Annotated in this window: 94 protein-coding genes, 1 tRNA gene and 1 riboswitch (2 of these 96 running past the window's edge); of the genes, 52 read left to right on the plus strand and 43 right to left on the minus strand. The window is 52.6% G+C overall.

All coding sequences use genetic code 11. The annotated features are described in order from the left end of the window. Window positions 1–2327 carry the 5' portion of a PBP1A family penicillin-binding protein gene (locus tag LDL70_RS00485; RefSeq protein WP_370637725.1) on the minus strand. The gene continues 103 nt to the left of window position 1, outside the view, so only the first 2327 of its 2430 coding nucleotides appear in the window; it begins with the start codon at window positions 2325–2327; its stop codon lies off the left edge, out of view. A gap of 402 nt (window positions 2328–2729) precedes the next feature. Between LDL70_RS00485 and LDL70_RS00490 the strand changes: the two genes are divergently transcribed. After that, window positions 2730–3758, plus strand: a complete 1029-nt coding sequence (locus LDL70_RS00490) for an acyltransferase family protein (protein WP_370637795.1) — start codon at window positions 2730–2732, stop codon at window positions 3756–3758. Window positions 3759–3802: 44 nt separating this feature from the next. Here the strand turns inward: LDL70_RS00490 and LDL70_RS00495 are convergent, their stop codons facing one another. Together LDL70_RS00495 and LDL70_RS00500 are read right to left on the minus strand one after the other, a co-directional pair. Further along, window positions 3803–4423 (minus strand): ribonuclease D, encoded by a 621-nt coding sequence (locus LDL70_RS00495; protein ID WP_225685891.1) that lies wholly within the window; start codon window positions 4421–4423, stop codon window positions 3803–3805. 82 nt (window positions 4424–4505) lie between these two features. Then, on the minus strand, window positions 4506–5897 hold the full coding sequence (locus LDL70_RS00500) for a dipeptidase (RefSeq protein WP_225685893.1): 1392 nt from the start codon (window positions 5895–5897) through the stop codon (window positions 4506–4508). A gap of 497 nt (window positions 5898–6394) precedes the next feature. Between LDL70_RS00500 and polA the strand changes: the two genes are divergently transcribed. From polA to LDL70_RS00535, 7 genes are all read left to right on the plus strand, one after another. Further along, window positions 6395–9337 carry a DNA polymerase I gene (gene polA / locus LDL70_RS00505; protein ID WP_225685895.1) on the plus strand — a complete coding sequence of 981 codons (2943 nt, stop codon included), beginning with the start codon at window positions 6395–6397 and terminating at the stop codon, window positions 9335–9337. A 349-nt stretch (window positions 9338–9686) separates the two neighbouring features. Then, window positions 9687–11525 (plus strand): DEAD/DEAH box helicase, encoded by a 1839-nt coding sequence (locus LDL70_RS00510; RefSeq protein WP_225685897.1) that lies wholly within the window; start codon window positions 9687–9689, stop codon window positions 11523–11525. A 147-nt stretch (window positions 11526–11672) separates the two neighbouring features. After that, window positions 11673–12683, plus strand: coding sequence for an Ldh family oxidoreductase (locus tag LDL70_RS00515; RefSeq protein ID WP_225685899.1), 1011 nt, complete (start codon window positions 11673–11675; stop codon window positions 12681–12683). A 208-nt stretch (window positions 12684–12891) separates the two neighbouring features. Continuing rightward, window positions 12892–13090: riboswitch (cobalamin riboswitch) on the plus strand. Between the two features lie 168 nt (window positions 13091–13258). Continuing rightward, on the plus strand, window positions 13259–15199 hold the full coding sequence (locus tag LDL70_RS00520; RefSeq protein WP_225685907.1) for a TonB-dependent receptor: 1941 nt from the start codon (window positions 13259–13261) through the stop codon (window positions 15197–15199). A gap of 101 nt (window positions 15200–15300) precedes the next feature. Beyond that, window positions 15301–16152: an ABC transporter substrate-binding protein gene (locus LDL70_RS00525; protein WP_225685909.1), complete on the plus strand. Its 852-nt coding sequence runs from the start codon at window positions 15301–15303 to the stop codon at window positions 16150–16152. Between the two features lie 25 nt (window positions 16153–16177). After that, entirely contained in the window at window positions 16178–17182 is a 1005-nt protein-coding gene (locus LDL70_RS00530; RefSeq protein WP_225688267.1) for an iron ABC transporter permease, read from the plus strand. Next, on the plus strand, window positions 17179–17952 hold the full coding sequence (locus LDL70_RS00535; protein WP_225685911.1) for an ABC transporter ATP-binding protein: 774 nt from the start codon (window positions 17179–17181) through the stop codon (window positions 17950–17952). The genes LDL70_RS00530 and LDL70_RS00535 overlap by 4 nt, the downstream gene beginning before the upstream one ends. A gap of 49 nt (window positions 17953–18001) precedes the next feature. On the opposite strand, the gene gyrB is transcribed toward LDL70_RS00535, so the two are convergent. From gyrB to LDL70_RS00550, 3 genes are all read right to left on the minus strand, one after another. After that, window positions 18002–20473 carry a DNA topoisomerase (ATP-hydrolyzing) subunit B gene (gene gyrB / locus LDL70_RS00540; protein ID WP_370637728.1) on the minus strand — a complete coding sequence of 824 codons (2472 nt, stop codon included), beginning with the start codon at window positions 20471–20473 and terminating at the stop codon, window positions 18002–18004. A 283-nt stretch (window positions 20474–20756) separates the two neighbouring features. Continuing rightward, complete coding sequence (gene cueO, locus LDL70_RS00545; protein ID WP_225685920.1) at window positions 20757–22460, minus strand: multicopper oxidase CueO; 1704 nt, start codon at window positions 22458–22460, stop codon at window positions 20757–20759. A gap of 69 nt (window positions 22461–22529) precedes the next feature. Then, window positions 22530–22919, minus strand: coding sequence for a hypothetical protein (locus LDL70_RS00550; RefSeq protein WP_213596152.1), 390 nt, complete (start codon window positions 22917–22919; stop codon window positions 22530–22532). A gap of 336 nt (window positions 22920–23255) precedes the next feature. Here LDL70_RS00550 and LDL70_RS00555 point away from each other — a divergent pair, with 336 nt between their 5' ends. Next, a complete protein-coding gene (locus LDL70_RS00555; protein ID WP_225688271.1) occupies window positions 23256–24683 on the plus strand; it encodes a cytochrome P450 in 1428 nt (475 codons plus the stop codon). Window positions 24684–24745: 62 nt separating this feature from the next. On the opposite strand, the gene fghA is transcribed toward LDL70_RS00555, so the two are convergent. Genes fghA through LDL70_RS00580 form a run of 5 tightly spaced genes read right to left on the minus strand, consistent with a single transcriptional unit; the run spans window position 24746 to window position 28129 of the window. Beyond that, on the minus strand, window positions 24746–25576 hold the full coding sequence (fghA, locus tag LDL70_RS00560; protein ID WP_225685929.1) for an S-formylglutathione hydrolase: 831 nt from the start codon (window positions 25574–25576) through the stop codon (window positions 24746–24748). A 3-nt stretch (window positions 25577–25579) separates the two neighbouring features. After that, window positions 25580–26242 (minus strand): DUF1345 domain-containing protein, encoded by a 663-nt coding sequence (locus LDL70_RS00565; protein ID WP_225685931.1) that lies wholly within the window; start codon window positions 26240–26242, stop codon window positions 25580–25582. Continuing rightward, on the minus strand, window positions 26239–26706 hold the full coding sequence (locus tag LDL70_RS00570; RefSeq protein ID WP_225685933.1) for a GNAT family N-acetyltransferase: 468 nt from the start codon (window positions 26704–26706) through the stop codon (window positions 26239–26241). Before LDL70_RS00570 ends, LDL70_RS00565 begins: the two co-directional genes overlap by 4 nt. After that, the gene (locus tag LDL70_RS00575; protein ID WP_225685935.1) at window positions 26706–27818 is read right to left on the minus strand and encodes an S-(hydroxymethyl)glutathione dehydrogenase/class III alcohol dehydrogenase; all 1113 of its coding nucleotides are present in this window, start codon (window positions 27816–27818) and stop codon (window positions 26706–26708) included. The genes LDL70_RS00570 and LDL70_RS00575 overlap by 1 nt, the downstream gene beginning before the upstream one ends. A gap of 29 nt (window positions 27819–27847) precedes the next feature. After that, the gene (locus LDL70_RS00580; RefSeq protein ID WP_225685937.1) at window positions 27848–28129 is read right to left on the minus strand and encodes a metal/formaldehyde-sensitive transcriptional repressor; all 282 of its coding nucleotides are present in this window, start codon (window positions 28127–28129) and stop codon (window positions 27848–27850) included. A gap of 150 nt (window positions 28130–28279) precedes the next feature. Between LDL70_RS00580 and hrpB the strand changes: the two genes are divergently transcribed. The 3 genes from hrpB to LDL70_RS00595 all read left to right on the plus strand — a co-directional run bounded on the left by hrpB (window position 28280) and on the right by LDL70_RS00595 (window position 33065). Beyond that, a complete protein-coding gene (gene hrpB / locus LDL70_RS00585) occupies window positions 28280–30757 on the plus strand; it encodes an ATP-dependent helicase HrpB (RefSeq protein WP_225685939.1) in 2478 nt (825 codons plus the stop codon). 224 nt (window positions 30758–30981) lie between these two features. After that, entirely contained in the window at window positions 30982–32286 is a 1305-nt protein-coding gene (locus LDL70_RS00590; protein WP_225685948.1) for an ActS/PrrB/RegB family redox-sensitive histidine kinase, read from the plus strand. A 215-nt stretch (window positions 32287–32501) separates the two neighbouring features. Then, on the plus strand, window positions 32502–33065 hold the full coding sequence (locus LDL70_RS00595; protein ID WP_022710680.1) for an ActR/PrrA/RegA family redox response regulator transcription factor: 564 nt from the start codon (window positions 32502–32504) through the stop codon (window positions 33063–33065). Between the two features lie 32 nt (window positions 33066–33097). On the opposite strand, the gene LDL70_RS00600 is transcribed toward LDL70_RS00595, so the two are convergent. Further along, window positions 33098–33592, minus strand: a complete 495-nt coding sequence (locus tag LDL70_RS00600) for an MmcB family DNA repair protein (RefSeq protein WP_022710681.1) — start codon at window positions 33590–33592, stop codon at window positions 33098–33100. Between the two features lie 142 nt (window positions 33593–33734). Here LDL70_RS00600 and LDL70_RS00605 point away from each other — a divergent pair, with 142 nt between their 5' ends. Beyond that, window positions 33735–34355: a L,D-transpeptidase gene (locus LDL70_RS00605; protein WP_225685950.1), complete on the plus strand. Its 621-nt coding sequence runs from the start codon at window positions 33735–33737 to the stop codon at window positions 34353–34355. A gap of 71 nt (window positions 34356–34426) precedes the next feature. Here LDL70_RS00605 and LDL70_RS00610 read toward each other — a convergent pair whose 3' ends face one another. Continuing rightward, window positions 34427–34993: a NifU family protein gene (locus LDL70_RS00610; RefSeq protein WP_075654080.1), complete on the minus strand. Its 567-nt coding sequence runs from the start codon at window positions 34991–34993 to the stop codon at window positions 34427–34429. A gap of 89 nt (window positions 34994–35082) precedes the next feature. Continuing rightward, window positions 35083–35574, minus strand: a complete 492-nt coding sequence (locus LDL70_RS00615) for a universal stress protein (protein WP_022710684.1) — start codon at window positions 35572–35574, stop codon at window positions 35083–35085. A 301-nt stretch (window positions 35575–35875) separates the two neighbouring features. On the opposite strand from LDL70_RS00615, the gene LDL70_RS00620 reads away from it, so the two are divergent. Then, window positions 35876–36622: a class I SAM-dependent methyltransferase gene (locus tag LDL70_RS00620; protein WP_225685952.1), complete on the plus strand. Its 747-nt coding sequence runs from the start codon at window positions 35876–35878 to the stop codon at window positions 36620–36622. Window positions 36623–36662: 40 nt separating this feature from the next. Here LDL70_RS00620 and trpS read toward each other — a convergent pair whose 3' ends face one another. The 4 genes from trpS to LDL70_RS00640 form a co-directional block, all read right to left on the minus strand. After that, the gene (trpS, locus tag LDL70_RS00625; protein WP_022710686.1) at window positions 36663–37730 is read right to left on the minus strand and encodes a tryptophan--tRNA ligase; all 1068 of its coding nucleotides are present in this window, start codon (window positions 37728–37730) and stop codon (window positions 36663–36665) included. A 229-nt stretch (window positions 37731–37959) separates the two neighbouring features. Next, complete coding sequence (gene murJ / locus LDL70_RS00630) at window positions 37960–39561, minus strand: murein biosynthesis integral membrane protein MurJ (RefSeq protein WP_225685961.1); 1602 nt, start codon at window positions 39559–39561, stop codon at window positions 37960–37962. 68 nt (window positions 39562–39629) lie between these two features. Next, window positions 39630–42449, minus strand: coding sequence for a [protein-PII] uridylyltransferase (locus tag LDL70_RS00635; RefSeq protein ID WP_225685971.1), 2820 nt, complete (start codon window positions 42447–42449; stop codon window positions 39630–39632). A 281-nt stretch (window positions 42450–42730) separates the two neighbouring features. After that, a complete protein-coding gene (locus tag LDL70_RS00640) occupies window positions 42731–45046 on the minus strand; it encodes an NADP-dependent malic enzyme (RefSeq protein ID WP_225685973.1) in 2316 nt (771 codons plus the stop codon). Between the two features lie 402 nt (window positions 45047–45448). On the opposite strand from LDL70_RS00640, the gene mutS reads away from it, so the two are divergent. Both mutS and LDL70_RS00650 read left to right on the plus strand, forming a co-directional pair. Then, window positions 45449–48235 carry a DNA mismatch repair protein MutS gene (gene mutS / locus LDL70_RS00645; protein ID WP_370637729.1) on the plus strand — a complete coding sequence of 929 codons (2787 nt, stop codon included), beginning with the start codon at window positions 45449–45451 and terminating at the stop codon, window positions 48233–48235. Between the two features lie 20 nt (window positions 48236–48255). Next, entirely contained in the window at window positions 48256–48621 is a 366-nt protein-coding gene (locus LDL70_RS00650; RefSeq protein WP_022710693.1) for a VOC family protein, read from the plus strand. 40 nt (window positions 48622–48661) lie between these two features. Here the strand turns inward: LDL70_RS00650 and LDL70_RS00655 are convergent, their stop codons facing one another. The 8 genes from LDL70_RS00655 to sppA all read right to left on the minus strand — a co-directional run bounded on the left by LDL70_RS00655 (window position 48662) and on the right by sppA (window position 56008). Next, a complete protein-coding gene (locus LDL70_RS00655) occupies window positions 48662–49531 on the minus strand; it encodes a GNAT family N-acetyltransferase (protein ID WP_370637730.1) in 870 nt (289 codons plus the stop codon). Between the two features lie 370 nt (window positions 49532–49901). Beyond that, window positions 49902–50384 (minus strand): signal peptidase II, encoded by a 483-nt coding sequence (lspA, locus tag LDL70_RS00660; protein WP_022710695.1) that lies wholly within the window; start codon window positions 50382–50384, stop codon window positions 49902–49904. A 28-nt stretch (window positions 50385–50412) separates the two neighbouring features. Further along, window positions 50413–51276 carry an RNA methyltransferase gene (locus tag LDL70_RS00665; RefSeq protein ID WP_225685975.1) on the minus strand — a complete coding sequence of 288 codons (864 nt, stop codon included), beginning with the start codon at window positions 51274–51276 and terminating at the stop codon, window positions 50413–50415. Continuing rightward, on the minus strand, window positions 51273–52448 hold the full coding sequence (locus LDL70_RS00670; RefSeq protein WP_370637731.1) for a class I SAM-dependent methyltransferase: 1176 nt from the start codon (window positions 52446–52448) through the stop codon (window positions 51273–51275). The genes LDL70_RS00665 and LDL70_RS00670 overlap by 4 nt, the downstream gene beginning before the upstream one ends. 184 nt (window positions 52449–52632) lie before the next feature. Beyond that, window positions 52633–53607 carry an ornithine cyclodeaminase family protein gene (locus tag LDL70_RS00675; protein ID WP_225685977.1) on the minus strand — a complete coding sequence of 325 codons (975 nt, stop codon included), beginning with the start codon at window positions 53605–53607 and terminating at the stop codon, window positions 52633–52635. Between the two features lie 386 nt (window positions 53608–53993). Further along, entirely contained in the window at window positions 53994–54320 is a 327-nt protein-coding gene (locus LDL70_RS00680; protein WP_022710697.1) for a lipopolysaccharide assembly protein LapA domain-containing protein, read from the minus strand. Between the two features lie 149 nt (window positions 54321–54469). Then, entirely contained in the window at window positions 54470–54757 is a 288-nt protein-coding gene (locus LDL70_RS00685) for an integration host factor subunit beta (protein WP_033315997.1), read from the minus strand. A gap of 273 nt (window positions 54758–55030) precedes the next feature. Beyond that, entirely contained in the window at window positions 55031–56008 is a 978-nt protein-coding gene (sppA, locus tag LDL70_RS00690; protein ID WP_225685984.1) for a signal peptide peptidase SppA, read from the minus strand. A 344-nt stretch (window positions 56009–56352) separates the two neighbouring features. On the opposite strand from sppA, the gene lptC reads away from it, so the two are divergent. The 5 genes from lptC (at window position 56353) to ptsN (ending at window position 60682) form a co-directional block, all read left to right on the plus strand. After that, the gene (gene lptC, locus LDL70_RS00695) at window positions 56353–57003 is read left to right on the plus strand and encodes an LPS export ABC transporter periplasmic protein LptC (RefSeq protein WP_225688279.1); all 651 of its coding nucleotides are present in this window, start codon (window positions 56353–56355) and stop codon (window positions 57001–57003) included. A gap of 331 nt (window positions 57004–57334) precedes the next feature. Continuing rightward, the gene (locus tag LDL70_RS00700; RefSeq protein ID WP_051139015.1) at window positions 57335–57904 is read left to right on the plus strand and encodes an LptA/OstA family protein; all 570 of its coding nucleotides are present in this window, start codon (window positions 57335–57337) and stop codon (window positions 57902–57904) included. A 172-nt stretch (window positions 57905–58076) separates the two neighbouring features. Beyond that, window positions 58077–58859 carry an LPS export ABC transporter ATP-binding protein gene (lptB, locus tag LDL70_RS00705; protein ID WP_051139016.1) on the plus strand — a complete coding sequence of 261 codons (783 nt, stop codon included), beginning with the start codon at window positions 58077–58079 and terminating at the stop codon, window positions 58857–58859. Between the two features lie 282 nt (window positions 58860–59141). Next, complete coding sequence (gene hpf, locus LDL70_RS00710; RefSeq protein WP_022710703.1) at window positions 59142–59732, plus strand: ribosome hibernation-promoting factor, HPF/YfiA family; 591 nt, start codon at window positions 59142–59144, stop codon at window positions 59730–59732. 485 nt (window positions 59733–60217) lie between these two features. Further along, window positions 60218–60682 (plus strand): PTS IIA-like nitrogen regulatory protein PtsN, encoded by a 465-nt coding sequence (gene ptsN / locus LDL70_RS00715; RefSeq protein WP_028233579.1) that lies wholly within the window; start codon window positions 60218–60220, stop codon window positions 60680–60682. Between the two features lie 164 nt (window positions 60683–60846). Here ptsN and LDL70_RS00720 read toward each other — a convergent pair whose 3' ends face one another. Next, window positions 60847–61098: a DUF1150 family protein gene (locus LDL70_RS00720; protein ID WP_075654091.1), complete on the minus strand. Its 252-nt coding sequence runs from the start codon at window positions 61096–61098 to the stop codon at window positions 60847–60849. A 144-nt stretch (window positions 61099–61242) separates the two neighbouring features. After that, window positions 61243–61683, minus strand: a complete 441-nt coding sequence (locus LDL70_RS00725; protein WP_022710706.1) for an Hsp20 family protein — start codon at window positions 61681–61683, stop codon at window positions 61243–61245. A 222-nt stretch (window positions 61684–61905) separates the two neighbouring features. Here LDL70_RS00725 and LDL70_RS00730 point away from each other — a divergent pair, with 222 nt between their 5' ends. Beyond that, window positions 61906–62841, plus strand: a complete 936-nt coding sequence (locus LDL70_RS00730) for a nucleoside hydrolase (protein WP_028233580.1) — start codon at window positions 61906–61908, stop codon at window positions 62839–62841. Between the two features lie 46 nt (window positions 62842–62887). On the opposite strand, the gene LDL70_RS00735 is transcribed toward LDL70_RS00730, so the two are convergent. Further along, a complete protein-coding gene (locus LDL70_RS00735) occupies window positions 62888–63769 on the minus strand; it encodes a ribokinase (RefSeq protein ID WP_225685986.1) in 882 nt (293 codons plus the stop codon). A gap of 27 nt (window positions 63770–63796) precedes the next feature. After that, the gene (locus tag LDL70_RS00740; protein WP_225685988.1) at window positions 63797–64315 is read right to left on the minus strand and encodes a DUF2244 domain-containing protein; all 519 of its coding nucleotides are present in this window, start codon (window positions 64313–64315) and stop codon (window positions 63797–63799) included. Between the two features lie 151 nt (window positions 64316–64466). Here LDL70_RS00740 and nth point away from each other — a divergent pair, with 151 nt between their 5' ends. Next, entirely contained in the window at window positions 64467–65192 is a 726-nt protein-coding gene (gene nth, locus LDL70_RS00745) for an endonuclease III (RefSeq protein WP_225688280.1), read from the plus strand. Here nth and LDL70_RS00750 read toward each other — a convergent pair. Together LDL70_RS00750 and LDL70_RS00755 are read right to left on the minus strand one after the other, a co-directional pair. Beyond that, complete coding sequence (locus LDL70_RS00750) at window positions 65189–65827, minus strand: aspartate/glutamate racemase family protein (RefSeq protein WP_225685990.1); 639 nt, start codon at window positions 65825–65827, stop codon at window positions 65189–65191. The genes nth and LDL70_RS00750 overlap by 4 nt on opposite strands. A gap of 11 nt (window positions 65828–65838) precedes the next feature. Further along, window positions 65839–66558, minus strand: coding sequence for a sulfate transporter family protein (locus LDL70_RS00755; RefSeq protein ID WP_225685992.1), 720 nt, complete (start codon window positions 66556–66558; stop codon window positions 65839–65841). Between the two features lie 248 nt (window positions 66559–66806). Between LDL70_RS00755 and LDL70_RS00760 the strand changes: the two genes are divergently transcribed. Next, window positions 66807–67829 carry an adenosine kinase gene (locus tag LDL70_RS00760; RefSeq protein WP_022710714.1) on the plus strand — a complete coding sequence of 341 codons (1023 nt, stop codon included), beginning with the start codon at window positions 66807–66809 and terminating at the stop codon, window positions 67827–67829. 42 nt (window positions 67830–67871) lie between these two features. Here the strand turns inward: LDL70_RS00760 and LDL70_RS00765 are convergent, their stop codons facing one another. The 3 genes from LDL70_RS00765 to hrcA form a co-directional block, all read right to left on the minus strand. Further along, complete coding sequence (locus LDL70_RS00765; RefSeq protein ID WP_022710715.1) at window positions 67872–68531, minus strand: trimeric intracellular cation channel family protein; 660 nt, start codon at window positions 68529–68531, stop codon at window positions 67872–67874. Between the two features lie 169 nt (window positions 68532–68700). After that, a complete protein-coding gene (grpE, locus tag LDL70_RS00770) occupies window positions 68701–69348 on the minus strand; it encodes a nucleotide exchange factor GrpE (protein WP_022710716.1) in 648 nt (215 codons plus the stop codon). Window positions 69349–69454: 106 nt separating this feature from the next. After that, window positions 69455–70540, minus strand: a complete 1086-nt coding sequence (gene hrcA, locus LDL70_RS00775) for a heat-inducible transcriptional repressor HrcA (RefSeq protein ID WP_075654098.1) — start codon at window positions 70538–70540, stop codon at window positions 69455–69457. Window positions 70541–70753: 213 nt separating this feature from the next. Between hrcA and rph the strand changes: the two genes are divergently transcribed. The 14 genes from rph (at window position 70754) to LDL70_RS00845 (ending at window position 81403) form a co-directional block, all read left to right on the plus strand. Further along, window positions 70754–71470 carry a ribonuclease PH gene (gene rph / locus LDL70_RS00780; RefSeq protein ID WP_022710718.1) on the plus strand — a complete coding sequence of 239 codons (717 nt, stop codon included), beginning with the start codon at window positions 70754–70756 and terminating at the stop codon, window positions 71468–71470. A gap of 161 nt (window positions 71471–71631) precedes the next feature. Continuing rightward, window positions 71632–72042 (plus strand): VOC family protein, encoded by a 411-nt coding sequence (locus LDL70_RS00785; RefSeq protein WP_225688282.1) that lies wholly within the window; start codon window positions 71632–71634, stop codon window positions 72040–72042. Window positions 72043–72046: 4 nt separating this feature from the next. Further along, complete coding sequence (gene rdgB / locus LDL70_RS00790) at window positions 72047–72700, plus strand: RdgB/HAM1 family non-canonical purine NTP pyrophosphatase (RefSeq protein ID WP_121992264.1); 654 nt, start codon at window positions 72047–72049, stop codon at window positions 72698–72700. Then, a complete protein-coding gene (hemW, locus tag LDL70_RS00795; RefSeq protein ID WP_221719205.1) occupies window positions 72700–73908 on the plus strand; it encodes a radical SAM family heme chaperone HemW in 1209 nt (402 codons plus the stop codon). Before rdgB ends, hemW begins: the two co-directional genes overlap by 1 nt. A 22-nt stretch (window positions 73909–73930) precedes the next feature. Further along, complete coding sequence (gene rsmI, locus LDL70_RS00800; RefSeq protein ID WP_022710722.1) at window positions 73931–74836, plus strand: 16S rRNA (cytidine(1402)-2'-O)-methyltransferase; 906 nt, start codon at window positions 73931–73933, stop codon at window positions 74834–74836. Beyond that, window positions 74836–75210 (plus strand): YraN family protein, encoded by a 375-nt coding sequence (locus LDL70_RS00805; protein WP_225685994.1) that lies wholly within the window; start codon window positions 74836–74838, stop codon window positions 75208–75210. The genes rsmI and LDL70_RS00805 overlap by 1 nt, the downstream gene beginning before the upstream one ends. A gap of 125 nt (window positions 75211–75335) precedes the next feature. Continuing rightward, window positions 75336–76823 carry a siroheme synthase CysG gene (gene cysG, locus LDL70_RS00810; RefSeq protein ID WP_225685995.1) on the plus strand — a complete coding sequence of 496 codons (1488 nt, stop codon included), beginning with the start codon at window positions 75336–75338 and terminating at the stop codon, window positions 76821–76823. Continuing rightward, the gene (locus tag LDL70_RS00815; protein WP_022710725.1) at window positions 76823–77122 is read left to right on the plus strand and encodes a DUF2849 domain-containing protein; all 300 of its coding nucleotides are present in this window, start codon (window positions 76823–76825) and stop codon (window positions 77120–77122) included. The genes cysG and LDL70_RS00815 overlap by 1 nt, the downstream gene beginning before the upstream one ends. Before the next feature lie 28 nt (window positions 77123–77150). Continuing rightward, window positions 77151–78821: a nitrite/sulfite reductase gene (locus LDL70_RS00820; protein WP_225685997.1), complete on the plus strand. Its 1671-nt coding sequence runs from the start codon at window positions 77151–77153 to the stop codon at window positions 78819–78821. Next, a complete protein-coding gene (locus tag LDL70_RS00825; protein ID WP_225685999.1) occupies window positions 78811–79560 on the plus strand; it encodes a phosphoadenylyl-sulfate reductase in 750 nt (249 codons plus the stop codon). The genes LDL70_RS00820 and LDL70_RS00825 overlap by 11 nt, the downstream gene beginning before the upstream one ends. Continuing rightward, a complete protein-coding gene (locus LDL70_RS00830; protein ID WP_225686007.1) occupies window positions 79557–80096 on the plus strand; it encodes a DUF934 domain-containing protein in 540 nt (179 codons plus the stop codon). Before LDL70_RS00825 ends, LDL70_RS00830 begins: the two co-directional genes overlap by 4 nt. Before the next feature lie 151 nt (window positions 80097–80247). Continuing rightward, the gene (locus LDL70_RS00835; RefSeq protein ID WP_022710729.1) at window positions 80248–80595 is read left to right on the plus strand and encodes a 2Fe-2S iron-sulfur cluster-binding protein; all 348 of its coding nucleotides are present in this window, start codon (window positions 80248–80250) and stop codon (window positions 80593–80595) included. Between the two features lie 94 nt (window positions 80596–80689). Continuing rightward, entirely contained in the window at window positions 80690–80983 is a 294-nt protein-coding gene (locus tag LDL70_RS00840) for a Dabb family protein (RefSeq protein ID WP_022710730.1), read from the plus strand. Between the two features lie 174 nt (window positions 80984–81157). Then, entirely contained in the window at window positions 81158–81403 is a 246-nt protein-coding gene (locus LDL70_RS00845) for a hypothetical protein (RefSeq protein WP_022710731.1), read from the plus strand. A 76-nt stretch (window positions 81404–81479) separates the two neighbouring features. Here the strand turns inward: LDL70_RS00845 and LDL70_RS00850 are convergent, their stop codons facing one another. Continuing rightward, a complete protein-coding gene (locus LDL70_RS00850) occupies window positions 81480–81962 on the minus strand; it encodes a BA14K family protein (protein WP_075654105.1) in 483 nt (160 codons plus the stop codon). Between the two features lie 334 nt (window positions 81963–82296). Between LDL70_RS00850 and metH the strand changes: the two genes are divergently transcribed. Continuing rightward, complete coding sequence (gene metH, locus LDL70_RS00855) at window positions 82297–86049, plus strand: methionine synthase (RefSeq protein ID WP_225686016.1); 3753 nt, start codon at window positions 82297–82299, stop codon at window positions 86047–86049. A 57-nt stretch (window positions 86050–86106) separates the two neighbouring features. Here metH and LDL70_RS00860 read toward each other — a convergent pair whose 3' ends face one another. Continuing rightward, window positions 86107–87234 (minus strand): NAD(P)/FAD-dependent oxidoreductase, encoded by a 1128-nt coding sequence (locus tag LDL70_RS00860; RefSeq protein ID WP_225686018.1) that lies wholly within the window; start codon window positions 87232–87234, stop codon window positions 86107–86109. Between the two features lie 284 nt (window positions 87235–87518). Here LDL70_RS00860 and cysD point away from each other — a divergent pair, with 284 nt between their 5' ends. The 3 genes from cysD (at window position 87519) to cysQ (ending at window position 91342) form a co-directional block, all read left to right on the plus strand. Next, entirely contained in the window at window positions 87519–88499 is a 981-nt protein-coding gene (cysD, locus tag LDL70_RS00865; RefSeq protein ID WP_225686026.1) for a sulfate adenylyltransferase subunit CysD, read from the plus strand. Next, the gene (gene cysN, locus LDL70_RS00870) at window positions 88499–90451 is read left to right on the plus strand and encodes a sulfate adenylyltransferase subunit CysN (protein ID WP_225686028.1); all 1953 of its coding nucleotides are present in this window, start codon (window positions 88499–88501) and stop codon (window positions 90449–90451) included. Before cysD ends, cysN begins: the two co-directional genes overlap by 1 nt. Before the next feature lie 72 nt (window positions 90452–90523). After that, entirely contained in the window at window positions 90524–91342 is an 819-nt protein-coding gene (gene cysQ, locus LDL70_RS00875; protein WP_225686030.1) for a 3'(2'),5'-bisphosphate nucleotidase CysQ, read from the plus strand. A gap of 50 nt (window positions 91343–91392) precedes the next feature. Here the strand turns inward: cysQ and LDL70_RS00880 are convergent, their stop codons facing one another. After that, the gene (locus LDL70_RS00880; RefSeq protein ID WP_022710739.1) at window positions 91393–91971 is read right to left on the minus strand and encodes a membrane protein; all 579 of its coding nucleotides are present in this window, start codon (window positions 91969–91971) and stop codon (window positions 91393–91395) included. A gap of 299 nt (window positions 91972–92270) precedes the next feature. Further along, window positions 92271–92347: transfer RNA gene (locus LDL70_RS00885), tRNA-Pro, on the minus strand. A 409-nt stretch (window positions 92348–92756) separates the two neighbouring features. On the opposite strand from LDL70_RS00885, the gene LDL70_RS00890 reads away from it, so the two are divergent. The 8 genes from LDL70_RS00890 (at window position 92757) to LDL70_RS00925 (ending at window position 104046) form a co-directional block, all read left to right on the plus strand. Further along, window positions 92757–94298, plus strand: a complete 1542-nt coding sequence (locus LDL70_RS00890) for a phosphomannomutase/phosphoglucomutase (protein ID WP_225686032.1) — start codon at window positions 92757–92759, stop codon at window positions 94296–94298. Window positions 94299–94331: 33 nt separating this feature from the next. Continuing rightward, a complete protein-coding gene (locus LDL70_RS00895; protein WP_225686033.1) occupies window positions 94332–96665 on the plus strand; it encodes an AGE family epimerase/isomerase in 2334 nt (777 codons plus the stop codon). Window positions 96666–96895: 230 nt separating this feature from the next. Next, window positions 96896–97663 (plus strand): DeoR/GlpR family DNA-binding transcription regulator, encoded by a 768-nt coding sequence (locus LDL70_RS00900; protein WP_028233589.1) that lies wholly within the window; start codon window positions 96896–96898, stop codon window positions 97661–97663. 238 nt (window positions 97664–97901) lie between these two features. After that, entirely contained in the window at window positions 97902–99428 is a 1527-nt protein-coding gene (gene glpD, locus LDL70_RS00905) for a glycerol-3-phosphate dehydrogenase (protein ID WP_225686035.1), read from the plus strand. 183 nt (window positions 99429–99611) lie between these two features. Further along, the gene (locus LDL70_RS00910) at window positions 99612–100613 is read left to right on the plus strand and encodes a GAF domain-containing protein (protein ID WP_221719222.1); all 1002 of its coding nucleotides are present in this window, start codon (window positions 99612–99614) and stop codon (window positions 100611–100613) included. 232 nt (window positions 100614–100845) lie between these two features. Then, window positions 100846–102363, plus strand: coding sequence for an aldehyde dehydrogenase (adh, locus tag LDL70_RS00915; RefSeq protein ID WP_075654112.1), 1518 nt, complete (start codon window positions 100846–100848; stop codon window positions 102361–102363). A 262-nt stretch (window positions 102364–102625) separates the two neighbouring features. After that, window positions 102626–103660: a zinc-dependent alcohol dehydrogenase gene (locus tag LDL70_RS00920; protein WP_028233590.1), complete on the plus strand. Its 1035-nt coding sequence runs from the start codon at window positions 102626–102628 to the stop codon at window positions 103658–103660. Between the two features lie 20 nt (window positions 103661–103680). Continuing rightward, complete coding sequence (locus tag LDL70_RS00925) at window positions 103681–104046, plus strand: DUF779 domain-containing protein (RefSeq protein WP_225686037.1); 366 nt, start codon at window positions 103681–103683, stop codon at window positions 104044–104046. Window positions 104047–104110: 64 nt separating this feature from the next. Here the strand turns inward: LDL70_RS00925 and LDL70_RS00930 are convergent, their stop codons facing one another. The 4 genes from LDL70_RS00930 to LDL70_RS00945 all read right to left on the minus strand — a co-directional run bounded on the left by LDL70_RS00930 (window position 104111) and on the right by LDL70_RS00945 (window position 111757). After that, on the minus strand, window positions 104111–106471 hold the full coding sequence (locus tag LDL70_RS00930; RefSeq protein WP_225686039.1) for a glucose/quinate/shikimate family membrane-bound PQQ-dependent dehydrogenase: 2361 nt from the start codon (window positions 106469–106471) through the stop codon (window positions 104111–104113). A gap of 244 nt (window positions 106472–106715) precedes the next feature. After that, window positions 106716–109226, minus strand: a complete 2511-nt coding sequence (locus tag LDL70_RS00935) for a heavy metal translocating P-type ATPase (protein WP_225686041.1) — start codon at window positions 109224–109226, stop codon at window positions 106716–106718. Between the two features lie 17 nt (window positions 109227–109243). Then, the gene (locus LDL70_RS00940) at window positions 109244–109471 is read right to left on the minus strand and encodes a heavy-metal-associated domain-containing protein (RefSeq protein ID WP_075654115.1); all 228 of its coding nucleotides are present in this window, start codon (window positions 109469–109471) and stop codon (window positions 109244–109246) included. A 186-nt stretch (window positions 109472–109657) separates the two neighbouring features. Further along, window positions 109658–111757, minus strand: coding sequence for a bifunctional diguanylate cyclase/phosphodiesterase (locus tag LDL70_RS00945; RefSeq protein WP_225686049.1), 2100 nt, complete (start codon window positions 111755–111757; stop codon window positions 109658–109660). A 490-nt stretch (window positions 111758–112247) separates the two neighbouring features. Here LDL70_RS00945 and LDL70_RS00950 point away from each other — a divergent pair, with 490 nt between their 5' ends. Both LDL70_RS00950 and LDL70_RS00955 read left to right on the plus strand, forming a co-directional pair. After that, window positions 112248–114341 carry an LTA synthase family protein gene (locus tag LDL70_RS00950; RefSeq protein WP_225686051.1) on the plus strand — a complete coding sequence of 698 codons (2094 nt, stop codon included), beginning with the start codon at window positions 112248–112250 and terminating at the stop codon, window positions 114339–114341. A 160-nt stretch (window positions 114342–114501) separates the two neighbouring features. Then, window positions 114502–115343 carry the start of a sensor histidine kinase gene (locus tag LDL70_RS00955; RefSeq protein WP_225686053.1) on the plus strand. 1186 nt of this gene lie beyond the right edge of the window, so only the first 842 of its 2028 coding nucleotides appear in the window; it begins with the start codon at window positions 114502–114504; its stop codon lies beyond the right edge, outside the window.

Below are 115343 nucleotides of genomic sequence, written 5' to 3' on the forward strand. Positions count from 1 at the left end.
CCGGCCACCGGCGGCGGTGCATTATTGCCCTGCGGTGCCTGTACCGGATAGCCGGAATTGTCAGGCAGAGGTGTCGGATAGCCTGAATTATCCTGAACCGGCGGCGCTGTATTTCCAACCGGTGCAGGGTTTTCCTGTACGGAGATCGGCGGTTGCGCAGGCTGATTTTGCTGAGACGGCAATTGCGCACCGTCAGGCTGGCGCGGTGCACCGGGGGCTGGTGGCCAGTAAGTCTCATCATTTTCCGGCAAGGCAGGATAACCGCTATTGCCTGATGCAGGCGGCTGCTGGCCTATACTGGCCGTTGCATCCGGCAGCTCGTCGCTACCACCCGGCAGCACATTCTGAATTTCATAAGTGCTCGGCAAATCAGCAACCGGCACACCTTTATGGGCGGCAGTCATGAAGGTTTTCCATGCCATTGCAGGCAGGCCGCCACCGGTGACTTTCTTGGTCGGTTTGCCGTCATCATTACCGAACCACACGCCGGTGGTCAGATTGGCCGTATAGCCGATAAACCACGCATCACGCGAGCTCTGGCTGGTGCCGGTTTTACCCGCAGCCGGCCAGTTGCCGAATTTGGCGCGTTTTGCCGTGCCGTCTTCAACTGTGCGGCGCAGCATGGCATTCATCATACCCAGCACCTGCTCGGTAATAATCCGTTGCTGTTGTTCAGCCGGATATTCATAGAGTACCTTGTCATCATTACCGGTGATTTTGGTAATCATATGTACCGGTGCGCGATAACCGCCATTGGCAAAAGGCACAAAAGCATCCGTCAGCTCCATCAGCGTCACTTCCGATGTGCCGAGTGCCAGTGAGGCATTGGTGGTGAGGGCAGACTGAATACCGAAACGATGGGCAGTATCGACCACGGCCTGCGGGCCGACTTCCATCACCAGCTGCGCAGCAACCGAATTGAGCGAATGGGACAGAGCTGTTGCCAGCGTTACTTCGCCGAAATATTTGCCGTTATAATTGCTTGGTGTCCATTTGCCGATGCGCACCGGCGCGTCATTGCGGATGGAATCCGGTGTGCGTCCTTGTTCCAGTGCTGTCAGATAGACAAACGGTTTGAAAGTAGAGCCAGGTTGACGGCGGGCTTCCGACGCGCGGTCAAACTGGCTGTTGGCATAGTCATAGCCGCCGATCATCGCACGCACCGCACCGGTGCCGTCAATGGAGACGAGGGCGCCCTGACTGACATCCATTTTCTTGCCGTTCTGCGAAATCAGATCACGAATGGCCTCTTCACCAACCTTCTGCAAATCCAGATCAACAGTGGTATGAATGGTTACGTCGCTTTTGGTTTCACCGATCAGCTTCGGCAGTTCCGACAATACGGCATCTGCAACATAATTTTCAGACCCTGACCAGTAAGCAGCTGCACGTGTCGGCGGTTCGCTTTCGGCAATGGCCTGTTCTTTGAGGCCGATCATCCCCTGATCCCGCATCGCTGCCAGCACCAGCTTGGCGCGGTCATTGGCAGCTTTCGGGTCGCGGGCAGGCGAGAGGCGTGACGGTGCTTTCAGCAGACCTGCCAGTGTGGCGGCTTCGGTGAGGTTCACATCCTTGGCAGATTTATCAAAATAGCGCCGTGAGGCGGCATCCACGCCATAGGCACCGGAGCCGAGATAAACACGGTTGAGATACATCTCCAGAATCTGGTCTTTGGTGTAAGTATGCTCCAGCCACAAAGCGAGCATCACTTCCTGCACCTTACGTTCCAGCGTTCTGTCCGGTGAAAGAAACAGGTTCTTGGCCAGCTGCTGGGTGATGGTAGAGCCGCCCTGTACTGCACGACCTTTGGTAATATTGGTAAAGACGGCACGGCCGAGACCAATCGGATCAACACCGTAATGGGAATAGAAACGCCGGTCTTCGATGGCGATGACTGCCTGCGGAATGAAAGGCGACATTTCCCGCAAGCCGATAGCCTCACCACCGGTCGTGCCGCGATTGGCAATCAGCTTGCCGTTCACATCAAGGATTTTGACATTCGGCGGACGGTCAGGAATAGCCCAGTCGCTGGTCGGCGGCATTTTGGCAGCGATATAAATCACCACACCGGCAAGGGCGATACCGCCCCACAGCATCAGGACAAATGACCAGTAGAACAGACGACGCAACCAGCGGAAAGAGCCGGAAGCTTGCTCTTGTTTTTTTGATTTTCGGGAAGCGCGTTCAGGGCGTGATGCACGTTTTTTGGATGCGCTGCCATTCACACGGTCACTCTCATCAATGCGCATTTCATCTTTATTGGCAGGCGTCTCTGGCTTTCCGAAGGACGGTTCTATGCGTCGGTCTTTTGAATCTCTGGAAGCCATATGCGTTGGTAAACCTGCTTAAAAAATTGAATAGCTGTGCTTTGCACCGTAATTGAGGCAGTTTAAAGAGCAGTAAAGTTTTGCTAACAGTATAATGCTGTCATCAGGGCTTTGAAATTATGCTTTGTATTCAAGAATGTACTTAAGAGCACATACCGAAAAACGTGCAGCGGTTTTCGGTGAAAGATGCGCGTAATAGCAAATGGACAAAGCATTCTGATATTCTGATTAAAACTGGAAATGCTCCAGCTCATTTAATGCAGGCTGCACACGAAAATACTATTCAGCTTTTGTGATATTTCATTATAGAAAACAGGTTAAACTGGTTCAGATAGGTATAGCGTGATACAACGGATTGACTGGGTCGATATCGCCAAAGGGATATGCATCATTTTTGTTGTGATGATGCATTCAACGCTGGGTGTGGAAGAGGCCGCCGGTCAGACCGGCTGGATGCATTATGTTGTCGCCTTTGCCAAACCGTTCCGTATGCCGGATTTCTTTCTGATCTCCGGCCTGTTTTTGAGTGCGGTGATCGACCGGCCGTGGCTACGCTATCTCGACCGTAAAGTCGTGCATTTCCTGTATTTCTACGTGCTGTGGCTGACCATTCAGTTTGTTTTTAAAGCACCGGGCATCATGGCCGAGGGCGGTGTTTCCGGTGTCGTCGGTGCTTATTTGATGGCCTTTATCGAGCCTTTTGGCACGTTGTGGTTTATTTATATTCTGCCGTTTTTCTTTCTGGCGACACGTTTCATGCGTGACGTGCCGCATTGGCTGGTATTGACTATGCTGGCCATTCTGGAAATCCTGCCGATCCATACCGGCTGGATCATGATTGACGAATTCTGCTCACGCTTTGTCTATTTCTATGCCGGTTATGCACTGGCACCGCAGATTTTCCGTATGGCTGAATGGGTAGCGCGCAACAAAATGATTGCCGTAACCGGCCTGCTGCTCTGGGCTTTTGTCGAATATCAGATGGTGTTCACACCTGTACCGGAATTCGGCCAGTCGCTGTTGAGCGGACAGGCATGGCAGGCAGGCGGTCTGGGCGGCTATAGCGAATTGCCGCTGGTCTCGCTGTTCCTCGGCTTCCTCGGCGCGCTGGCGATTATCAGCGTATCATCGCTGCTCGCCTGTTTAAGTTCAGCAAATATTGTGCATCGGGTGCTTAGCTATCTGGGCGCGCATTCCATCGTTGTTTATCTGGCATTCTTCCTGCCGATGGCGGTTACCCGCACAGTTATGCTTAAAACAGACATTATCACCGATGTCGGCACGATTTCGCTGCTGACCATGATGATGGGCGTGATCCTGCCGGTTATTCTCTATGTGCTGATTGAGAAAACCGGCTACGGCCGTTTCCTGTTTGCACGGCCGCAATGGGCTATCATTGATCGCAGCGGGACTGTTCCGGTGCGAGCGTAAGGCATATAATAAAAAAGCCCGCGAATATCGCGGGCTTTAATTCTTTAAGCGTGGGCGAAAATGTCCTGCTCGTCCCAGCCCATCAGATCAAGCTCTGCACGGGTTGGCAGGAATTTAAAGCAGGCTTCAGCCTGTTTCTCACGACCATCGCGTTGCAGACGATATTCCAGAACTTTTTTCAGACGATGCAGATAGAGAACATCGGACGCTGCATATTCAAGCTGCGCCTGAGACAGGGTTTCTGCTGCCCAGTCAGAAGACTGTTGCTGCTTGGAAATGGAAACTTCCAGAAGCTCCGAGCAGATTTCTTTCAGGCCGTGGCGATCCGTATAGGTGCGGGTCAGTTTAGAGGCGATCTTGGTGCAGAAAACCGGCTGCGGCATGGTGCCGAATGTATGCGCCAGCACTGCCAGATCGAAACGGCCGAAATGGAAGATTTTAGTGATCGAACGGTCTTTGAGCAGTTTGACCAGATTAGGGGCTTTTTTCAGCCCCTTTTCGATCTGGATAATATCCGCGGTGCCGTCACCCGGTGAAATCTGTACGACACACAGACGGTCACGCAGAGGATTGAGCCCCAGCGTTTCCGTATCAATAGCGACGGAATCCACCTGATAATTATCAAGATCAGGCAGGTCGTTTTTATGAACGCGGATAGTTGTCATTGAAAGTTCCGTTATCTTATTTCTTTGAAAGTGCGGCGAGAATGCGCGCCCCTCGGTGGCACTTGCCGCCAAAATTCTGGCCTCACTTGGCGGCAAGTGCCGCCAAAATTCTAGCCCATGAGCGCTGCCCTTTATGGAAGGAGGACAGCTCGTATTTTTCATTCGGAGAATGGATGCGGTCATCCTCAAGGCCGAAACCGACCAGCAGGGAGTCCATGCCGAGGAATTTGTCGAAGTCACCGACAATCGGAATAGAACCGCCCATAGCAATCAGCACCGCAGGGTTCGGCCATTCGTCAGACAAAGCCTGTTTGGCCTGTGTCACCAGCGGTGAATCATAGGAAAGCTGGATAGCCGGTGAACCGCCATGCGGGTGGAATTCCACGCGGCAATCGGCAGGCAGACGGGCCTCAACAAATTTGCGGAAATTGGCGCGGACTTTATCCGGATCCTGCTTATGTACGAGGCGGAAGGAGACTTTGGCCGATGCTTCTGCGGCGATAACAGTCTTGAAGCCTTCACCGGTATAGCCGCCGATCATGCCGTTGACTTCGGCAGTCGGGCGCGCCCATGTCTGTTCCAGAACACTGCGACCCTGCTCGCCAGATGGTACGGAAAGACCGATAGGGCCGAGGAAGTTTTCAGGGGTACGGCCAAGACCTTCCCAGGACTTCAAAATCTGGCTCGGTGTTTCTTCTACACCTTCATAGAAATCCTCTACGGTCACGCGACCGGTTTCATCATGTAGGTCAGCGAGAATTTTTGACAGCACATGCAGCGGGTTGGCGGCAGCGCCACCGAAGAAACCGGAATGCAGATCGCGGTCAGCGGCTTTAATGGTGATCTGTTCACCAACCAGCCCGCGCAGGCCAACGCAGATTGCCGGTGTGTCACGGTTCCACATCGAGGTGTCACACACCAGAGCCACATCGGCTTTGAGTTCTTCCTTGTGGCTGTCGAGGAATGGCTTGAGCGATGGTGAGCCGGATTCTTCTTCACCTTCAAACAGGATGGTCACTTTGACCGGCAACTGGCCATGTACGGCTTTATAAGCGCGGCAAGCTTCGACAAAAGTCATCAGCTGACCTTTGTCATCGGATGTGCCGCGACCGGTCAGGATTTTACGACCGGCTTCAACTTCTTTAACCGCAGGATCAAACGGATCATTTTCCCAGAGATTCAGCGGGTCAACCGGCTGCACATCGTAATGGCCGTAAAACAGCACATGCGGGGCATCTGCCGTTGCACCTTCATGATGGGCAACAACCATCGGGTGACCCGGTGTGTCGCGCACACTTGCATCAAAACCAATGCTTTTCAGATCTTCTACCAGCCATTCCGCAGCTTTGCGGCAATCGGCTTTAAAAGCCGGATCTGTGGAAATGGATTTAATGCGCAGAAGATCAAACAGATGATCGACACTGTGGTCGAGGTTCTGATCGAGGTGCTGAAGAACAGGTTCAAGTGCTGACATGTTACCCTCATGAAAAAGCATGCTTCGACTCGCAAAGCATGAATGTGTTTTTAAAGTCCGGACGGTTTTAGCGTAAATGGCCGGAGACTGTACAGGGATGATGTCGGGCATTTGCTGTAAAAGTGGGAACGGCTTTTGCGTAAGCACAATGCGCAACAATAAATGGCAGTTGTTGTCTTTAACCGGAAAAGCAAAAGCCGTTACGGTGAGGGGAACCGTAACGGCTTGTAATAAATGGTGGCAGCCAGAGGGGGGGGAGGCTACCACCCCGGTTTTCCGGCGGGGGACATGCCGAAAAACGGAAACCGACAATGTTGTCGATAGGGCTAATGTGGCCAGAAAAAGTGGCAATACAAGGGCTGAAACGCGGCGTGTCAGTCACAAAAAAGTTATTGCTTATAGGGTGCCGGACAGGGTGGAAGATAAGCGAGGATTATTTCGTGACGAGCGATATGGCGTGATTTCTTTTTTCGCGCTTATGCTTTACATCTTTTACCATGAAAAAAGGTGATCATCTCTTCCTCGTCGACGGCTCCGGCTATATTTTCCGCGCATATCACGCCTTGCCGCCACTCACCCGCAAATCAGACGGTTTGCCGGTTGGTGCAGTGTCCGGTTTCTGCAACATGCTGTGGAAGCTCCTGAAAGATGCGCGCAATACGGATGTCGGCGTGGTGCCGACCCATTTTGCGGTTATCTTCGATTATTCGTCACAGACTTTCCGTAAGGAAATCTATCCGGAATATAAAGCTAACCGTACTGCCCCGCCGGAAGATCTGATCCCGCAATTCGGCCTGATCCGTCAGGCCACTCATGCTTTCAACCTGCCTTGCATCGAAAAGGAAGGCTATGAGGCCGATGATATTATCGCCACCTATGCCCGACTTGCCGAAGAGGCCGGTGCGACAGTCACGATCATCTCATCCGATAAAGACCTGATGCAGCTCGTGACCGAACAAGTCTCGATGTATGACGGCATGAAGGACAAGCAGATTTCAATCCCTGAGGTGATTGAAAAATGGGGCGTGCCGCCGGAGAAGATGATCGACCTGCAATCACTGACCGGCGATTCAACCGATAATGTGCCGGGCATTCCGGGCATCGGGCCCAAAACTGCCGCGCAATTGCTGGAAGAATTCGGCGATCTGGATACGCTGCTTGCCCGTGCTTCCGAGATTAAACAGAATAAACGCCGCGAGAATATTATCGCTTTTGCGGATCAGACCCGTATTTCGCGTCAGTTGGTGACATTGAAGAATGATGTGCCGCTGGAGATTGATCTCGATGGTCTGATGCTGGAACCTCAGGACGGGCCGAAGCTGATCGGCTTTCTGAAGGCGATGGAACTGACCACGCTGACCCGCCGTGTGGCAGAGGCCACAGATACGGTTGCGGCCGAGATTGAGCCGATTACTGTGGAGACAGAATGGGGTGCGGAAGCACGCGGCCCTGATCTTGATCGTGGCACAGATGTTGTTGAAACTTCCGCACCGGAAAAAGTAGCCGCGACTATAAGTGCAGAAAACAACGGCCAGCTGATGCGGCCGCAGGCTCTGGTGGAAGCCCGCAAAGCGCAAGGCACTTCTGACAAGATCGATCATTCTGCTTATGTTGGCATTACCGATATTGCGGTGCTGAAAGACTGGGTCGATCAGGCCGTTGAGCAGGGTTTTGTGGCTTTTGACACCGAGACAACCTCGCTTGATCCGATGCAGGCCGAGCTGGTCGGTTTCTCGCTGGCCTTGGCGGCAGGCAAAGCCTGTTACGTGCCGCTGACGCATAAATCCGGTCAGGGTGATCTGCTCGGCGGCGGGCTGATTGAAGGGCAAATTCCGCTGAATGCAGCCCTTGCAGAATTAAAGCGGCTGCTGGAAGACCCGTCAGTGCTGATCATTGCCCAGAATATGAAATATGACTGGCTGGTCATGCATCGTCTCGGCATTAATATTGCGCGTTTTGACGACACGATGCTGCTGTCCTATGCGCTGGATGCCGGTACCGGCACCCATGGCATGGATGTGCTGGCAGAACGCTGGCTTGGGCACACAACAATCCCTTATAAGGAAGTAGCGGGTACCGGAAAATCGGCCGTGACTTTTGACATGGTGCCGATTGATCGCGCCATCGCCTATGGTGCGGAGGATGCCGATGTCACATTGCGCCTGTGGCAGGTGCTGAAACCGCGTCTGGCGGCCGATGGCATGGCGTCGGTTTATGAGCGGCTGGAACGCCCGCTGGTTGAAGTGCTGTCACGGATGGAAGAGCGCGGTGTCAGCGTTGACCGCCAAATTCTCTCACGCCTTTCCGGCGAGCTGGCGCAATCGGCTGCGGCTATTGAAGACGAGATTTATACGCTTGCCGGTGAAAAAATGAATATCGGCTCACCGAAGCAGCTCGGCGATATTCTGTTTGGCAAACTCGGCCTGCCGGGTGGTTCAAAAACCAAGACCGGCCAGTGGTCGACATCTGCGCAGGTGCTGGAAGATCTGGCGGCGGAAGGCCATGAGCTGCCGCGCAAGATTGTGGACTGGCGCCAGCTTACCAAGCTCAAATCCACCTATACGGATGCATTGCCCGGTTATATTCACTCTGAAACAAAGCGGGTGCATACATCTTATTCTATGGCGGTAACGACGACAGGGCGTCTGTCTTCGTCAGAACCGAACCTGCAGAATATTCCGGTGCGCACCGCTGAAGGTCGCAAAATCCGCACCGCCTTTGTGGCGCCGCAGGGTAAAAAGCTGATCTCTGCCGACTATAGTCAGATTGAACTGCGTGTACTCGCGCATGTGGCGGATATTGCGCAGCTGAAAAAAGCCTTTGATGACGGTATCGACATTCACGCGATGACAGCCTCTGAAATGTTCGGCGTACCGGTAGAGGGCATGCCGTCAGAAGTACGCCGCCGTGCTAAAGCGATTAATTTCGGTATTATTTACGGCATTTCGGCCTTTGGTCTTGCCAATCAGCTGTCGATCCCGCGTGAAGAGGCAAGTTCCTATATCCGTACCTATTTTGAGCGTTTCCCCGGTATCAAGGATTATATGGAAACAACCAAGGCTGCTGCGCGTGAACAAGGCTATGTCGAAACTATTTTCGGCCGCCGTATTCATTATCCGGAGATCAAAGCCAGCAATCCGCAGGTGCGTGCGTTTAATGAACGGGCGGCGATTAATGCGCCTATTCAGGGTTCGGCGGCAGATATTATCCGCCGTGCGATGATCCGCATGGAACCGGCACTGGCAGATGCGAAGCTCGATGCGCAAATGCTGTTGCAGGTGCATGACGAACTGATCTTCGAGGTTGATGACGCACAGGTTGACGCGACCATTGAAGTGGTGCGTGAGGTGATGGTCAATGCGGCAATGCCGGCTGTTTCGATGGCTGTGCCGTTACAGGTTGATGCTAGAGCCGCGCAAAACTGGGATGAAGCGCATTGATCTTATGCAGTTAATGCAGTAAGAGGCACCAGAACATGTTGCAGAACTTCGGTTTTGCAACATAAGCGCCTTAAAAAGCGAAAGACTGGTCTTCTGTGCGGAATAGATTGTAACAATCGCCCGTTGCAGGTTGACCTCAATGTCATTCGCCTTTACGTAGCGCAGCATCATCACTTATTGTTGTTTGCTTATTTACGTTACCGGTCACGGATGTGTGAAAGCATGGTATACGGCTTTTTGCCGTTTCATCATGAATGAAGCCAGGGATGGGACATTTGCTTCTGAAACTTCAGGGCAAATAATGTCGGGGCCAGTTGATGCGTGGGTGAGCCATTGCTGAAAGTCATTCATGACCTTGCCTTCTACTATTGCACCTGCCCTTGCCGGTGCGCTCACAGCTCGTGGCTATGAGGAACTGACCTCCGTTCAGGAAGCTATGCTGACGCCTGACAATGACGGTCGCGATCTGCTGGTTTCTGCTCAGACCGGCTCCGGTAAAACTGTTGCCTTTGGTATTGCCATGGCGCCTGATCTGCTCGAACAGGGCGATCGTCTGGAAGCCCCGCGTGCGCCATTGGCTCTGATTATTGCCCCGACACGCGAACTGGCTTTGCAGGTTGCCCGCGAGCTGGAATGGCTCTACGCACCAACGGGTGCCCGCATCACCACTTGCGTTGGTGGTATGGATATCCGTACCGAACGCCGCAATCTGGAACGCGGTGCACATATTATCGTTGGTACACCGGGTCGTCTGCGCGATCATATCACCCGTCGTGCGCTGAATATGTCTGATCTGCGTGCCGTTGTGCTTGATGAAGCCGATGAGATGCTTGATCTCGGTTTCCGCGAAGATCTGGAATTCATCCTCGGTGAAGCACCGGAAGACCGCCGCACACTGATGTTCTCGGCAACCGTTTCCAAATCCATTGCTTTGCTTGCCAAGCGTTTCCAGAAAGATGCATTGCGCATTACTGCAACCGCCAGCCATGAAAAACACGCTGATATTACCTATCAGGCAATGATTGTGCCGCCGCATGAGCGCGAAAACGCGATCATCAACACGCTGCTCTATTATGATAATGTCAACACTATTATCTTTGCTTCCACCCGTGAAGGCGTGAAACATCTGGCAAGCCGTCTGAGCAATCGCGGTTTCTCGGTTGTGGCGCTGTCCGGTGAATTGTCTCAGGCTGAGCGTACCAATGCACTGCAATCCATGCGCGATGGCCGTGCCCGCGTTTGCGTAGCGACTGACGTTGCTGCACGCGGTATTGATCTGCCAAATCTCGATCTGGTTATTCACGCCGATCTGCCGAATAATGGTGAAACATTGCTGCACCGCTCCGGTCGTACCGGTCGTGCCGGTCGTAAGGGCACCTGTATTCTGGTGGTTCCTTTCTCCCGTCGCCGTTCGGCTGAGCGTCTGCTGCAGATGACACGTCTGGATGCCAAGAGCATTGCAGCGCCGACCATTAATGCGGTTCAGGAAAAAGTTCGTGAGGTTATCCTCAGCAACGAACGCCTCAGCGATGAGATTCCTGAAGACATGCAGGAACTGATGCGCGAATTGCAGGCGCGTTATACGCCTGAACAGATCGCAGCCGCTTATCTCCGTCGTGAAATTGAAAGCCGTCCGGCACCGGAAGATGTTTCTGAAGGTCCGGTACGCGCCTTGGGTGCACCGGCACGCGAGCGCGGTGAACGTGGCGAACGCTCCGAGCGTGCTCCGCGTGAAGACCGTTCCTCCTTCAATGGCGGTGCATGGTTTACACTGTCGGCTGGTCGCAAACATCGTGCCGATCCGAAATGGATTCTGCCGCTGATCTGTAAAGCCGGTCAGGTTTCCAAGGGTGATGTCGGTGCGATCCGTATTCTCGAAAATGAAACCCGTTTCGAGATTAACAGCGAAAAAGCCAAAGAATATTTTGCGACTGTTGAAGAACAGGGTACCGGCGAAAAAGGTCTGGTGATCCGCACTTCAACCGCACCTGAGCAGGAAAGCCGTGGCCCGCGTTCTGATCGCGGTGGTGAGCGTCGCTTTGACAAGCGCGGTGGTGATGACAAGCCGGGCTGGGGCGCGCCGAAAGGCAAATCCCGCTTTAAAGGTGGCGAAGGCAAGCCTTACGGCGATAAGCCAAAAGGGCCGCGCAAGCCACGTGAAGGCGGCGATCGTAAATTCTCCCGCTGAAATCTAAGCTTTGAAGAACCCGCTCTCTGAGCGGGTTTTTTATTTTCATAAGGTAATAACTTGCTGTTTTGTAATGGCTGGGCTAGGTATCTGATATATTAGGTTGCTTTTAAAGCAGGCTTTATACGCAGGGAGGATACCGCAGCCATGACCGCCACCATTACCATCACGCTGGATGAAGCTTACAATCTTGCGGAAAAGACCTTTATTAAACTTGGTCTTTCTGAAGAACATGCGCAGGCCAATGCGCGTTTGTTGCAAAGCTGCCAGCGTGATGAATGCGATTCACACGGGCTTTATCGGGTACTGAGCTGTGCTCAGACCATTAAAACCGGTGCTGTTGTGCTGGATGCGGAGCCGGTAGTGGAAGACCGTGCCGGCGGTATTGTCGCTGTGGATGCCAAAGGCGGTTATTCTTTGCTGGCGCTGGAAAAAGGCCTGCCGATGCTGGTGGAGAAAACCCGTAAACTCGGCATTGCCGCGATGGCGATCAATCATTGTGTGCATTTCTCGGCTCTGTGGCCGGAAGTGGAAATGCTGGCAGAACATGGTCTTGTCTCGCTGACAATGGTGCCGAGCCATTCATGGGTCGCACCTGCCGGTGGTAAAACCGGTGTGTTCGGTACCAATCCGATCGCTTTCGGCTGGCCGCGCGCCGGTAAATATCCGTTTGTTTTCGACTTTGCTACCAGTGCTGCGGCACGCGGTGAGATTGAACTGCATCGCCGTGCAGGCAAGCCCATCCCATTGGGCTGGGCAGTTGATAAAGATGGTGAGCCGACAACCGATGCCGAGACTGCACTGCAAGGCGCGATGCTGACATTCGGCGGTTATAAAGGTTCGGCTTTGTCTGCCATGGTCGAATTGCTGGCAGGGCCGCTGATCGGTGATATGCTGAGCCTTGAATCTCAGGAGTGGGATAATGGCCGTGGTGCAACGCCGAAACACGGGGAAATCGTGATTGCCTTGAATCCGGAGAGTTTCCTCGGCGCAGCAATGGCGGAACATATGGCGCGGGCGGAGAAAATGTTCTCGGCGATTACAGATCAGGGGGCACGTCTGCCGTCACAGCGCCGCTATGAAGCCCGTGAACGCAGTCTGGCCAATGGCACGGTGACAATTCCGCAGAAACTTTACGATGATATCCGTGCGCTGTAACGGCTAAAGCGTCTAGAGCGCCGTGTGCCAGACTTGGCACACAAAGGTCGCTCTAACACTTTAAAATTAGAGCATAATTTTACCTTAAACTGATCCAAGTTTAAGGAATTATGCTCTATCATTTTGAAACTGCGGCACAAGTATCACGCCCCTTTGAAAAACGCAGTTCATAATTGCTTAAGAATTGACCGTGAAGCGGTGCATTGTTATCGCTTTACATGGAAAAGGTTTTGTCTGGGCAGCATTGTTTCAGACAAATGAAAAGGGAACACGGTGCCAATCCGTGACTGCCCCCGCAACTGTAACGGTGAGCGGCCTCCGGTAAGCCACTGTCTGAGAGGACGGGAAGGCGGAGCGTTCGTGATGACCCGCAAGTCAGGAGACCTGCCTTTTCCGGTCACCAGCCCGTGCACGAGGGGTGCGCAGGCGCGGACGTCCGTGACGGTGACATTGTTAAAATGTTGCCGTATGCGGATAAGTGACTGTTTATTCAGCCTGTCTCAAATGCGGTTTGTATCATTCAGGGCAATGTAATGCGGATAAAGCGTGCATTGTCTGACCTATGGCGGGACAGCATGACACGCAATTTGTTGCAGCATAAAAAATCCATTTTGGTACTCGGAACGGCTTTGACAGTTTTCAGCCTTGGCAATGCGCTGGCGCAAGAGAAAAAGCAGGAACCGGTACAGCTTAAAGAAATCCTTGTGACAGCCGGACGCACGCCGATTGAAGAAGGTAAGACCGGCCGTGCAGTAACTGTGATTACCGGCAAGCAGCTTGAGCAAAATCAGGTGCGTTATGTGGCCGATGCGCTGCGCATGGTGCCGGGTTTTGCCGTGTCGCGCTCAGGCTCCAAAGGCGGCATGACCAATATTCGTGTGCGCGGTGCTGAAGCTAACCATCTTCTGGTGATGGTTGACGGCGTTGAAATGAATGCCGCTTCCGGTGATGCCTATGATTTCGGCGCTTTGCAGGCGGAAGATATTGACCGGATTGAAATCCTGCGCGGTCCTCAGAGCGCATTCTGGGGCTCGAATGCATTGGCCGGTGTGGTGAATATTATCACCAAAGGCGGCAAGCGCGATGGTTTCAAAATCAGCGGTACAACGGAAGCCGGCAGCCAGAACTCATGGCTCGGTGGTGTACTTTTGCAGGGCGGCGCTGAAAATTTCGATATGGCGCTGGCCGCCTCATACCGCCGCACCAAGGGTTTCAACATTTCCAATATCGGCGATGAAAAAGACGGCGATGAAAATCTGACGCTGAATGGTAAGGTCAATATTGATCTGTCGGAGACAGCCAAACTCGACGCGACTTTGCGTTATGTGAAGAACCGCACTGATTTGGACAATTCATTTTTTCCGATGGACCCAGTAGAGTCTTTGGATACTTATTCTAAAACGAATGAGCTTCTTGGTAGTATTGGTTTGACGTGGACAGCACTAGATGAGGCGTTGACACAGAAGTTACGTTTCAGTGGTAGCGATAAACAATTTGAATATACTTCCCATCAACCTATAAGCGAAAATAAGGGTAGTCGCTATAAGGCTTCTTATCAGGCGACCTATGCTTTTGATACGCCGAGTTTTGCTGATGCTCATCACAAAATCACGGGTGGCGTGGAATGGCAGCAGGAGCGTTTCCGTCAGGTGGCGACGGAGAATGATCTGTCCAATCCGTGGATGGATCCGACCCAGTTTGAGCATCACAAGCGCTCGATGTATTCTTTTATTGGCGAATATAATGGTGAGTTTGCGGATCAATTCTTCGTTAATCTTGGTTTGCGCCATGACGTGAATAAAGATTTTGACGATGCCACAACTTTCTCTCTGAGCGGTGCATGGGCTATTCCTGATACTAATGCTCGTTTGCACAGCTCGGTCGGTACCGGTGTGACCAATCCGACTTTCTATGAGCAGTTTGGTTTTTCTGCAGGTTTTGTTGGTAATCCCGACTTGAAGCCAGAGAAGAGTCTTGGCTGGGACATTGGACTGGAATATGCTTTCTTTGATGGTCTTTTGGTAACGGATGTTACTTATTTCAAGCAAAATTTGCGTGAGGAGATCTCAACAATTTATACTGGTTGGTCGCCAACTGGGGTGGAAAATCTTGATGGTAAGAGCAAACGTCACGGCGTGGAACTGGCAGCAACATTGAACTTATTTTATGGTTTTACAGCTGGTGGTGCTTATACCTATACTTCGTCACGCAATCCTGATGGGACAGAAGCTGTGCGTCGTCCGCGACATTCCGGTTCTGTGAATGTGGCTTATACATTCTATGAGGATCGTGCCCGCTTGTTCGGTGAAGCGGTATTCAATGGTGAAATGAAAGATACCGGTTTACGGACATTGGACAAATATACCGTCGTTAATATCGGCGGCAGCTATAAGTTCACAGATAAGCTTGAAGGTTATGCCCGTATCGAAAACCTGTTTGATAAAAAATATCAGGAAGTCTACGGCTATAATACACCGGGTCGCGGCGCATTTGCCGGCTTGAAAGCCTCTTTCTGAGAATGGTGCGTTTAACCGCCCTCATCAGTTTTACTAAAAGGCAGGCCGTTCTCGCGGCCTGCCTTTTGTGCTTCTGCATCTTACCTGTGCAAGCGCAGGTAATGTCAAAGCGGGTGGTTTCACTCAACCTTTGTACGGATATTCTGGCACTATCTCTGGCTGAACCGTCTCAGATTGTCTCGGTCAGCCATATTGCGGCAGATCCGGTTTCTTCGCCGGTCGCAAAACAGGCCGGAAATTATCATCTCAACCGTTCCGGTCTTGAGGAAATATTGGCGCTGAAGCCCGATCTGGTTTTGGCCTCGGTCTACACAGCGCCGGACAAGCTTGCAGTTCTGGAGCGGGAAGGTGTCAGGATTGAGCGTTTCGGCTATGCGCAGAGCTTTGCTGATATCCGTCAGCAGATCACGCAAATGGGGCAGGTGCTAGGGCAGCAAGATAATGCACAGGCACAAATTGCTGAAATTGATCAGATGCTTGAGTCTTTGCAGAAGAATACTCAACCGGTATCCGCGCTGCTTTATGAGCCTAATGGTTACACCTCCGGCGTGGGAACATTGTCTGATGAGATTATGAAGCTGCTGGATATTACCAATCTTGGTACCAGTGACAGCAGACTGGCAGCAGGGCACGTATCGCTGGAAGATCTCATTCGCCTGAAGCCGGATATGATCATTGAGCCTGAATTTTATGAGAAACCGGCACTGGCCTATCAGAATTACCGGCATCCGGTTATGAAGGCTTTGGTAAGTGATCAGGGGCGTAAAACACAGCATGTGGCTGTACCTGCGCGCAGCTGGTCGTGCGGTTCAGTCTATACGCTGGAAGCGGTGAAAATATTGCAGCGTGCCCGACAGGCAAACGGAGAGCGATACAGCATGTCTCCCAAAAGTGGATACCGGTTTTGGGACAAAGACATGCGTAAAACAAAAAAGATAGAGCATTTTGAATGAGAAAACTTAAGTGGGAAATGCTCTAATGGATCAGAACCGGCGCTATTATGGTCTGTTGCTTGCCCTTGGCGTGGTGCTGATCGCCCTGTTTGTCATCTCGCTGCTGACCGGTTCGTCTTCCATCAGTCTTATGCAAGGGCTGTCCGGCCTGTTTGGCTTTGGCGATACTGATACAGTGCTGATTATGCAGCAATTGCGGCTTCCCCGTGCCTTGTTAGGCGCGATGATCGGACTGACGCTCGGACTATCCGGTGCTGCTTTGCAAGGTTATTTACGCAATCCATTGGCGGAGCCCGGATTACTTGGCGTTAGTTCGTCTGCTTCATTCGGCGCAGTACTGGCGCTTTATAGCGGACTGTCTTTGCTGTTTCCTTTAAGTCTGCCGCTGATGGCACTGGGTTTTGCATTTATCGCAGTGATATTGGTGCAGTTTCTGGCAGGAGGTAGCGGTTCGACCATTACGGTTATTCTGTCCGGTGTTGCGGTTTCTGCCTTTGCCGGTGCGCTGACATCACTGGCACTGAGCCTTGCACCCAATCCTTTTGCCCTGATGGAAATTGTTTTCTGGATGCTTGGCTCTTTAAATGACCGTTCCATGAGCCATGTCTGGTTGGTGCTGCCATTTATGAGCCTTGGCTGGCTTATGCTGATCCTGTCCGGCCGTTCACTGGATGCGCTGACTTTGGGGCAGGAAACCGCTGCCAGTATGGGTGTTGATTTACGTAAAGTGCAGTTTCTCGTGGTGGCAGGCACGGCGATGAGTGTCGGCGCGGCAACGGCTGTGGCAGGAGCAATTGGCTTTATCGGGCTGGTAGTGCCGCATGTCTTGCGCCCGTTAGTTGGCTCCCGTCCGTCGCGTCTGCTACCGGCTTCGGCACTGGGCGGAGCGGTGATGTTGCTGGCGGCTGATATTTTTGTGCGCCTCATTCTGCCGGAGAAGGATCTGAAACTCGGCGTTCTGACGGCTTTGATCGGTGCACCATTTTTCCTGCATCTTGTGTGGAGATTGCGCAAAGGAGCAGAAATTTGAGCCTTTTACGCGTTGAAAATCTCTCGGTTTCCCGCCAGCAACGTATCATAATCGACGGAGTTTCTTTCACCATAGGTGAAGGCGAGTTTGTCGGTCTCATCGGCCCGAATGGTGCAGGAAAGTCAACGTTGCTGCGTGCTTTGCTGGCACAACTGTTCTATCAGGGTTCTGTCACTTTGAACGGACAGGAAAGCGCGCAGCTTAAAAGCGTAAAGCGTGCGCAGTTTCTGTCCTATATTGCGCAGGATCGGGAGATCAGCTGGAATATGCGTGTTGAAGCTGTAGTGCAGCTCGGCCGTCTTGCCCGTCTGCCGCAATTCTCCGGTTTGAGCAAAGAGGATCAGCAACAGATTACCTCTGCCATAGAAGCGCTGGAGATTACTCATCTGCGCGATAAATCGGCGCGGGAATTATCCGGCGGTGAACAGGCGCGGGTTCTGATTGCCCGCGCCATTGCGCAGGATACGCCTTTGATGCTGGCCGATGAGCCGGTGGCAGGGCTTGATCCGGCACATCAGCTGGGTTTGATGCAGATTTTCCGTGAGCTTTCCACACGTGGCCGCAGCATTATCTGCACATTGCATGATCTGGGACTGGCTGCGCGCTGGTGTACCCGCCTGCTTTTGTTGAAAGATGGTTGTCTGGTGGCTGATGGCACACCGGCGGATATTCTGAAGGAAGACGTGATCCGCGATCTCTATGGGGTAGAGGTGTTTCGTGCGCAAACACCGGACGGTCTGATTATCCAGCCGACACATATTGTAAGATAAATAAAAAACGCCGGAATTTCCGGCGTTTTTTATGATTATGCAAAATGGATTAAACGTCCAGATTGGCAACGCTAAGCGCATTGTCCTGAATGAACTCGCGGCGTGGTTCCACTTCGTCACCCATCAGGCGCGAGAACAGAGCATCGGCGCTGGTTGCATCGGTCACTTTTACCTGCAGCAGCGAGCGTGCATTCGGATCCAGTGTGGTTTCCCAAAGCTGCTCGGCATTCATTTCGCCAAGACCTTTATAGCGCTGCAGCGACAGGCCTTTGCGGCCGGTTGCAAAAACTGCTTCCAGAAGCTGAAGCGCACCGGAAATGGTTTCGCTCTTATCTTTGCGGCGCAGAACCGGCGGCGTGGAATAAACCTCATGCAGACGTTCGCTGAAACGATCCAGCTGACGGGCATCAGCAGAACCAAGCAGCGCCATGTCAATCATCGCGGTATCTTTTACGCCGCGCAGCATGCGTTCAAAGCGGAAACCCTCTTCCGGTGAATAGGTGCCGCTCCAGCCGCGTTCCATATCTTCGGCGATCATGTCGAGGCGTTTGGCAACAGCATCGGCCAGAGCCTGTGCTTTCGCAGGATCGTTGGACGCTTCCACATTCATCGCACCGGCAATCACAGCCTGCTCGATCACTGCACGGTCGTAGCGTGTATGCAGGCCGTTCAGCACTGTACGCAGATTGCGGGCATCATTGATGATCGACAGCAGATCGGCACTGGCACGGACTTCACCATTACCGAGTTCCAGAGTTGCTTCTTCGAGGCCGGTTTCAATGAGGAAGTCCTCAAAGGCGGCTTCGTTCTTGATATATTGCGAAGACTTGCCGCGTGTCACTTTATAGAGCGGCGGCTGCGCAATATAGATATGGCCGCGCTCAATCAGCTCCGGCATTTGACGGAAGAAGAATGTGAGCAGCAAGGTGCGGATGTGAGCGCCGTCGACGTCAGCATCCGTCATGATAATGATTTTGTGGTAACGCAGCTTTTCCGGATTGAAACCGCTGGTCTCGTCCTTACCAATCGAGGTGCCGAGCGCAGTGATCAGCGTACCGATCTGGTCGGAGGAGAGCATACGGTCAAAACGGGCGCGTTCCACATTGAGGATCTTACCTCGCAGCGGCAGAATAGCCTGATTTTGACGCGAACGACCGCCCTTGGCAGAACCACCAGCCGAGTCACCCTCAACGATGAAGATTTCGGACTTGGCCGGATCACGTTCCTGACAATCTGCCAGCTTGCCCGGCAGGGAGGTGATGTCGAGCGCACCTTTACGGCGTGTCAGATCGCGGGCTTTACGCGCTGCTTCACGCGCGGCAGCCGCTTCCACAACCTTGGACATCAGCACTTTGGCTTCACTTGGATGTTCTTCCAGCCATGTGGCCAGCGCTTCATTAACGAGGCTTTCCACGACAGGGCGAACTTCCGAAGACACCAGCTTGTCTTTGGTCTGGGATGAGAATTTCGGATCCGGTACTTTGACGGAAAGCACAGCTGTCAGACCTTCACGGCAGTCATCACCGGTCAGATTGACTTTCTCTTTCTTGGCAATGCCGGAGCTTTCCGCATAGCCGGTCATCTGACGGGTCAGCGCACCGCGGAAACCGGCAAGATGTGTGCCGCCGTCGCGCTGCGGGATATTATTGGTGAAGCACAGCACGCGCTCATGATAGGTGTCGTTCCACCACATGGCGACTTCAACGGTCATGCCGTCTTTTTCGCTGATAATATAGATTGGATTTTCAAGCAGTGCTTTTTTGGACTGGTCGAGATATTTGACAAATTCCTGCAGACCACCGTCATAATGCAGAACCTGCTCAATCACATCCGCATGGCGCTTATCAGCCAGTTTGATGCGCACGCCGGAATTCAGGAATGCCAGCTCACGCAGACGGCGTTCCAGCGTTTCATAGCTGAATTCAACCATGGTGAAAGTGTCCGGCGACGGCAGGAAGCTGACTTCCGTACCGGTTTCATCGCCCGCATTGCCGGTTTCCACCAGCGGTGCATCAGCCACACCATGGGTAAAGCTCATTTCATGAATTTTACCGGCGCGACGGATTTTAAGCTTCAGCCAGATGGAAAGCGCGTTCACCACGGAAACGCCCACGCCGTGCAGACCACCGGAAACCTTATAGGAGTTCTGGTCGAATTTACCGCCTGCGTGCAGCTGGGTCATGATAACCTCAGCGGCAGACACGCCTTCTTCCTTATGGATGTCGGTCGGAATACCACGGCCGTTATCGGTTACAGTGCAGGAACCGTCGGCATTCAGTGTCACGGTAACCAGTGTCGCATGACCGGCAAGCGCCTCGTCAATCGCGTTATCCACCACCTCGTAAACCATGTGATGCAGGCCGGAGCCGTCATCCGTATCACCGATATACATGCCCGGGCGCTTGCGCACCGCATCAAGCCCTTTCAGAACGCGGATGGAATCCGCGCCATATTCAGGATTAGTCGCATTGATATCTGCGGAAAGGTTCTCGCCTTGAGGATTTTCAGTGGTCTCGCTCATGAAAGACTTTCGTTAGCGTTGCCGTAAGGCTTATGCCGTCCGGTAAAAAATTTGGCTGATTATAGATTCCGGCTTACCGGAACGGGCCGGAAAGTGCTGAAACGAATCAGGCTGAAATGGTCTCTTTAATATAGTCGCTGAGAGCCGATTTACCAAATTTTAGCGCTGAAAAACGGCATAATTACCAGTTTTTATGTAATAAACCGCGCCCGAGGCGAAAGGCCTTGCAAGAGCCTGTCTGCATCGGGCGCAGATATGTTCAATTCTGCTTCAAAAGCGCGGATCAGACAGTTACAAACTGTCCCATCATGCCGACATCTTCATGCTCCAGCACATGGCAATGGAACATGAACGGATGTGAGCGTTTGCCCTCTGCTTTGAAGTGAACCAGCAATTCGGCTTCCCCGTCGACCAGCACAGTGTCTTTCCATCCGGCCTGATAATCCGGTGCTGCCTGACCGTTTTTGGACAGGACACGGAAATTGGCACCGTGAATATGGAACGGGTGTCCCATTTCAACAGATTTCAGCTTCCAGATTTCCATGGAACCGAGCTTGGCTTCCACATCCACACGGCTCATGTCGAAAGGCTTATCCGCAATCGACATGGTGATGCCGGAGGTGGCAGCAGTCAGCGACGGTCCCATCTGGTCAGCTGAACGTGCCGAATGTTCGCCATGATCCATCTCTCCGGACATCATTTCCTGCATCTTTGACGGTTGCGGCATTTGCATCTGCCCCATCTGGCTGTGATCCATTTTGCTATGGTCCATCTGCCCCATTTGACCCATCGGGGAGCTTTCGCCGCCCATCATTTTCTTGCGCATCATCGCCATGTTACCGGCCATGTTTTCATCAAAGACGAAAGAGCGGGTTTTGGCGGATTTGGCCGGATCGGCAGCAGCCGGTTCTTCCAATGCGGAAACAAGCTTCATCACATCGGCTTTCAGACCATCGCTCACCTCAAAACGCATCAGATACTCAAGGCTTTGTGCATCACCCAGTTTCGGTGTTCTGCCGGAGCCGTCATCAGGCAGGCTGGTAAAGTCCGCAGCCATACCATTGGAGAAATCGACCAGCACTTCATAGCGCTCACCCGGTGCAATGGTCAGAATATCCACTGCTGCCGGTTTGGCGAGGAAGCCGCCATCGGAAGCAATCGCGTGCATCATCCGGCCATCGCTGAAATGGAAGTGATAATTGCGCGAATTGGAGGCATTGAGCAGGCGCAGGCGCACAATGCTTTGCGGCACTGTGGCAACAGGGGCAATAGCACCGTTGACGGTGAGATATTGACCGCGGAAACCATGCATCAGATCCATGAAATCCGGCGCATAAACATTGTCACCGTCAATCACGCGGCGATCCTGAAATACCAGAAACAGGTCGTCAGTGCCGAATGTATCCGGCAGGCCGCGTTCACGGTCACCGCCATCGCTGACATGCAACATACCGGCCGCACCCATATGTGCCTGACGGGCGGTTTCCATATGTGTATGCGGATGGAACCAGTTGAACGATGCCGGTTGATTGATGTCAAATTCCGGCTGCCATGTAGCGCCCGCATTAATCACATTATGCGGGCCTCCATCCATATCAGACGGGATCATCAGCCCGTGCCAATGCAGAGTGGTGACTTCATCCATCGCATTTTCAATAGCGAAACGCACATGGGATTTGTTTTGCAGGCGTAGAACAGGGCCGAAATAATTACCATTAATACCGGCGGAAGCGGCGCTGCTGCCAGCCTGAAAATTGTGGCGGCCTTTAGCGATCTTCAGTTTTACCAAACCGCTATTATCCGGCTGCAAAAGAGCGGGATGGGGCAGTTTCACACCTGCTGGAGCAGCAGATGCGGCAGGTGCCATATTGTGCATATCATGGGCGCCCTGTGCGCTTGCACGGTTGAGATGCAGAGCTGGCAGGGTAACAGCGGACAGACCACCAAGGCCGAACAGCATGGCCTGACGACGGTTAAGTGTTTTCATCGGAATACTCCGTTTATGTCAGAAAATATTATCACCTGCGCCGAAGGTCAGCGCGGTGCATTGTGATTTTCAGGCACAAACAGAAATGGGAGGGCGATCGGAAAGGGCAGGCGGCAGTCCGTGTAAGACCTGCATATAGGGCGCGCTTAGTGCGCGCGGAAAGGCATCAATTTGTGCCATAACCGGTGCTACAGGAACAGGCATAACACAGCCGCTGACCGCACAGGCCATGCCCTTGGTGCTGTGATGCTGGCCGGTTTCCGGTGCTTTATTGTGCTGCCCGTGATCCGTTGTTTCATGTGCCGGCGCAACATGTGTAATTTCGGCTGCAAGCGGCATAACAGGTGTGTAAGCCTGTGCAGACATCTGAAAGGCACAAAACTGCAGCATCATGAACGCAAGCAGAAACAGCATAAGCCGGTATGGCAGGCTGATAATGCTGTTGATTGCGGATGACACGGAAGCGGGCTTTCATATTTCTCTGAAGTTAACAGCACATATAGGCAGGCGGGACAGCCTTGACCAGTGCGCGTTCCAAGTTTCCTGTCAGATAATTACGGCAAAATTTGCGGGATCGCTGTTTTGCCTTATTGTCTTTCCTATATCTGTTTGAGGTAGTCGCTGTTTCCGGTGCTGCCAGAGCCTTTACAGCGCATTCAACTTGCTGTGTACGCTCTGGATTCTTGAGTGACGCATGCTTGCGGACGTTGAATGAAGACATTTAACTGCGGCATGCGTTTGGGGGCACAAGGCTGATACCAGAACAGCATGATGAAACATTTTCAGGATGGCATCATGACTGAATTGCTACGATCTTCACTTTCAAATGCCGGTGCAATTCCGGCAAAGCATCCTTTTGTGCCACCGGCACCGGTTCCGCGAAAAGATCCGGTCGGGCGGCTGGAGCTGATGCGGATTGTCTATCGTAACCCGTTAGAGCTTTGGGGCGAGCCTTCCTATAATGAGCCGTGGGTTGAGGTAAACTGGCTCGGTATGCATACGATTATCGCCAATGATCCGGCGCTGATCCGTCATGTTTTAGTGGAAAATCCGCAAAATTATCCGATGGGCACCATCCGTCAGCGCGTATTGCGCCCGATCCTGCGTGACGGGTTGCTGACCGCCGAAGGCTCGACATGGCGGCGCTCACGCAAAGCTATGGCACCGGTGTTCACGCCGCGTCATATTCATGGCTTCGCTGATGCCATGCTGAAAAGCGCGCAGACCTTCACCAACCGCTATCGCATATCCGGCACGGTGACAGATGTGTCGCGGGATATGACATTGCTGACCTATGATATTCTGGCTGAGACACTATTTTCCGGCGAGATTGCCGGTGACCCGAAGGAATTTGCACGCCAGACAGACCGGCTGTTTGAAACGATGGGACGGGTCGATCCGTTTGATCTGCTCGGCGCGCCGGACTGGTTGCCCCGCCTGACACAATTGCGTGGCCGCCGTTCATTAGGCTTTTTCCGTTCCATTGTGGCGGAGACCATTCAGCTGCGCAAAGAGCGGATGGATCGTGGTGAAGCCGTGCCGAATGATTTCCTGACACTGTTATTGCAGACGGAAGCTTCTGCTGAAAAACCGGATGGCCTGTCGCGGGATGAGATCGAGGATAATCTGATTACCTTTATCGGTGCAGGGCATGAAACGACTGCCCGTGCCCTTGGCTGGACACTCTATCTGCTGGCGCAAGCCCCATCAGAGCGTGCTGTTGTTGAGGCGGAAATTGATGCATTCATGAATGGTGAAGGCAAGGATTTACCGCCGCATCAATGGCTGGAAAAACTACCGCTGACCCGCGCCGCTTTTGAGGAGGCGATGCGGCTTTATCCGCCTGCACCGTCGATCAACCGTGAGGCGCTTGCGGATGATCAGTTCGGTGATCTGAAAATTCCGGCAGGTACGGCGGTGATCGTGATGCCGTGGACAATCCACCGGCACCGGAAATACTGGGATAATCCGGAGGCATTTATTCCGGCGCGGTTCCATCCGCAAAACCGCGATAAGATCGACCGTTTTCAGTATCTGCCATTCGGTGCGGGGCCGCGCGTCTGTATCGGCGGCAGTTTTGCTATGCAGGAGGCGGTGATCGCCTTGGCGGTTCTGTTGTCCAAACATCGTTTTGATATGGTGGGAAATGCAAAACCATGGCCGGTACAGAAACTGACCACTCAGCCTAAAAACGGTTTGCTGATGAAGGTGACGCCGCGCTGAGTTTCAGCGCGGCATATATTCCGGCTTTGCCGTGCCATTTGCAGACCGTTAAAACCGGAATATCACAGGCGGGCAGCGTGCCAACGCAAATGCTCATCCATAAAGGTCGAGATGAAATAATAGGAATGGTCATAGCCTTCCCGCATATTCAATGTGAGCGGGATGGCCGCCTTGGCACAGGCTTCCTGTAGCAGCCACGGGCGCAGACCATCATCCAGAAAACTGTCCGCTGTGCCCTGATCGACCAGCAGGCTTTCAATCCGGTGACCGTCTTCAATCAGCGCGGTTGTGTCATAAGTGCGCCATGCACTCTGATCACTGCCGAGATATTTCTCAAAGGCAGGTTTTGACCATCCGGCGGTGGAAGGCTGGGCGATTGGCGCAAAGGCCGAAACAGATTTAAAACGTTCTGGATTTTTCAGGGCAATGGTGATTGCGCCATGGCCGCCCATGGAGTGGCCGGTGATGGCCTGACGGGACATATCCAGCGGAAATTCCTGAGCCACCAGTTCGGTCAGTTCTTCCGTGATATAGCTGTAGATCCGGTAGTTTTTGGCAAAAGGCGCTTCTGTGGCATCAAGATAGAAACCAGCACCTTTACCGAACTGCCAGTTATCCGGCTCGTCCGGCACATCATCACCGCGCGGGCTGGTATCAGGGCAGAGAATAGCAATGCCAAGCTCGGCAGCAAGGCGGCGATATTCGCCTTTATCCATCACATTTTGATGGGTGCAGGTCAGGCCGGAGAGATACCACAAAACCGGCACGGGGCCGTGTTCTGCCTGCGGTGGCAGGAACAAAGCAAAAGTCATATCACACTGGCAGGCTGCACTTTTATGGCGATAGACGCCCTGAGTGCCGCCGAAGGCTTTTGCCTTTGAAATGATTTCCATGAACTAACTCCCCAGAGCCACAGCAACATTGACGGCTGCGGCCACAAGTACGGTATTGAAGAAAAAGGAAACGATACTGTGCAGCAGAGTGACCTTGCGCATGGCCGGTGTCGTGACGCTGGTATCGGAGGTTTGTGCGGTCATGCCTATTACATAAGCAAAATAGACAAAGTCATAACCGGAGGGCTCCGGCGTGTTCGGAAATTCAAAACCGCCTTTATGTTTGCGTCCTGAGCTTCCGTCTTTGAGCGCGGTCTGATCAGGTTCCCAGTACAGATGCGCATAATGCATGGCTGTCATCATATGAATGGTAAACCAGCCAAGCGGCACCGCTGCCAGTGTCGCAGCAAATGTGAACAGATCATGCTGTTGCTGCTGCTGGTTTATCAGAATGAACAGCGAGGTGATGGAGGAAATCACAGTCGCAAAAGTGACCAGAAAAATAATCCAGACCGGCTCGTCAGTGCTTGCAGCATGTTTCTTCAAGTAAGCTGAACTTAAATGCGGCAAGGCTCTTAAAGCCATGAGCAGATAGAGGATGAAGAAACAATTGACCGCAATTACCGGTGCCGGTGAGAGAGAAAAAATCCGGCAGATCAGAAAGACTGCCGCGCCGCATGCCGCTGCAATATAGAAGGACATATGACGGCGCAGCAGAAAATTCATACAGAGGCTCCGTTTGCCGGTTCCAGACGCATGTCGATATGCGGAATGCCGTCTTCCAGATATTCTTCGGAAATGGCGACAAAACCAAAAGAACCGTAGAATTTCTGCAAATGGCTTTGCCCGCCCAGCTCAATTGGCTGGTCAGGAAAGCGTGCTTGCGCAAAATCAACAGCTTCCTGCATCAGGCGCTGGCCGAGTTTATAGCCCCGATAGTTTGACGCTACCACAACACGGCCGATTTTTACTGCTTCATTCTCTTCCGGTGGCAGAACCCGCAGCGTTGCCGCGAGTTCCTCACCATCAAGAATGCTCAGGTGAAATGCACCAATATCCTTGCCGTCAATTTCTGCAAAAGCGCAATTTTGTTCGACAATAAAGACATCCATGCGTAGTTTCAGCATTGCATAGAGTGCGCGTGGTGTCAGATCGTCGATCTCGTTCCAGCGGGAAACAAACTGTTTCATCAGAATGTAATCACCGAACGGATGGATTTGCCTTCATGCATCAGATCAAACGCGGTGTTGATCTCATCAAGTGGCATTTTATGGGTGATCAGATCATCAATATTGATCTTGCCGTCCATGTACCAGTCAACGATTTTTGGCACATCGGTACGACCACGCGCGCCGCCGAATGCTGTGCCTTTCCAGACGCGGCCGGTGACCAGCTGGAACGGACGGGTGGCGATTTCTTTACCTGCTTCAGCCACGCCGATGATGATGCTTTCACCCCAGCCGCGATGGCAGCATTCCAGCGCCTGACGCATCACATCGGTATTACCGGTTGCGTCGAAGGAATAATCGGCACCGCCGTCAGTCAGGTCCTGAATGGCCTGCACCACCTTGTCATTGCCGATTTCACGCGGATTGATGAAGTCGGTCATGCCGAATTTCTTCGCCATTTCCACTTTGGCCGGATTAATATCAACGCCGATGATCTTATCGGCACCAACCATGCGGGCACCCTGAATAACATTGAGGCCGATACCGCCGAGGCCGAACACCACAACATTGGAACCCGGACGCACTTTGGCGGTATAAATCACCGCGCCGATACCGGTGGTAACACCACAGCCGATATAGCAGATCTTGTCGAAAGGCGCATCTTCACGCACTTTGGCCAGCGCGATTTCCGGCAGAACGGTGAAGTTCGAGAAGGTCGAGCAGCCCATATAATGGAAGATTTCGCCGCCGTCGCAGGAGAAGCGCGAAGTACGATCCGGCATCAGACCCTGACCCTGCGTGGCGCGGATCGAGGTGCAGAGATTGGAACGCTGCGACAGGCAGGTTTTGCACGAACGGCATTCCGGTGTGTAAAGCGGGATCACATGGTCGCCCGGACGCAGCGTGGTAACACCGGCACCGACTTCGCGCACAATGCCTGCACCTTCATGGCCGAGAATGGCCGGAAATTTGCCTTCTGAATCAAGGCCGGACAGCGTATAGGCGTCGGTGTGGCACACGCCCGTTGCCATCACTTCCACCAGAACTTCACCGGCTTTCGGACCACCGATTTCGATTGTTTCAATAGTGAGGGGCTTATTGGCCTCCCAGGCAACGGCTGCGCGCGATTTCATGGCTTTGTTCCTCTTAAATCAGTGGTCTTTTATTTCAGATAAGAGCGGATAATCCGCATAAGCTGGTCGATTTCTGTATCCATTTCAGCCGGAGACAGGGTTTTCTGCGGCTGTTGGAAGGTCTCTTTTAAATGGCTTTCCATAACTTCCGCCATCAGGCCGGTAGCGGCACCACGCATGGCGGCAAGCTGCTGTAAAAGCGCACCGCATTCTGTGCCTTCCTCAACCGCGCGCTCCAATGCCTCCGCCTGACCTTTGATGCGGCGCAGGCGTGTCATGACGCGTTTCTTGGCTTCCGGTGAGTGGGGCATAGTTTTCTACCGATGAATATGGTGATGAAAATATATACTATGGGGGAGTATGTCAATTGATGTGCCATATCTGCTCCTCAAGAATAGTAAAGCATAACGCGGCTGTTTATAATTCGCAGCAATCAGAATCATTTATCAGGTGCGTTGTCTTTGCCTCAGCAGTCCGTTTCATCCCTTCCGCTTTTGCCTGTCCGTGAGGCGCTGCCGCAACTGGATCATGCCTTGCAGGCTGGCGGTTCTGCCGTTCTGGTTGCGCCGCCCGGTGCGGGTAAGACAACTTTGGTGCCGCTGCATCTTTTACAGGCAGACTGGCGCAATGGTGGGCGGATTATTGTGCTGGAACCGCGCAGGCTGGCGGCGCGTGCTGCGGCCACGCAAATGGCACGCCTGTTGGGCGAAGAGGTTGGCAAAACGGTCGGTTACCGGATGCGCCTCGACAGCCGTTTTAATGCGCAGACGCAAATTCTGGTGGTCACGGAAGGCGTGTTCGCCCGTATGATCCTCGATGATCCGGAATTATCCGGTATCAGTGCGGTGCTGTTTGATGAATTCCATGAGCGCAGTCTGGATGCTGATTTCGGACTGGCGCTGGCGCTGGACGTGCAGGGAGCCTTGCGCCCTGATCTCAAAATTCTGGTGATGTCGGCAACGCTTGACGGTGCGCGGGTGGCGGAACTGCTGGATAATGCGCCGGTTGTTGAGAGTGAAGGTCGCAGTTTTCCGGTTGAAATCCGCTATCAGGAACGCAAAGCCGATGAGCGGATTGAAGATGCTATGGCGCGGACAATTCGTGCCGTTCTGGCGGATGAACAGGGGAGCCTGCTGTGTTTTCTGCCCGGTCAGGGCGAGATTGAGCGTACAGTTCGTGCCCTTGAAGGGCGCGTTGGTGAGCATGTGATGCTCTGCCCGCTCTACGGAGCGATGGACGGGCGCGATCAGGATGCGGCGATTAAGCCGGCTCGGCAAGGCACGCGCAAAGTGGTGCTGGCAACTTCGATTGCCGAAACCTCGATCACTATCGACGGCGTGCGGGTGGTGATCGACAGCGGGTTGTCGCGCCAGCCGCGTTTTGAACCGGCAACCGGTCTGACGCGGCTGGAAACCGTGCGTGCATCGCAGGCGGCGATTACCCAGCGGGCAGGGCGTGCGGGGCGAACCCAATCCGGTATAGCGATCCGGCTCTGGCATGAGGGGCAAACATCTTCCCTGCCACGCTTTACCGCACCGGAAATTCTGGAAGCTGATTTGTCGTCGCTGCTGCTCGATTGTGCGGCATGGGGCGTGCAAAATGTCAGCGATTTACGTTTGCTCGATCAACCCTCAGCAGCCAGCCTGAAAGAAGCGGCAACCTTGCTGAAGCGGCTTGGCGCACTGGATGCAGACGGGCGGCTGACAACGTCCGGCGAGCAGATCAGAAAACTGGCTTTGCCGGTGCGGCTTGCGCATATGGTGGCAGAGGCTGCCAATCGCGGCGAGGCATTGCAGGCGGCAGAGCTTGCCGTGCTGATGACCGAGCGCGGCCTTGGCGGTAATGATGTTGATCTCGATGCGCGGCTTTCCCGCTTTCGTCGGGATCGCGGTGACCGTGCGCAAAAGGCACGCGGACTGGCACGCTCGCTGATTAAAGATTTACCAGCGGCCAATGTGCAAAACAAAGAAGATGCCCATGCCGGCCGCCTGCTGCTGGATGCCTATCCGGATCGCGTGGCCAAAGCGCGTGGCAATGGTGGGCAGTTTATTCTGGCCAATGGGCGCGGTGGTGAGCTGGATGCCAGTCAGCATCTCTCCCGCGCGCCATGGCTGGTGGTTGCAGATCTGACCGGACGGGCAGGGGCGCAGCGTATTCTCTCGGCCGCTGAGGTGAGTGAAGAGGATATCCGCAAGAGCTTAGCGAGTCAGATCGAGGGCGGACAACAGGTTGTCTATGACCCTGAACGCAAAGCTCTGCGTGCCCGCGAGGCGGTACGGTTGGGGGCAATAACCCTGTCGGAGAAAAATCTGGCAGCGCCATCGGGTGAAGCTGCTGACTTGGGCGTTATTCAGGCCGTGCGCCAATATGGTTTGGATGTTCTGCCTTGGGATAAGTCAGCTTTGACGCTGCGCCGCCGTCTTGGCTGGCTTTATCGTGGGCTTGGTGAGCCATGGCCGTCGATGGATGATGAGCATCTGCTGGCAACATTGGAAGACTGGTTACTTCCGTTCCTGACCGGTGAGGCGCGGCTCGATAAAATCAGTCAAACTGCTTTGATGAATGGCCTGCGCGCTCTCGTGCCGTTTGATCTGCAACGGCAGATTGATACGCTGGCACCAACACATTTTACGGTGCCGACCGGCTCCAATATCGCGATTAATTACGAAGGTGATGAACCGGTGATTGCCGTGCGGGTGCAGGAATTGTTCGGTCTGACAACGCATCCTTCCATTGCCCGCGATACGGTGCCGCTGCTGCTGGAGTTACTATCTCCGGCGCACCGGCCGATCCAGATCACCCGCGATTTGCCGAATTTCTGGAAAGGCTCATGGGCCGATGTGCGCACCGATATGCGCGGCCGTTATCCCCGCCATGTCTGGCCGGAAAATCCCGCAGAGGCTGATCCCACTCGGCGTGCCAAACCACGGGGGACATAATATTCCAACTCTTGCGGCCTGCAAACGGCGTTCCTCTGTGCTTCCGGTACTCATGTACTTTAGTACATTCCGTTCCGGTTCTCGATGAACACCGTTTTCGTCTCGCCATAGTTGAAATATAGCGTCGCAATTGCCCTGCGGCAGGATGGCGCAGATTTGCTTGCGTACATGCCGATTTTGCCGCATAAGGCATTTTATGCGCGATAATTTACGGGGAAGACTGAATGGCAAATGGTGATCTGATTAACCGGGCCTCGTCGCTTTCCCGCCGTCTGCGTCTGACAACATTAGTGCGCGTGCGCTGGTTTGCCATTACCGGCCAGACCGCAGCCGTTTTGTTCGTTTCTCTGTCGCTGCATTTTGTGTTTCCGCTCGGTATCAGTTTTGCGCTGATTGCCGTATCGGCATGGCTGAACCTGTTCTTATCCTTCCGTTATCAACTCAATCACCGGCTGGATTTGCGCACGGTTCTTTTGGTGCTGGCCTTTGATATTTTGCAGCTCACCGGCCTGCTTTATCTGACCGGCGGTCTGCAAAATCCGTTTGCCGTGCTGTTGGTCGTGCCGGTGATTATTGCATCAACCGCTCTGTCTGTGCGCAGTATTTTGCTGCTCGGCCTGATGGCGATTGCCTGTGCCAGCGTGCTGGTGGTGTGGCATCTGCCTTTGCCTTGGTATAGCGGCATGACGCTGGAACTGCCGCTGATGTTCGTCATCGGCGTTTGGTGTGCCATTGTTTCGACGCTGATTTTCAGCGGTGTCTATGTCTATCGTATTGCTGAAGAAGCGCGCCTGTTGGGCGATGCTTTGAGCGCTACCGAACTGGTGTTGCAGCGCGAACAGCATTTGTCAGCGCTGGATGGTCTTGCCGCCGCTGCCGCCCATGAGCTGGGTACGCCGCTGGCGACCATCACGCTGGTGGTCAAGGAGATGCAGCGCGCTCTGAAAAATGATGACCGTTATGCCGAGGACATTCAGTTACTGTCCTCTCAGGCGCAGCGTTGCCGCGAAATTCTGCAGCGCCTCACCAGCCTGTCTTCGGAAGGCGAAGAGCATATGTCAAAACTGGCATTGTCCTCGCTGATTGAAGAGGTGATCGCGCCGCATCGCAATTTCGGCATTCAGATTGATGTTGAGAAAAAACCTGATCCGAAATCAATGATTGTCGAGCCGGTTGTCCGACGCAATCCGGGGGTGATCTATGGTCTGGGTAATCTGATCGAGAATGCCGTGGATTTTGCCAAGACCGAGACACAAGTCGTCTGGGGTTGGGATGAAAATTCAGTGCGCATCACGATCCGTGATGACGGCAAAGGCTTTTCGGTGGATATGCTCGACAGGATCGGTGAGCCTTATATGTCGCGCCGCAGCGATGAGCGCAATGGTGGCGGATTGGGGCTGGGACTGTTCATTGCCAAAACACTGCTGGAGCGTTCCGGTGCGCATATCTCCTTTGCCAATCGTCCTGAACCAGGCCAAAGCGGTGCGGAAATTACGATTGTCTGGTCGCGGCAGGCGCTGACAGCATAAATCCGATTCTCCGGAGAAGCAGGGAGGGTGTCTGAGACTGAAAGATTCGTTTTTCAGTGTTTGAAACTGTGGCCTTTACAGGCATATTTTGAGTAAAATCTCTGTGAAATGCTATGAATTTTGTCGTTTTACATGAATAGTTACATTGCATATTTGACTTTTTGACGCAGGCGCAGCAATAAGTAAAAAGACAAAAGACGAGTAAGGAATACCTGATGGATGATATGAGTCAGGATGATCACCTTGCCATCGGCAGTGATCCTTCGCTTCTTCTGGTTGATGACGACAAACCGTTTCTGCAGCGGCTCGCGCGTGCTATGGAAAGCCGTGGTTTTACAGTAACAACAGCTGAATCCGTTGAGGAAGGCATTGCTGCTGTGAAGCTGGCAGCTCCGGCCTATGCCGTTGTTGATATGCGCCTCGGTGACGGTAATGGTCTGGACATTATTGAAGCTATCCGTGCCAAGCGTGAAGATACCCGCGCCATTGTGCTGACCGGTTACGGCAATATTGCCACCGCTGTGAATGCCGTCAAAATCGGTGCGATTGATTATCTTTCCAAACCTGCGGATGCGGATGAGGTTTTTGCAGCGCTGACCCGCCGTGACGGTGAGAAGATTGCGCCGCCGGAAAACCCGATGTCCGCAGATCGTGTGCGTTGGGAACATATTCAGCGCGTTTATGAAATGTGCGAACGCAATGTTTCTGAAACAGCACGTCGTCTGAATATGCATCGCCGTACTTTGCAGCGTATTCTGGCCAAACGCGCTCCGCGTTAAGCCTTATCTTTATAATCATGCCGGCTGGTCTTTCAGTCGGCATCACTGAGCGGCATCGACACGCCTGCCATTTCTGCAAGTGTCAGCCGGTTTGCGCCGATCCGCGCTAGTTGTAATGTCAGCGCCTTTCGTGTGGCCGGTGCCAGTTTGTGCTCCGGTGCATCGCGCAGAATTTCCCCGCCATAACCGTCCGAGAGTATAAAACCGCAATCTTCCGGAAAGATTTCACGCGGCACCTGTGCATGGGTGGCAAAAAACAGCCGGTCGCAATAATTGCGGTAATCCGGCCATTTCTGATCGGCTTTCCAGTCCTCGACAGATGATTTGATTTCAATAATCCAGATTTCACCTTTGCGCGTCAGCCCGACCAGATCGGCGCGCCTGCCTGAACGCAGAGAAATTTCAGGCAAAACATGAATATTCAGATCAAGGCACAGGCGCTGCACGCCGCGCCGCACCAGCAATGCCAGTTCAGACTGACGGCCGTCACTGAGAGGATGTTGTTGAAAAGGCGAGATAATTGGCATGTGTCTCTGTCAGTATAGGTGTCCGTTTATCTTGGATAACGGATTTTATAAAAGATAATCATGGTTAATGATTGATTAAGGATCAATGGTTAACTTGTTCCCAACAAATGTTGACTGTCATTACGGTTTTCTGAGGGGAAAAATGGTATACAGAAATGCACTCTCTGCCGCGGGTCTTTTTTTGACAATGGCGCTGGCCGGTTGTTCGACAACCTCATCTTTTCAGACCAGTACGGCATCCTATTCCACTGTTACAGATGCAACCTATGTGCTGCCGACGGTTCCTGTTCAGAAAATCGCACCGGAATATCGCCGTCAGCAGGTTAAATATGAAACGACAGAAGCGCCCGGTACAATTGTCGTCGATACGCAAAACAAGTTTTTATATCATGTCGAGCCGGATGGTAAGGCGATGCGCTATGGTATTGGTGTTGGTCGTGAGGGCTTTCAGTGGAAAGGCAATGCCAAAGTTGCCATGAAACGTGAATGGCCGACATGGACACCACCGGCACCGATGATCAAGCGCCAGCCGGAACTGGCAAAATATGCCGGTGGCATGAAACCCGGTCTGAACAATCCGCTGGGGGCCCGTGCGCTCTATCTGTATAAAGGCGGACGTGACAGCGGCTATCGTCTCCATGGGACGCCGGAATGGTGGTCCATCGGCAAGAATGTATCTTCCGGCTGCATCCGTCTGATTAATCAGGATATTATGGATTTGTATGACCGTGCCGGTGTCGGTGCCAAGGTTGTTGTGTTGTAATCTGGTATGGCAGAGACAATAAAAAACGCGGCTTTTAAGCCGCGTTTTTTATTGATGATATTTCTGAAATCTCAGATAGCTTCGACCTGCAGAACTTCCGGAACGAAATGTTTCAGCAGGTTCTGAATGCCGTGTTTCAGTGTTGCTGTTGAAGACGGGCAGCCGGAGCAGGCGCCTTTCATATGCAGATAAACAACGCCATGTTCAAAACCACGGAATGTGATGTCGCCGCCGTCTTGCGCCACAGCAGGGCGCACGCGGGTTTCGATCAGTTCTTTGATGGTTTCAACGATTTCCGCATCCGCATCGGCGAAGAACTCGCCTTCAGTATGATCGTGACCTTTGGACTGTTCTGACGCCATGACCGGTGCGCCGGACATCATATGTTCCATGATCGTACCGAGGATAGCCGGTTTGAGATGCTGCCATTCCGCACCGTCTTTGCTGACAGTGATGAAATCATAGCCGAAAAATACGCCATTCACGCCTGGTACTGCGAAGAGTTTAGCGGCGAGAGGCGAGGTGTTGGCGGCGCTGTCCGCATCGCGGAAATCAGCAGTGCCTTCCGGCATAACCACTTTACCCGGCAGGAATTTCAGGGTCGCCGGATTAGGTGTGGCTTCAGTCTGGATGAACATTGAAGTTCTCCCGTGTTAAATGAGGGGCTGTAAAGAAAATACGGCAACCATGACCACAGAGTTGCGTGATTGCTCTTAATATAGGTGTTTCAGGCGACGGCATCAATGTCATCGTCAGAAAGATCTGACGGAATGACTGTGACCGGAACAGGGAAGGATGCGCCGCGCCCTGCAATCGATTGTACCAGCGGTCCCGGACCTTCTTTGCCGGAACCGGCAGCCAGTACCAGAATGGCAATATCCTGATCTTCTTCAATCAGGCTGTGAATTTCTTCCGCAGTCTGCCCCTCGCGCACAATCAGTTCAGGCTCAATGCCGTATTGCTCACGTAATTGCGTTGCATATTTATTCAGTGCTGTCTGCGCCCGTTCCAGTGCCTCTGCCCGCATAATATTGCCGACACCAAGGAATTGCTGGAAATCTGACGGGTCTATGACGAACAGCAACACCAATGCGCCGCCGGTATTGCGCACACGGCGGGATGCATAGGCAACCGCACGTCCGCATTCGGGCGTTTCATCAATTGAGACAAGAAATTTACGGCGGTGGCCGGCTTCCCGGCTAAGACGTTTTGAAACCATGCGCGGGAATTTGCCACTCAATAGGCCCGACTGCAAGATGACAATTTTGTGGCGGGGCGAAATTTTACATATTTGCCTTATGAAAATTACGCAATTTTCTGTCCCAGAACCTGTGCCGTAAAATCTATGCCCGTCGTTTATATTGTGTTTTCAGGCACTTTGTGTTTGAAAGGAAAAGCTATCGTCCTGCATTTCTTGCTGTTTCACATTGCTGTGTAACGGGATGATTTTTTATGTGCGGCAGAGTTTTGCGGCTTCTAAGCCTGTCTCTGCTTGCTGCGGACAAGGAAAAATTCAAAAAATGACGAAGACTTATGGCAAGCTGGCCTCGCGTGTTTACGAGTTGGATAAACCGGTCGGGCGCTCTTTCGGTGATGTGGAATTCTATCTCGAACGCCTGAAAACCATCACAGGGCCGGTTCTGGAACCGGCCACAGGCAATGGCCGTATGCTGGTGCCGCTGGCACAGGCGGGGCATAGCGTCAGCGGGTTTGATTTGTCTCCTGATATGCTTGATCTGTGCAAAGCAAATTGTGCGCAATATGGTGTAAATGCAGAGCTGAGCCTGCAGGGTTTCACGACATTTCATTATGCGCAAAAATTTGCGGCGATTGTGCTGCCAGCCGGTTCTTTCCAGCTTATGACCGATGTTGTTGATGCGATGAGTTTCCTGCGACGCAGTAAAGAGGCACTGGCTCCAAACGGCAAATTACTGCTGGATATTTCTGTGGTCGGTGATTTCATGGATCACGCACCACGTGCACGGCACTGGCAGGATGGCGAAGATTTGCTGACCTTGCAGGAAATGCGCACCGCAACGGACTATGTCAAACAGGTGGTGACATCCCAGCTGCGTTATGAGCTATGGCAAGATGCGCAACTGGTGACAACAGAGATGGAACTATTTTCTTTACGCTGGTGGGGCGTGTTTGAGCTGGAACTGGCACTGCGTGAGGCAGGTTTTACGCAAATCAAAATCTACGGCGATTATCAATCAAGCGATTTTGATACGGGCTCAGTTGGTACTCTGACCTTCGAGGCGCAATAGAAATAAAAAAGGCAGGGAATTCCCTGCCTTTTTTGTATTTTTATTTCTGCAGAAAGCCGACAATGTCGCGGACATTGTGCATGGTTTCTTCAGCAATCACGCTTGCGCGTTCACCACCGTCACGCAGAACGGCATCAATATAGGCCGGATCGGCTACCAGTCGACGCATTTCATGCGTGATTGGAGAAAGCTGCGAAACAGCGAGTTCTGCAAGCGATGCTTTGAACTCAGAGAACTGCTTGCCGCCGAAATCACGCAACACGGCTGCTTTGTCCGTGTTGGTCAAAGCTGCGAAGATACCGATCAGATTATCCGCTTCCGGACGGCCTTCCAGCCCTTCCACTTCTGAAGGAATAGCATCGGCATCTGTCTTGGCTTTACGGATCTTTTTGGTGATAGTGTCTTCATCATCAATCAGGTTGATGCGTGACAGATCCGACGGATCGGATTTCGACATTTTCTTGGTGCCGTCACGCAGCGACATGATGCGCATCGCAGGGCCGGAAATCAGCGGCTCTGTGATCGGGAAAAAGCCAGATACAGTTTCATCACCAACAGCCATTTCCACGCCGATGCCGAGCGAGGCAATGCGGTCGGAATAGTCATTGTTGAATTTCTGCGCAATGTCACGTGTCAGTTCAAGATGCTGTTTCTGGTCGTCGCCAACCGGCACGGCGGTAGCACGATAGAGCAGAATGTCAGCAGCCATCAGGCTCGGATAGGCCAGCAGACCCAGCGAGGCATTTTCGCGGTCTTTACCGGCTTTGTCCTTGAACTGCGTCATGCGGTTCATCCAGCCGATACGAGCAATACAGTTGAACACCCATGCAAGTTCCGCATGCTGGCGCACGCGGCTCTGATTGAAGACAATGCTCTTCTTCGGATCAAGACCTGCAGCCAGATAGGCGGCGGTGATTTCGCGTGTGGAATTTAAAAGTTCCACAGGATCCGGCAGAATTGTCAGCGCATGCATATCAACGACGCAATAAATGCAATCCTTATCGTCCTGCAAGGCAACCCAGCGCTTCAATGCGCCAAGATAATTGCCGAGGTGAAGATTGCCGGTTGGTTGTGCGCCGGAGAAAATGCGTTCTTTGAAGGTGTTCATTCTTGATAAATCCTGAAGCTGGTGGAGAGCCGGTCGAGCGTGATTATCGTCGAAACGTAAGGTTTGATAATCAGGGATGCTCTGGGGTTGCTTTTAAGGCTGGCATATGTGGTTTGGACGCATGCTGCCAGTCTTGGCTAAAAAGTTTGGATTATAAAAAATATCCGGAAGGCAGGCGTGTAATCCTGTCTTCCGGATGCGTTATTACTGCCAGAGTGCTGAAAAGCAATCAAGCGGAAATATCTGTATTCTCCAGCGTTGTTGCTGCTTTTTTACGGCGGCGCATATTGCCTTTCAGGGCGGAGAGGCTGGCACCGCCAATGGCAAAAACCGTCGCAAAATAAACAATCATGCTGCCGATCACGAGCAGGCCGAGCGTTGTTGCCTGCACCAGTAGTCCTGCCTGCCTGCTCAAATAGGTCTCAAAATATTGAGCGGCAAAATACAGAGCTGCGGCCATGATCGCTGCTGCGATAATCAGGCGCGGAATACGGCGGATGAGACCGGCATCATAATCCCAATGTTTACGCCAGATCAGAACGGACAGCAGCAGAATGGCATTGACCCAACCGGCAGTGATTTCCGCCGTGGCAATGCCGGTAGGGCCGAGACGCGGGAACAGGATCAGCGCCAGTGTCACATTCACCACCACCGAAATACCGGCAAAGATCATCGGTGTGCGGGTATCTTCACGGGCAAAGAACCCCGGAATAAAGGCTTTAATCAGCACAAAGGCTGGCAGGCCGAGACCGTACACTGCGAGAATTTGTGAAACAATCAGCGTGGATTCCGGGCCGAACTGCCCGCGTTCAAACAACAGGCGCACAAGCGGTTCGGAGAAAACCAGCAGGGCTGCCGCCGCAGGCAATGTCAGGAACAGAGTGAATTCGACAGAACGGTTCTGCAGATTTCCGGCTTCCTGCATATGGCCGCCGCGCAAGGCACGCGACAATTCCGGCAGCAGAACGGTGGCAACAGCAATGCCGACCACGCCGAGCGGCAACTGATAAAACCTGTCAGCATAAACGAGAGAGGATACGGCACCGGCTGAGCCGGATGCAATATTGGTATTAATCAGCAGATTGATTTGCGTGATGCCGCCGGTAATCGCGGCAGGCAGTGCCAGTACCAGCAGGCGGCGTACATTGGGGGTCAGTTTCGGGCGGCGAAAGCCGATTTTAATGCCGGCGCGGCGTACTGCAAACCAGACAATGGCGAGCTGTACAACACCTGCCGCCATCACACCCCAGGACAGGGCATAACCGATTTGCAGCGGGTCGTAATTCTGCGCCCATGCCAGCAGCAGCGCGCCGATCAGAATGAAATTCAGGAAAACCGGCGCAATGGCTGCCGCGAAATATTTATGCAGGCTGTTGAGCATACCGCCCATCATCGCTGCCAGCGACATACAGGCGAGATAGGGGAACATGATCATCGCCAGATTGACCGTATTCTCAAACTTCACCGGATCACTGGTGAAGCCCGGTGCAATAACTGTACTGACCAGAAACGGCATGGAAAGCTCCATGGCAATGGTCAGTCCGAGAAGAATGGTGAACAGCACACCGAAGACTTCTTCAGAAAAGCGCTTGGCACCATCCATACCATTTTGCTCGATCTCTTTGGCAAAGAGCGGCACGAAAGCGGCGTTGAATGCACCCTCAGCAAATAAGCGTCGGAAAGTATTCGGGAAGCGGAAAGCGGTGTTGAAAGCATCCGCAACAGGGCCGGTTCCGAGAAACGCTGCCATCAGCATTTCACGGGTAAAGCCGAAGATTCTGCTCATCAGCGTGCCGGAAGCAACAGTTGCGAATTTTTTCAGCAGGCTCATGAATTCATCTCGTGAATAGGGAAGGACAGGCAGGCAGTGCGGCAAACTTTAAAAAGACGCAAGCCGGATTAACCTGCCGTTTCGCGCAATTTTTTCGGATCGCCGTTTTTGTTATCTCGTGCTCTGCTATCACTCCCGCTCTTGTCAAACAAGCTGAGGAGGCGTTTCTGGATATTAGCCTGCTTGGTCGTACCTGTGATTTTTTGCCCGTCTAGACCGGTAACATAGAAAGTATCAATCACTTTCTCACCGAATGTCGTGATATGAGCCGAGGCAATATTGAGCGAAAGATCGGAAATCGCATTGGTAATTTCCGACAACAGACCGGTACGATCCAGCCCTTTGACCTCAATCACTGTGAATTTCTCCGAGAGCGTATTATTGATATGCACACGCGGGGTAACATGGAAGGCACGGGCAGAGCGCCGTGCTTTGGTCTTGCGTGCCAGAACCTCCGGCAGATAGGTGGTGCCGGTCAGCACATCTTCAATCAGTTGACCAACCCGCGCCGCACGGCGCATCTCATCATCATTGGTATCGAATTCACGGCTGATGAGGATGGTATCAAGCGCGCGTCCGTCCGTGGTGGTGAAAATCTGCGCATCAACAATATTGGCACCGGCGGCCGCACAAGCACCGGCAATGATCGACAATAAACGCGGATGATCGGGCGACAGAATTGTCAGTTCGGTCACCGCTTCAAACTCATGCGGACGTGCCAGAATATTGAGGATTTTGCCTGCTTCATCGCTGGCGCGGATGAAATCCGCATGGCGCTTCTGGTCTTCCTGCGGCACGGTCAGCATGTAATTATCATAATGCAGCGCCAGAACAGCTTTCCGCTTTTCCTCCGGCCAGTCGCCGAGTTGTTCGGCCAGTTGGCAACGTGCCTGATTGCTGCGTTCAGTCTGGCTCACTTCCGAGAAACCGCCGGTCAGCAGTAATTCTGTTTCATGATAAAGTGTGCGCAGTAACTGGCCTTTCCAACCGTTCCAGACGCCGGGGCCGACAGCTTTAATATCGCAGATGGTGATCAGCAATAGCAGTTTCAGCCGCTCGGTGGTTTGCACAATGGCGGCAAAATCGGCAATGGTTTTGCGGTCGTTGAGGTCACGCGATTGCGCAACCTTGCTCATGGTCAGATGTTCCTGCACCAGCCATGCCACCAATTCTGTTTCTGACGGATTAAGCCCGAAACGCGGGCATAGTTTGCGGGCGATTTTGGCTCCGGCCGTGGAGTGATCCTCGGGCCTGCCTTTGGCAATATCGTGCAGCAGCAAGGTCACATAGAGCAGATGCCTGTCATTTTTGAGTGTCGGCAACAGGCTGTGGGCGAGCGGATGCTCGTTTTTCAGCGTCTCATGTTCAATCTCGGACATGATGGCGATGCAACGCAGCAGATGCTCATCAACCGTATAATGATGATACATATTGAACTGCATCATCGCGACGATCTTGCCAAAATCAGGAATGAATTGCCCCAGCACGCCGGATTCATTCATGCGGCGCAAGGTACGTTCCGGCGTGCGCGGCGAGGCAACAATTTCCAGAAACAGCCGGTTGGCTTTCTTGTCATTGCGCACATCGCTTTTGATCAGTTTCAGCGAGCGGCTGACGCGCTGAATGACATGCGGGTGATATTGCAGCCCGTGTTTATCAGCGAGATAAAACAGCCGGATCAGATTAACCGGATCACGCTGAAACACCTCATCATCAGCAATATTGATGCGGTTATGGTCGAGAATGAAGTCCGTGCTGCCGGCAATTTTGCGCTTTTTGCGGGTCAGTGTGGAATAGATCTGGCCGGTGCCCGGTGTTTCTTTGAACTGTTCTTCTTCCAGCGCGGCACTGATGATGCGGGTCAGATCGCCGACATCTTTGGTAACCAGAAAATAATGTTTCATAAAGCGTTCAACACCGGTCTGCCCCGGATGATCGGTATAGCCGAGGCGGGTGGCAATCTCGCGCTGAATGTCGAAGGACAAGCGCTCTTCCGCCTTGCCATAGAGAAAATGCATATGGCAGCGTACTGCCCAGAGAAAATCATCGGCTTTGCTGAACAATTTTGCTTCGCTGCGGGAGAAAACCCCGCGTTTAATCAGCTCTTCCGTGGAATGAACGCGGTAAATATATTTGGCAATCCAGAACAGGGTTTGCAGGTCGCGCTGCCCGCCTTTGCTCTCCTTAACATTCGGCTCCACCAGATAGCGCGTTGAACCCGCTTTCTTGTGGCGGATATCGCGCTCAATCAGCTTGGCTTGTACAAATTCTGCACCGCTGTCGGCAACGATCTCCTGATCGAAACGGGTGGTGAGTTCGTCAAAAAGCTCTTGGCTGCCGGTGAGAAAACGCGCTTCCAGCAGTGAAGTGCGGATGGTCATATCTTCGCGGGACAGGCGGATAGCATCATCAATATTGCGCGTGGAATGCCCGACTTTCAGCCCCATATCCCAAAGCATATAGAGCATATATTCCACAACCTGTTCGCCCCATGGCGTTTGCTTATAGGGCAGCAGAAACAGCAGATCGATATCAGAACCCGGTGCCAGACCGCCGCGTCCGTAACCGCCGACAGCGATAATGGCGAGGCTTTCCGCTTTGGACGGGTTCACCGCCGGATAAATATGCTCAACGGTAAAATCATAAAGCGCGGCAATGATCTGGTCCATCAATCCGCTGATGCGTCTGGCACAGGCAATACCGCCGCCGTCTTCCAGCAGCATGGTCTCGGCACGGGCTTTGCCGTCTTTCCATGTGGTTTTAAGTGTTTTCAGAACCTGATTGCGCATCTGGTCTTTGCTTGCATCTGCGTTGACGATCTCTGTGAGCGCGGCAGCAAGCGCCTGCCTGTCAATGATGCGGTCAAGATGAAGATCGGACAAGCGCATGGATCATGGTTCCGTAGTAGCAAAGTTACGATGCAGAAAACTGAGCATGGATTAAAGCTGAACGCAACGGTAAGTCTGCATTGTACCTAGAACAGTTTACGTCCAGCTGTGGATCGCGGTGCTGGTTCTAGGTTCTTTAGTGGTCGCATTATCACGGCCGTCAAGTTGTTCCAGCTTGCCTTAATCTAGAAGGTACAAGTTGTTCCAACTTGACTGTGAAATGCTTTAAACAAGAAAGGCCGGAGAGTGCTCCGGCCTTTTGATTTCGGGTACTGAAATAATCAGTTGGTTGCCGCATAGGCGGCAAAGGCCGCCATATTGGCAATGTCGGAATCCTTGGCACTCAGCGGTACGATCTGCACAGCCTTGTCGAGACCGGTCAGCAACGGGCCGATCAGTGTTGCGCTGCCCAGTTCCTGCAGCATATCCGCGGCAATGGAAGCCGCATGATAATCCGGCATCACCAGCACATTGGCTGGGCCTGTCAGGCGGGTGAACGGATAGGATTCCATCAGCTTGCCGTTGAGAGCTACATCGGCACTCATTTCGCCGTCAAATTCAAAGTCGACATGGCGTTTTTCGAGAATACGCACGGCTTCCTGAATTTTTTCCGAGCGCGCACCGGACATATGGCCGAAGGTGGAATAAGCCAGCATGGCAACGCGCGGCACATAGCCCATGCGACGTGCTACATTGGCGGCTTCCGCGGCAATATCGGCAAGTTCTTCCGCTGTCGGCTGTTCATGCACCGCAGTATCGGCGATGAAAACGGTACGGCCACGGCACAAAGCCAGCGATACACCGATCATCCGGTGCCCCGGCTTCACATCAATCACGCGACGCACATCTTCAATGCTGGTGGCATAATTGCGGGTTACGCCGGTAACCATGCCGTCCGCATCGCCCATGGCGACCATGCAGGCCGCAAAATGGTTGCGGTCATTGTTGATCATGCGCTGACAGTCGCGGAACAGGTAGCCTTTGCGCTGCAATTTCTCATAGAGATAATCAGCATATTCCGAGGTGCGCTTGGACAGACGGGCATTGGTGATTTCGATGCCGATTTTGCCAAGGTCGATACCGGCCTGTTCGGCTGTTTCACGAATGCGGTCTTCACGGCCGAGCAGAATGGCTTTACCCAGACCCTGCGATGTGAAGGAAACGGCAGCGCGGATGATTTGCGGCTCTTCACCTTCGGCAAAAATCACGCGCTTGGTATGACGGCGAATACGGTCATAAATGCCGGTCATGGTCGAGGCGATCGGATCGCGGCGTGCAGCCAGAGACCGTGCATAGGCATCCAGATCTTCAATCGGCTTACCGGCAACACCGCTGTCCATCGCGGCTTTGGCAACAGCAACCGGAATTGTGGAGAGCAGGCGCGGATCAAACGGCACAGGAATGATGTAATTCGGACCAAAACGCGGACGGTTGCCCTGATAGGCGGCAGCCACATCATCCGGCACATCCGTGCGTGCCAGTTCTGCCAGCGCATTGGCGGCGGCGACTTTCATCGCATCATTGATAGTGGTGGCGCGAACATCGAGCGCACCGCGGAAAATATACGGGAAGCCGAGGACGTTGTTGACCTGGTTCGGATAGTCGGAGCGACCGGTTGCAACAATTGCGTCGGAGCGGATGGCTGCCACTTCTTCCGGTGTGATTTCCGGATCAGGATTGGCCATGGCGAAAATAATCGGATTATCGGCCATGGAGCGAACCATATCTTCGGTCAGCGCGCCTTTAGCGGAAACACCGAAGAAAATATCCGCGCCTTCCATGGCTTCCGCCAGTGTGCGCTTGTCAGTCTTGACCGCATGGGCAGATTTCCACTGGTTCATACCTTCGGTACGACCCTGCCAGACTACGCCTTTGGTGTCACACAGCGTTACATTCTCAGACGTAAAGCCCATGGCTTTGACCAGTTCGATACAGGCAATACCGGCAGCACCGGCACCGTTACAAACCATTTTCGTGGTCTTCAGGTCGCGGCCGGTGAGGTGCAGCGCATTGAGCATACCGGCAGCGGCGATGATTGCAGTACCATGCTGGTCATCGTGGAAAACCGGAATATTCATCAGCTCGCGCAGGCGGCTTTCGATGACAAAGCACTCAGGCGCTTTGATGTCTTCCAGATTGATACCGCCGAAGCTCGGGCCGAGATAGCGTACGGAATTGATGAATTCTTCCACATCGGTGGTATCGACTTCGAGATCGATGGAATCCACATCGGCAAAGCGCTTGAACAGCACGGACTTGCCTTCCATCACTGGTTTGGAAGCCAGCGCGCCGAGATTGCCAAGACCCAGAATGGCAGTGCCGTTGGAGATCACGGCAACCATATTGCCTTTGGATGTATAGTCATAGGCTTTGGCGGGATCTTCCGCGATCGCTTTGACCGGTACAGCAACACCCGGAGAATAGGCCAGCGACAGATCGCGCTGCGTAGCCATTGGCTTGGTCGGAGTAATTTCCAGCTTGCCCGGACGTCCGCGGGAGTGGAAATCCAGCGCCTCTTGCTCCGTCAGGGATGTGCCTTTTCCGGCTTGTGGTTTCTGGCCAGATTGCGGCTTCTGGGTGGTCTTATCGTTGGTCATTGACCCCTCCGATTTTCTCTGCGAGGGCGGTTGTCAGCTTATGCAGCGTGAACGGCCATAGTATTATAATATATTGAAACATCCTTCGGATGGCTGGGCAGTGTGTTTATATCAAGTCGGCCTGTTTGTGTAGCGCAATATTTGAAAAGATTCCGATGTTTAAAGACAATATTCGTATAATCGGCGCATTCCGGCGAAAATCACGGGGATATAAGCAACTGGCTGCTTCACAGGGCTTTGTTCGAAGTTTTAAACTGAAGCGTATCCCGAAAAGTGTGAAGCGGTTTTCGGAACAAGATACGCGGAAAACAAAATGGCAGAGCATTTCCTATTGGTTTAATCAAAACCGGAAATGCTCGTGCAGGATTTTGAAAAATTATTTCAGGAACATGTGTATTCCCTATGACGCAGCATGATACAGCCTCAGTAAAACCTGACCGGACGCCTGAACTCGCAGATGAGCCGCAGAGCACTTATGATGCAGGTCTCACCGCGCGCCCGACGCCGATGATGGAACAATATATTGAGATCAAGGCTGCCTATCCCGACAGCTTGCTGTTCTATCGTATGGGCGATTTTTATGAGCTGTTTTTCAATGATGCGATTGAGGCATCAGAGGCTCTCGGGATTACACTCACCAAGCGCGGCAAACATCTGGGCGAAGATATTCCGATGTGCGGTGTGCCGGTGCATACGGCAGATGATTATTTGCAGCGTCTGATCGGCAAAGGCTTCCGCGTGGCCGTCTGTGAGCAAGTGGAAGATCCGGCAGAGGCGAAGAAGCGCGGCTCGAAATCGGTGGTCAAACGCGATGTGATCCGTCTTGTCACACCGGGCACGATCACGGAAGAAAAACTGCTTGATCCGGCACGCGCTAATTTTCTGATGATCCTCGGCCGTGTGCGTAGCGCACAAATGGGAAGTGGCGTAAGAGGTGCGGAAGAGGGCAGGCTGTCGCTGGCATGGATTGATATTTCCACCGGCCAGTTCCGTATGACGGAAACCACGCCTGAAAAACTCTATGCCGATATTATGCGCGTTGATCCGAGCGAGCTGATCGTGCCTGAAACTGCTTTTCAGGATCCGCAGATCCGTCCGGTACTGGATCTGCTCGGGCGGATTGTCATGCCGCAGCATCCGAGCCTGTTTGAAAGTTCAACGGCAGAAGAACGCATCAGGCGCTATTACGGCGTGGCAACTTTGGATGGCTTCGGCGAGTTCAACCGCACCGAACTTTCCGCCATTTCCGGTGCTATTGCATACTTAGAGAAAACCCAGATTGCCGAGCGTCCGCCGTTGATGCGCCCAGAGCGTGAGACGGATGGTTCATCGCTGTTTATTGATCCGGCAACCCGCGCCAATCTGGAACTGATGCGCACGCTCTCCGGCAATCGTGAAGGCTCGCTTCTGAAAGCCGTTGACCGCACAGTCACCGGTGCCGGTGCACGCTTGCTGGCCGAGCGTTTGACTGCGCCGCTGACTGAGCCCGAACAGATTGCTGCAAGACAGGATTCCGTTGCGTTTTTTCTAAGTGAAACATCATTGGCACAAGGGCTGCGTGCTGCTTTGCGCGGTGTGCCGGATATGCCGCGTGCCTTGTCACGTCTGGCCGTCGGGCGCGGTGGTCCGCGTGATCTTGGCGCTTTGCATGCCGGTTTTCAGGCCGCACATCTGGTGCGCCAACTGTTTCAGGATAAGCAATTGCCGGAAGAGCTGGCGCAGGCCTGCCGCGCTATTCTCGCACTGCCGGAAGATTATGCGCAATTGCTCGATCAGACTTTGGCGGAAGAACTACCATTGCTGAAGCGTGACGGCGGTTTTATCCGCACGGGCTATCACGCAGAACTGGATGAGATGCGTAGCCTTCGCGATCAGTCGCGTCGTGTGATTGCCGGACTTCAGGCTGATTACATGGAAGAGACGGGCGTTAAATCGCTCAAGATCAAGCATAATAATGTGCTTGGTTATTTCATTGAGGTGACTGCCAATAATGCCGGTGCACTGACGGATACGGATGAGGCCAAAGCACGCTTTATCCATCGCCAGACTATGGCCAGCGCCATGCGTTTCACCACCACGGAACTGGCGGAACTTGAAACCAAAATTGCCAATGCCGCTGATCGTGCACTGTCGATTGAACTGGCAATTTTCGAAGAATTAATCCGTCACACAGTGGAAAATGCTGATGCTATCCGCGCCGGTGCTGCAGCGCTTGGTGTGATGGATGTGTCGGCAGCGCTGGGTGTTCTGGCCGATGAGCAGGGCTATTGCCGCCCGAAAGTCGATGATAGCTTGAACTTTGCCATTGATGGCGGCCGCCATCCGGTTGTCGAGCAGGCGCTGAAAAAACAGGCCGCTAATCCTTTTGTGGCCAATGATTGTGATCTATCCCCGCTGGGTGATCAGAAATTCGGTGCGATCTGGCTTTTGACCGGTCCGAATATGGGTGGTAAATCGACCTTCCTGCGCCAGAATGCGCTCATCGCAATTCTCGCTCAGATGGGCTCCTATGTTCCGGCCACATCGGCGCATATCGGTATTGTTGATCGTCTGTTCAGCCGTGTCGGTGCATCGGATGATCTGGCGCGTGGCCGTTCCACTTTTATGGTGGAAATGGTTGAAACCGCCGCCATTCTCAATCTTGCCGGTGAACGCTCATTGGTTATTCTCGATGAGATCGGTCGTGGTACCGCGACTTTTGACGGGTTGTCGATTGCATGGGCGAGTGTGGAATATCTGCACGAGAAAAACCGCTGTCGCGCTTTGTTCGCCACGCATTTTCATGAAATGACGGCGCTTTCAGAGAAGCTGGCACGGCTTGCCAATGTCACTATGCGGGTGAAGGAATGGGAAGGCGATGTTGTGTTCCTGCATGAAGTGGCCAAAGGTGCCGCTGATCGCTCCTATGGTGTGCAGGTTGCACGCCTTGCCGGTCTGCCTGATGCGGTGGTTGAACGGGCGCGCGATGTGCTGCATCGCTTAGAAGAGGGCGAAACCTCCGGCAAGGCTGAAAAGATCATTGATGATCTGCCGCTTTTTGCTGTCATTGCCAAGCCGCGTGAAGTGGCAAAACCTGCGCAGGATAGCGCTTTGCTGAATGCCGTGAATGAGATTAATCCGGATGATCTGACACCGCGCGAGGCGCTGGAAGCCTTATACCGCCTGAAACAACTATCGGTTAAAAACTAAAACCCGGCAGGAGAGACGACATGGCAGTTCTGAGGATCGTAGCTAATCTGGCAGGCTCTGATCTTCAGGCTGCGCGGGTCTTTTATGAGGAACTGCTGGGGTTGGATGTGGTGATGGATCACGGTTGGATCGTAACGCTGGCTGCCGCAGCGACCGCAGAAAACAGGCCTGTTCAGCAGCTCAGTTTAGCGACAGAGGGCGGCGGCGGAACGGATGTGCCCCGTCTTTCCATTGAGGTCGATAATCTGGATGAAGTCTATCATCGCGCACAGGCTGCAGGATTTGAGATTATCTATCCGCTCACGGAAGAACCGTGGGGCGTGCAGCGTTTTTATGTCCGTGATCCGCTCGGATATGTCATAAATATCTTATCGCATCAGATATAAAAAAGACCGGTGTATTACCGGTCTTTTTGTTTTCATCACATCATACAAAACGGTCAGCTTCAGCGCCGTAATAATTGATGTAGCGACTGGAAATACGCTCGACCGGCAGAACAATCAGCACATCCGTAGTGCCGAACTGATGGTCAACCACGGCACCGTCACCGATCATTGCGCCAAGGCGCAAATAGCCTTTGATCAGTGGCGGCATGGAAAACAGCGCCACTTTCGGGTTGATGGCTTCCTGCGGAACAATATCCATCGAGCGGTAATGTTGCTCAAGCGCACGGACATCCCATTCCGCATCAGCGCGGCAATTATGATGCAGGAAAGACAGCGGTAGCGCATGGGCTTCCGGCACCGTACCGTGGAAAGAGGCGCAGCCGAACATCACTTCAATCCTGTGCTGGCGGCAATAGGACCAGATGCCCTGCCACAGCAATTCAACCGTACGCTTGGAGCGGTATTCCGGCTTGACGCAGGAGCGGCCGAGCTCAAGAAATTGCAGGCCGGGCTTGCGTTCAAGCAGTTTGGTGATTTCATATTCTCCGGCAGAATAGAATGTATGCCCTGCAGCAAGCATGTCGCTGCGCATCAGGCGGTATGTACCGACAAGCTGCTCTGCCTCACCGCCGGAGATTGATGTGTCATAAACCACCAGATGATCACAGATCGCATCATAATGGTCGCTGTCGCGTTCTTCAAGAATGGTATTCTGAGATTTTTGCGCACCGAGTTCGGTATAAAAAACATCGTAGCGCAGTTTTTGCGCAATACGGATCGTGTCCGGATTATCCGCAATCCGCACAATAAGACTGCCCATACGCCCCAGTATCTCGCCGGCCAGTGAAGAAAAACCGGCATCAGCTAAAATGGCGCCTATTTCAAGCGTATCTGGTGGTGTTTGCTTCATGCGTGCATCATGCGCGGTTTGTGAAAAAATTCCAAGAGCCTGTGGCAAGATATATCCTCCGCCGGATTCAACTGTCTCAGTGCTGTCCGCAAGTATTTTGTCTGCTTAGCCACGTTTCTGAGTTGCGGTATTTATAGAGGATGTCTGCGTCAGGCATGTGACATATGCCTTTTAGATTGTCTTGTCAGGCCGGTGAAACTGACAGGTATGGAGAACGGCAGCGTGTGAAAAAGCCGCCGGCAAATCCGTTTAAATTGATTTGCCGGAGATTTTGTCAGGGAAATGACCGGATTTGGTGAAGATTTTGAGGTGTTTCAGCCCGCAGAGCGGAAGTGCTTCCCCTCAACCTGCAGTGCGGGACTTTCTCCCCTCAGCCCGCAGAGCGGGACTTTCTCCATTGCACCAATTCGTCGAGGATAATCAGTCCGGCACCGGTAGAGATATAAACGTCAGCCATATTGAAGACAGCAAAAGACCAGCTTGGCAGATGGAACAGGATGTAATCAACCACATAACCGAGCAAGCTGCGGTCGATGAGATTGCCGAGCGCACCACCAATAATCAGTGCAAAGCCGATACGGCTGATCACCCGTTCCGGTGCAGTTGTCCACCACAGATAGGAGACGAAACCGATGACAGCAACAGTCATGGCTATCAGGCCGCCGTCATGCAACCACGACAGCATGGAGAAGGCAATGCCCTCATTATGGGTGCGGTAAAGCGCCAGAAACGGCAGCAGATCAATCTGCTGATTATAGTCCATGCCGCTCTCAACCAGAAATTTGATATACTGGTCTGAGGTGACAGCGAAAACGATAATCAGAACAGACCAGAGAGTGGCACGTTGGGACATAGGGGCTTAAACTCCTGCGTGTCTTAGTTTAGCGATCATCCAGAACCAGAGCATCACGGCGGATTTCATAGAGCATGACGCCTGTGGCAATGGCAAGATTAAGCGAATCCGCACGGCCAGCCTGAGGAATACGTGCCAAATGTGTGCAAATTTGAGCAAGATCATCAGGCAAACCCTGCTGCTCATTGCCCATCATCAGCACGACCGGCTGTTTGGTGTAAGGAATGGTCCGGTAATCAACCGCGCCTTTGAGATGTGTACCGACCAGCACACCTTTATAGGATTTACGCCAGTTGACGAATTCGTCATGCTTTGCACGGTAGAGCGGCACGGCAAAAACCGACCCCATGGTCGCACGTACGGTTTCCATCGAATAAGGGTCGGTGCAGTCACCGATCAGAATAATACCTTTGGCACCCACCGCATCAGCGGTACGGATGATGGTGCCGAGATTGCCGGGATCACGCACACGGTCGAGAGCAATATAGGTGTCGTTACCCTGCGGGCGCAGATGATCCAGTGTTTCAAAACGCTGGTCAAAAACACCGGCAACCATTTGCGGATTGTCTTTACGCGTAATCGCCGCAATGACTTTTTCTGAAGCTTCAAGAACCAGACCGCCACCGGCTTTGGTGCGGGCTGCCACTTTTTCTACCAGCGGATTACCTTTACCGGCTTTGGAAAACACCAGCGTACGGATGCGCCAGCCCTGATCAATGGCATCGATCACCAGTTTCAGACCTTCCGCCAGAAACACGCCCTGCTGGTCGCGGAACTTCTTCATCGACAAAGCACGCAGGTCTTTGACGATCGGATTGGTCAGGCTGGTAACTTCTTTAACGCTACCGGTGCGCGGAGTATCTTTGCGGGAAAAATCATTATTCTGGGTCATGAATTGGCAATCCAGCGGGAGAACATGGAAGTGGAAAGTGCGCGTTCGGCAGAGCGTTCACGCAGGATCAGCTCGCCTGATTCAATCACGCCGCCGCGACCGGTAAAGCGGTCGCGCATCAGCTCGTGAATGGCAAAGAACGAGGCACGGATCGAATAGGCAGTCAGCACAACGCTGAGGGCATCCGGCGAGAGAATAGCGCGGCACATATCGACCATCTGCGGCAGATTATCAAAAAGCTGCCAGACTTCGCCATTCGGACCGCGGCCATAAGCGGGCGGGTCAAGCAGGATAATGTCGTAAGTGTTGCCACGGCGCTCTTCGCGCGCCACAAATTTGGTTGCGTCTTCGCAGATCCAGCGGATCGGCTTGTCTTCCAGACCAGCCAGCGCCTGATTTTCACGCGCCCAGTTGATAGCTTTTTTGGAAGCGTCCACATGGGTCACTTCAGCACCGGCATAGGCGGCAATCAGCGAGGCAACGCCGGTATAGCCGAACAGGTTGAGGACACGCACGGAGCGGTTGATCTGTTTTTTACGGGCATCGCGCACCTGCTGCGCCATGAAAGCCCAGTGCGCGGCCTGCTCCGGAAAAACGCCGACATGGCGGAACGAGGTGAAGCGGCCGAAAAAGCGCACATCCTGCAGCGCCATCGGCCAGGTTTCACCCAATTGCTGTTTCGGAAAATGCCAGCGTCCCATGCCTTCTTCATCGGTATTGCCGGTGAAGATCGCGTCTGCCTTATCCCATTCGCTCTGCGGCCATGCAGGCTGCCAGATTGCCTGCGCCTCAGGGCGGATGATGCGGTAAGGGCCATATTGTTCAAGCTTGAGACTGTTGCCGCTGTCAAGCAGCGCATAATCTTCGCTCGGGCTGGTCTCGAGAATAACCGGCAGATTTTGCTGAGGTCGGTCGCCTGTCAGTTTCAGCAATGAGCGCTGGGCGACAGCCGGTTCAGCCGTTACTTTTTTCGGTGCAACCGGTGCGGCATTTTCAAAAGCCGCAGCATTCTGTTCGGTTTTAGCAAATTTTGGGCGCGGTTTTTTAAAACCCTGCGAAGGTGCAGCCGACACCGCTTTACGGTTATCGCGTGACTGTGCGGCCGGTTTGCCCGCAGATCGCGCTGATGAACCATTATGAGATTTGGCGGCTTTTCCTTTTGGCGGTTTCACCCTGTTTGCTCCGAAACTGTTAAACTCAAAATACTATACCATCAGATGGTGCAATATTTTCTGTTTCGTAGAGCATGGCAGCCTTTTGGGAAAGCTGAATTTAAGCGCAAATATCTTATAAATGCATCTTTGCCCTGAAAAGCCGCCATATCTGAGGTTCTTCAGGGCAAAATAACGGGCGGGATCAGCCTTGTTGTTTCAGGCTCTTTTCATAGACCATAATGCCGGCGGCAAGGTCTTCCATGGCTGCACCAACGGATTTGAATAGTGTAATATCCTGATCGCTGATGCGGCCTTTGACTGTTCCGCGTGCCAGATCAAACAGATCACCGAGAATATGATCCGGCTTGATAATGCCGTCACGCAAAGGCTGGGTAATGTCGCCGCCTTCTTTCAGAGCACCGTCTTTGGTGTCGACAAAAACACGGGAGCGCAGCACGGCTTCGTCATCACTTTCACGCATATCCGGTGTGAAAGCACCGACCAGATCCACATGGGTGCCGGGACGCAAATGTTTCCCGTGAATCAATGGTTCGGTTGCCAGAGTGCCGGCGGCAACAATATCCGCCTGCTGAATGGCTGCGATATGATCTTCAGCAATATAGGCATTATAGCCTTCATCACGCAGTTCTTTGAGTGTTGCTTCTGCCCGTTTCGGATTGCGCACGCAGAGCGCAATATCGGTAATCGGGCGCACAGAACTATGGGCTCGGACGAGATTGGAAGAAACCGCTCCGGCACCCATAATCACAAGGCGGGAAGCATCTTCCCGTGCCAGATAGCGGGCGGCAAGGGCGGAGGCTGCGGCCGTGCGCCAGCGGGTCAGGCTCTGGCCGTCAATCAGTGCTTTTGGTTCGCCGGTAATGCCGTCCAGTAGCAAGTACACACCCATAACCGCAGGTTTGTCGATCAGGCCGTTATCCGGTGACACGGTGACGATTTTAACGCCCATATAGCCTTGCGACTGATGCTCAAGTTTATGGAAATCTGACCATGCAGGCATCAGCAACAACATGGACGGGCTGCCCTCAGGGCGTTCAACCGGATGGTGATGACGCACAGGCTGGATCATGCCGTTACGGAAGGCGCTGTCCAGCGCATCGACCAGTTCCGGCCAGGTCATCAGATCATCAACGGCAGCAGCGGAAATATGAAGCATTATTTGTCAGGCCTTTTATGATGCCGCCCATTGTCTCCTGCAATGCACGGGCATTTATTTTCATTAGAGCATTTCACAGTCAAGTTGGATCAACTTGACGCCCGTGATAATGCGACCAAATAAAGAATCTAGAGCGTAGCGCATTTAATTATACCCACTGCGCTCGCTCGATCTCCTTGTTTTTACGCATGTCATTATCGGAAAACCGGTGCCCGTTTTTCCGCGACATGTTTTAGAGCGCCGTGTGCCCGATCGGGCGCACAAAACGCGCTCTCACAACAACAGATTGTTCCCATGCCTGAGGGTGGGAGACAAGCACCGATCTTTATGAAGTTGATGAAAAAGCCTGATAATATATTGTGGTCTGTATGGATGCAGCGCCGAGATCAGGACAGGGAAGATGCGGATGGCAGGTTTTTGGCTTCCGCCTGTTTGGCGCGGGTCAGGAGTGCATCGGCTTCTGCTTTACGCTTGCGTGCCAGTTTGCGGTGTCGTCCTTGTGTGAACCAGATCAGCAGACCGCCGGTAACAATACCAACAAGAAAAGCCCCCAGCACCCAGAGAAATAATGGTGCTGTATAGGTCAGAGCAGGATTGCCGGGATTGAACGGATCAAGCGTCACACTGACTGCACTGCGATTGGCGACCGACAGTACAATTAAAATCACTGCGAGCGGCAAGGCAATGACAAGTGTCAGAAAACGGTTGGTCATGTTTAATATCCGTAATTCTCGGGCTGCACTGCATAAAATATAAGCGCTATCAGGCATAAATATGCCCGATAGCAGAAGTGCCTGATTTTATATCACCGCTCGCATGTTGCGCATAAAGACGCTTGTATATGCGCTGCAGCTATTATTGATTAATCGTGGCCGTTATTGAGGCGATCACGCAGTTCTTTGCCGGTTTTGAAGAACGGAACCCATTTTTCCTCAACATCGACCGATTCGCCCGTGCGCGGGTTGCGTCCGTTGCGGGCAGGGCGGTTTTTCACGGAAAAGGCGCCGAAGCCACGGAGCTCTACGCGGTTTCCTTCCGCCAGAGCTTCAGTAATTTCATCGAAAACTGCACCGACAATATTTTCCACGTCGCGCTGGAAAAGATGCGGATTGCGGCTGGCGATGATCTGCACGAGTTCAGATTTAATCACTGCGTTCGACCTCTCTGCAATATTAGCGCTTAATCCGGCCGTCTGAAACGGACCGCTGCGCTTCCGGTTTTGATATACTGCGCATCTGACCCGCACCTTTAATAAGGATCGGGGAATGCGCCCTAAAAGAATACTCTCAGAACCTGTATGCGGGCTGTCCCCGTCGGAACAGAGACAGCTTAGTATGAATAATATGCCTATGCTATTAATATTTCATAGCATAACTATCTGAAAATACGCATTATCTTTAATGTTAAACGCATTTTACGGGTATTATTGCGGTTTTTCTCCGTTGCTACCGTGCCAAACTGAAAGCATGCCGTCAAGGAAGATACGCTGACCGATCTGTTCATCAAATAGTGCACCGGCCTGATCGGACAAGCCCATGTTCCGCAACAATAATTTCATCGCAGCAGAGGAAAGCAGGTCATTATAGGATGAGCTTTCAGCTTTCCACTCGATAACCGGCAGCTCTTTGTCGATGCCTTTGGTCTCAAGCCATGCAACAGAGGTTTCCTCATCGCCGATCGCGTCAATCAGCTTATGCTGCAATGCCTGACGGCCGGTATAGACCGAACCATTGGTCAAAGCAGGGAGCTTGTCGGCTGTAATCATCGGACGGCGTTCTTTAACCAGACCGACAAACCAGTCATAAGTGTCTTTGACTGTGTTATCGATCATGGCCTTGGCTTCTTCGCTGGCCGGAGAGAAGAAATTCGGCTCGGCCTTCAGCGGGCTGGATTTGATGGTTTCAAATTTCACACCGACTTTATCCAGCAAGGCGCTGATATCGGGATATTGAAACAGCACGCCGATCGAGCCAATCATTGATGTCTTATGGGCGATCACATGATCTGAGGCGATGGCAATCATATAGCCTGCAGATGCTGCCAGTGTGCCGACCTGTGAGACGACCGGTTTCTTATCAGCGATTTTGCGCACAGCATCATAAATCACTTCGCCGCCGGTCGTGGTGCCGCCGGGAGAGCTGATATCCAGAATGACGCCTTTTACCATATTGCTCTCTGCGACATCTTTGAGACGTTTCAAAAGCTCTTCATTGTTATAAATGGTGCCGGTAATGGAAATTTTTGCAATGTGAGGCACATTGCGGGAAGACTTGCTGCCGTTGATGTAAAGCGCAGCGAAGAGTATCATTGCCGCAACAAGCAGCAAAGTGACAGCACGCCAGAAAGTCAGCTTACGGCGAATTCGACGACGTTCAAGCACTGCATCGGCAGTATAAGTCATGAGATATGTCCGTTCTTGGGCTTATATGATGTCTTTATATGTCGCATAAACAGAATGTATTTTGGAAGCGGGGATAATATCCGAGGAAGACCTGAACATGGTATTATCAGGTTTTTTAACCTCATATCATTGAAAAGTGATCTGAGTTAAACCTCCGGAACGCACAACTGCAGCAATGCAGCTTGTTTTGGACGCGGTATCATCCCATTTATACCACAATAAAAAGCGATTTGAGCGCACTATACAGAATAGTCGTGCATTTCACCGATAAATATTAATACCTTACGTGTAGGCAGCTGGCAAATTGCCGGTTTCAGGAGTTTTGGACTGTGTCAGACCATAAGATGGTTTTCGGAGCGTCACATAAAAGTACCGCTGTGTTTCACGCTGCGAAGAGACACAGCATGCGCGTGCGCGTTCTGAAAACCGCTTTGCCGGTTGTTGCTCTCGGCGTTGCTGCGGTTTTCTCATGGTACACATTTCTGGCTACGCCTCCTTCACCGGTGAAAGTTGAGCTTGATCCGTCTGAAAGCGGCAAGCTGGTGATGACCGGCCCGCAGCTTAAAGGTTACACCAAGGATAAGCGTCCGTTTTCGATGGTTGCCGAGCGCGCTGTGCAGGATGCCAAACAGAACGGCGTGGTCGCGCTGGAAGGAATCAAAGCGCAATTGCCTGTGGGTGATAAAGACAGCGCCGAGATTGATGCGGCATCCGGCGTCTATGACAGCAATAATGGTCATTTGCAGTTTGATAATGCGTTCACAGTGAAAACAACCGATGGCATGCAAGCCAAGCTGGGCTCTGCCAATGTGAATGTGTCGAGTGGCGAGATGTCGACCGATAAGCCGGTGGATATCCGCACAAAAAACGCACATATCCGCGCGAATAAAATGCTCATTAAGGAAAACGGCAAGGTGATGGTGTTTGATGATCAGGTTCAGCTGACCATTGAGCCTGTTAAGGAAACTGTCTCCGCAGCGAAAAAGGGCAGCTGATTGCAGCACCTGTGCTGCGCCTGTAAAGCAGTCTTTGTTTCGCCGTTGAACAGAGTGTGATAGTGATTTACACCAATAAGTAATACGCCTGTTATAGATGTGTTGGCAGACTGCGTATATTCCGGCCGGACTTATGGTCCGGCGGCAAGAATATATTCAGAAGTTTGTTGTTTTATTCTCAAACTTGCGATTTATAACAAGGGTGATTTTCGAGGGAATGAATATGATGCGGCAACAGGCAGGCAGCGAGCTGAAAACAGGCTCACAGAATACAGTTTCGGGCAAGTCTGCGCTGCGCCTGACAGGCGTGAAGCAGATCGCCGCCCTCTTCATGTCCGGTTTGCTGATTTTGCCTTTGAGCCTTTCAGGTGCTCAGGCACAGCAGGGTGTTCCCCTTGACGGATTGAAATTATCTGACAGCAAAGAACCTGTGTCGATTGATGCCGGTAAAATGGAAGTGCGCGACAAAGAGGGCATTATCATTCTCACCGGTAATGTTTCGGTCAAGCAGGGCGATATTCTCCTGCGTGCCGGTCGTATGCAGGTTCATACCGGCAAGACAAAAGACGGCGGCGATAAAGCCGGCGCTGATAAAGCCAAAGGCGGTATCGGTGGTCTGAGCGGCGCTGGTCTGGATGCCGGCGGCATTGAGAAGATTGAAGTGGACGGAAAAGTCTATCTGAAATCCGGTACACAGGTCGCAACCGGCGATGCTGGCACTTATGATGCCAAAGCGCAGACAATGGTACTGACCGGCCAGAAAGTTGTGCTGTCTGATGGTGATAATATTGCCACCGGTTGCAAGCTGACAGCCAATACCCAGACAGGTAAGGCCTATCTGGAAAGCTGTAAAGGACAGTCCGGCCGCGTTTCTATTATTCTGTCTCCTAAAGCCGAGTAAAAAATTGCAGATCAGAGCTGTTCTGGTCTTCAACTGAGCTGATAAATTTAATTTTGCTTGTGCTTTGAATGCAGGCACCGGCTTTAAGAACTGGTCTGGATTTCTATTGTCCTCTTTAAACGCCCAAACCGATCATGCTCCCGATAATGCCGCGGCCGATGCTGCGGGCAATTTGCAGGCGCAGTCTGCCGGTGCGGAAGGACAGCGTCCGCCTCAGGAATTGTCACGGCTTAAAGGAACGCTGGTTGCCAGAGGCATCAGCAAGAGCTATCGCGGCCGTCAGGTTGTGAATGGTGTGTCCTTTGGTGTGCGTGCCGGTGAGGCTGTCGGTATTCTGGGCCCAAACGGCGCCGGTAAAACCACTTGCTTTTATATGGTGACCGGTCTGGTGCCGGTCGACAGCGGTACGATTGAGATTGACGGTTTTGACGTAACATCTATGCCGATGTATCGCCGTTCACGGCTCGGCATCGGCTATCTGCCGCAGGAAGCGTCGATTTTCCGTGGTCTGTCGGTTGAAGATAATATCAAGGCCGTGCTGGAAGTGGTCGAAAAAGATCGCAAAAAGCGCGCCATTGAACTCGATGCGCTGCTGGAAGAATTCCATATCACGCATCTGCGCAAGGCGCAGGCGATTTCGCTGTCGGGTGGTGAACGCCGCCGTCTCGAAATTGCCCGTGCGCTGGCATCCCGCCCGAATTTTATGCTGCTGGATGAGCCTTTCGCCGGTGTGGATCCGATTGCGGTTGCGGATATTCAGCAGCTTGTGCGCCACCTCACCAGCCGCGGCATCGGTGTGCTGATTACCGACCACAATGTACGTGAAACACTTGGCCTGATTGACCGCGCTTATATTATTCATGCCGGACAGGTGCTGACCCATGGCCGTCCGAAAGAGATCGTCGCCAATCCCGACGTACGCAGATTGTATCTGGGCGATCAGTTTACTCTGTAAGTTCAGAATTTTACGCTAAGAGCTACAGGTCAGCGAATCCCGGGAGCAGTTTCTGCTCCCGAATTTATTTGAAATCGTTGATGATTTTGATGACGGGCGTTTATTTCGCCGGAATTTTCGACAGGCGCTTATATAGTGACTGATTGTGTCAATCAAAGAGCTGTCCGCATATTCTTTTGGCACATGCAAAGTTTATTTTATTTTATGTCAGTTCGCTTTGCGCAATGCCTTCGCTTGTGGTTAGATTGAGGTGTTCGAATATAGACAGCGAGGTACTGCCACATGAGTCTCCGCGTTTCGGGTAAACATATGGACATCGGTGATGCTTTCCGCATCAGAATTGAAGACCGTGTCCGTGATGCTGTTAGCAAATATTACGAAGGTGGCTTTTCCGGTACAATTACAGTCGTTAAATCAGGTTCCCGTTTTACTACGGATTGCACTTTGCATCTGGATACCGGAGCGACTCTGCAGTCTTCTGCAGAAGCGCAGGATCCGCAATTTTCTTTTGACGCAGCGGCTGAAAAGCTGGAGACAAGGATGCGCCGCTATATGCGTCGCCTCAAGTCCCGCTCTCTGGTTCAGTCAGCGCGCAACAATCATCAGAATATCGCCTATAGCGTGATGGAACCGGCTCCCGACGAAGATCATGATCTTCCTGAGGATTATGCGCCGACGATCGTCGCGGAATCATCCGTTTCCCTGCGCACGCTGAGTGTTGCATCTGCCGTTGTTGAGCTTGATCTGACAGAGCATCCTGTATTGGTCTTCCGCAATGCAGGAAGTGAAGAAGTCAACATTGTCTATCGTCGTCCGGATGGCAATATTGGCTGGATTGATCCGTCCAGAGTCGCACAGGCAGCCCGCATTTAAGGCTGAACTGACAAGCCCCGCTATTTGCGAATCCGCAGATAGCGGGGTTTTGCTTTTCCGGAACAGAATATTGAAGCGATGAGTGGGTTGCCTGTCCCGTTTCCGGATGCATTTGTATATCAACCAAAAAACTTGAAATTTTTCTCATATTTTAACTCACTGAAATAACATATAAAAAATCAAATAATGTTTTCTGCCCTGTTTTCTGCGTGGTTGCAGCTGTTATTCACGATATCTAGAGATAGGAATTTTTGTGTTACTGGTGTACCTTGAGCGGAATGCCGCGAAGCAGGCGTCAGTGAATGCGTGTTGTAATCTTTTTTTAATTTTTATTTATGATTGAAATCAATGCGTTACGGATTTGATGCGTGAAAAGTGTGAGTAGAATCGCGAATTTGACTTGAGTATCTGTTGAATGGGCAGTAGATCACTGCACCTCCCGGTTACGGAGATGATTACTCCGCATGAGAGAAGGAATGGAGAAAATGGATCTTAGCGATCTGATTCAGCCAGGGGCGATTATCCCTTCGCTGAAGGCAAGCTCCAAGAAGCAATTATTGCAGATCTTGGCTGAGAAGGCTGCTGAACTCACAGGTCTTTCTGAGCGAGAAGTTTTTGAAACTGTGACTCAGCGTGAGCGTTTGGGGTCTACCGGTGTTGGCAACGGCATCGCGATACCACATGGCAAACTGCCGAATATCAGTAAAATTACCGGTGTTTTTGCGCGTCTTGAGCAGCCGGTGGATTTTGAAGCACTGGATGACCAGCCGGTTGATCTGGTCTTTCTGTTGCTTGCACCGGAAAATGCCGGCGCCGATCATTTGAAGGCACTGTCCCGCATTGCGCGTTTACTGCGCGATCCGGATATGGTTGCCAAATTGCGCGGCACCGTTGATGCGCAGGCTCTGCATTCGTTTTTGATTGCACCGCCTGCATCCAATGCGGCCTGAAAAGCTGATAATTCTGCTGAGTAAGCAGGGTTGAGTGGAATTTAAAATGCCGTGTTTGCCCTGTGCAGCGCGGCATTTTTCATGAAGCGGGAATAAAAACAAAACCCGCCTGTGATACAGGCGGGTTGTAATGTGTTTAACCGGTTTCACTTTTCAGGATGCGCTTAATGCAGCATCACTGTGTGGAGTTCATGTTCCTGTGCTCCGGCCAATGCTGTGGCGCGCATATCGGAAAGCATGATCGGGGTTCCGCTGGCGCCGAAGAGAGCCCAGAGTTCCATGCCCGGCGCCATTGGTGGTAATGCAGGGAAGCGCCGTGACAAATCTTCGGAGCGAACTTTGCGCAAATAGGCGATTTCACCTTCGCCGAGATGGGCAAATTCGAATTCTGTAAAAATGTGTTTGTCAGCAGTCATTTTAGGCCTCCTGTCCTGGCAGCTCAAAATTGACGCTGCCTTTCGAGAGCATTTGCAGTTGCATTTATCAGCCGATAAAACTGCAACCACGGAGCTGATTATAACAATGAACCCTTTACAGTTCTTTTATAATCCTGAGAACGGTCACTCTTTCACGTTTATACTAATACGCTTGACGAGGCGTTCTGGTTCCGGTCTGTCGAGATCAATCGACAATAATCCGTTTTTTAGTTCCGCGTTGACCACGCGCATACCGTCTGCCAGCACAAAAACACGCTGAAACTGACGTGCAGCAATGCCGCGATGCAGATATTCCCGCTCAGATTCATCAGTCTGCCGTCCGCGGATAACCAGCTGGTTATCTTCAGTCGTAACTTCCAGATCGTCATCAGAAAAACCGGCAACAGCAAGCGTGATGCGCAATTTCTCAGGAACCGGTTGTTCCTGATCCTGCGCAGAACTGCGCAGTCTTTCGATATTATATGGCGGATAGCCGTCACCGGATTTAGCAATCCGTTCCAGCGTTTTTTCCATCGTATCGAAACCCAGCAGCAGCGGGCTGGAGAAAGGTGTAAGTCTGGTCATTGTTCAGTCCTTAAGAGCGACCGTTTGGGGAAAACCCGTAGCGGCGTTTTCCTGCTCTTTATATGGCTTGAGAAAAGCTCCACTTCAAGAGCAACAGCTGATATGTGCGTTATCGTTCAAGATTCGTGCTGAAAATAATTTCACTGCAATTATAGTGCGCCTGAAAGCTCATGAGTTCACATGACGCCATGCGCAGATTTTTTGATGAAAGGGATGGCTTTGATGGCCCGCAAAATTATTATCGACACAGATCCGGGGCAGGATGATGCATTGGCAATCCTGCTGGCTCTGGCAAGTCCGGAGCTGGATGTGCTGGGTATTGTTGCTGTGGCCGGTAATGTGCCTTTGCCGCTGACGCAGCATAATTCTCTGAAAATTGCCGAACTGGCAGGCAAGCCGCAGACAAAGGTTTTTGCAGGCGCGTCCAAGCCGCTGGTTCGCCCGCTGGTTACTGCAGAAGAAGTCCATGGCCGCACCGGTCTTGATGGTCCTGATCTGCCAGAGCCGGTGATGAAACTGCACAAGCAACATGGTGTGGATTTCATCATTGAAACTTTGCTGCATGAAGCTGCGGGCACAGTCACGCTTTGCGTTCTCGGACCTTTGACCAATATTGCGCTGGCGCTGAATAAGGCTCCTGAAATTGCCTCGCGCATTCAGGAAATCGTGCTGATGGGCGGCGGTTTCTTTGAAGGCGGCAATATTACGCCGACCGCCGAGTTCAACTTCTATGTGGATCCGGAAGCGGCGAAAGTCGTTTATGCCTCCGGTGTGCCGATTGTGATGATGCCGCTGGATGTAACCCATAAGGCGCTGACAACTGCAAAACGTATTGAGGCTTTCCGCTCCCTTGGTAACAAGGTGGGGGATGCCTGCGTGGCGATGCTGGAGTTTTTCGAACGCTTTGATGAGGAAAAATACGGTACAGACGGCGGACCGCTGCATGATCCGAATGTGATTGCCTATCTGCTGAAGCCGGAACTCTATTCAGGCCGCCATTGCAATGTTGAGATCGAAACCGCGTCCGAGCTTTGCCTCGGTATGTCGGTAATCGACTGGTGGGGTGTTACCAAACGCCCGAAAAATGCAATCGTGATGCGTGATGTTGACCACGAAGGTTTCTTCACATTGCTGACCGAGCGTATTGCAACGCTTTAAATATAGAGACGATAAAAAAGGCCGGAGATTTCTCCGGCCTTTTCTTTTACTGGACTTCTGCCGCGTAAGGAATGGAAGGCTGAGCACCGGCTTTCAGGCAGGCGAGCGATGCTGCCTTTGCTGCGCGCTGGCAGGCATCACGCAAAGACTGGCCGCTGTCGAGACCGGCCGCGAGATAGCCGCAGAATGTGTCACCGGCACCAACCGTATCAACGGGTTTAATCTTCAGGGCAGGCAGGCTGTAATGCTCATCCGGTGTTGCCACCATAATGCCCTGCGCACCCAGCGTTACGATAATGGTACGGCCATAATGTTCGGCAAAGTCGATCATTCTGGCCTGACGGTCATCGCCGGACAATTCAAGCTGAACACTGGCCAGATCAAATTCCGTTTCATTGGCAATAATAATATCGGCGCGCGGCAACAGGCTTGCGGCATCATCACGCCAGGGCGCGGTATTGAGAATGCAGGTTGTGTCGCTGGTTTCCGATGCAGCGATGGCTTTCTCCAGTGTCGGCAGCGGAATTTCCATTTGCAGAAGCAGATAACCGCCATCCAGATCAGCGGTGTTTACATCGTCTTGCGTAACCAGACCATTGGCACCCGGAATGACGATAATGGTATTTTCGCCGCTGTCTTCAACAGTGATGAGCGCGATACCGGTGGCATCGCCGCGTGTGGCGACACGGGTCAGATCCACGCCGTCGGCACGCAGCAATGCAACGGCCTGCGAAGCGAAGGAATCATCACCAACAGCACCGACCATACGCACGGATGCACCGGCGCGTGCGGCAGCAAGTGCCTGATTGGCACCTTTGCCGCCGGCGGCTGTTGAGAAGTTTCTGCCTGTGAGGGTTTCACCGGGCTCCGGCAGTTTCGGACTGCGGGCGATGAGGTCAAAATTAATCGAGCCGATAATCGTAATCATAAAACATCCGGTATTTAAACCCGATCGTCAGCGGCGGCTGCGTGTCAGGGCGTTGGAAAAAGCACTTGCAAAGCTCTCGCGGTCATCGGGTGGCAAAAATCTGCCAATATCCAAAGTTCTGCCGTCACTTTGCAGCTGCATCTGGATAATGCCGATATCATCTTTACGGGTAATGTGAAACCGTGTGCGGAAAGGATTAAACTGATATGCGCGGATACGTCCTGAAGCGGAGACTTGCCTGATGAGTAACTGTTCGCGTGAAACCGTAATTTCTTCCCGTTGTCTGGCGGCATAATAATTAAGCCGGAACGCCAGATAGATCAGGGCAATGTCCAGTCCGAACAATCCGACCACCGGCCCGACTACTGGCAATGCGCCGATCTGCATGAAAACCATGCCGATACAAGCCCAGAGCAGCAGCAGGCTTAAAATCATGATCTGAAAACCGCGCGCACTTAAAGAACGGTAGGGAAGCAGGGTCGCTTTGAAAAACTGTGCGCCATAGGCGTCCGGATCAGCACCGTCCGGATGGTAGGGTGCATTCATGGCAATAACTCTCGGGGCCGCATATCGTTGGTAAAAGCTCGACAGCACAAAATACTAGAGCAAGTTTTGTGCCCCGAAAAAGAGCACGGCACTCCAGCCTGCGGCAAGCTTGCAGATAGGCTTCTTGCTTATAGCTTACTATATAAATGCCATGCAGAACAACCAGACCCAGATTCCCGCAAAATCTCAGCGTCGTGTCAGCGGCACGCTTTACACACCGGCAGAAATCCATGAGATTTTCCGGCGGTTTTCCGTACAGCGTCCGGAGCCTAAAGGTGAGCTTGAGCACGTCAACACTTTCACGCTGCTGGTGGCGGTGATGCTGTCGGCGCAGGCAACCGATGCGGGTGTGAATAAAGCAACGCGGGCTTTGTTTGCCATTGCTGACACACCGCAAAAAATGGTCGATCTGGGTGAAGAGGTTGTCGGCGATTATATCCGCACCATCGGCCTGTGGCGCAATAAGGCGAAGAACGCAATTTTACTGTCTCAGGCGCTGGTTGATAATTTCGGCGGTGAAGTGCCGGGTGACCGTGATGCGCTGGTGACTTTGCCGGGAGTGGGGCGCAAAACAGCCAATGTGGTGTTGAATATGGCTTTCGGCCAACCGACAATGGCGGTGGATACGCATATTCTGCGTATTGGCAACCGGATTGGCCTTGCGCCTTACAAAACACCGGATGAGATCGAAGCCAAGCTGGTGAAGATCATTCCGGCAGAATTTATGATGCATGCCCATCACTGGCTGATCCTGCATGGCCGCTATGTCTGCAAGGCCCGCACGCCGGATTGCGTCAATTGCGTGATCGCCGATATTTGCAAATCGGCGCAGAAAACCAATACGATTCCGGCACCCTTGCTACGGATCGCAGATTAAGTGCGGTGCAGAAGCTGGCGCAGGGCGGCAGTTGGTGCATCAAGCACGTATTTCTCGTTACGAATGAGGGCGGCGGCATTTGCCATAGAGGTCTGCGCCAGAACTACGAGCTGGCTACCTGTATCATGTGCGGCGTTCGCAGCATCTGCAATTGCTATTTCATAGGCTTTGATCTCACCGGCACGGAATAAATCCCATGCGCCGTCAATCAGCCTGATATCCGGTGCGACCTGCGCATTGGCAAAGACCTGACGGAATAATTCTGTCGTCGGCTCCAGTGTTGTCGGAGCTGTACACAGAACACTCACAGATAAACCGCTCTCCAGAGCCTGCTCTGCCAGTGCACGGTCTGTGCGCAGAACCGGCTTGGCAAAACCGGTGCGGGCATTGTCAGCGATTGCACCAAGGGTTGAACAAGTCACAAGAATTGCATCGGCTTCGGTCATCAGGCTTTGGATGATATGCAGCGTTGCCGTTTCAATGGCCGGCGTAATGCCTCCCTGCTTTTCTGCCGCTTCCAGCAACTCACTGTGAACCGCATGGCTGATATCTCCGGCATCAAGCTGCAAGGCTGAGGCAGCTTTCCCGAAAATTTCAATATTGCTGGCGGCCGTATGCAGGCAGGCAATGTGCATGGTTCTCTCAATTAATGGCGGTTGATGACTAGTGGTTTCTTACCGCTCAGGGCTTTATGCAGGTGCACCATCATGGCAGCGGCGAAAAGCGGTGTCAGCAAATTGATGAGCGGTATCGCCATAAATCCGGCAATCACCAGACCACCGAGAAAAACTGTAATCCGATTTTCTTCACGGAAGGCTTTGGCACCATCCTCGCCGCGATAGCGCATAGCTGCAAATTCAAAAAACTCACGTCCGAGAAGATAGCCGTTAACGATGAAAAAGGCGATCAGATTAACGCCCGGTATCAGCAGCATCAGCAATGCGAATAAGTTGCCGAGAATGACCACAACCAGAAATTTGAGCGAATAGACGAGGGAACGGCCAACCGGCATCGGTGTGCCGGCCGGTTCATTGCTGTAATCTTCGCGCTCGATAATCTCTGCCACATCATCAAGAAACATACCTGCAATCAATGCAGTAACCGGCGCAATCAGAAAGGCGAGCAGCAGCGCCAGCACAAAACCGGCGGCGATCGCGGCAAACAGGCCGAGCCAGCTTGTCCAGTCCGGCATGGCAGGCAGCATATTTTCAAACCACGGCCATGCCAGCCAGAAAAAGAACTGCCGTGCCAGTGCCCATAATGCGATCAGCGCCAGCAGGGTCAGGCCGAGCGATTTCCACAGAACTGAGCGGAACTCCGGTGAGGGCAGGCGGTAGAGGGCATTAAGTGCGGCGGTGAGGATCATCGGGGCTCCGTCTTTTTTGTCTGGTGCGCATCTTATCCGAAAACCGCTTTACACTTTTCGGGATGCGCTCTTTTTTCCGATAGATAGGGAGCCTGTACAGGGGCAACAAGATGAGTTTTACAGATCACCCGCTGTATTGATGAAAATGAAAACGCTTTTCTGCACTGGCAAAAAACACATTCCATAGATAGAACTGGTGCCGCAATGGATGCGAGGGTTGAGTTCCGGTCATCCGCCGCGAAGTTTTTATGGGAGTAAAAGCCATTTCTGCCGCCAAATATGACGTGTTATGCATCGGGAATGCAATTGTTGATATTATTTCCCGCACCGAAGATGATTTTCTGGTCAATAACGGCATTATCAAAGGTGCTATGAATTTGATCGACAGCGAAAGAGCCGAGCTGCTTTACAGCCGCAAAGGCCCTGCGATTGAAGCGTCGGGCGGCAGCGCAGGCAATACTGCGGCAGGTGTGGCCAGTCTGGGCGGTCGCTCTGCCTATTTTGGCAAAGTGGCGATGGATCAGCTCGGCACGATTTTTACACATGATATTCGTAGTCAGGGTGTGGCGTTTGATACGGCACCATTGCAGGAAGGCGTACCAACCGCCCGTTCCATGATTTTTGTGACGCCCGATGGCGAGCGTTCCATGAATACCTATCTCGGCGCCTGCGTGGAGCTTGGTATTGAAGATATTGAAAGCTCTAAAGTCAGCACATCCAAGCTGGTCTATTTTGAAGGCTATTTGTGGGATCCGCCACGTGCCAAAGAAGCAATTTTGCTGGCGGCGAAAATCGCCCATGAGCATGGCCGTGAAGTGGCTATGACCTTGTCCGATCCGTTCTGTGTGGATCGTTACCGTGATGAGTTTCTGGATCTGATGCGCTCCGGTACTGTCGATATTGTTTTCGCCAATGAGGCGGAGGTTAAATCGCTCTATCAAACTTCATCTTTTGAGAGTGCGCTCGAAGCCTTGCGTGCCGATTGCAAGCTGGCTGCAGTGACCCGTTCGGAGCAAGGCTCGATCATTCTGCGGGGTGATGAAACCGTGGAAGTGCAGGCGATTGAAATTGACGCGCTGGTCGATACAACCGGTGCAGGCGATCTTTATGCCGCCGGTTTTCTCTATGGCTATACCAACGACTATCAGCTGAAAGAATGCGGTGCGTTCGGCTCATTGGCTGCCGGTATTGTTATCCAGCAAATCGGCCCGCGCCCGCAGAATAATCTGAAAGATATTGCTGCGCAGGCGGGTCTTATCAAAGCCAGCTAAAGACATAAAACGAAACGGGGAGGGAAATATTACTTCCCGTTTTTATTCGTCGCGCACAATACCGTCGCGTTTGAGTTCTTCTTCTGTGCGCCCGCGTCGCGCTTTGTGTGCAGGCAGTACCCAGCCGTAATATAAAGCGCCGCCACGGATCAGAAAAGCGATGCCGGTACCGGCCAGCACAGAGAATGTGATCGGCGCATTGAGTGCACTCAGCGCCACGAACGTACAGGCACCGGCAAGAGCTGCGGAAATATAGATTTCACGGCGCATCAATACAGATGGCTGCCCTGCCACGACATCGCGCAAGACGCCGCCCATTGTTGCGGTGAAAATACCGGCAACGATGGCAACCCATGCATTGAAACCGAGATGCAATGCTTTTTCTGCGCCCATCACGCTGAACATCGCCATACCAATCGCATCAAGCCAGAGCAAAATACGATAACGCGATTCAACACGGTGTGCGGTGAAATAGACCAGAACAGCAGCACTGGTGCCGATCAGCAGATAGAGCGGTTCGCGCACCCAGTTGACCGGTGTATTACCGAGCATCAGATCACGCAGAGCACCACCGCCGACGGCGGTCATATTGGCAAGAAAGATGAAGCCGATAATATCAAGACGGCAGCGCGAGGCAGCCAGCGCTCCGGTTGCGGCAAAGACAAAGACACCGGCATAGTCGATAAAATCGATAAATGTCATGTCTTGTCCTCCCTTATCTAAGCAAATCGCACCGGATTGCTTATGCCTGTGTAGCGCAATTTTATGAAAATTCAGCCCAATAAAAAGCGGACGCAAGGAAAGCCCTGCGTCCGTTTTGTCTTTACACTGAGCGACTGAGACTGATGTTAAGCCGCAATGTCAGAATATTTTATTCTTTAGGACCGCCGCGTGATACGCCGACCATGGCCGGACGCAGAACGCGGTCGCCGATGGCATAGCCGGTCTGCATGACCTGAACGACTGTATTATTCGGCACTTCAGCATTCGGTACTTCAAAGATTGCCTGATGGAAATTCGGGTCGAATTTCTGACCTTCCGGCGACAGCTGGGTTACGCCATGACGTTCCAGCGCATTGATCATTGCGCGTTCAGTCATTTCCACGCCTTCAGCCAGTGCTTTCAGGCCTGTGTCTTCAGCAAGCGCATCTGTCGGAATAGCATCCAGCGCACGACGCAGATTGTCGGAAACCGAAAGCATGTCGCGTGCAAAATTGGTTACCGCATAGGCTTTCGCATCCTGCATCTCACGGGCAGTGCGTTTACGCAGATTTTCCATATCCGCAGCCAGACGCAGCATCTGGTCTTTCAGCGCATTATTTTCCACCTGCAATTCGGCAAGCGGGTTGATGGCATCTTCAGCGGCAGCATCATCTTCTGCAGCTTCAGCCACTGCTTCATCCTTGCGCGCTTTCAGAAAATCATCAGCGGCACGCTTCAGAGCATCGCGGTCACGCGGATTATTCAGGTCGCGCTGGCCAAGATCTGGGGTTTCGCCGTTTTTCTTTTCGTCAGCCATTATTCTCTTCCGTCTTGAATCATATTGTCTGGGATATCGATGTTTGTGTACTGAAAATCAAGGCCATCGCTCTGTGGCGCGGCAAATTAACAGGGTGAAACCGGTTTTAACCCCGTAACAGGCGGGAAACCAGCGAGGCCGTATAGTCTACCATTGGCACGATACGGGCATAATTGAGCCTTGTCGGGCCGATCACGCCAAGCGCGCCGATGACCCGTTGTTCGGAGTCGCGATAGGGCGCAACCACCAGTGAGGAGCCGGACAGGGAGAAGAGTTTATTCTCCGAGCCGATGAAAATCCGTACACCGGAACCGGCTTCCGCCAGATCCAGCAGCTGGATCATGCCTTCTTTGGTTTCCAGATCGTCAAACAGCAGGCGCAACCGTTCCAGATCATCCTGCGCGGAGATATTTTCCAGAAGATTGGAACGTCCGCGCACAATCAAACGGGTTTGCTGGTCACCGGATGCACCGCTCCACACTGCCAGCCCCTGTTCCACCAGATGCTGGGAGAGGCTGTCGAGCGCCTGACGGGTTTCCTCCTGCAAAGTTGCAATCTGATTGCGGGCTTCGGCAAGGGTTTTACCGTGGATATGGGCGTTCAGAAAATTCGAGGCTTCGATCAGCTGCGAAGAGGTAACACCTGCAGGCAGATCAAGCACACGGTTTTCCACGTCCCCGCTTTGCGTGACCATCACCGCCAAAGCACGGGTCGGGTCAAGCCGTACAAATTCAATATGCTTCAGTGCGCCTTCGGCCTTAGTCGCCAGTACCAGACCGGCACCGCGTGACAGGCCGGAGAGGATTTGGCTGGCTTCGGTCAGCACATGCTCGACAGAGTTATTTTGACCGGCGGCACGTACCTGATGTTCAATACTGCTGCGTTCATCGGCGGGAAGGTCGCTGACCTCCATAAAGGCATCGACAAAGAAGCGCAGACCCAGTTGGGTCGGCATCCGGCCTGCGGAAATATGTGGTGAATAGACCAGTCCCAGATGTTCCAGATCACTCATCACATTACGGATGGTTGCCGGAGACAAAGACAAAGGCAGCAGACGTGACAAATTACGCGAACCGACCGGCTCGCCGTCATTCAGATAGCTTTCAACAATGCGCTGGAAAATATCGCGTGACCGCTGATCCAGCACCTGTAAAGGGGCATGCAGAGTGTCAGCACGATCCGGTCTTATCATAGGTTCATTGGCTCCGTTTATGAGCAATATATAGGCTATTGTGCAGCGCGGGCAAAGGGCGGGAGATGCCCTTTGCATGTTTCCCCTTCGATTTTCCTTTAAATTTGGCGACTACAGGCTTAGAAGCAGGATAACTGCCTTTCAAAGGTGTCATCAGATTACAGTCAGGCTGCCGCTCATTGGCGATGCAGTCTTGTTTTAAAAGGAAAATCCATGCGTCCATCCAAACGCACTCCGGACGAAATGCGTGCAATCTCTTTTGAACGCGGTATTTCCAAACATGCAGAAGGCTCCTGCCTTGTGAAATTCGGCGATACCCATGTGCTTTGCACCGCAAGTCTTGAAGAAAAAGTTCCGGGCTGGATGCGCAACAGCGGTAAAGGCTGGGTCACAGCAGAATATGGCATGCTGCCACGCTCAACCGGCGATCGTATGCGTCGTGAAGCCGCCAGCGGTAAGCAGGGTGGCCGCACACAGGAAATTCAGCGTTTGATCGGCCGTTCCTTGCGTGCCGTTGTCGATATGCAGGCACTGGGCGAATATCAGATCACCGTTGACTGCGATGTTATTCAGGCTGATGGCGGCACCCGTACTGCGGCCATTACCGGCGGCTGGGTTGCACTGCATGATTGCCTGCGCTGGATGGAAGCCCGCCAGATGGTCAAGGTCGACAAGGTTCTCAAGGACCATGTTGCTGCAATTTCCTGCGGTATTTACGAAGGCGTGCCGGTGATTGATCTGGATTATCCGGAAGATTCATCCGCGCAGACCGATGCGAATTTCGTGATGACCGGTCGCGGTGGTATTGTTGAAGTGCAGGGCACAGCCGAAGGTGAACCATTCTCGGATGAGGAGTTTGCGGCGCTGATGGTACTGGCACGTAACGGCATCAAACGTCTGGTTGACCTGCAGAAAATGGCTGTTTCTTAATTCGGAAACAGGCGGCTCTGAATGCATTCTGAATTATCCAATAATTTAATTGGATAATTCACCCGATCGTGAGCGGAGAATGTTCCGGAACCTGTTATAACGGGCCGGAGCATTTCCGTAACAATGATGATGGTGGGAAATTCATAATGCAGAACGAGCAGCTGAAACCGAAACAGATCCTTGAAACCGCGCTTTATGTGCGCGATATCGAAGAGGCTGTGCAGTTCTACCGCGACATTCTGGGGCTGGAACTGGCATTGCCCTATAATCATCGCAATGCATTTTTTCGCTGCGGCGAGGGCGTATTGTTGATTTTCGACGCCAGAGAGACGGTAAAGCCGGCACCGGAAGGGGCGCTGCCTGTCCCGAGTCATGGTACGACCGGTGCAGGCCATATGTGTTTTGCAGCCAGCCGCGAGGAAATCGCAGGCTGGAAGCAACATCTGGAAAAACATGGTATCGAGGTTGAGCGCGAATTTGACTGGCCGAATGGCGCGCGCTCACTTTACATCCGCGATCCTTCCGGCAATTCACTGGAATTCGCTGAACCCAAATTATGGAATAATGGATAAACTGATGAGAGAGCTGAACAAAGGCAAACTGGTTGTTGCAAGTCACAATGCGGGTAAGCTCAAAGAGTTTGCCGATCTGATCGGGCCATTTGGTTTTGATACGCAGTCTGCCGGTCAGCTTGGTCTGCCGGAACCGGATGAAACCGGCACGACTTTTGAACAAAATGCTTATATCAAAGCTTTTGCTGCGGCTGAAGCAACCGGTCTGCCAGCTCTCTCTGATGATTCCGGCATGATGGTTGATGCGCTGGGCGGTGAGCCTGGCGTCTACACTGCCAATTGGGCGGAACTGCCGGATGGCAGCCGTGATTTCAACATGGCGATGGGCAAAGTCATCGATAAGCTTGCAGCCGCAGGTGCGATGCAGCCGGAACAGCGCAAGGGTCGTTTCGTTTCCGTGATCTGCCTGTGCTGGCCGGATGGTCACGCGGAATATTACCGCGGTGAAGTGGAAGGCCAGATTGTAACGCCACGCGGCAATGACGGTTTCGGCTTTGACCCGCTGTTCCTGCCGGATGGTTATGACAAGACATTCGGTGAAATGACTGCAACGGAAAAACACGGCTGGAAGCCGGGTGATGCGCATGCCTTGTCGCATCGTGCACGCGCATTCAAATTGTTTGCCGAAGCAAAATTTGCTTTGGCGGATGTTAAATAATGCAGTCTCTGTCCGCTGCCGGTGCCAATATCGCGACCCCGCTGCCCATCTTGCAGGCCGACGGGGATCATGCTTTCGGCATTTATCTGCATTGGCCATTCTGCATGGCCAAATGTCCTTATTGCGATTTCAACTCGCATGTGCGGCATCAGCCGGTGGATCAGCCACGTTTTGCGCAGAGCTTTCTGCGTGAAATGGCGACTTTGCGCGAGCGGACAGGACCACGCACGGTTACCAGTATTTTCTTGGGCGGCGGCACACCCTCGCTGATGCAGCCGCAAACCGTCGGCGCGTTGCTGGATGGAATCGCCAAATACTGGTCCGTTGCTGACAATATTGAAGTGTCGCTGGAAGCTAATCCGACCAGTGTAGAGGCCGACCGTTTTCGCGGCTACCGCGCAGCGGGTGTCAATCGTGTATCGCTCGGTGTGCAGGCACTGAATGACCGTGATCTCAAGCGTCTCGGACGATTGCATTCTGTTGCCGAGGCGAAAGTGGCGATCGGTCTGGCGCGTGAGATTTTCCCGCGTTTGTCGTTCGATCTGATCTATGCCCGCCCTGACCAGACGATTGCCGACTGGAATGCGGAATTGCGCGAGGCGGTAGCCCTCGCAGCCGATCATTTGTCGCTCTATCAGCTGACAATTGAAGAAGGCACACAGTTCTATAATCTCTGGAAGGCCGGCAAACTGACCACGCCGGAGCCGGATCATGCCGCAGCGCTTTATGAAGAGACGCAGCGCGTGACAGCAGAGCTTGGTCTGCCTGCCTATGAGATTTCCAATCATGCGGTTGCAGGGCGTGAGTCCCAGCATAATCTGGTCTATTGGCGCTATGGCGAATATGTCGGCGTTGGCCCCGGTGCGCATGGGCGTTTCCGTGAGAATGGCACACGCACGGTGACCATTACCGAAAAACATCCTGAAACATGGGTGGATAAGGTCGAAGCCTCCGGTCACGGTATTATTGAAGAAGAATATCTGACGGCGGAACAGGAAGGCGATGAATTCCTGATGATGGGACTGCGCCTGAAAGAAGGTGTTGATCTCAACCGCTATCAGAAGCTGACCGGCCATGGCCTGAACCCGCAGCGGCTGGAACAGTTACTGGAGCAAAAATTGCTGGAACTGCGCGATGAGCGTTTTTTGCGGGCAACGCCGGATGGTGCTTTGCTGCTCAATACGCTGGTTGCAGAACTGACTGCATAAGCCTTTAAAATAAGGATAGAACGTGGAAGACAATCTACAGGAAACGCGCGGCTATGTGGTGGGGGAAAAGAACTTCCGTGCCCGCCCGATTGAGCCTGCGCTCTATATTGTCGCCACGCCAATCGGTAATCTCGGTGATATAACTTTGCGGGCGCTGGAAGTGCTGGCATCGTGCGATGTACTGGCCTGCGAGGATACGCGCGTTACCCGTGTTTTGCTCAACCGTTTTGCAATTGCCCGCCGCCCGATGGCCTATCACGAGCATAATGCTGCTGAAGCCGGGCCAAAAATTCTGGAAGCACTGGCGGCCGGTAAAAGCGTGGCACTGGTTTCCGATGCCGGTACGCCGCTGGTTTCCGATCCGGGCTATCGTCTGGTCGAAGAAGCCCGCAATGCCGGTTATAAAGTGGTGCCGGTGCCCGGTGCCTCGGCGGTGATGGCGGCTTTGATGGCCTCCGGCCTGCCGACCGACAGTTTCATGTTTTGCGGTTTCCTGCCACCGAAGCAGGGGCAGCGCCGCAACAAGCTGGAGACCTATAAGACCATTGATACGACGCTGATTTTCTTTGAATCGCCTAACCGTGCCTCGGATACATTGCAGGATATGGCGGCAGTCTTTGGTGCGGATCGCCCTGCCGCTTTGTGCCGTGAGCTGACCAAAGCCTATGAGACTTTCTCAACCTCGACTTTGGGTGCGCTGTGCGAACAATATGACGGTGAAGACCGTATTCGCGGTGAGGTGGTTTTGCTGGTCGGTGCGCCGTTGCAAAATTCCGTGCCAGTGACCGAGCAGGATATTGATGCTCTGTTGCTCTCGCTTGCACAGGAGCTTTCACCATCCAAAGCAGCCGGTGAAGCTTCCCGTATGACCGGTAAACAAAAAGGCGAACTCTATCAGCGCCTGATGATATTGAAGGCTCAAAAATAATGAGTACGTCTCGTGAGAAAAAGCAGCAGGCATTTTCTCGCGGAATACGGGCGGAACGACTGGCCGCTTTTGCTCTGATGCTTAAAGGTTTTCGTATTGTCGAGCGGCGCTATAAAACCCGCTTTGGCGAGATTGATCTGATCGCCAGACGCGGCAGTCTGGTGCTGATTGTTGAAGTGAAGGCGCGTGCCTCCGTTGAAGCGGCGATGGAAGCTGTCAGTACTATGAACCTGTACCGGATTGAGTCCACAGCCGATCATTGGCTTGCCCGTCAGCCGGATCATGACAGGCTTTCTCTGCGCTTTGATCTTATCGCGGTGCTGCCGCGCCGCTGGCCGGTGCATATTCCGGCGGCTGTCAGTTTCCGGAACTAAATTTCACGAAATTTGCAAAACTCGCAAAAGCGATGCGGCGCAGCGCTCAAGCGCACAAGCCTGTTGCTTATAAGCTGCCACAGAATGCGCGATACTCGGCACAATCTTTAACCACCCTTTGAAAGGTGCTGATTGTGACGGCTCACCCAACCAGATTAACGGCTTTTCCGGCTTTCTTCCGCGTGGACAGCGCGGCAGTGCTGATCGTTGGCGGTGGTGAAGAGGCGCTGAACAAAGCGCGGCTGATTGCTGAAACAACAGCGCAAATCCGCATCGTGGTACCGGAAGGTGAGACACCGGAAGCTGATCTGGTGCAATTCGTACTGGATGGTGGCTATAATTTACGCACCGGTGCTTTGCAGGATAATGATTTTACCAATGTAAAGCTGGCCTTTGTGGCGACAGGCGATGCCGCACAGGATGCAAATATCGCTGATGAGATAAAAGCACGGCATATTCCGGTCAATGTGGTCGACAGGCCGCATCTCTGCGATTTCTTCACACCTGCGCTGGTGGCTCACGCACCGGTTGCCGTGGCAATCGGCACGGAAGGTGCAGGGCCGGTATTGGCGCAAAAACTGCGCCGCGAGATCGGTGCAGCGCTTTCTCCGCAGATCGGTGCACTGGCGCAACTGGCTGCGGATTATCGTGACAAGGTGGAAAGCACACTGCCGAGAGGTACAGCGCGGCGTCAGTTCTGGAATGTATTTTTCAACGGCACAATTACACAGGCTGTTGAGCGCGGTGATCTGAGCCTTGCGCGGGAGCTGGCCGATCAGGCTCTGATTGAGGTGAATATCCCTGCCGGTTATGTCTGGCTGGTCGGTGCTGGACCGGGGGCTGAAGACCTGCTGACTTTGCGTGCGCAACGCGTGCTGATGCAGGCGGATGTGATCCTTTATGATGCGCTGGTGCCGGAGAGCGTGGTGACTATGGGCAGGCGCGATGCGGTACGCATCCCTGTTGGTAAACGCAAAGGCTGCCATAGCAAAAGCCAGAGCGAGATTAATCAGCTGCTTGTTGAGCTTGCTCAGGAAGGGCAGCGCGTTGTGCGGCTCAAATCCGGCGATCCGCTGGTCTTTGGCCGTGCCGGTGAAGAAATGGCCGCTTTGCGTGCAGCCAATATCGGTTTCGAGATCGTGCCCGGCATTACTTCAGCCATTGCTGCTGCCGCAGATATGCAGTTGCCTTTGACATTGCGTGGTGTTGCATCCTCCCTGATTTTCACCACCGGTCACGATATGGCGGGGGACATACTGCCGGACTGGGCGCGGCTCGCTCTCAGCGGCGCAACCATTGCTGTCTATATGGGCGCAAGCGTTGCCGCTTCTGTTGCGAGCCGCCTGATCGGTGCCGGTCTGCATGAAGATACGGCGGTGGCCGTGGTGGAAAATGCCGGACGGAGCGAGCGTGTAATGTTGCACGGCCTCTTAAAAGATCTGGCACATCTGAAAAATCATAAAGAGCTGCAAGGGCCGGTGATGGTGATTATCGGCGATGCGGTTGCCGGTGCCTCTCTGGAAGATGCCCGCCCGCTTGCCCAAGAGCACACAGCGGCACAACACATAGTGGCACTGCCTGTCTTGCAGGTCTGTGAAAAGGAGAAAGCATAATGACAGTCAAAGTTCTGAGTGCCAATCGTCTGAGCGACGGTGTTTCGGTCTGGCTTGCTGCGGATGGTCATTGGGCGAGTTCCATTCGCGGGGCATTGCTGGCGCGTCATCCTGAAGCTGTGGCAGCGCTGGAAGCGGCCGGTCAGCAGGCCAGCCGTTTTGACGAGGTGGTGGATATCAATCTGATTGAGGTCGAAGAGCGCGGCAATGAGCTGTTCCCCGTTCGCCTGCGCGAGCGCATCCGTCTGTCCGGCCCGACAATCACACCTGTTGTACGGCTGCATTCTGTAGCTGGTTGAATTTTAATGCGCATTGGGAGAGCGTTGAATGTATCGGTATGATGAGTTTGACCGCGAATTTGTTTTCGCCCGTGTGGAGCAGTTTCGCGATCAGGTTGCACGTCGTCTGAGCGGTGAGCTGAGCGAAGATCATTTCAAGCCGCTGCGGCTGATGAATGGTGTCTATCTGCAACTCCATGCCTATATGCTGCGCATTGCTATTCCTTACGGCACTTTGTCCTCCCGTCAGATGCGCAAGCTGGCGCATATTGCCCGTGTCTATGACCGTGGGTACGGGCATTTTACCACACGACAGAATTTACAGTTCAACTGGCCGAAACTCACCGATATTCCCGCTATTCTGGAAGAACTGGCTGAGGTAGAGATGCATGCTATCCAAACCTCCGGTAATTGCATCCGAAATGTAACAGCCGATCATTTCGCCGGTGCGGCACGCGATGAAGTGGCCGATCCGCGCCCCTATGCCGAAATTTTACGCCAATGGTCATCATTACATCCGGAATTCTCTTACTTGCCGCGCAAATTCAAAATTGCGGTAACAGGGGCTGAGGCAGATCGTGCAGCCATTCAGGTGCATGATATCGGGCTGCATCTGAAAGAGAACGAGCAAGGACAGCGCGGCTTTGCAGTCTATATCGGCGGCGGGCAGGGACGCACGCCGATGATTGCCAAGAAGGTGCGGGATTTTCTGCCGGAAGTGGATTTGCTGACTTATATTACCGCTATCGTGCGGGTTTATAATCTCCACGGTCGCCGCGATAATAAATACAAGGCGCGTATCAAAATCCTCGTCCATGAAACCGGACTGGAAGATTTGCAGGCGCAGATTGAAGCCGAATGGCAGGTGATTAAAGACAGTGATCTGAAACTGCCGGAGGCCGATATTGCGGCCATTAATGCCTATTTTGCTGCGCCCGATTTGCCGGAGCGCGCAGAGGGGCACGGGCTTGTCGCTGCAACACGTAAAAATGATGCGGGTTTTGCCTCATGGTTTTCCCGTAATGTGACACCGCATAAGCATCCTGATTATGGTGTGGTGACAATCTCGCTCAAAGCGATCGGCGAGATTCCGGGCGATGCGTCAGCCGATCAGATGGACATTGTGGCTGATCTCGCCGAGCATTACTCGCAGGCAGAAATCCGCGTCAGCCATGAGCAAAATCTGGTGCTGCCACATGTGGCACTGGCCGATTTGCCTGTGCTTTATGCGCAATTGCAGCAGGCCGGTCTTGCCACAGCCAATGCAGGGCTGATTACCGATATTATTGCCTGCCCGGGGCTCGATTATTGCGCGCTGGCCAATGCCCGTTCCATCCCTGTGGCGCAGCGTATTTCCGAGCGTTTCGGTTCGCAGGCGCGGCAGGAAGAGATCGGTGATCTGAAGATCAAAATCTCCGGCTGCATCAATGCTTGTGGTCATCACCATGTCGGCCATATCGGTATTCTCGGCGTGGAGAAAAAAGGCGAGGAACTATACCAGATCACGCTCGGCGGTTCCGGCGACGAGCAGACATCTATCGGTGATATTACCGGTCGCGGTTTTTCTTCTGAAGATGTGGTGGATGCTATTGAGACGGTGGTCAATACCTATCTGACTATCCGCAGCGCACCGCAGGAAAGTTTTCTCGAAACCTATCGGCGTTTAGGGGCGCAGCCGTTTAAAACCGCACTCTACGGGGAGGCTGCCCATGCAGCCTGATACGCATCAACGGGTTGCGGACAGGGTTCAGCATCTCAATCATCTCTATGGTGAGGCACCGGCTGAGGACATTATTGCTGCCAGTGTGCAGGAATTTGGCGCAGGGCTGGCTGCGGTATCCTCTTTCGGTGCGGATTCTGCAATTTTGCTGCATCTGATTGCGCAGGCGCAACCGTCACTGCCGGTTTTGTTTTTGCAAACCAATAAGCATTTTCCGGCAACATTGCGCTATCAGGCGCAATTGGTGCAGGAGCTGGGGCTGACAGATGTCCGTGATTTGTTGCCGGATGCAAGCGCTTTGAAAACGCATGATCCGCTGGGCGCTCTGTGTCTGACGGACAAAGACCGTTGCTGCGATTTACGCAAAGTCCAGCCGCTTGCACAGGGCATTGCACCATTTCATGCATGGTTCACTGGGCGCAAGCAGTTTCAGGCGGCTACGCGCAACAGTCTGCCCGCTTTTGAAGCTGTGGGGCAGCATATCCGCATTAATCCTCTCAAAGACTGGAATACAAAACATCTGGAAGCCTATCGCGAGATGCATCATCTGCCACCGCATCCGCTGGTGGAGCAGGGCTACCGCTCTATTGGTTGTATGCCATGCACGCGGCCGGTCAGTGATGATGAGGATCAGAGGGCGGGGCGCTGGTCAGGTTCCGGTAAAACCGAATGCGGTATTCATCTGGGTGGGCTGGAGCAGCATTTGCAGCAGGATAAAACAAAGGGAGCAGATGTATGACGGATGTTGCATTGCCTGCCGTCTGGTCACGCAGCGGCCTGACTGAGGATGAATTTGTAGCGGTTGAGGCGCTTGAGGAAATTGCGGATTATACAGCTGTACTGCTGTCGCTGACTCTCTGGGCAGAACTGAACACACGGCCAAACCGTCTGCGCAATATCCGTATTGGTGTGCGGGTGGAGGCCGGTGAAACGCTCGACACTTTGCTGGATGATCTGGCGCATATTGATGTGCTGGTACTGGATTTCCCTGCCTTTAATGACGGGCGTTCTTTTTCCAAAGCCGCACGGCTGCGTTCCCATTACGGATTTTCCGGTGAGATCAGAGCATCAGGCGCTGTCCATATCGATCAGGTGAGTGCGATGCTGCGTTCCGGTTTTGACACGCTGCAGGTTAAAGATACACGGACTTTGCAACGCCTGCTTACCGGAGAACTACACGATAGCGGTCTTTATTATCAGCCGGTTGCCGGTGGCATTCATGGTGCTGAGCAGGGACTGGCCGGTTATAGCTGGCGGCGGCGACAGGCTCTGTAAGATCAGCTGTTTTCAATGCAGCCTGAATAGTTTTCACTATGGTCAATTCACGGTTTAGGGACAGGGAGGCAGGAATAAAGCTTGTTTTATGTGCTGAAAACATTATCTACCATTATATCTCCCAAGTCTGCGCTGTTCAAAAGGCATCGTTTTGAGTTCTGATACACTTTTCATTCATGTAACCGATCAAAAGGGCGAGCGGCATACGCTTGAGGCTCTCGAAGGCTTTCGCGTTATGGAAGTGATCCGTGACTGGGGCCTGAATATTAAAGCGGAATGCGGCGGTGCCTGTGCCTGCGGCACTTGTCATGTTTATGTAACGCCGGAATGGGCGGATAAACTCTATGACCCGCAGGATGAAGAGCTGGATCAGCTCGACCAGACCTTCCATGTCGAGGATAATTCGCGGCTTTCCTGCCAGATTATTATGACGCAGGATCTGAACGGTCTTGAAGTCCGGCTGGCTCCGGGCACGGAAGCAGACCGTGAAGCGGCTTAACGCTTAAATTTCACATTGAATTGAAGATGACTTTTCCGGCGCCCATATGATAGATAACCATTCTTCATATCAACCGGCTGGTTAGGAAACACTCGTGATACGGCATATTGTATTTTTCAGCGTCAAAAAAGATCAGGACGTGGAGGATGTATGTCGCCGTTTACGGGCTTTGGCGACGATTCCCCATTCCGAATGTTTTGAAGTTGTAGCGAACAGCAAAGTTGATCCGATGTGTGACCGGATTGATCTGGTTGTTTATGGCGAGTTCCGTGACGAAGCTGCACTGGCCGCCTTTAAAGCGCATCCGACCTATGATGCGACGACTCAGGCTGTGCGCCCGTTGCGCGAAATGCGCTATTCGGCTGATTTCACATCAACCATTGCCTGAAATAATCCCCTGAAAAGCAGTGCGATTGCTGATATTCATGATGATCTGCAGTTGAAGATTCACGTTAAAAGTGATTGTCTGGCTTTGAAATGATGACAAGCTGGCGGTTATTGCACTGCAGGCTGTGTTTAAAACTGCTTTAAGCCCGCACGGGCTGGTACATAGGAAATGCATATGGACGATTATGAAAAATATGCCATGGGCATGATGATCGTTTTCGGCGCGCTGATTATTGGTGCCCTGATAACCGTAAATCTTGTGGTTTATGACAAGCCCGGCTTCTTGTTTGCACTTGGTGCGGCAATCGTCGCATGGTTTTCGGCATTCGCTGTTTTGCTGGATAAGCCGCGTGTTTACGGCGCATTGATTGCTGTGGCGATCGGTCTGGTTGCGGCTTCAATCGGCTCTTATGTTACCTGATCAGCTGATAAAGTTTGACTTTAATAAAACGCCGCCTGTTTCAGGCGGCGTTTTTGTTTCTGTCAGCGGGGCTTGCTCAGATATAAGGTGAGTAGCACTGACGGCGCGGGCCGTAATTCGGCTGAAATGTATTGTCGGACGCACGGTAAGACCGGTAGCGGTTATAGCACCAGTTGATATGGGCGTTACGGCCGGAGCGGTAAACCGGTGCCGGACGGTAATAGCGTGGTGGTGCCGGACGGTAATAACGGAACTGCGGCTGATAATAAGGTCTGTAATAAGGCCGGTAGTGCGGACGGTTCCAGTGGCGCGGCCGGTCATAGCGACGATCATAGCGACGGTCGTAACGGCGGTCATAATGCCGTCTTTCACGATATTCGCGGCGTTCCGGATAATATTGAACATTCCGGCTCAGGCCTTGTTTTGCTGCGGTCATATCCTGCAACACAGCACTATGAGCGGCAGCAACCGGCTGCGCTTGCGCTGCGGTGCCGAAAGACAAAATGCTCATAGTCAGCGCTGTCAGCGCCGCAGTAAAATAAGAAAGCAGTTTTCTCATTTCTGTTTCTCCTCAATGAAGGCGCACTCAATAATCTTCTGTCAGCGTTTCATGACATATGCTTATCCGGCGCATCGGGCATGGTACTCTCTGAGAGATGAACGCTGCATGACTGTAATTATTCCCGCGATACAAACGGGAATTTGCTTTTTCCAATATACGCTGAAGCCACGGAAAAACTGCGGCGAATTTATGCCGGTGATTTCACAAATCATAACGGCAATGGCGCGTTCGGTGAGCGGGAGGAAGCAGGAATGGAGGGATTGCGCATTTGACATAAAGATATGTTTATGTCATCAACTCAAAACTATTTGAGTAACAGGCAGGAAATATAATGAGCACTTCACTGGATGATCTGTTTGGCCCCGTCGCTGCAAAGCCGGATGGTTCGGAAGTGCTTGCCGCTTTGCAGAAAGCTGCCCGTGAACGCATCCTCATTCTTGATGGCGCGATGGGTACACAAATTCAGGGGCTGGGTTTCCATGAAGAGCATTTCCGTGGTGAGCGCTTCGCCGCTTGTGAGTGTCATTTGCAGGGCAATAACGACCTGCTGACACTGACCCAGCCACAGGCAATTGAAGAAATTCATTATGCCTATGCGATGGCCGGTGCGGATATTCTCGAAACCAACACATTCTCTTCCACCTCTATCGCACAGGCTGATTACAGCATGGAAGAGGCGGTTTATGATCTGAACCGCGATGGTGCACGACTTGCCCGCCGTGCCGCTCTGCGTGCGCAAGCCAAGGATGGCCGCCGCCGTTTTGTCGCCGGCGCTTTGGGGCCGACAAACCGTACGGCTTCCCTGTCGCCGGATGTGAATAATCCGGGTTTCCGCGCTGTGACATTTGATGATCTGCGCATTGCCTATGCCGAGCAGATCAATGGTCTGGTCGATGGCGGTTCGGACATCATTCTGATCGAAACCATTTTCGATACGCTTAATGCCAAGGCTGCGGTCTTTGCCTGTGAGCAGGTTTTTGCCGAAAAAGGCATCCGTCTGCCGCTGATGATTTCCGGTACGATTACCGATCTTTCCGGCCGCACATTGTCCGGCCAGACGCCGACAGCTTTCTGGTATTCGCTGCGCCATGCGCGTCCGTTCACCATTGGTCTGAACTGTGCGCTGGGTGCCAATGCCATGCGTGCGCACTTGGCAGAGCTTTCAGGTGTGGCCGATACTTTTGTTTGCGCCTATCCGAATGCCGGTCTGCCGAATGAGTTCGGCCGTTATGATGAGACACCGGAAGTGATGGCCGCGCAGATGGAAGATTTCGCGCGTGAAGGTCTGGTTAATGTGGTGGGCGGCTGCTGCGGTTCTACGCCGGAACATATTACCGCGATTGCTGAAGCCACAGGCAAATACGAGCCACGTAAGCCGGTGAAACTGGCACCACTGATGCGTCTGAGCGGCCTTGAGCCGTTTACACTGACCAAGGATATTCCGTTTGTGAATGTCGGCGAGCGTACCAATGTCACGGGTTCCGCCAAGTTCAAAAAACTGATTACTGCCGGTGATTACACGACGGCGCTCGATGTAGCCCGCGATCAGGTGAATAATGGTGCACAGATCATCGACATCAATATGGATGAAGGTCTGATCGACAGCCAGAAGGTGATGGTCGACTATCTCAATCTGGTTGCTGCCGAGCCGGATATTGCCCGTGTACCGGTGATGATTGACAGTTCCAAATGGGATGTGATCGAGGCCGGCCTGAAATGCGTTCAGGGCAAACCGCTGGTCAATTCTATCTCCCTGAAAGAAGGTGAAAAAGCCTTTATCCATCACGCTAAACTGGTGCGTGCCTATGGTGCCGCCGTGGTGGTGATGGCTTTTGACGAGACCGGCCAGGCAGATACCAAACAGCGCAAGGTCGAGATTTGTACCCGCGCCTATAAAATCCTCACCGAAGAGGTCGGTTTTCCGCCGGAAGATATCATCTTTGATCCGAATGTGTTTGCCGTGGCGACAGGGATCGAAGAGCATAATAATTACGGTAATGATTTCATTGATGCGACCAAGGAAATCATTGAAACCCTGCCGCATGTGCATATTTCCGGCGGTGTTTCCAACCTGTCTTTCTCGTTCCGCGGTAATGAGCCGGTGCGCGAGGCGATGCATGCGGTGTTTCTCTATCATGCCATTCAGGTCGGCATGGATATGGGGATCGTCAATGCGGGGCAGCTGGCGGTTTATGAATCTATTGATCCGGAATTGCGTGAAGCCTGCGAAGATGTGGTGCTGAACCGTCGTGAGGATGCAACTGAACGCCTGCTGGAAATCGCCGAGCGTTTTCGCGGCACTGCGGGTAAAGAAGCCAAAGAGAAAGACTTAAGCTGGCGTGAGTGGAGCGTTGAGAAGCGTATTGAACACGCGCTGGTCAACGGTATTACCGAATATATTGAGGCTGATACGGAAGAAGCCCGCCAGAGCGCCGAGCGGCCGCTGCATGTGATTGAAGGCCCGCTGATGGCCGGTATGAATGTGGTGGGTGATCTGTTCGGCTCGGGTAAAATGTTCCTGCCGCAGGTGGTGAAATCCGCCCGTGTGATGAAACAGGCCGTGGCGGTTCTGCTGCCTTATATGGAAGAAGAAAAGGCACAGAACGGTGGCGACGAGCGTCAGAGTGCCGGAAAAATTCTGATGGCGACTGTGAAGGGCGACGTACATGATATCGGCAAGAATATTGTCGGTGTTGTGCTGGCCTGTAACAATTATGAAATCATCGATCTCGGAGTGATGGTGCCAGCCGCGAAAATCCTGCAGGTGGCAAAAGACGAGAAGGTGGACATTATCGGCCTGTCCGGTCTCATTACGCCGTCGCTGGATGAAATGGTGCATGTGGCGGCGGAGATGGAGCGTGAAGGCTTTGATCTGCCATTGCTGATCGGCGGTGCGACGACCAGCCGTGTGCATACGGCAGTGAAAATCCATCCGAAATATCAGCGCGGCCAGACCGTCTATGTGCTGGATGCCAGCCGTGCTGTCGGTGTTGTGTCGCAGCTTTTGTCGCCGGAGCAGAAAGACGGCTATGTCGCTGACATCCGCGCGGAATATGCCAAGGTGACTGCCGCTCATGAGCGTAGTGAAGCGGAGAAGAAGCGCCTGCCGCTGGCTCGCGCCCGCGAAAACAGCGAAAAGCTGGACTGGGAAAATTATACCCCGCCGAAGCCGTCTTTCCTCGGTACCAAAGTCTTTGAAACCTATGATCTGGCAGAACTGGCACGCTATATTGACTGGACGCCGTTTTTCCAGACATGGGAGCTGAAAGGCCGCTTCCCCGCAATTCTTGATGATGAAAAACAAGGCCCTGCCGCGCGTCAGCTATATGAAGATGCGCAGGCTATGCTGAAGAAGATCATCGACGAGAAATGGTTTGCACCGCGAGCCGTGATCGGCTTCTGGCCTGCCAATGTGGTGGGCGATGATATTCATCTTTATAAGGATGACAGTCGTCACGAGCATACGGATACATTCTACACGCTGCGTCAGCAGCTATCGAAGCGCGATGGCCGACCGAATGTGGCACTGTCCGATTTCATGGCACCAAAAGACAGCGGCAAGGCGGATTATATTGGCGGTTTCGTCGTCACTGCCGGTATTGAGGAGGTGGCAATTGCTGAGCGTTTTGAGCGCGCCAATGATGATTATTCCTCCATTCTCGTTAAAGCATTGGCCGACCGTTTTGCGGAAGCTTTTGCCGAGGCGATGCATGAACGGGTGCGTAAAGAATTCTGGGGCTATGCGAAGGATGAGACTTTCACACCGGATCAACTGGTGGGTGAACCTTATGCGGGTATCCGTCCGGCACCGGGCTATCCGGCACAGCCGGATCACACGGAAAAGACCACTCTGTTCCGCCTGCTCGATGCCACGGCAACCACGGGTGTGGAGCTGACGGAAAGCTATGCGATGTGGCCGGGTTCTTCGGTTTCCGGTCTCTATCTCTCGCATCCGGACAGTTATTATTTCGGTGTAGCCAAGGTCGAACGCGATCAGGTGGAAGATTACGCAAATCGTAAAAATATGCCGGTTGCAGAGGTGGAGCGCTGGCTCGGGCCGATATTGAATTATATCCCTGAGTAATATTCACGCTGAAAATTGCGACTTCAGGCACAAATATCGTTCCGGTATTTGTGCCTTTTATTTTACCAATGTGCTGACATGAGCGGCAATGGCAAGACTGGAGGTCAGTCCCGGACTTTCAATGCCGAACAGGTTGATAAGCCCTGTTATACCGTGATCGTCACTGCCGGAAATGCGGAAATCCGCTGCGGTTTCACCGCTGCCGCTCAGTTTCGGGCGGATGCCGCTATAGGTCGCCTGTAAAACACCGTCCGGTAGTTCCGGCCAATATTGGCGGATCGCAGCATAGAAACTGTCACCACGTTGCGGATCAACCGAATAATCAAGACCTGTCTGCGGGGCGACCTGCTCCAACCATTCCACATCAGGGCCGAAGCGCATTTGCCCGTTGAGATCTAGTGTCAGATGCACACCTAAGCCCCCGTCTACCGGCACCGGATAAATCAGATGCGAGAACGGGTTTTTGCCGGATGCTGAGAAATAATTGCCCTTGGCAAGATGCAATGCCGGAATATGCTCCTCCGCCAGCCCATCTATGGTTGCGGCTATCGCCTGTGCACCAAGACCGGCAGTATTGATGAAGCGCTCGGCTTCCAGCGTAAATTCTTCACCGCTTTCACGGTCGCGGGTGGTAACAGAGAAGCCGCCGTCAATCTGCTCAACACGCAGGATTTCGGTGTTGAAGGCAATATCTGCTCCATGATTTTCCGCATCGCCCTGCAGGCTCAGCATCAGAGCATGACTGTCAATAATGCCGGTGGAGGGGGAGAATAAAGCGGCAGTACAGCGGATGGAGGATTCCAGCGCCTGTGCTTCTGCCGCACTCAGCCGTTGCAGATCATGCACGCCGCAGGCTTCGGCGCGTGCCACGATTTTGTCCAGCGCGCTATGCTGAGCTTCAGACGTGGCGACAATCAGCTTGCCGCAGCGTTTATGCGGAATGCCCTGTGCTTGCGCGTAGGCATAGAGCCGTTCTTTACCTTCAACGCAAAAGCGGGCTTTCAGACTATCCGGCTCGTAATAAATGCCTGCATGGATGACTTCGGAATTACGCGACGAGGTTTGCGTGCCGATCATATGTTCGGCTTCAAGCACCAGTGTTTCAAAACCGCGCATTGCCATTTCGCGGGCAATGGCCAGACCAACCACACCGGCTCCGGCAATCACACAAGCTGTCTTTTCCATAAATCATCCCCGTCTGCTCTCCGGTCGGCAGGTTATGCTGAGCGGCAGATGGTACGCAAGACAAAAGCTCGGCGAAAGCTGCGGAAAATCACGTTTGCGGTCATCGGAGAAAGGCATTCCATGTCTGGCTTCTCCCGCGCAATGAAAATGACATTCGCCGGCAAACTTAAAGATATCATCCTTTCTCACTTGTGCGGTCTTTCGGCATGATGATGCGCATGTTTCATCGCCGGAACAGCGTTTCTCTGAGTGAAATGAAGGCCGGACAAAATACGGAATTGAGTATGAGCCTTGCACTGCATGTAGCGGATCTTGTGCCGCTTACCCCGGATAGTCAGGTTGGTCGACAGTCCGGCCGGTCTGTCGCGCCGCTGACCCATCTGCAAAGACTGGAGGCCGAGGCTATCCATATTTTCCGCGAAGTCGCGGCAAGTTTTACAAAGCCGGTGATGCTTTATTCTGTCGGCAAAGATTCATCCGTAATGCTGCATCTGGCACGCAAGGCTTTTTATCCGGCGCCGCCGCCATTTCCGTTTCTCCATGTTGATACGACATGGAAATTCAAAGAAATGATTGCCTTTCGTGATGCGCAGGCCAAGGCGCACAGGCTTGATCTTCTGGTGCATATTAATGCGCAGGGCGTGGAAGCCGGTATCAATCCGTTTATTCACGGATCCAATGTCCATACGGATGTGATGAAAACGCAAGCCCTGCGGCAGGCGCTGGATAAATATGGATTTGATGCTGCCTTTGGCGGTGCGCGGCGCGATGAGGAAAAGTCGCGCGCCAAGGAACGGGTATTTTCCTTCCGCAATGCGACCCATAGCTGGGACCCGAAAAATCAACGCCCTGAAATGTGGAATATCTACAATACACGCATCCAGACAGGCGAGTCGATCCGCGTGTTTCCGCTGTCCAATTGGACGGAAGCCGATATCTGGCATTATATTTATCAGGAAAATATCCCGATTGTGCCGCTGTATTTTGCGGGACCCCGTCCGGTTGTCGAGCGCGATAATATGCTCATTCTGGCCGATGATGATCGGCTGCAATTGCGTGCGGGTGAAAAGATTGAAACCCGTATGGTGCGGTTCCGCACATTGGGCTGCTATCCGCTGACTGCCGCGATTGAATCGCAGGCGCAAACACTGCCGCAAATTCTCGAAGAAATGCTGCTGACGCGCACATCGGAGCGGCAGGGGCGGCTGATCGACCGCGATGAGGCCGGTTCTATGGAAAAGAAAAAGCGGGAAGGATATTTCTGATGACGGATAGTATCACCCGTGCAGATCATTCAGATGCAGTGATTACGGATTATCTGGAGGCGCAGGAGCACAAATCGCATTTGAGGTTTCTGACCTGTGGCTCTGTTGATGACGGTAAATCCACCCTGATCGGGCGGCTGCTCTATGACGCCAAAACCCTGTTTGAAGATCAGATATCGCAACTGCATCAGGACAGCCGCAATCATGGCACGGCAGGCGATGATATTGATTTTGCGCTGCTGGTTGACGGTCTGGAAGCCGAGCGTGAGCAGGGCATCACCATTGATGTGGCTTACCGGTTTTTCGCCACGCCTAAGCGGCGTTTTATCGTGGCCGATACGCCGGGGCATCTGCAATATACGCGTAATATGGTGACGGGGGCTTCCACTGCCGACCTCGCTATCGTGCTGGTTGATGCCCGCAAAGGACTGCTGGAACAGACACGCCGTCACAGCTTTATCGCTTCGCTGTTAGGCATCCGCCATATTGTGCTGGCGGTGAACAAGATTGACCTGATTGGTTATGATGAGGTGGTTTTTAATCAGATTGTGCGGGATTATCAGGCCTTTGCGCAAGGGTTGGGCTTCAGCACTGTTCAGGCCATTCCGGTATCAGCACGCTTTGGCGATAATATTCGCACATTTTCAGAGAATATGCCTTGGTATCAGGGGCCTTCCCTGCTGGAATGGCTGGAGACTGTGGCAACGGACAGTAAAGCGGATACCGAACAGGATTTTCGTTTTCCGGTGCAATATGTCAGCCGCCCCCATGCGGATTTTCGCGGATTTGCAGGTACAATTGCCTCGGGGCAGGTCAGTGTCGGCGATGAAATTACCGTTGCCCGTTCCGGTGTGAGTTCAGCAATCCGTTATATTGTGACGGCAGATGGTGAGCTTGAAACTGCTCATGCCGGACAGGCAGTGACATTGGTGCTGGAAGACGAGCGCGATATTTCCCGCGGCGATATGCTGACGCATCCGCAATCGCGACCGCAGGTGAGTGATCGTCTGGCGGCGAAGCTGGTCTGGTTTGCACCGGAACCATTGCGGGCAGGGCGGCAATATTGGCTGCGCAGTCAGACCGATCAGGTCAGTGTGACCGTCAATACGCTGAATTACCGGATTGATATTGAAAACACGGAAAAACAATTTGCACAGGAACCTGCCGATCAGTTGCAGATGAATGAAATCGGACAGGTTGCGTTGCAGCTTTCCGCGCCGCTGGCCTTTGATCCTTACGGGCAAAACCGCGCGACCGGTTCTTTCATTCTGATTGACCGGCTGACCAATGCTACCGTTGCCGCTGGCTTGATCGATCATTCACTGCGCAAGGCTTCGCATATTCATGTACAGGCGGCAAAGGTTACACCGGCAGAGCGGGCGGAACAGAAATATCAAAAGCCGACGCTGTTGTGGTTCACGGGTCTGTCCGGCTCCGGCAAATCAGCGCTGGCAACTGTGCTGGAGCAGCGTCTGCATTTGGCGGGGAAACATACATTCATTCTCGATGGCGATAATCTGCGTCACGGCCTCAACAGCGATCTCGGCTTTTCAGCGGAGGAGCGTAGTGAGAATATCCGCCGTATTGCTGAAACATCGCGTCTGATGCTGGATGCAGGGCTGATTGTGCTGGTGTCGGTGATTGCACCGCTGGCGCAGGATCGTGCTTTGGGGCGTCATCTTGCCGGAGAGCATGATTTTGTCGAGATTTTTGTTGATACGCCGCTGGAATTCTGTGAGGCCAGAGATGTGAAAGGGCTTTATGCCAAAGCCCGTGCCGGTGAAATTCGTGACTTTACCGGCATTGATGCACCTTATGAACGACCGGAAGCGCCGGAACTGCACCTGCGCGGGCAGACAGGCAGTGTGGATGATCTGGCTGATGAGATCGAGAAATATCTCAATCAGCGGGGTCTCATGCATAGTCTGGTCGATGAAGGCTGGTCGATTTAACGCTCAGAGATCCATGTTTCTTCGATGGGGAAAATGTTATATATCGCCCTGAACGGGCGTGAGGAATTTAGCATGAGCATTGAAAAGACGTCACTGGCTAATGATGATCTCATGGCGGTGATGCAGCAGGCAGCGCTTGAGGCCGGTCACGAGATTATGCGGTTTTATGAGACTGGTTGTGAGATCAGTCTGAAACCGGATGCATCTCCTGTGAGCGAAGCCGATCACGTTGCCGAAGAGGTTATTCTCAAAGCCTTGCGCGCTTATCTGCCCGATGTGCCTGTGGTTGCTGAAGAAGAAATGGCCGCCGGTGACGGGCCTCTCGAGATTCGTAATCGTTTTTTCCTTGTTGATCCGCTGGATGGCACAAAAGAATTTGTGCTGCGCAATGGTGATTTCACCGTCAATATTGCGCTGATCGAAAACGGGATACCTGTGAGAGGTGTGGTCTATGCACCGGTCAGCCGCAGGCTCTATTGCGGGTCGCCGTCCGGTGCATGGCAATATGATGTGCAGCCGGAGGCTCTGTCTGGTGCAATACGTCTGCAGGTGCGTGAATGCGGCGAGCAGAAAACCGCTGTCGCAAGTCGCTCCCATAATACACCGGAAACAGATGCTTATTTGCAGGAACAGGCAATCGCATCTTGTGTGAGCGTCGGTTCATCTTTGAAATTCTGTCTGCTGGCCGCCGGTCAGGCTGATGTCTATCCGCGTTTTAGCCGGACAATGGAATGGGATACAGCAGCAGGCGATGCGGTATTGCGTGCGGCAGGCGGTAAGACCCTGACATTGGATAATCAGCCGCTGACCTATGGTAAGCGCAACCAACTGTCAGACAGCGACTATGCCAATCCGTTCTTTATTGCTTATGGCGGTGCTGGGCCGGTCTGAACAGGCTCAGCTATCAGAAGCATTTCCAGTTTATCTTGGATGCACTCTAGTTACATACGTCCGCAATTGCGAAGCTGTGCTGCATAACGCTGCGAAATATTGGTGGCTTTTTTGGCGGCGCGCTGCACCATGGCATTGCCGCGCCAGCTGCCTTTTGCATAGCCGCCATGACCGGAATAATAAGCTAGATACAGATTATACGGATCGCTCAGAGAGATGCCGTTACTGATATTGCTCTGCTTGTGATACCAGCCGACAAAATGGATCGCATCGCCGAAATTGGTGCGGCTCGCACCATAACGGCCGGTTTCACGCGTATAACGTGCCCATGTGCCGTCCAGCGCCTGAGAATAGCCATAGGCGGAAGACTGTCGCTTCCACGGAATGAAACCGAGCAGCTTGGTACGTGGCGGGCGCGCATAGGGCTGGAAGCTTGATTCTGTGTAGATCGTCGCCATCATGATCGGGATCGGCACGCCAAAATCGCGCTCGGCTTTTTTGGCATCTTTATGCCAGTTATTCACCCAGCCGTCGCGCTGATCGAAAATCGCGCAGGCATTATTGACTGATTTGGGTGCAGAGGCGCAACCAGCCAGAAAAACAGCAAAAATAAGAAGGAATTTTTTCATTTAGGCGATCTTTCAGGCAGGCAATCTCTGGGGCGAAATGAAACATTCCGTCTTGCGAAAAAGATGATCCGCAAAACAGCAAAGTGATAATGCTGAAAATCATAACGTGAAAAACTTCGGCAAAATGTGGTGCAAACAGGTTTTGAATGACTATGTTTGCTGGCGTAGTTAACCTTGGGTTAAAAGCGTGGTCGCCGGTACCGGTGCTAAAATATAAAAATAACGTGCGATGATTAAATCATCCACGTTCAAAATACTGAAATCTATAGGGAAATTTATAAACACCGCTTAAGGTGTGATGGTCGGAGCGAGAGGATTCGAACCTCCGACCCCCTGATCCCAAATCAGGTGCGCTACCAGGCTGCGCTACGCTCCGTTGACCGTGAGGCGGCTTATAGCGCCGCATTTTGCTCCCTGCAAGCGAATTATGCAAAAAAATCAAAACAACTGTTTATTATTGAAATTTATGAGCTTTTTGTGTCTGATTTTCACTGTTGTCAGAATTGATTTTTGTACGGAAACGGCCGGTTTTCCAACGCAATATGTGCATTGATCTTGATTATGAGTTTATAAATAAATCAATATAATCAATTATTTAATGGCTAAATTTTCAGATTAAAATTTATTGGATTTGTCCGGTTTTTGCAAAATATCGCTTGGCAAAAATGATTTTCCGATCCTATGGTCAAAGAAGGAATACAAAACAGTTTTGAGTGAGTTTTAGCCGTCCGGAATGACATCCGTTCAGGTCATGCATGTTCTTTGATTCTTTTCAGGAGCAAATAATGCAATCCACCGCGATCAATACAGAGCAGTCCATTCAGTATTTTACAAGTGAGTCTCCGGCGGATGAGGTAATTTTGATCCGTCCGGAAGGTTTTCGCGAATATGACGCGCGTTGGTGGTATGGCTTTGCGGGTGCTGAACAACCCGCTGAGATTAATCTGGCAGGCATAGTGGCTGTTGGAGCAGGGTTGGCGCAGATGATACGGCAGCGCGGTATTGAACCGGCAATTGTGGTCGGCCATGATCTGCGTAGCTATTCGTTCGAGATTAAGACAGCGCTTATCAAAGGCCTGATATCCGGCGGGATGCAGGTCTTTGATATCGGGCTTGCACTGTCACCTATGGCTTATTACGCGCAATTTGCACTGAATGTGCCGTCTGTTGCGATGGTGACCGCCTCACACAATGAAAATGGCTGGACAGGGGTGAAAATGGGCTGTGAACGCCCTTACACATTCGGACCGGCAGATATGGCTGAGCTGAAATCAATTATTCTGGAGCATCAGGCTGAGCCGGCTAAAGGCGGGTGCTATAATTCCGTCAATAATATCGAAAAGCTTTATTCCGCAGCTTTAACAAAAGGCCGCTTTTTAAAGCGCCATCTGAAAGTTGTTGTTGCTTGCGGAAACGGCACTGCGGGTTTGTTCGCTCCGCAAATTTTGCGCCGGATTGGTTGCGATGTTGTGGAAGTTGACTGCGCGCCGGACTGGAATTTTCCGCATTATAATCCTGATCCGGAAGCCGCTCCCATGCAAAAAGCAATGGCGGAGGCGGTCAGGACCTATGGAGCTGATCTGGCTTTCGGCTTTGATGGTGATGGCGACCGTTGCGGTGTGGCGGATCATGAGGGCAATATTATTTATGCTGACCGTATTGGCTTGCTATTGGCGCGGCAATTCTCAGAAAAGCACAAAGCCGCGCATTTTATTGTCGATGTGAAATCGAGCGGATTGTTTCGCAGTGATCCGGTATTGCAGGCTTATCAGGCAAAGGTCGAATATTGGAAAACCGGCCATTCCTATATCAAGCGCCGCATGGGGGAGTGCCGCGCATTGGCGGCGTTTGAAAAATCCGGCCATGTGTTTTTGAACCAGCCTTTGGGACTGGGTTATGATGATGGTCTGGCAACCGCCATCGCGGTTTGCGAAATGTTGGCTGCCCATCCGGATCAGAGCTTGGCCGCGCTCCACCGGCAATTGCCGGTCAGCTATGCAACGCCGACGCTCAATATTCCCTGCTGTGATGGTGAAAAATACGGGCTGGTTAGCCGGATACAGGATTATTTTGCCAATTTGTTTAAGGCGGGTGGTTCATTTGCAGGGCAGAAGATTACGGAGCTTCTGACGATCAATGGCGCGCGTGTCACAGTGGCTGACGGCACATGGGGATTGATCCGTGCATCATCAAACAAGCCGGATCTGGTGGTGGTTGCCGAGAGTCCGGTCTCGCTTGAGAGGCGCAATGATATGCTGCGCGCAATCAATGATGTTCTGAGACAATTCGGAGCAGGGGAATTGCCCGATTTTGAGGGCGGGTTTTAAGTTTTTTGAATAGCTTGGGCGGGGGCGTTGGCTATGGCTTTTGATCGGGAAAACGGAAAGTTCAACGGAATTAATCATACGAATTTGCCGTTGTTGAGTTTTGTGATGTGCGGCGGCAGTGGCTCACGTTTATGGCCGCTCTCCAGAATTGATAAGCCGAAACAATTTCATCTCCTGTCCGGCGATGAGAGCCTGTTGCTCGCGACTTTAAAGCGCCTGCAATTTGCTCCCGAGAACAGAATTTCTGTGATCGGTGCACAGGCTCATTCCGAGCAAATTGAACAAATAATTTCTGCTATGTCTGATGTGGGGGATATCAGGACAATCTTAGAGCCTGTGGCGCGTAATACCGCTGCGGTTGCAGCATTGGCCTCGCTGTCTGCATTATCGGGCTGTGATGATGCTTTGATCCTGCTTTGTCCGGCAGATCATGAAATATCGACTACAGAGCAGTTTTGGCAGAGCGTAGCGCAGGGAGTTCCTGCTGCCGCGCAAGGAGCGATTGTTACATTCGGGCTTTTACCGGAACGGCCGGAAACCGGCTATGGTTATATTCAGGCTGGTGAACCGCATGGCGCAGGCTATGTTATCAGCCGATTTACTGAGAAACCGGATTATGACAGTGCCTTGTCTTTTATCCGGCAGGGAAATTACTTCTGGAACTCCGGCATATTCCTGTTTCGGGCAAGCACTATGCGGGACACCTTTCTGCAATATGCACCGGATATCTGGCTGGCTGTGCAGGCTGCACTCGATAAGGCAAAGCGCGATGATAATGCGATAAGATTACCGGAATATCTGTATCAGTCTGTGTCGGCGATTTCCTTCGACCATGCGATTATGGAAAAAGCAGGCAGATGTGTGCTGATACCGGCTTCATTCCGCTGGAGTGATCTCGGCTCATGGCACTCTTTGCTCCAGCATCAACCGCAGGATAGTTGCGGCAATGTGCTGTGTGGGGATGTGATCGCCCATGATTGCAACAATAGTTATATTCGCAGTGAAAGCGGATTGCTCGCAGTGTCCGGCCTGAATGATATGGCTGTTATTGCCACCAAGGATGCAACCTTTGTGGCTCCGCTGGCACAGAGCCAGCATGTGCAGGCCATTGTCAGACAGCTGACACAGCAAAATCGTGCAGAATTATATTATGAAGCACCCATTTCTCTATCGGGTACGCACCGGCAAAAGGTGCAGGACTGGTTATTTGAACAGGCACTGCCCCTCTGGTCTGTACGTGGTGTCGATCATCGCCATGGCGGTTTCTATGAAAGCCTTTCTATGCAGGGGCTGCCGGTTGCAGGCCTTCGCCGTTCACGGACAATAGTACGGCAGATTTATGCTTTTGCGAAAAGTTCTCAGGCGGGATGGAGCGGGGAGGCTGCTGGTTTGATTGCTCATGGTTTGATCTTCATGCAGGCAAAAGGGCGCAGTCGCAATGGCGGCTGGGTGCAGTCATTTCATGCTGATGGCAGTGTGGCGGAAAGTCAGGAAAATCTCTACGATCAGACCTGTATGCTGCTTGCACTGAGCTATGTTCATCAGACGGGACATAATCAGGCTCTGCAATTAGCGCAGGAGACTTTTGCATTTCTGGATGCCAGATTGGCGCATCCCAAAGGCGGTTTCTACGAAACATTTGCTGACCACGCTAATCCGCAGGCTATACTCAGCAGCAATGCGCATATGCATTATCTCGAAGCCTGTCTGGCATGGCATGAGGTGAGCGGAGATCTTATGTTTCTCCGTCGTGCATCCGAGATTGTAGCTCTGTGTGAATATTACTTTTTTGATCGTGATTATTGGTGTCTGGGAGAATATTTCACTGCGAACTGGCAGTGGGTGCAGGATAAACGTGGCACTCACACAGAGCCTGGTCATGCTTTTGAATGGGCAGCGTTGCTCAGTGATTATGCCAAGCGCACTGGTTGCCAAAACACACAGCGGATGGCGCACCGTTTGTATAGCAATGCGATTTCCAGCGGGATCAACCGGACGACAGGTCTGGCTTATAATGTGGTGTCGCGTGAGGGTAAGCCGGTGGATAGCGGCAGCCGCAGCTGGCAGCAATGTGAGGCGATCAAAGCTGCGATCATGCTCGATGGCTATAATGGTCAGAATATGAAGCCGGAAATCGAAACACGCATCGCCACTTTGTTTCGCTGGCATCTGCATCCGGCAAAACGCGGTTTGTGGATTGACCGCGTTGATAAGAACGGAAGTCATTGCTCCGGTCATGTGCCGGCTTCAATCCTCTACCATCTGGTCAGTGCACTGACTTTATATTTGCAAGTCACAGCAAAAGCAGCTGACACACCTGTGGCGGGTAAGTCAGGCATATCTGAGAGGATAGTTATGTCAGTCTGAAAGGAATTGTCTGTGGAATTATGCTGATACAAAACAAACTTATTTGAATATGAGGTTGATCTGCTTGTGTTCAGCCACTGATTAGTTATCCTGACATGCAAAGCTGTTTCAGGAGAAGCGAGAGCCGGATTTCCTGAAGCCGCGTTCAAAAACAATCAGAGCGGGCGCGGAGGATAAATCCGCATCAGGCACGTTTTGTCCGTTTAATGGGTAAAATCAGGCAGATTTTTATGCAGCACTCTCCGCGTCATCGTGCCATTCTGGAACAGGCTAAGCTGAAAGGTCAGGTGCTGGTTGATGATCTGGCTGAACAATTTCAGGTTAGCCCGCAGACAATCCGTAAAGATCTCAATGATTTGTGCCGTGCGCAATTGCTGACTCGTACCCATGGCGGCGCTTTGTTTCCCTCCGGCGTGGAGAATCTGGAATATGAAGCGCGCAGGCAAATCGCTGCCTCAGAAAAACAGGCAATCGGTCAGGCCGCAGCTGCATTGATACCGGAAGGCGCATCGCTTTTCATCAATATCGGCACCACCACAGAAGCGGTGAGCCAACATTTGCTGTCGCATAGCCAGTTGATGGTGATTACCAATAATATCAATGTCGCCAGTCGCTTACGCGTCTATTCAGGGTTGGAAGTCATTATTGCCGGTGGTGTTGTGCGCGCCAGTGACGGTGGTATTGTCGGTGAGGCGGCAGTTGATTTCATCCGTCAGTTCAAAGTGGATTATGCAATTATCGGCGTTTCAGCGATTGATGCCGATGGTGCATTGCTCGATTTTGACTATCGCGAGGTAAAGGTTGCGCAGGCGATTATCGCCAATGCCCGTCATATTATTCTGGTAGCAGATTCCACAAAGATGGAGCGCAGCGCGCCGGTGCGGATGGGGCATTTATCGCAGATTGATACTTTCATCACCGATCAGTGCATTGAACCGTCTTTGCGTCAGATTTGCGCCGATCACGATGTGCAGTTGATTGAAGCTTTGAAACTTTAAGATCTGACAGGTTTTATCTCGCGACTGCATAAGTTTTTTGCGCGTTCTTATTTTTGTGAAGTTTCGTTTTTTCGCTCGATTTAGTTTCGTTTTTTACTATATTGCTTTCATATTGCGGATGGTGCCGGATTGAAGACGATTCCGGTGCGCCGTTTTTCATGTGTCACAGCCGTGTCAATTTACCGTGCTTCAAGCAGTTACGTATTGAATTGACATGATTTTCGGCGGAGCTTGCGACGTGGTTGCAAATACGGACTACGATATTTTCATTATTGGCGGCGGTATTAATGGCTGCGGCATTGCCCGCGATGCTGCAGGGCGTGGTTTCCGCACCGGTCTGGCCGAAATGAAAGATCTTGCAAGCGGTACATCCTCCCGTGCAACCAAACTTATTCATGGCGGATTGCGCTATCTGGAGCATTATGAATTCCGGCTGGTGCGTGAAGCTCTGATGGAGCGCGAAGTGATCTGGGCTAATGCCCCGCATGTGGTCAAGCCAATGCGCTTCATTCTGCCTTATCATCGCGGTGGTGTGCGTCCGGCATGGCTGTTGCGTCTGGGATTGTTCCTGTACGACCATATTGGCGGGCGCAAATTGCTGCCTGCAACCCGCACCCTGAATATGAAAACCGATAAGGCCGCGGCACCGCTGAAAGACCTGTTCACCAAGGCTTTTGAATATTCCGATGCATGGGTTGATGATGCACGTTTTGTGGCACTCAATGCGATGGATGCCAAGGAACGCGGTGCAACAATCCGCACCCGCACCAAAGTCATTGCCGCACGGCGCACTGCTGATATCTGGCATCTGACATTGCTGGATTTGCGCTCGGGCAAAACCAGTGAGGTGACATCAAAGCTCGTGGTGAATGCTGCAGGCCCGTGGGTTGACCGCGTACTTGCCGGTGTGGAAGGTCTGGCTGAGGTGCATAATGTGCGTCTTGTGCAGGGCAGCCATATTGTGGTGCGTAAGAAATTCGACGGCGATCGTTCTTATTTCTTCCAGAATAATGACGGGCGCATCATTTTTGCTATTCCTTATGAAAATGATTTTACGCTGATCGGCACCACAGATCAGGACTATCACGGTGATCCGGCGAAAGTGGAAATCACTGATGCCGAGAGCGATTATCTGTGCTCTGCCGCCAGTGAATATTTCCGCGAGCCGGTAAAGCGCGAAGATATTGTCTGGGCTTATTCCGGTGTCCGTCCGCTCTATGATGACGGAGCCGATAAGGCGCAGGAAGCCACGCGCGATTATGTGCTGAAAGACGATGCCGGTGAGAATAAAGCACCGCTGATTAATATTTTCGGCGGCAAAATCACAACCTATCGCCGTTTATCCGAGCATATGATGCAGAAGATTGAGCATTTTCTCGGTAAAAAAGGTGCGCCATGGACACATAAGGCGCCATTGCCGGGCGGTGATTTTCCGGTGCAGGATTTTGGCCGGATGAGCGCGAAATTTGCTGCGCATTATCCTTTTCTGGCACCGTCTCATGCGGCACGACTGTTCCGCATGTATGGTACACGCGCGCAGTGGATTTTGGGCAATGCAGCGGATTATAAAGATCTCGGTCAGCATTTTGGCGCCGATCTTTATGAAGTTGAAGTGCGTTATATGATGGTGCAGGAATGGGCACTGACCGCAGAAGATATTGTCTGGCGACGCAGCAAACGCGGGTTGGTCATGACAGCAAACGAGATCGCGGCGCTGGATCAGTTTATGAAAACCGAAACCGGTTATCATGAGGAAGCGTTGTAAGACTGGTCTTCTTGCTTTGGTTTAAGTTTACACCGCAGCCTGATTTATCAAGCTGCGGTGTTTGTTTTTATAGCCTTAGTTTCTCCTCCTTTGGGTCTCATCCTCATGCTCTTCACAGCAGCATAAATCTGGACTACCATTCTCTGTGCAGACACTGAGTGAAGCTCTGGAGGAGAGCCAGCAATGAGCATTCAGTCAGGCGAAATATCCGCCGCGGCAGGTCAGTCAGTCTTCAGCGCTCATGCGGAGCGGGTTCACTCTGCCATTCGTGGCAGCGGTGCAGCGCGTTCTGCCCTCGTTGCCTCATGGCAGCGGTCTGCCCGTCTGCACGGGTTGAAACCACAGGATCCCGGCAAACCCCAAACTATCACCGCTCAGAAACTGCGCGAAGTGCAGGAATATGTCGAGCCGCTGACCCATCTGGCACAACCGGTGCTGGATCGTCTGTTTCTGTCAGTTGGCGGCATCGGTTGTTGTGTATTGCTGGCTGACGGTACTGGTGTGCCGGTGGAGCGGCGCGGGGCTGTTGCGGACGATAAGATATTTCATAAATGGGGACTCTGGACGGGTGCCGTCTGGAGTGAAGCCTGTGAGGGTACCAATGGCATTGGCACCTGTATTGTCGAGCAACGCGCAGTGACAATTCACCGTGACCAGCATTTTCATGCAAGAAATGCTGGGCTTTCCTGCTCTGTTGCCCCGATCCACGATCATACAGGGCAACTTGTTGCGGTGCTTGATGTATCCTCCTGCCGGTCTGACCTGACTGAGGCCTATGCAGGGTTGATTTTTGCTGCGGTGAATGACGCGGCACGCAAGATTGAGACAGATTATTTCCGCTATCATTTCCAGAAAGCCCGCATTGTTCTGGCACCTGTCACTGAGCATAACAGCGGCGCACTGCTGGCAATTGATCGTGATGATATGGTGATTGGTGCCAGCCGTTCCGCACGTCTGGCACTGGGGTTGGGCGAAGACGGGTTGAAAGATCCGGTTCCTGCGGCCGATTTCTTCGGAACGCTGGCTGAGCAGGATATGGATATGGCCGAAGCTGAACGCGGTGTCATTATCCGCGCCCTTGCACGGGCTGAGGGTAAAATTTCCTCGGCAGCCAAAATTCTTGGCATGAGCCGTGCAACCCTGCATCGTAAGCTCAACCGTTTGCAGATCAGACGAAACGGCTGAGCCGCGCGGCATTCCGGAAAATGTGAAATGTTTTTTGGACGGGATGCACGAATTTAAAGCCATCTCTCAAACTGTCTCATTCTTGCGACATTGCGGGCAAGAGTTTGTGATGAGTGCTCCGCTGGCCTCATGACAAGCCGCGTATTTCCCGCAACATTATTGGTGAGTTCAGGCATGTCTATCTGAGGAGAGATAGCGTGCTGATAATGAGCGAAAAACAGGGAGAGAGACAATGAACAAGGTTGAAGTAAACCGGACAGTTCATCCTAAATTTGCCAAACGCTATGGCAATTTCATCGGCGGCAAATGGGTCGAACCGAAATCCGGACGTTATTTTGAGAATATTTCACCGGTCAACGGACAGGTTCTCTGCGAGATTGCCCGTTCCGATGCGGCAGATGTGGAACTGGCGCTTGATGCCGCCCACGCCGCGAAAGAAGCATGGGGGCGCACCAGTGCCGCAGAACGTGCGCTGATCCTTAATAAAATCGCTGACCGGATGCAGGATAATCTGGCACTGCTGGCCGAAGCCGAAACCTGGGACAACGGCAAGCCGATCCGTGAAACCACCAATGCCGATATGCCGCTGGCGATTGACCATTTCCGCTATTTTGCCGGTGCTATCCGTGCGCAGGAAGGCGGTATTTCTGAAATCGATCACGATACAGTCGCCTATCACTTCCATGAACCTTTGGGCGTGGTCGGGCAGATTATTCCGTGGAACTTCCCGATCCTGATGGCGGTGTGGAAACTCGCACCGGCACTGGCTGCGGGTAACTGTGTGGTGCTGAAACCGGCTGAGCAGACACCGGCTTCTATTCTGGTGCTGGCGGAACTGATCGGCGATCTGTTGCCTGCCGGTGTGCTGAATATTGTTAATGGTTTTGGTCTTGAGGCCGGTAAACCTTTGGCTTCCAGCCCGCGCATAGCCAAAATCGCCTTTACCGGTGAAACCACAACCGGCCGTCTGATTATGCAATATGCCAGTCAGAATCTCATTCCGGTCACGCTGGAGCTGGGTGGTAAATCACCCAACATCTTCTTTGAAGATGTGACTGCGGAAGATGATGACTATCTCGACAAGGCCATTGAAGGCTTTGTGATGTTTGCGCTCAATCAGGGTGAGGTCTGTACCTGCCCGAGCCGTGCGCTGATCCATGAAAAAATCTACGACAAATTCATGGAAAAAGCCCTGAAGCGCGTTGAGGCAATTGTGCAGGGTGACCCGCTCAATCCGGCAACCATGATCGGCGCGCAGGCCTCGCAGGAGCAGCTGGAAAAAATCCTCAGCTATATGGATATCGGTCGTCAGGAAGGTGCGGAAGTGCTGACCGGTGGCGAACGTAACCAGCTTGGTGGTGATCTGGCCGGTGGTTTCTATGTGAAGCCGACGGTCTTCAAAGGCCACAATAAGATGCGGATTTTTCAGGAAGAAATCTTCGGTCCTGTGGTTTCTGTCACGACCTTTAAAACGGATGAGGAAGCGCTGTCGATTGCCAATGACACGCTTTATGGCCTTGGCTCCGGTGTGTGGACGCGTAACGGCAACCGTGCTTACCGCTTTGGCCGTGGTATTCAGGCAGGGCGCGTCTGGACAAACTGCTACCATGCTTATCCGGCACACGCGGCTTTTGGTGGTTACAAACAATCCGGAATAGGGCGCGAAAATCACCTGAAAATGCTCGATCATTACCAGCAGACCAAAAATATGCTGGTGAGCTACAGCCCTAAGAAACTGGGCTTCTTCTGATCTGACGAAATGATCTCCCCCGAAGTCATGATCGGTTTCGGGGGAGATATGCATAACAAAAAATGAGAGCGAACGCAGTGAGTAGGATGCGTTGCAAACGCTCTGAATGTGGTTGCATTCCACGGCTGTCAGGCTGATCCGGCCTGATTGTGAAATGCTTCAGCCACGGTGATCCGGTCAATCCGGCTCGCCGACTTTCCGTAATGTTGGTGTCATGAATGGAACAGAAGGAGTGCCTCTCTTTCTGCCAAAGGAGATTGTTATGGCAAAAACTATGAAAGCCGCTGTTGTACGTGAATTCGGAAAACCCCTGACAATTGATGAAGTGCCGATACCTGTGCCGGGGCCGGGGCAAATTCAGGTTGCTATTCAGGCATCCGGTGTCTGTCACACCGATCTTCATGCGGCTGAAGGCGATTGGCCGGTGAAACCCAATCCGCCATTTATTCCGGGACATGAAGGTGTGGGCTATGTCTCCGGCGTCGGTGCCGGTGTCAAACATGTCAAGGAAGGTGACCGCGTTGGTATTCCGTGGCTTTATACGGCTTGCGGCTATTGCAACCATTGTCTCGGTGGTTGGGAGACCTTGTGTGAATCGCAGGAAAATACCGGCTATTCTGTGAATGGCGGCTTTGCCGATTATGTGGTGGCTGATCCGAATTTCGTCGGTCATTTGCCGAAGAATATCGAGTTTAACGAAATCGCGCCGGTACTCTGCGCTGGTGTGACCGTTTATAAAGGGCTGAAAGTCACGGATACCAAACCCGGTGACTGGATGGTGATTTCCGGTATCGGCGGGCTTGGCCATATGGCGGTGCAATATGCCAAAGCCATGGGGCTCAATGTTGTGGCTGTCGATATTGATGATGCCAAACTCGATCTGGCGCGACGGCTGGGTGCAGTCGCAACCGTCAATGCCAAAACCAGTAATGATCCGGCAGCCGAAGTGAAAAAACTGACCGATGGCGGTGCGCAGGGCGCACTGGTGACGGCGGTTTCGCCAAAAGCATTCCAGCAGGCGCTGGGGATGATGTCGCGTGGCGGCACGATTGCTTTCAACGGTCTTCCTGCCGGTGAGTTTCCTGTGTCGATTTTCAACATGGTGCTGAATGGCGTGACATTGCGCGGTTCCATTGTCGGCACAAGGCTGGATTTACAGGAGTCGCTTGATTTTGCTGCAGATGGTAAAGTGAAGGCGACGATCAGCACTGACAGGCTGGAGAATATCAACGCGATTTTCGACAAGATGCGCAAAGGTGAAATCGAAGGCCGTATCGTGATGGATATGACGAAGTAACTTACGAACAGGAGGGTGTCATGATTGAAGCAGAAATGAACACGAATACAGCACCGCTGAACAAAGTGACTGCGACGCCTGACGCCCTCAAACTGATTGCCGAATTGCAGGCAGAATACGGCCCTGTGATGTTTCACCAGTCCGGCGGTTGCTGTGATGGTTCATCGCCGATGTGCTATGCACAAGGTGATTTTCTGATCGGTGATCAGGATGTGCAATTGGGTGAAATTGGCGGTGCGCCGTTTTATATCAGCCGCTCGCAATATGAAGCATGGAAACATACGGATCTGATTATTGATGTGGTGCCGGGGCGGGGCGGTATGTTCTCGCTCGATAATGGCCGTGAAGTGCGTTTTCTGACCCGCTCGACGATTTGTACGATTTAATTGCTCCCAAGGCGTGACGTAAAAAAGGGCGGAAATTCCGCCCTTTTTTATATGTCTGTGTGGCTTATGGCAGCTTGTAAGACATCACATAATCACCGGCTTTGGTGCCGACTGAACCATGGCCACCGGCCACGATCAGCACATATTGTTTGCCGTCTTTGCCGGTATAGCTCATCGGTGTGGACTGACCACCCGCAGGCAGACGTGTCTGCCAGAGTTGCTTACCGGTTGTGAGATCATAGGCGCGCAGATAATCGTCAACCGCTGCACCGAGGAAGGCAACGCCGCCTGCGGTAATCATCGGCCCGCCGATACCCGGCACGCCAAGTTTCAGCGGAATTGGCACCGGTGCCATATCTTCTACCGTACCGTTTTTATGTTTATAGGCGATCTTGCCTGTGCGCAGGTCAACACCGGCCACATAGCCCCATGGCGGCGACTGGCACGGAATGCCAAGCGGTGACAGGAGTGGCCCCATAAATACGCCGTAAGGCGCGCCGTCATTACGGTTCAACCCTTGTTCACTGGCTTTTTCATCCTCACCTTTCGGCGGAATCTGATCCGCAGGCACAAGGCGAGAGGTGAAGGCCAGATAGGTCGGCATACCGAACATCACCTGACGTTTCGGATCAACCGCCACACTGCCCCAGTTAAAGACGCCGAAATTGCCGGGATAGACAATTGTACCCTGCAGGGAAGGCGGGGTGTAACGACCTTCATAGCGCAGCGAGCGGAACTGGATGCGGCAGGCAAGCTGATCGAACATCGTTGCCCCCCACATATTGGCTTCCGTCAGCGGCGGAGGATTGAAGCTGAGACCGGAAAGCGGCTGTGTCGGTGCGGAGAAGTCTTCCGGTATTGCACCTGTCGGGGCTGCAACTTCGGTCACAGGAATAATCGCTTCACCGGTGCGCCGGTCGAGCACATAAATATCGCCCTGCTTGGTCGGGCCTACCAGTGCAGGCACAGCTTGTCCGCTCTTATTGGTAATGTCGAGCAGCACGGGCTGAGCAGGCACGTCCATATCCCAGAGATCATGATGCACAGTCTGGCGTACCCAGCGAACCTGACCGGTTTTTACATCCAGAGCTGTGATGGAGGAAGAATATTTCTCTACCGCCTCACTGCGCCCCATGCCGAGCTGATCCGGCACCTGATTACCGAGAGGTATATAGATGAGGCCGAGATTTTCATCAGCGCTGAATACCGACCAGCTGTTCGGTGAATTGGTGGTGTAATGCTCACCGTCCGCAATCGGTGTGGTGACATCAGGATTACCGGAATCCCAGTTCCACAACAGCTGACCGGTGAGAATATCAAAGGCGCGGATAACGCCCGACTGTTCCTGCGTCGAGAAATTATCATTCACTGCGCCGCCGACGATGATTTTTCCGTCCATCGCAGTTGGCGGGGAGGTAGAGTAATAATAGCCGGACGGATTATATTTCATGCCGCGGGTCAGATCGAGCACGCCTTTTTCGGCAAAACTCTCGCAAATCTGGCCGGTTTTGGCATCCAGTGCAATCAGATGCGCATCCGATGTCGGCAGATAAACCCGCTCATAACAGGCCTGATCTGCGGCAACGCTCTGGTCTTTCCAATAGGTCACGCCACGGCAGGTCTGGTGCTGGCGCTGGGTATTGGCGCTGACCTCAGGGTTATAGCGCCATTTTTCCTTGCCGGTATCCGCATCCAGCGCAATGGCAATATTATGCGGCGTGCAGAGATAAAGCGTGTCTTCAATCTTGAGCGGTGTCACCTGATAAGTGGTTTCCGTCACATCCTGCGGCTGACGTACATCGCCGGTTTGGTACTGCCATGCAAGCTGCAGGCTAGCCACATTTTCCGGTGTGATTTGTGTGAGCGGTGAATAACGCTGACCATATTGCGTGCGGCCATATTGATGCCATTCGCCATCCGGTACCATATTGCCCATATCCGGTGTTGCCGCGACCGCTTCCGTGGGAAGGGAGCCGTCGAGATTATGCGGATCTTTGGTGATTGAGATACCGGCAACAATCAATGCGGCCGCGATTGCCCCCAGCAGCGGCAGAGGACTGGCGCTGCCTGCACGTGCCTGTTCTATCGTTGGTGCCACTTCTCTGCTGGCAGGGCTGAGCGCTTTGCGGATCGGTGGCAGCAACAGCCACAGACCCAGCAGCACAATAATGCCGCCGCGTGAGCCGAGCGGCCACCAGTCAAAACCGACTTCATAAAATGCCCAGCCGAGTGTGCCGAGAATGATCAGGGCATAGACCCAGAGTGCCGCAGCACGGCGGGTGAAAAGCAGTATGGCGGTCAGTAAGAAACCGGCCGCTGTAATAATGTAATAAAGGCTGCCGCCCAGCAGGGCGAGTTTTATGCCACCATAACCAAGCGCGATGCCTATGAACGCAAAGAGGATGGCTGTTAATGAAACTAACACAATGCTACCCCTTATTTATTGAATGGGGAAGAATATAGATCAGTAAAGCACAGCGGGAAGTGCTTCGAAACATTTATTTGAAAATAGAACAAATGAATCGGCGCAGATACAGTTAATTCTGACAGGAAAAGGCGCAGGAAATTCTGTAAAACAATAAGTAAATCAATTCTCTAATCAATGAAAACGCCGCCCTGTTGAGAGCGGCGTTTATCTTCAGAGCATTAGCCTTGGGAGGATGGTGCTTTTATAAACGTGTGCTGGTGAAACTGCGCAGGCGCAGCGCATTGGTCAGCACGAAGATGCTCGACAATGCCATGGCTGCCGCAGCCAGTACCGGCGAGAGCAGGATGCCGTAAAACGGGTAGAGCAGGCCTGCTGCAACCGGAATGAGTGCGGTATTGTAGGAAAACGCCCAGAACAGGTTTTGACGAATATTGCGGATTGTCGCTTTGGACAGAGCAATCGCATCCACAACAGCAGTTAGATCGCCGCTCATCAGCACCACATCGGCGCTTTCAATAGCGATATCCGTACCGGTGCCCACGGCCACACCCACATCAGCCGCAGCCAGTGCCGGTGCATCATTGATGCCATCGCCGACAAAGATGATCTTGCGGTCAGAACCTGCGAGACGCTTCAGTGCTTCCACTTTACCATCCGGCAGAACTTCCGCTGATACCTCATCAATACCGAGTTCTTTGGCAATGGCATTGGCCACGACTTTGCTGTCTCCGGTAATCATCGCCACTTTCAGGCCAAGCTTATGCAGGGCATCAATCGTGGCTTTGGTTGTCGGTTTCAGCTCATCGGCCACGGAGAAGGCGGCGACAAGTGCACCATCGCGAGCCATATAGAGAACGGATTGCGCTTTGGCAGTCATTGCTGCTGCTGCCTCTGCACCGGTGCTGACATCAATGCCGAGCTTTTTCATGAAACGTTCTGCACCGACATGGACGGGCTGACTGTCAACCATGCCACTGACGCCGAAGCCCGGTACAGCTTCAAACTCTTTGACTTCCGGCTGTTTCAGACCTTTGTCTTCCGCAGCCTGCACCACAGCAGTCGCAATCGGATGTTCTGAGCGGGATTCCAATGCGGCTGCCAAAGCCAGCATGTCATCAGCACTCTGATTGCCGAATGTATGGAACTGCGACAGCACAGGCTTGCCAATGGTCAGCGTGCCGGTTTTGTCGAAAGCGATAATATCAGCATCGCGCAGGCTTTGCAGGGCATCACCACGTCGGAACAGCACACCCATTTCCGCACCGCGACCGGTACCGACCATGATCGAGGTCGGTGTTGCCAGGCCCATGGCACAAGGACAGGCGATAATCAGCACGGCAATGGCATTAGCCAGCGCGAAAGTGAAGGCCGGTTCAGGGCCGAAGATAAACCAGATCAGGAAGGTGACAAAGGCTGCGAGCATAACTGCAGGCACAAACCATGTCGTGACCTTATCAATCAGGTTCTGTATCGGCAGCTTGTCGGCCTGTGCATCCTCCACCATGCGGATGATCTGCGAGATCACCATATCCGCACCAACCTTGGTGGCGCGATAGGTGAAGGCGCCGGTCTTGTTGACCGTACCACCGACAACCGTATCACCGACATTTTTCGTGGCAGGGATTGGCTCACCGGTAATCATGGATTCATCAATATAAGACGTACCCTCGGTGATCTCGCCGTCGACCGGCACTTTCTCACCCGGACGCACCAGAACGAGATCGCCTGCACGCACATCCTCCAGCGGAACATCCTGTGCCACGCCGTCACGCACCACACGAGCGGTTTTGGCCTGAAGCCCGAGCAGATGGGCAATGGCATGGGATGTACGGCCTTTGGCGCGGGCTTCCATCCAGCGGCCGATCAGGATCAGCGTAACGATAACCGCTGCTGCCTCATAATAGACATTGACGGTTTGCGCTGGCAGGACAGAGGGCATGAAGGTTGCAACAACCGAGAAGCCCCATGCCGCCAATGTGCCGACAGCTACGAGCGAGTTCATGTCCGGACCGCCGCGCAACAGTGCAGGAATACCGATACGGAAGAAACGCAGACCCGGACCAAACAATACGAGCGTTGTGAGAATGAACTGGAGATACCAGCTGTTCTGCGTACCGATTGAGCCGGCAATAAAATGATGCAGCGGCGGGAACAGATGCGAACCCATTTCTGTGATGAAAACCGGCAGCGCCAAAGCACCGGCAATCAGTACATCGCGCTTGAGGGTTTTAATCTCGGCATCATTTTTCTCTGCACGGCGTTCCGCACCGCTTGCAGGAGCGACCGCTGTCACAGGCTGTGCCGGATAACCGCTTTTGGTAACAATATCTGCCAGCATTTGCGGCGTGACTGACGGATCATTGAGCGTGATGCTGGCGCGTTTGGTCACCAGATTAACAGAGGCCGCAGCAACGCCGGCAGAGGATTGCAGGGTCTTTTCCACGCGTCCGACACAGGATGCGCAGGTCATGCCATCCACTTCCAGCACTACCTGTGCCGGAGGTTGCGGAATATGCGCGGTGTAACCGGCTTTCTTGACGGCTTCGGCAGCAAGGCCTGCATCCGGCTTATCTGCAAAGCGCACGGTGGCCTGCTGTGTCGCCAGATTGACTGTCGCACTGTCGACGCCCGGTAAAGCGAGCAAGGCTTTTTCCACACGGCCTACACAGGAGGCGCAGGTCATGCCGTCAATATCAAGCGTAACAACAGGCTGACCCGAGCGTGTCTGCTCAGGGTGACTATGTTTGGTCATGACAGAAACTCCTGCCTTTAGCCGAGGATTTTTGTTTCGTAACCTGCCGCATCAATGGCTTTGGCAATTGTCGCGGCATTTGCCGGAGCCGAAAAACCGATGCTGGCTTGTTTTTTCGCCAGATCAACGCTGACGGTGCTGACACCTTCAACGGCTTTGGCGGTTTTCTCAATTTTTGCCACGCAGGAACCGCAGCCCATACCGTCAACAGAGAGCAGAACAGTGGAGGAAACGGATTGTGTCATGATGATCTTCAGGGCTGATTATGCGGAAAGTCCCGCCTTTGGAAGCCCTGCCTTTCTTGTCGGTTTCAGGCGCATGTCAGCGCTTTTGTTGATGTTGACAAGAAGATTGGGCTTCCCATGATGGGAAGGTCAAGAGCTTTTTCCGAAAGAAATGTATTTAGCTTAACTATTTGATTTTATGTCTATTTATCCGTCATATCCCGCGATGAAGTCACAAACATCGCGCTGTGACATCGGTTTTCCGGTAAAAAATCCCTGTACCTCACCGAATTGTTCGTCTTTCAGGCGCGTGAGCTGTTCCTGTGTTTCCACGCCTTCTGCCGTCGTCACAATATTGAACGCGCTGCCCAGAGAAACCACAGCCTGAATGATCGCCAGATTGCGTTTGTCATTATCAATATTGGACACAAAACTGCGATCAATCTTGATTTTGTCAAAAGGGAAAGTGCGCAAATAATTGAGGGACGAATAGCCGGTGCCAAAATCGTCCATGGCAATGCTCACGCCCAGATTGCGCAATTCGAATAACAATTCGGTATTATGCTCGGTATTGGACAGCAGCACTGTTTCGGTGATTTCCAGTTCCAGACGGTTGGCCTGCAAGCCGCTTTCTTCAAGCGCGGATTTTACCATGTCCAGCATGTTGCGGCTGTTAAACTGTACCGGCGACAGATTGACAGAAACTTTGATTTTCTCCGGCCATGAAATGGCATCCTGACAGGCCTGCCGCAGAACCCAGGCACCGATTGCAGAAATGATGCCGGTATCTTCGGCAATCGGAATGAAATCATCCGGTGCGACCAGTCCGCGTGTCGGGTGCTGCCAGCGCAACAGAGCTTCACAACCGGTAATAAGATCTGTCGTCAGCGAGAAAATCGGCTGATAAAACAGCACAAATTCATTGTTTTGCAGAGCGGTATGCAATTCCAAAGCCGTGCGGTGGCGTTTTTCGACTGCCTCGCGCATGGATCTTTCATAAAAACGGTACACACCGCGCCGGTCTGCCTTGGCAGCATAAAGCGCCAGATCAGCATTGCGCAACAGCGTATCAATATCCTCACCATCTTCGGGGGCAATGACAACACCGATGGTGCAGCCGACATATTCAGGACTGCCGTCCAGATGAAAAGGTTTGCTGAACAGATTGGTGATTTCTTCAGCAAAATGGCCGATTTCCTGCCGGTGATCAGGGTTTTCCGGATCAAAAGGATGGATGATCGCAAATTCATCACCGCCAAGACGGGCAATAAAATCCTGCGGTTTCAGAAAGGCGCTGAGACGGCGCGCAACCTGACAGAGCAGGGCATCGCCTGCCGCATGGCCGATACTGTCATTGATATGTTTGAAGTGATCGACATCAAGAAACAGCAGGGCATGGCTCTGGATTGCTTCCTTTTTGGAGAATAAATCCGTCGTATGGCGCGAAAAATAGACACGGTTCGGCAGATTTGTCAGCGAGTCATGCATGGCCGTATAGGTCAGATGCGCCTGCAGAGCCTGTTCTTCCGTGATATCTTCCATCAACCCGATCAGATAACGCGGCTTTTCTCCGTTTTGCGACGGAATTGTGCGTTTCATTACCCGTACATGGCGGCTGTGACTGCGCAACGGAATTTCATTTTCGACAGTAAAAACACTGTCACTCTCCATCACATATTGATCCTGCGTGATAAAATTGCGGGCATCTTCTTCATTGAAAACCTGATGATCAGCTTTGCCGATAACATGCGCAGATTCTTTGCCGGTAATGGCACTGGCTGTTTCATTAAACAGAACATAGCGCCCGCTATCCTGCATATCTTTAATGAAAACCCCGATCGGCAGGTTTTTGATCAGGCTGTCGAGCAATGAGCGGGTCTGGCTGATTTCATTGCGCGCTTTGCGGATTTCGGTCTGATCCTGAATGATCGCGAGGATAGCAGGCTGATCGTTGAAATTTGTGCGTCGTCCATAGGTGATGACTTCAATTGTCTCGCCATTGGCTTTCAGATGTTTCCAGATTTGCGGCTTTCCGAAGTCAGTTTCCGCGTGGATGGCAGCGATCATGCGTTCGTGCTCGGATTCAGGGCGGATATCCAGCACAGTCATCCGGCTCATCTGCTCCGGCGTATAGCCGTAAAATTCAAAAGCAGCGTCATTCAGCAATAAAAATTTGAGCGAAATCGGATCATACAGCCACATCGGAATAGGGTGCTGTGTGAAGAGCAAACGAAAATCATTCTCTGATAAAGCAGGCTGAAAATACAGCGGGGAGTCGATCTGACTGTTCAGCGGGGCAGTTGTCATAAAGGCTCCGTGTCTTTTAGTTGGCAAACATCATGCCCGGCAGTGCCGTGCGGCTGTTTACACCGCATGATAAGCCTACACGACACATCACAAATCTTAAAACTACATTACAAGCCTGCGATAATTTTTTTCCAGATATTTCTGAGGAAAAATAGTGAATAAAATCACATCTATTTGAAAAATATAGAGAATTATCGTTCTGGCGATGTTTCATTATTTGTGACGTTTTTTTACAATTTTGTTTTTTTGAATGCAGAACAGTGCCGGAGCATATCCGGCGGTGGAATTTGTCGTCTTTGCTCTTTGTCATCTCTTGCTTCGGACTGCCTGTTTACCTAAAAGCTAACGCCTGTGTGAAGTTTTTGTGAAGTCTTTGTGACTGCTTTTTTATCAGCAATGACCGGTAAAATTACCGGCAGAGACAAACAGGCAGACGCATCGTGTAACGCTGCAGGAACCGGAAAGTTCCTGTTATTTTGGAAGCTGCCCATTGAGCAATCTTGCAACGCCGGTCCCTCATCATGCACCGCATACTGTCCCTTATTCTGACAGCGCGCTGAATCACGGGGATAAGCGGAATGCGGCGCGGCGCGATGGCCGGTTCTGTGCATATTTTGCCCGCAGGCACTGGTTCTGGCGCGCATTGATTGCCACAGCCGGAACGCTGTTCCTCACCCTGTCTGTCGTGATGCTGACCGAGTGGCTGATGCGCGGTTCCGCTGCATCATGGAAGCAGTATTTTACGCTGACACACCGCCCGCTCTGGACAACATTGGGTCTTGTTTTCCTCACACTGTTCTTACTGGACAGCCTGCTGGGGCGCTTGTGGCAGGGTATTTTAATTGTTGCGCCGGTTTTGCTCGGTCTTGCATGGTTCAGCCGGCAAAAGGGCATGTATCTCGGCGATCCGCTCTATCCGAGCGATCTGCTTTATACCCGTCAGGTTGTTGATCTGATGCCATTGCTGGTGCGTGACAGGCCACTGGATGCGGTGCTGATCGTACTCGCCTCGATGGCAGCACTTGCGGCTTTGTATTTTTGCTGGCGCTTTTTCCGTCGCTCTGTGCCGCGCCTGAGCTGGACTGCGCGTGCGGCACGTCTTGCTGTGGCTATGCCGGCTCTGATCTGGTTCGGCAGTATTTCCGATTATTCCAGCTTCTCTTATATCCGCGACCGCATGGGCATTGTGCCGATGATGTGGGATCAGAAAGAAAATTACGCCCATAACGGTTTGGTTGTGGCGTTTATTTTCAATATTCCCATGGCCAATGTCTCTGCGCCGAACGGCTATTCGCAGGAGCGGATTGCAAGCATTGCGGAATATTTATTCCCTGCGGATGATGACAGCGGTCTGCTGGGCGGCTCATCTTCTGCCCACGGCAATACCATTGTTCCGGTTGCTGCACGCAATGATGAAAAACCGGATGTTATTGTGATTATGAGCGAATCTTTCTGGGATCCATCCCGTCTTCCGGGTGTGGCCTTTGATGAAGATCCGATCAAAAATGTGCGTGCCAATCAGTCTGGCCATGTGTTTTCGCCGGAATTCGGCGGCATGACCGCAAATGTTGAATTTGAAGCGCTGACCGGTTTTTCGAATGCCTTTTTGCCTTATGGCAGCATTCCCTATCAGCAATATGTGCGCAGACCTGTGCCTTCGCTGGCCTCATTCTTCAGCGAGCAGGGTTATGAAACCCGTGCACTGCATCCCTATCGCCAGTGGTTCTGGAACCGTGGCTCCGTCTATGAAAATTTCGGCTTTGATAAATTCCTGTCCGAAGAAAATCTGCCGGAGCTGATGAAAAAAGGCCATCTGGCTTCCGATGAAGAATTCACCAGCGAGATTATCCGCTCGGCTGAAGAGGCGGAAAAGCCGCTCTTCCTGTTCGGTGTATCTCTGCAGGGGCATGGTCCTTATGCGCCAAGCCGCTATCCGGACAGCCAGATCAAAGTTGTTACCAATGCTGACAGCGCTGTGAGTGAGGCATCCAAAGGGTCTGTGCGGTCTTTTGCACAGGGCGCACAGGATGCGGATATCAATCTGGGACGATTGATGGCCTGGGCGAAGAAGCGCGAGCGGGAAACAATTATTGTTTTCTTCGGCGATCATCTGCCGCCGCTCGGCGATGTCTATGTTGAGAGCGGTTATATGAAGAACCGTACGGCCAGCCGCGTGGATACGGCCGATCATATGCTGGCGCAGCATGAAACGCCGCTGGTGCTGTGGTCAAGCCGTACAGACAGTTTGCGCGGTGTCGGCACAATCAGCCCGTCTTTCCTGCCGCTTTATGTTCTGGAAATGGCCGGTCTCCAGCATCCTTACTACACCGGTTTTCTGGGCAAAGTGCATCAGGAATATAGCGTGATTGATGGCCATTTGCTGCTGGATAAAGATTACACGCCCCATGCCGGATGGATGCAGCAACCGGTAATGCCGCAGATTTTGCAGGATTACCGTCAGGTTCAGTATGATATGATGTTCGGAAACAGCTATTCCAAAGAAAAGATGTTTCCGTTTATCAGTGCCGGTATTTATGCCACGACCGGTCAGGACAACAAAAAACAGGTTACATCGCAATATTAGCGGATTGAGCGCCTGCTTTTTTACTGACTTGCTATGATGAAATAATTTTTTTATGTTTGGTCAAAGATTGCGACTATCGTTCTTTGTTTGACTGTCATCAGAACGGGTTTTCCCGTAAAATGACCGGCATCTGCACTGAACCGATCAGGGAGAGGCAGATTTGAAGCGACATCTCACGCTATTTGCGCTCGCTCTGTTGCTTCCTCTGATTATTTTGGTCGGCTTTTTTCTATGGCTTCTGGTTTTGCAGGAAAGAAGTCATATTGAAAATCAGGCTTTTGATGTTACCCAATCCCTCGCCGTTACAATCGACCGTGAGGTCTATGGCCTTCAGCGCGCCGCTGAAATAATCAGCTATTCCAATATTCTGAAGAATGGCCGTTTTGATATTCTCCAAACGACCCTGCATGATATGGCGCAGGAATTAAACATCAATATTACGGTCTATGATCCTGAGGCGAAGCTGCTGGTTGCCTCGGATCCTGCACGGGTCGGTGATCTGCCGCTGCTGACAAAAACAGATCTTGCGGCTGCCAAAGCGGCAGGCAAACCCTATGTCACCGGTGTGCGGCGTGCTCATGAAAATACACCCTACTGTTTTACGGTGGTTCGTCCGGTTTTTGTTGACGGGAAAATCAATTATTTTCTGGCGCTGAGCATGGAAGCACAGCGCATTACCGATCTTTTAAATTTGAGCGGTATATCCAAAAACTGGATTGCGGTTGTGGTGGATCAGAATGATCAGGTTCTGGCGCGTAATAATAACAGCAATGATTATACGGGGCAGCTGATACCGGATAAATTACGTGCAGAAGCCACAGATAAGCAGGGGCGTTGGCGCGGACAGATTCTCGATGGCAATCAGGTGGCCGGTTATTATATCCGTTCGCCGCTGAGCGACTGGCGCATTGCGATCGGTGTTAACCGCTCAGAGCTGAACTGGCCGGTTTGGGTGGCTTTTGCCTATTTTATCATCCTGTTACTGGGCACATTATTGCTGAG

Source organism: Pseudochrobactrum sp. XF203 (assembly GCF_020341615.1).
GTDB classification, from domain to species: domain Bacteria; phylum Pseudomonadota; class Alphaproteobacteria; order Rhizobiales; family Rhizobiaceae; genus Pseudochrobactrum; species Pseudochrobactrum saccharolyticum.

Excerpts from the sequence above, each read along its gene's own strand:
- LDL70_RS00490 (WP_370637795.1), top strand. The coding sequence starts at position 2,730 with ATGATGCATTCAACGCTGGGTGTGGAAGAGGCCGCCGGTCAGACCGGC.
- LDL70_RS00495 (WP_225685891.1), bottom strand. The coding sequence starts at position 4,423 with ATGACAACTATCCGCGTTCATAAAAACGACCTGCCTGATCTTGATAAT.
- LDL70_RS00500 (WP_225685893.1), bottom strand. The coding sequence starts at position 5,897 with ATGTCAGCACTTGAACCTGTTCTTCAGCACCTCGATCAGAACCTCGAC.
- polA (WP_225685895.1), top strand. The coding sequence starts at position 6,395 with ATGAAAAAAGGTGATCATCTCTTCCTCGTCGACGGCTCCGGCTATATT.
- LDL70_RS00510 (WP_225685897.1), top strand. The coding sequence starts at position 9,687 with ATGACCTTGCCTTCTACTATTGCACCTGCCCTTGCCGGTGCGCTCACA.
- LDL70_RS00515 (WP_225685899.1), top strand. The coding sequence starts at position 11,673 with ATGACCGCCACCATTACCATCACGCTGGATGAAGCTTACAATCTTGCG.
- LDL70_RS00520 (WP_225685907.1), top strand. The coding sequence starts at position 13,259 with ATGACACGCAATTTGTTGCAGCATAAAAAATCCATTTTGGTACTCGGA.
- LDL70_RS00525 (WP_225685909.1), top strand. The coding sequence starts at position 15,301 with ATGTCAAAGCGGGTGGTTTCACTCAACCTTTGTACGGATATTCTGGCA.
- LDL70_RS00530 (WP_225688267.1), top strand. The coding sequence starts at position 16,178 with ATGGATCAGAACCGGCGCTATTATGGTCTGTTGCTTGCCCTTGGCGTG.
- gyrB (WP_370637728.1), bottom strand. The coding sequence starts at position 20,473 with ATGAGCGAGACCACTGAAAATCCTCAAGGCGAGAACCTTTCCGCAGAT.
- cueO (WP_225685920.1), bottom strand. The coding sequence starts at position 22,460 with ATGAAAACACTTAACCGTCGTCAGGCCATGCTGTTCGGCCTTGGTGGT.
- LDL70_RS00555 (WP_225688271.1), top strand. The coding sequence starts at position 23,256 with ATGACTGAATTGCTACGATCTTCACTTTCAAATGCCGGTGCAATTCCG.
- fghA (WP_225685929.1), bottom strand. The coding sequence starts at position 25,576 with ATGGAAATCATTTCAAAGGCAAAAGCCTTCGGCGGCACTCAGGGCGTC.
- LDL70_RS00565 (WP_225685931.1), bottom strand. The coding sequence starts at position 26,242 with ATGAATTTTCTGCTGCGCCGTCATATGTCCTTCTATATTGCAGCGGCA.
- LDL70_RS00570 (WP_225685933.1), bottom strand. The coding sequence starts at position 26,706 with ATGAAACAGTTTGTTTCCCGCTGGAACGAGATCGACGATCTGACACCA.
- LDL70_RS00575 (WP_225685935.1), bottom strand. The coding sequence starts at position 27,818 with ATGAAATCGCGCGCAGCCGTTGCCTGGGAGGCCAATAAGCCCCTCACT.
- LDL70_RS00580 (WP_225685937.1), bottom strand. The coding sequence starts at position 28,129 with ATGCCCCACTCACCGGAAGCCAAGAAACGCGTCATGACACGCCTGCGC.
- LDL70_RS00590 (WP_225685948.1), top strand. The coding sequence starts at position 30,982 with ATGGCAAATGGTGATCTGATTAACCGGGCCTCGTCGCTTTCCCGCCGT.
- LDL70_RS00595 (WP_022710680.1), top strand. The coding sequence starts at position 32,502 with ATGGATGATATGAGTCAGGATGATCACCTTGCCATCGGCAGTGATCCT.
- LDL70_RS00600 (WP_022710681.1), bottom strand. The coding sequence starts at position 33,592 with ATGCCAATTATCTCGCCTTTTCAACAACATCCTCTCAGTGACGGCCGT.
- LDL70_RS00605 (WP_225685950.1), top strand. The coding sequence starts at position 33,735 with ATGGTATACAGAAATGCACTCTCTGCCGCGGGTCTTTTTTTGACAATG.
- LDL70_RS00610 (WP_075654080.1), bottom strand. The coding sequence starts at position 34,993 with ATGTTCATCCAGACTGAAGCCACACCTAATCCGGCGACCCTGAAATTC.
- LDL70_RS00615 (WP_022710684.1), bottom strand. The coding sequence starts at position 35,574 with ATGGTTTCAAAACGTCTTAGCCGGGAAGCCGGCCACCGCCGTAAATTT.
- LDL70_RS00620 (WP_225685952.1), top strand. The coding sequence starts at position 35,876 with ATGACGAAGACTTATGGCAAGCTGGCCTCGCGTGTTTACGAGTTGGAT.
- trpS (WP_022710686.1), bottom strand. The coding sequence starts at position 37,730 with ATGAACACCTTCAAAGAACGCATTTTCTCCGGCGCACAACCAACCGGC.
- murJ (WP_225685961.1), bottom strand. The coding sequence starts at position 39,561 with ATGAGCCTGCTGAAAAAATTCGCAACTGTTGCTTCCGGCACGCTGATG.
- LDL70_RS00635 (WP_225685971.1), bottom strand. The coding sequence starts at position 42,449 with ATGCGCTTGTCCGATCTTCATCTTGACCGCATCATTGACAGGCAGGCG.
- LDL70_RS00640 (WP_225685973.1), bottom strand. The coding sequence starts at position 45,046 with ATGACCAACGATAAGACCACCCAGAAGCCGCAATCTGGCCAGAAACCA.
- mutS (WP_370637729.1), top strand. The coding sequence starts at position 45,449 with ATGACGCAGCATGATACAGCCTCAGTAAAACCTGACCGGACGCCTGAA.
- LDL70_RS00650 (WP_022710693.1), top strand. The coding sequence starts at position 48,256 with ATGGCAGTTCTGAGGATCGTAGCTAATCTGGCAGGCTCTGATCTTCAG.
- LDL70_RS00655 (WP_370637730.1), bottom strand. The coding sequence starts at position 49,531 with ATGAAGCAAACACCACCAGATACGCTTGAAATAGGCGCCATTTTAGCT.
- lspA (WP_022710695.1), bottom strand. The coding sequence starts at position 50,384 with ATGTCCCAACGTGCCACTCTCTGGTCTGTTCTGATTATCGTTTTCGCT.
- LDL70_RS00665 (WP_225685975.1), bottom strand. The coding sequence starts at position 51,276 with ATGACCCAGAATAATGATTTTTCCCGCAAAGATACTCCGCGCACCGGT.
- LDL70_RS00675 (WP_225685977.1), bottom strand. The coding sequence starts at position 53,607 with ATGCTTCATATTTCCGCTGCTGCCGTTGATGATCTGATGACCTGGCCG.
- LDL70_RS00680 (WP_022710697.1), bottom strand. The coding sequence starts at position 54,320 with ATGACCAACCGTTTTCTGACACTTGTCATTGCCTTGCCGCTCGCAGTG.
- sppA (WP_225685984.1), bottom strand. The coding sequence starts at position 56,008 with ATGACTTATACTGCCGATGCAGTGCTTGAACGTCGTCGAATTCGCCGT.
- lptC (WP_225688279.1), top strand. The coding sequence starts at position 56,353 with ATGGTTTTCGGAGCGTCACATAAAAGTACCGCTGTGTTTCACGCTGCG.
- LDL70_RS00700 (WP_051139015.1), top strand. The coding sequence starts at position 57,335 with ATGTCCGGTTTGCTGATTTTGCCTTTGAGCCTTTCAGGTGCTCAGGCA.
- hpf (WP_022710703.1), top strand. The coding sequence starts at position 59,142 with ATGAGTCTCCGCGTTTCGGGTAAACATATGGACATCGGTGATGCTTTC.
- ptsN (WP_028233579.1), top strand. The coding sequence starts at position 60,218 with ATGGATCTTAGCGATCTGATTCAGCCAGGGGCGATTATCCCTTCGCTG.
- LDL70_RS00720 (WP_075654091.1), bottom strand. The coding sequence starts at position 61,098 with ATGACTGCTGACAAACACATTTTTACAGAATTCGAATTTGCCCATCTC.
- LDL70_RS00725 (WP_022710706.1), bottom strand. The coding sequence starts at position 61,683 with ATGACCAGACTTACACCTTTCTCCAGCCCGCTGCTGCTGGGTTTCGAT.
- LDL70_RS00730 (WP_028233580.1), top strand. The coding sequence starts at position 61,906 with ATGGCCCGCAAAATTATTATCGACACAGATCCGGGGCAGGATGATGCA.
- LDL70_RS00735 (WP_225685986.1), bottom strand. The coding sequence starts at position 63,769 with ATGATTACGATTATCGGCTCGATTAATTTTGACCTCATCGCCCGCAGT.
- LDL70_RS00740 (WP_225685988.1), bottom strand. The coding sequence starts at position 64,315 with ATGAATGCACCCTACCATCCGGACGGTGCTGATCCGGACGCCTATGGC.
- nth (WP_225688280.1), top strand. The coding sequence starts at position 64,467 with ATGCAGAACAACCAGACCCAGATTCCCGCAAAATCTCAGCGTCGTGTC.
- LDL70_RS00750 (WP_225685990.1), bottom strand. The coding sequence starts at position 65,827 with ATGCACATTGCCTGCCTGCATACGGCCGCCAGCAATATTGAAATTTTC.
- LDL70_RS00755 (WP_225685992.1), bottom strand. The coding sequence starts at position 66,558 with ATGATCCTCACCGCCGCACTTAATGCCCTCTACCGCCTGCCCTCACCG.
- LDL70_RS00760 (WP_022710714.1), top strand. The coding sequence starts at position 66,807 with ATGGGAGTAAAAGCCATTTCTGCCGCCAAATATGACGTGTTATGCATC.
- LDL70_RS00765 (WP_022710715.1), bottom strand. The coding sequence starts at position 68,531 with ATGACATTTATCGATTTTATCGACTATGCCGGTGTCTTTGTCTTTGCC.
- grpE (WP_022710716.1), bottom strand. The coding sequence starts at position 69,348 with ATGGCTGACGAAAAGAAAAACGGCGAAACCCCAGATCTTGGCCAGCGC.
- hrcA (WP_075654098.1), bottom strand. The coding sequence starts at position 70,540 with ATGATAAGACCGGATCGTGCTGACACTCTGCATGCCCCTTTACAGGTG.
- rph (WP_022710718.1), top strand. The coding sequence starts at position 70,754 with ATGCGTCCATCCAAACGCACTCCGGACGAAATGCGTGCAATCTCTTTT.
- rdgB (WP_121992264.1), top strand. The coding sequence starts at position 72,047 with ATGAGAGAGCTGAACAAAGGCAAACTGGTTGTTGCAAGTCACAATGCG.
- hemW (WP_221719205.1), top strand. The coding sequence starts at position 72,700 with ATGCAGTCTCTGTCCGCTGCCGGTGCCAATATCGCGACCCCGCTGCCC.
- LDL70_RS00805 (WP_225685994.1), top strand. The coding sequence starts at position 74,836 with ATGAGTACGTCTCGTGAGAAAAAGCAGCAGGCATTTTCTCGCGGAATA.
- LDL70_RS00815 (WP_022710725.1), top strand. The coding sequence starts at position 76,823 with ATGACAGTCAAAGTTCTGAGTGCCAATCGTCTGAGCGACGGTGTTTCG.
- LDL70_RS00820 (WP_225685997.1), top strand. The coding sequence starts at position 77,151 with ATGTATCGGTATGATGAGTTTGACCGCGAATTTGTTTTCGCCCGTGTG.
- LDL70_RS00825 (WP_225685999.1), top strand. The coding sequence starts at position 78,811 with ATGCAGCCTGATACGCATCAACGGGTTGCGGACAGGGTTCAGCATCTC.
- LDL70_RS00830 (WP_225686007.1), top strand. The coding sequence starts at position 79,557 with ATGACGGATGTTGCATTGCCTGCCGTCTGGTCACGCAGCGGCCTGACT.
- LDL70_RS00845 (WP_022710731.1), top strand. The coding sequence starts at position 81,158 with ATGGACGATTATGAAAAATATGCCATGGGCATGATGATCGTTTTCGGC.
- LDL70_RS00850 (WP_075654105.1), bottom strand. The coding sequence starts at position 81,962 with ATGAGAAAACTGCTTTCTTATTTTACTGCGGCGCTGACAGCGCTGACT.
- metH (WP_225686016.1), top strand. The coding sequence starts at position 82,297 with ATGAGCACTTCACTGGATGATCTGTTTGGCCCCGTCGCTGCAAAGCCG.
- LDL70_RS00860 (WP_225686018.1), bottom strand. The coding sequence starts at position 87,234 with ATGGAAAAGACAGCTTGTGTGATTGCCGGAGCCGGTGTGGTTGGTCTG.
- cysD (WP_225686026.1), top strand. The coding sequence starts at position 87,519 with ATGAGCCTTGCACTGCATGTAGCGGATCTTGTGCCGCTTACCCCGGAT.
- cysN (WP_225686028.1), top strand. The coding sequence starts at position 88,499 with ATGACGGATAGTATCACCCGTGCAGATCATTCAGATGCAGTGATTACG.
- cysQ (WP_225686030.1), top strand. The coding sequence starts at position 90,524 with ATGAGCATTGAAAAGACGTCACTGGCTAATGATGATCTCATGGCGGTG.
- LDL70_RS00880 (WP_022710739.1), bottom strand. The coding sequence starts at position 91,971 with ATGAAAAAATTCCTTCTTATTTTTGCTGTTTTTCTGGCTGGTTGCGCC.
- LDL70_RS00890 (WP_225686032.1), top strand. The coding sequence starts at position 92,757 with ATGCAATCCACCGCGATCAATACAGAGCAGTCCATTCAGTATTTTACA.
- LDL70_RS00895 (WP_225686033.1), top strand. The coding sequence starts at position 94,332 with ATGGCTTTTGATCGGGAAAACGGAAAGTTCAACGGAATTAATCATACG.
- LDL70_RS00900 (WP_028233589.1), top strand. The coding sequence starts at position 96,896 with ATGCAGCACTCTCCGCGTCATCGTGCCATTCTGGAACAGGCTAAGCTG.
- LDL70_RS00910 (WP_221719222.1), top strand. The coding sequence starts at position 99,612 with ATGAGCATTCAGTCAGGCGAAATATCCGCCGCGGCAGGTCAGTCAGTC.
- adh (WP_075654112.1), top strand. The coding sequence starts at position 100,846 with ATGAACAAGGTTGAAGTAAACCGGACAGTTCATCCTAAATTTGCCAAA.
- LDL70_RS00920 (WP_028233590.1), top strand. The coding sequence starts at position 102,626 with ATGGCAAAAACTATGAAAGCCGCTGTTGTACGTGAATTCGGAAAACCC.
- LDL70_RS00925 (WP_225686037.1), top strand. The coding sequence starts at position 103,681 with ATGATTGAAGCAGAAATGAACACGAATACAGCACCGCTGAACAAAGTG.
- LDL70_RS00935 (WP_225686041.1), bottom strand. The coding sequence starts at position 109,226 with ATGACCAAACATAGTCACCCTGAGCAGACACGCTCGGGTCAGCCTGTT.
- LDL70_RS00940 (WP_075654115.1), bottom strand. The coding sequence starts at position 109,471 with ATGACACAATCCGTTTCCTCCACTGTTCTGCTCTCTGTTGACGGTATG.
- LDL70_RS00945 (WP_225686049.1), bottom strand. The coding sequence starts at position 111,757 with ATGACAACTGCCCCGCTGAACAGTCAGATCGACTCCCCGCTGTATTTT.